This window comes from Actinomadura spongiicola, assembly GCF_003432485.1.
Classification (GTDB): domain Bacteria; phylum Actinomycetota; class Actinomycetes; order Streptosporangiales; family Streptosporangiaceae; genus Spirillospora; species Spirillospora spongiicola.
This window is the reverse complement of the sequence record NZ_QVNQ01000002.1, coordinates 230,687-341,284: the sequence shown is the minus strand read 5'-3', so window position 1 is coordinate 341,284 and position 110,598 is coordinate 230,687. Positions and strand designations below refer to the sequence as shown.

At 69.6% G+C, this 110,598-nt stretch carries 119 protein-coding genes, 1 tRNA gene and 1 pseudogene (2 of these 121 only partly in view); 24 read left to right on the top strand and 97 right to left on the bottom strand.

Annotation, left to right across the window (positions count from 1 at the left end):
• From D0T12_RS06315 to D0T12_RS06305, 3 genes are all read left to right on the top strand, one after another.
• Positions 1–561, top strand: the 3' portion of a protein-coding gene (locus tag D0T12_RS06315) for a class I SAM-dependent methyltransferase (protein ID WP_117398442.1). 657 nt of this gene lie to the left of the window's left edge; only the last 561 of its 1,218 coding nucleotides appear in the window; its start codon lies beyond the left edge, outside the window; it ends in the stop codon at positions 559–561.
• Positions 562–1,218: 657 nt separating this feature from the next.
• The gene (locus D0T12_RS06310) at positions 1,219–2,868 is read left to right on the top strand and encodes a coiled-coil domain-containing protein (protein WP_117398441.1); all 1,650 of its coding nucleotides are present in this window, start codon (positions 1,219–1,221) and stop codon (positions 2,866–2,868) included.
• Between the two features lie 223 nt (positions 2,869–3,091).
• The gene (locus D0T12_RS06305) at positions 3,092–4,033 is read left to right on the top strand and encodes a phosphotransferase family protein (RefSeq protein ID WP_117398440.1); all 942 of its coding nucleotides are present in this window, start codon (positions 3,092–3,094) and stop codon (positions 4,031–4,033) included.
• Here D0T12_RS06305 and D0T12_RS06300 read toward each other — a convergent pair.
• The 11 genes from D0T12_RS06300 to D0T12_RS06250 all read right to left on the bottom strand — a co-directional run bounded on the left by D0T12_RS06300 (position 4,003) and on the right by D0T12_RS06250 (position 15,800).
• Positions 4,003–4,719 (bottom strand): response regulator transcription factor, encoded by a 717-nt coding sequence (locus tag D0T12_RS06300; RefSeq protein WP_117398439.1) that lies wholly within the window; start codon positions 4,717–4,719, stop codon positions 4,003–4,005. The two genes, D0T12_RS06305 and D0T12_RS06300, sit on opposite strands and share 31 nt — an antisense overlap.
• Before the next feature lie 29 nt (positions 4,720–4,748).
• Positions 4,749–5,900: a sensor histidine kinase gene (locus D0T12_RS06295; protein ID WP_117398438.1), complete on the bottom strand. Its 1,152-nt coding sequence runs from the start codon at positions 5,898–5,900 to the stop codon at positions 4,749–4,751.
• Between the two features lie 92 nt (positions 5,901–5,992).
• Positions 5,993–8,200, bottom strand: a complete 2,208-nt coding sequence (locus D0T12_RS06290; RefSeq protein ID WP_117398437.1) for an MMPL family transporter — start codon at positions 8,198–8,200, stop codon at positions 5,993–5,995.
• Between the two features lie 148 nt (positions 8,201–8,348).
• Entirely contained in the window at positions 8,349–9,383 is a 1,035-nt protein-coding gene (gene tsaD, locus D0T12_RS06285; protein WP_199487320.1) for a tRNA (adenosine(37)-N6)-threonylcarbamoyltransferase complex transferase subunit TsaD, read from the bottom strand.
• A gap of 18 nt (positions 9,384–9,401) precedes the next feature.
• Complete coding sequence (rimI, locus tag D0T12_RS06280) at positions 9,402–9,893, bottom strand: ribosomal protein S18-alanine N-acetyltransferase (RefSeq protein WP_407642040.1); 492 nt, start codon at positions 9,891–9,893, stop codon at positions 9,402–9,404.
• Positions 9,890–10,570: a tRNA (adenosine(37)-N6)-threonylcarbamoyltransferase complex dimerization subunit type 1 TsaB gene (gene tsaB / locus D0T12_RS06275; RefSeq protein WP_117398435.1), complete on the bottom strand. Its 681-nt coding sequence runs from the start codon at positions 10,568–10,570 to the stop codon at positions 9,890–9,892. Before tsaB ends, rimI begins: the two co-directional genes overlap by 4 nt.
• A gap of 52 nt (positions 10,571–10,622) precedes the next feature.
• Entirely contained in the window at positions 10,623–11,363 is a 741-nt protein-coding gene (locus D0T12_RS06270) for a hypothetical protein (protein WP_117398433.1), read from the bottom strand.
• Positions 11,364–11,497: 134 nt separating this feature from the next.
• Positions 11,498–11,968, bottom strand: a complete 471-nt coding sequence (tsaE, locus tag D0T12_RS06265) for a tRNA (adenosine(37)-N6)-threonylcarbamoyltransferase complex ATPase subunit type 1 TsaE (protein WP_117398941.1) — start codon at positions 11,966–11,968, stop codon at positions 11,498–11,500.
• An 11-nt stretch (positions 11,969–11,979) separates the two neighbouring features.
• The gene (locus D0T12_RS06260; protein ID WP_117398431.1) at positions 11,980–13,050 is read right to left on the bottom strand and encodes an alpha/beta fold hydrolase; all 1,071 of its coding nucleotides are present in this window, start codon (positions 13,048–13,050) and stop codon (positions 11,980–11,982) included.
• Positions 13,051–13,064: 14 nt separating this feature from the next.
• Positions 13,065–14,189 carry an alanine racemase gene (gene alr, locus D0T12_RS06255; RefSeq protein WP_117398430.1) on the bottom strand — a complete coding sequence of 375 codons (1,125 nt, stop codon included), beginning with the start codon at positions 14,187–14,189 and terminating at the stop codon, positions 13,065–13,067.
• A gap of 129 nt (positions 14,190–14,318) precedes the next feature.
• Complete coding sequence (locus D0T12_RS06250) at positions 14,319–15,800, bottom strand: NAD(P)H-hydrate dehydratase (RefSeq protein WP_117398428.1); 1,482 nt, start codon at positions 15,798–15,800, stop codon at positions 14,319–14,321.
• 239 nt (positions 15,801–16,039) lie between these two features.
• On the opposite strand from D0T12_RS06250, the gene D0T12_RS06245 reads away from it, so the two are divergent.
• The 3 genes from D0T12_RS06245 to D0T12_RS06235 all read left to right on the top strand — a co-directional run bounded on the left by D0T12_RS06245 (position 16,040) and on the right by D0T12_RS06235 (position 17,613).
• Positions 16,040–16,900, top strand: coding sequence for a helix-turn-helix domain-containing protein (locus D0T12_RS06245; protein WP_117398426.1), 861 nt, complete (start codon positions 16,040–16,042; stop codon positions 16,898–16,900).
• 39 nt (positions 16,901–16,939) lie between these two features.
• Positions 16,940–17,161 carry a DUF397 domain-containing protein gene (locus D0T12_RS06240; protein WP_117398424.1) on the top strand — a complete coding sequence of 74 codons (222 nt, stop codon included), beginning with the start codon at positions 16,940–16,942 and terminating at the stop codon, positions 17,159–17,161.
• Between the two features lie 245 nt (positions 17,162–17,406).
• A complete protein-coding gene (locus tag D0T12_RS06235) occupies positions 17,407–17,613 on the top strand; it encodes a DUF397 domain-containing protein (protein WP_117398422.1) in 207 nt (68 codons plus the stop codon).
• A 257-nt stretch (positions 17,614–17,870) separates the two neighbouring features.
• Here D0T12_RS06235 and glmS read toward each other — a convergent pair whose 3' ends face one another.
• Entirely contained in the window at positions 17,871–19,715 is a 1,845-nt protein-coding gene (gene glmS / locus D0T12_RS06230) for a glutamine--fructose-6-phosphate transaminase (isomerizing) (protein ID WP_117398420.1), read from the bottom strand.
• A gap of 110 nt (positions 19,716–19,825) precedes the next feature.
• Between glmS and coaA the strand changes: the two genes are divergently transcribed.
• Entirely contained in the window at positions 19,826–20,767 is a 942-nt protein-coding gene (gene coaA, locus D0T12_RS06225) for a type I pantothenate kinase (protein ID WP_233525867.1), read from the top strand.
• Here the strand turns inward: coaA and D0T12_RS06220 are convergent.
• From D0T12_RS06220 to D0T12_RS06190, 7 genes are all read right to left on the bottom strand, one after another.
• A complete protein-coding gene (locus D0T12_RS06220) occupies positions 20,764–22,137 on the bottom strand; it encodes an alkaline phosphatase PhoX (protein WP_117398418.1) in 1,374 nt (457 codons plus the stop codon). The two genes, coaA and D0T12_RS06220, sit on opposite strands and share 4 nt — an antisense overlap.
• Positions 22,138–22,241: 104 nt before the next feature.
• Entirely contained in the window at positions 22,242–22,871 is a 630-nt protein-coding gene (locus D0T12_RS06215) for a DUF4328 domain-containing protein (RefSeq protein ID WP_117398416.1), read from the bottom strand.
• Positions 22,872–22,959: 88 nt separating this feature from the next.
• Positions 22,960–23,676, bottom strand: a complete 717-nt coding sequence (locus D0T12_RS06210; protein WP_117398415.1) for an ABC transporter permease — start codon at positions 23,674–23,676, stop codon at positions 22,960–22,962.
• A complete protein-coding gene (locus tag D0T12_RS06205; protein ID WP_117398413.1) occupies positions 23,673–24,584 on the bottom strand; it encodes an ABC transporter ATP-binding protein in 912 nt (303 codons plus the stop codon). The genes D0T12_RS06210 and D0T12_RS06205 overlap by 4 nt, the downstream gene beginning before the upstream one ends.
• Before the next feature lie 51 nt (positions 24,585–24,635).
• Positions 24,636–25,514 carry an ABC transporter permease gene (locus D0T12_RS06200; protein WP_117398411.1) on the bottom strand — a complete coding sequence of 293 codons (879 nt, stop codon included), beginning with the start codon at positions 25,512–25,514 and terminating at the stop codon, positions 24,636–24,638.
• Complete coding sequence (locus D0T12_RS06195; protein ID WP_117398409.1) at positions 25,511–26,464, bottom strand: ABC transporter ATP-binding protein; 954 nt, start codon at positions 26,462–26,464, stop codon at positions 25,511–25,513. Before D0T12_RS06195 ends, D0T12_RS06200 begins: the two co-directional genes overlap by 4 nt.
• A gap of 86 nt (positions 26,465–26,550) precedes the next feature.
• A complete protein-coding gene (locus tag D0T12_RS06190; protein ID WP_117398939.1) occupies positions 26,551–27,507 on the bottom strand; it encodes a DUF389 domain-containing protein in 957 nt (318 codons plus the stop codon).
• A gap of 100 nt (positions 27,508–27,607) precedes the next feature.
• Here D0T12_RS06190 and D0T12_RS06185 point away from each other — a divergent pair, with 100 nt between their 5' ends.
• Positions 27,608–28,273, top strand: a complete 666-nt coding sequence (locus D0T12_RS06185; RefSeq protein WP_117398407.1) for an HNH endonuclease family protein — start codon at positions 27,608–27,610, stop codon at positions 28,271–28,273.
• A 66-nt stretch (positions 28,274–28,339) separates the two neighbouring features.
• On the opposite strand, the gene glmM is transcribed toward D0T12_RS06185, so the two are convergent.
• From glmM to rplM, 3 genes are all read right to left on the bottom strand, one after another.
• The gene (glmM, locus tag D0T12_RS06180) at positions 28,340–29,683 is read right to left on the bottom strand and encodes a phosphoglucosamine mutase (protein WP_117398406.1); all 1,344 of its coding nucleotides are present in this window, start codon (positions 29,681–29,683) and stop codon (positions 28,340–28,342) included.
• 442 nt (positions 29,684–30,125) lie between these two features.
• The gene (gene rpsI / locus D0T12_RS06175) at positions 30,126–30,629 is read right to left on the bottom strand and encodes a 30S ribosomal protein S9 (protein WP_117398405.1); all 504 of its coding nucleotides are present in this window, start codon (positions 30,627–30,629) and stop codon (positions 30,126–30,128) included.
• Positions 30,630–30,730: 101 nt separating this feature from the next.
• Complete coding sequence (rplM, locus tag D0T12_RS06170; RefSeq protein WP_117398404.1) at positions 30,731–31,183, bottom strand: 50S ribosomal protein L13; 453 nt, start codon at positions 31,181–31,183, stop codon at positions 30,731–30,733.
• A 685-nt stretch (positions 31,184–31,868) separates the two neighbouring features.
• On the opposite strand from rplM, the gene D0T12_RS35810 reads away from it, so the two are divergent.
• From D0T12_RS35810 to D0T12_RS06155, 3 genes are all read left to right on the top strand, one after another.
• Positions 31,869–32,627, top strand: a complete 759-nt coding sequence (locus D0T12_RS35810) for a CAP domain-containing protein (protein ID WP_199487319.1) — start codon at positions 31,869–31,871, stop codon at positions 32,625–32,627.
• A gap of 130 nt (positions 32,628–32,757) precedes the next feature.
• Positions 32,758–34,065: a hypothetical protein gene (locus tag D0T12_RS06160; protein WP_117398403.1), complete on the top strand. Its 1,308-nt coding sequence runs from the start codon at positions 32,758–32,760 to the stop codon at positions 34,063–34,065.
• Positions 34,066–34,089: 24 nt separating this feature from the next.
• Positions 34,090–35,601, top strand: coding sequence for a hypothetical protein (locus D0T12_RS06155; protein ID WP_147339409.1), 1,512 nt, complete (start codon positions 34,090–34,092; stop codon positions 35,599–35,601).
• Positions 35,602–35,654: 53 nt separating this feature from the next.
• Here the strand turns inward: D0T12_RS06155 and truA are convergent, their stop codons facing one another.
• The 8 genes from truA to infA form a co-directional block, all read right to left on the bottom strand.
• Entirely contained in the window at positions 35,655–36,554 is a 900-nt protein-coding gene (truA, locus tag D0T12_RS06150; protein WP_199487364.1) for a tRNA pseudouridine(38-40) synthase TruA, read from the bottom strand.
• 245 nt (positions 36,555–36,799) lie between these two features.
• Positions 36,800–37,336, bottom strand: coding sequence for a 50S ribosomal protein L17 (rplQ, locus tag D0T12_RS06145; protein ID WP_117398401.1), 537 nt, complete (start codon positions 37,334–37,336; stop codon positions 36,800–36,802).
• Positions 37,337–37,427: 91 nt separating this feature from the next.
• On the bottom strand, positions 37,428–38,441 hold the full coding sequence (locus D0T12_RS06140) for a DNA-directed RNA polymerase subunit alpha (RefSeq protein ID WP_117398400.1): 1,014 nt from the start codon (positions 38,439–38,441) through the stop codon (positions 37,428–37,430).
• A 107-nt stretch (positions 38,442–38,548) separates the two neighbouring features.
• A complete protein-coding gene (rpsD, locus tag D0T12_RS06135; protein WP_117398398.1) occupies positions 38,549–39,175 on the bottom strand; it encodes a 30S ribosomal protein S4 in 627 nt (208 codons plus the stop codon).
• 21 nt (positions 39,176–39,196) lie between these two features.
• Positions 39,197–39,598: a 30S ribosomal protein S11 gene (gene rpsK / locus D0T12_RS06130; protein WP_117398397.1), complete on the bottom strand. Its 402-nt coding sequence runs from the start codon at positions 39,596–39,598 to the stop codon at positions 39,197–39,199.
• A gap of 49 nt (positions 39,599–39,647) precedes the next feature.
• On the bottom strand, positions 39,648–40,028 hold the full coding sequence (gene rpsM, locus D0T12_RS06125) for a 30S ribosomal protein S13 (RefSeq protein WP_117398395.1): 381 nt from the start codon (positions 40,026–40,028) through the stop codon (positions 39,648–39,650).
• A 197-nt stretch (positions 40,029–40,225) separates the two neighbouring features.
• Positions 40,226–40,339 (bottom strand): 50S ribosomal protein L36, encoded by a 114-nt coding sequence (gene rpmJ / locus D0T12_RS06120; protein ID WP_026404072.1) that lies wholly within the window; start codon positions 40,337–40,339, stop codon positions 40,226–40,228.
• 73 nt (positions 40,340–40,412) lie between these two features.
• The gene (gene infA / locus D0T12_RS06115; RefSeq protein WP_018657567.1) at positions 40,413–40,634 is read right to left on the bottom strand and encodes a translation initiation factor IF-1; all 222 of its coding nucleotides are present in this window, start codon (positions 40,632–40,634) and stop codon (positions 40,413–40,415) included.
• Positions 40,635–40,895: 261 nt separating this feature from the next.
• On the opposite strand from infA, the gene D0T12_RS06110 reads away from it, so the two are divergent.
• Both D0T12_RS06110 and D0T12_RS06105 read left to right on the top strand, forming a co-directional pair.
• Complete coding sequence (locus tag D0T12_RS06110) at positions 40,896–41,453, top strand: hypothetical protein (protein ID WP_117398394.1); 558 nt, start codon at positions 40,896–40,898, stop codon at positions 41,451–41,453.
• Between the two features lie 159 nt (positions 41,454–41,612).
• A complete protein-coding gene (locus tag D0T12_RS06105) occupies positions 41,613–42,428 on the top strand; it encodes a phosphodiesterase (RefSeq protein WP_117398393.1) in 816 nt (271 codons plus the stop codon).
• Positions 42,429–42,479: 51 nt separating this feature from the next.
• On the opposite strand, the gene D0T12_RS06100 is transcribed toward D0T12_RS06105, so the two are convergent.
• The 33 genes and pseudogenes from D0T12_RS06100 to D0T12_RS05940 form a co-directional block, all read right to left on the bottom strand.
• A complete protein-coding gene (locus tag D0T12_RS06100; RefSeq protein WP_117398392.1) occupies positions 42,480–42,926 on the bottom strand; it encodes a DUF1707 SHOCT-like domain-containing protein in 447 nt (148 codons plus the stop codon).
• A 35-nt stretch (positions 42,927–42,961) separates the two neighbouring features.
• Positions 42,962–43,804: a type I methionyl aminopeptidase gene (gene map, locus D0T12_RS06095; RefSeq protein WP_117398391.1), complete on the bottom strand. Its 843-nt coding sequence runs from the start codon at positions 43,802–43,804 to the stop codon at positions 42,962–42,964.
• A gap of 63 nt (positions 43,805–43,867) precedes the next feature.
• On the bottom strand, positions 43,868–44,518 hold the full coding sequence (locus tag D0T12_RS06090) for an adenylate kinase (protein ID WP_117398390.1): 651 nt from the start codon (positions 44,516–44,518) through the stop codon (positions 43,868–43,870).
• Entirely contained in the window at positions 44,519–45,817 is a 1,299-nt protein-coding gene (gene secY / locus D0T12_RS06085; RefSeq protein ID WP_407642038.1) for a preprotein translocase subunit SecY, read from the bottom strand.
• 284 nt (positions 45,818–46,101) lie between these two features.
• On the bottom strand, positions 46,102–46,584 hold the full coding sequence (gene rplO, locus D0T12_RS06080; RefSeq protein ID WP_117398389.1) for a 50S ribosomal protein L15: 483 nt from the start codon (positions 46,582–46,584) through the stop codon (positions 46,102–46,104).
• Between the two features lie 2 nt (positions 46,585–46,586).
• Positions 46,587–46,769 carry a 50S ribosomal protein L30 gene (gene rpmD, locus D0T12_RS06075; RefSeq protein WP_117398388.1) on the bottom strand — a complete coding sequence of 61 codons (183 nt, stop codon included), beginning with the start codon at positions 46,767–46,769 and terminating at the stop codon, positions 46,587–46,589.
• Positions 46,766–47,386 carry a 30S ribosomal protein S5 gene (rpsE, locus tag D0T12_RS06070; RefSeq protein WP_021596721.1) on the bottom strand — a complete coding sequence of 207 codons (621 nt, stop codon included), beginning with the start codon at positions 47,384–47,386 and terminating at the stop codon, positions 46,766–46,768. The genes rpmD and rpsE overlap by 4 nt, the downstream gene beginning before the upstream one ends.
• Positions 47,387–47,420: 34 nt before the next feature.
• Positions 47,421–47,807 carry a 50S ribosomal protein L18 gene (gene rplR / locus D0T12_RS06065; protein WP_117398387.1) on the bottom strand — a complete coding sequence of 129 codons (387 nt, stop codon included), beginning with the start codon at positions 47,805–47,807 and terminating at the stop codon, positions 47,421–47,423.
• A gap of 2 nt (positions 47,808–47,809) precedes the next feature.
• Entirely contained in the window at positions 47,810–48,346 is a 537-nt protein-coding gene (gene rplF, locus D0T12_RS06060; RefSeq protein WP_117398385.1) for a 50S ribosomal protein L6, read from the bottom strand.
• A 14-nt stretch (positions 48,347–48,360) separates the two neighbouring features.
• The gene (gene rpsH, locus D0T12_RS06055; RefSeq protein WP_117398383.1) at positions 48,361–48,759 is read right to left on the bottom strand and encodes a 30S ribosomal protein S8; all 399 of its coding nucleotides are present in this window, start codon (positions 48,757–48,759) and stop codon (positions 48,361–48,363) included.
• A 160-nt stretch (positions 48,760–48,919) separates the two neighbouring features.
• Positions 48,920–49,105, bottom strand: a complete 186-nt coding sequence (locus D0T12_RS06050) for a type Z 30S ribosomal protein S14 (RefSeq protein ID WP_018657585.1) — start codon at positions 49,103–49,105, stop codon at positions 48,920–48,922.
• Positions 49,105–49,680, bottom strand: a complete 576-nt coding sequence (gene rplE, locus D0T12_RS06045; RefSeq protein WP_117398382.1) for a 50S ribosomal protein L5 — start codon at positions 49,678–49,680, stop codon at positions 49,105–49,107. The genes D0T12_RS06050 and rplE overlap by 1 nt, the downstream gene beginning before the upstream one ends.
• 151 nt (positions 49,681–49,831) lie before the next feature.
• Positions 49,832–50,119, bottom strand: a pseudogene (rplX, locus tag D0T12_RS36390) (50S ribosomal protein L24); the annotation flags it as partial.
• A complete protein-coding gene (gene rplN, locus D0T12_RS06035; protein ID WP_067629407.1) occupies positions 50,119–50,487 on the bottom strand; it encodes a 50S ribosomal protein L14 in 369 nt (122 codons plus the stop codon). The gene rplN and the pseudogene rplX, both read right to left, overlap by 1 nt.
• A 63-nt stretch (positions 50,488–50,550) precedes the next feature.
• Positions 50,551–50,823, bottom strand: coding sequence for a 30S ribosomal protein S17 (rpsQ, locus tag D0T12_RS06030; protein WP_117398378.1), 273 nt, complete (start codon positions 50,821–50,823; stop codon positions 50,551–50,553).
• Positions 50,820–51,059, bottom strand: coding sequence for a 50S ribosomal protein L29 (rpmC, locus tag D0T12_RS06025; protein WP_117398376.1), 240 nt, complete (start codon positions 51,057–51,059; stop codon positions 50,820–50,822). Before rpmC ends, rpsQ begins: the two co-directional genes overlap by 4 nt.
• The gene (rplP, locus tag D0T12_RS06020; protein WP_117398374.1) at positions 51,059–51,478 is read right to left on the bottom strand and encodes a 50S ribosomal protein L16; all 420 of its coding nucleotides are present in this window, start codon (positions 51,476–51,478) and stop codon (positions 51,059–51,061) included. Before rplP ends, rpmC begins: the two co-directional genes overlap by 1 nt.
• Positions 51,479–51,484: 6 nt before the next feature.
• Positions 51,485–52,324: a 30S ribosomal protein S3 gene (rpsC, locus tag D0T12_RS06015; RefSeq protein ID WP_117398372.1), complete on the bottom strand. Its 840-nt coding sequence runs from the start codon at positions 52,322–52,324 to the stop codon at positions 51,485–51,487.
• Positions 52,324–52,704, bottom strand: a complete 381-nt coding sequence (gene rplV, locus D0T12_RS06010; protein ID WP_117398370.1) for a 50S ribosomal protein L22 — start codon at positions 52,702–52,704, stop codon at positions 52,324–52,326. The genes rpsC and rplV overlap by 1 nt, the downstream gene beginning before the upstream one ends.
• 34 nt (positions 52,705–52,738) lie before the next feature.
• Positions 52,739–53,020 (bottom strand): 30S ribosomal protein S19, encoded by a 282-nt coding sequence (gene rpsS, locus D0T12_RS06005; protein WP_117398369.1) that lies wholly within the window; start codon positions 53,018–53,020, stop codon positions 52,739–52,741.
• A gap of 12 nt (positions 53,021–53,032) precedes the next feature.
• Positions 53,033–53,866, bottom strand: coding sequence for a 50S ribosomal protein L2 (rplB, locus tag D0T12_RS06000; protein ID WP_117398368.1), 834 nt, complete (start codon positions 53,864–53,866; stop codon positions 53,033–53,035).
• Positions 53,867–53,911: 45 nt separating this feature from the next.
• Positions 53,912–54,211 (bottom strand): 50S ribosomal protein L23, encoded by a 300-nt coding sequence (gene rplW / locus D0T12_RS05995; RefSeq protein WP_117398367.1) that lies wholly within the window; start codon positions 54,209–54,211, stop codon positions 53,912–53,914.
• Between the two features lie 12 nt (positions 54,212–54,223).
• Positions 54,224–54,826 carry a 50S ribosomal protein L4 gene (gene rplD / locus D0T12_RS05990; RefSeq protein ID WP_117398366.1) on the bottom strand — a complete coding sequence of 201 codons (603 nt, stop codon included), beginning with the start codon at positions 54,824–54,826 and terminating at the stop codon, positions 54,224–54,226.
• The gene (gene rplC, locus D0T12_RS05985; RefSeq protein ID WP_117398365.1) at positions 54,823–55,473 is read right to left on the bottom strand and encodes a 50S ribosomal protein L3; all 651 of its coding nucleotides are present in this window, start codon (positions 55,471–55,473) and stop codon (positions 54,823–54,825) included. Before rplC ends, rplD begins: the two co-directional genes overlap by 4 nt.
• Before the next feature lie 13 nt (positions 55,474–55,486).
• Positions 55,487–55,795: a 30S ribosomal protein S10 gene (rpsJ, locus tag D0T12_RS05980; protein ID WP_018657599.1), complete on the bottom strand. Its 309-nt coding sequence runs from the start codon at positions 55,793–55,795 to the stop codon at positions 55,487–55,489.
• Positions 55,796–55,931: 136 nt separating this feature from the next.
• Complete coding sequence (gene tuf / locus D0T12_RS05975) at positions 55,932–57,125, bottom strand: elongation factor Tu (protein WP_117398364.1); 1,194 nt, start codon at positions 57,123–57,125, stop codon at positions 55,932–55,934.
• Between the two features lie 109 nt (positions 57,126–57,234).
• Complete coding sequence (gene fusA, locus D0T12_RS05970) at positions 57,235–59,346, bottom strand: elongation factor G (protein ID WP_117398362.1); 2,112 nt, start codon at positions 59,344–59,346, stop codon at positions 57,235–57,237.
• A gap of 39 nt (positions 59,347–59,385) precedes the next feature.
• A complete protein-coding gene (gene rpsG, locus D0T12_RS05965; RefSeq protein ID WP_117398361.1) occupies positions 59,386–59,856 on the bottom strand; it encodes a 30S ribosomal protein S7 in 471 nt (156 codons plus the stop codon).
• On the bottom strand, positions 59,856–60,230 hold the full coding sequence (gene rpsL / locus D0T12_RS05960) for a 30S ribosomal protein S12 (RefSeq protein WP_117398359.1): 375 nt from the start codon (positions 60,228–60,230) through the stop codon (positions 59,856–59,858). Before rpsL ends, rpsG begins: the two co-directional genes overlap by 1 nt.
• 659 nt (positions 60,231–60,889) lie before the next feature.
• Positions 60,890–62,317 (bottom strand): hypothetical protein, encoded by a 1,428-nt coding sequence (locus tag D0T12_RS05955; RefSeq protein WP_117398357.1) that lies wholly within the window; start codon positions 62,315–62,317, stop codon positions 60,890–60,892.
• A 158-nt stretch (positions 62,318–62,475) separates the two neighbouring features.
• Complete coding sequence (locus D0T12_RS05950; RefSeq protein WP_117398355.1) at positions 62,476–63,456, bottom strand: aldo/keto reductase; 981 nt, start codon at positions 63,454–63,456, stop codon at positions 62,476–62,478.
• A gap of 101 nt (positions 63,457–63,557) precedes the next feature.
• Entirely contained in the window at positions 63,558–63,839 is a 282-nt protein-coding gene (locus D0T12_RS05945) for a helix-turn-helix domain-containing protein (protein ID WP_117398354.1), read from the bottom strand.
• Positions 63,840–63,855: 16 nt separating this feature from the next.
• On the bottom strand, positions 63,856–64,221 hold the full coding sequence (locus tag D0T12_RS05940) for a type II toxin-antitoxin system RelE/ParE family toxin (protein WP_117398352.1): 366 nt from the start codon (positions 64,219–64,221) through the stop codon (positions 63,856–63,858).
• Between D0T12_RS05940 and D0T12_RS37345 the strand changes: the two genes are divergently transcribed.
• Positions 64,141–64,452: an Lrp/AsnC family transcriptional regulator gene (locus D0T12_RS37345; protein ID WP_407642037.1), complete on the top strand. Its 312-nt coding sequence runs from the start codon at positions 64,141–64,143 to the stop codon at positions 64,450–64,452. The genes D0T12_RS05940 and D0T12_RS37345 overlap by 81 nt on opposite strands.
• Complete coding sequence (locus D0T12_RS37340; protein ID WP_407642053.1) at positions 64,449–64,658, top strand: Lrp/AsnC ligand binding domain-containing protein; 210 nt, start codon at positions 64,449–64,451, stop codon at positions 64,656–64,658. The genes D0T12_RS37345 and D0T12_RS37340 overlap by 4 nt, the downstream gene beginning before the upstream one ends.
• Before the next feature lie 8 nt (positions 64,659–64,666).
• Here the strand turns inward: D0T12_RS37340 and D0T12_RS05930 are convergent, their stop codons facing one another.
• Positions 64,667–67,390, bottom strand: a complete 2,724-nt coding sequence (locus tag D0T12_RS05930) for a hypothetical protein (RefSeq protein ID WP_199487317.1) — start codon at positions 67,388–67,390, stop codon at positions 64,667–64,669.
• Positions 67,391–67,521: 131 nt separating this feature from the next.
• On the opposite strand from D0T12_RS05930, the gene D0T12_RS05925 reads away from it, so the two are divergent.
• The 4 genes from D0T12_RS05925 to D0T12_RS05910 all read left to right on the top strand — a co-directional run bounded on the left by D0T12_RS05925 (position 67,522) and on the right by D0T12_RS05910 (position 71,325).
• Positions 67,522–69,180 (top strand): hypothetical protein, encoded by a 1,659-nt coding sequence (locus D0T12_RS05925; protein ID WP_117398351.1) that lies wholly within the window; start codon positions 67,522–67,524, stop codon positions 69,178–69,180.
• A 54-nt stretch (positions 69,181–69,234) separates the two neighbouring features.
• Entirely contained in the window at positions 69,235–69,585 is a 351-nt protein-coding gene (locus tag D0T12_RS05920) for a winged helix-turn-helix transcriptional regulator (RefSeq protein ID WP_117398350.1), read from the top strand.
• Between the two features lie 69 nt (positions 69,586–69,654).
• Positions 69,655–70,311 (top strand): NADPH-dependent F420 reductase, encoded by a 657-nt coding sequence (locus D0T12_RS05915; RefSeq protein ID WP_117398349.1) that lies wholly within the window; start codon positions 69,655–69,657, stop codon positions 70,309–70,311.
• Positions 70,312–70,380: 69 nt separating this feature from the next.
• Positions 70,381–71,325 carry an ankyrin repeat domain-containing protein gene (locus D0T12_RS05910; RefSeq protein WP_158581424.1) on the top strand — a complete coding sequence of 315 codons (945 nt, stop codon included), beginning with the start codon at positions 70,381–70,383 and terminating at the stop codon, positions 71,323–71,325.
• Positions 71,326–71,434: 109 nt separating this feature from the next.
• Here the strand turns inward: D0T12_RS05910 and D0T12_RS05905 are convergent, their stop codons facing one another.
• Entirely contained in the window at positions 71,435–72,253 is an 819-nt protein-coding gene (locus D0T12_RS05905; RefSeq protein WP_117398347.1) for a DUF4253 domain-containing protein, read from the bottom strand.
• A gap of 37 nt (positions 72,254–72,290) precedes the next feature.
• Complete coding sequence (locus tag D0T12_RS05900) at positions 72,291–73,310, bottom strand: DNA polymerase IV (RefSeq protein ID WP_117398346.1); 1,020 nt, start codon at positions 73,308–73,310, stop codon at positions 72,291–72,293.
• Positions 73,311–73,357: 47 nt separating this feature from the next.
• On the opposite strand from D0T12_RS05900, the gene D0T12_RS05895 reads away from it, so the two are divergent.
• Entirely contained in the window at positions 73,358–73,612 is a 255-nt protein-coding gene (locus tag D0T12_RS05895; protein WP_117398344.1) for a DivIVA domain-containing protein, read from the top strand.
• A gap of 105 nt (positions 73,613–73,717) precedes the next feature.
• A complete protein-coding gene (locus D0T12_RS05890) occupies positions 73,718–74,437 on the top strand; it encodes a tetratricopeptide repeat protein (protein ID WP_117398343.1) in 720 nt (239 codons plus the stop codon).
• 139 nt (positions 74,438–74,576) lie between these two features.
• Here D0T12_RS05890 and D0T12_RS05885 read toward each other — a convergent pair whose 3' ends face one another.
• Positions 74,577–75,113 (bottom strand): dihydrofolate reductase family protein, encoded by a 537-nt coding sequence (locus D0T12_RS05885; RefSeq protein WP_117398342.1) that lies wholly within the window; start codon positions 75,111–75,113, stop codon positions 74,577–74,579.
• A 214-nt stretch (positions 75,114–75,327) separates the two neighbouring features.
• Between D0T12_RS05885 and D0T12_RS05880 the strand changes: the two genes are divergently transcribed.
• A complete protein-coding gene (locus D0T12_RS05880; RefSeq protein WP_117398341.1) occupies positions 75,328–75,831 on the top strand; it encodes a MarR family winged helix-turn-helix transcriptional regulator in 504 nt (167 codons plus the stop codon).
• Positions 75,832–76,030: 199 nt separating this feature from the next.
• Here the strand turns inward: D0T12_RS05880 and D0T12_RS05875 are convergent, their stop codons facing one another.
• The 23 genes from D0T12_RS05875 to D0T12_RS05765 all read right to left on the bottom strand — a co-directional run bounded on the left by D0T12_RS05875 (position 76,031) and on the right by D0T12_RS05765 (position 102,474).
• Positions 76,031–76,273 (bottom strand): hypothetical protein, encoded by a 243-nt coding sequence (locus tag D0T12_RS05875; protein ID WP_147339408.1) that lies wholly within the window; start codon positions 76,271–76,273, stop codon positions 76,031–76,033.
• Between the two features lie 175 nt (positions 76,274–76,448).
• Positions 76,449–80,321 carry a DNA-directed RNA polymerase subunit beta' gene (locus tag D0T12_RS05870; RefSeq protein ID WP_117398339.1) on the bottom strand — a complete coding sequence of 1,291 codons (3,873 nt, stop codon included), beginning with the start codon at positions 80,319–80,321 and terminating at the stop codon, positions 76,449–76,451.
• Positions 80,322–80,341: 20 nt separating this feature from the next.
• Entirely contained in the window at positions 80,342–83,809 is a 3,468-nt protein-coding gene (rpoB, locus tag D0T12_RS05865) for a DNA-directed RNA polymerase subunit beta (RefSeq protein WP_117398338.1), read from the bottom strand.
• A gap of 353 nt (positions 83,810–84,162) precedes the next feature.
• Positions 84,163–85,164, bottom strand: a complete 1,002-nt coding sequence (locus tag D0T12_RS05860) for a hypothetical protein (RefSeq protein WP_117398337.1) — start codon at positions 85,162–85,164, stop codon at positions 84,163–84,165.
• Complete coding sequence (locus D0T12_RS05855) at positions 85,161–85,649, bottom strand: hypothetical protein (protein WP_199487316.1); 489 nt, start codon at positions 85,647–85,649, stop codon at positions 85,161–85,163. Before D0T12_RS05855 ends, D0T12_RS05860 begins: the two co-directional genes overlap by 4 nt.
• A 10-nt stretch (positions 85,650–85,659) precedes the next feature.
• Positions 85,660–87,102 (bottom strand): MCE family protein, encoded by a 1,443-nt coding sequence (locus tag D0T12_RS05850; protein ID WP_117398335.1) that lies wholly within the window; start codon positions 87,100–87,102, stop codon positions 85,660–85,662.
• Complete coding sequence (locus D0T12_RS05845) at positions 87,099–88,421, bottom strand: MCE family protein (RefSeq protein ID WP_117398333.1); 1,323 nt, start codon at positions 88,419–88,421, stop codon at positions 87,099–87,101. Before D0T12_RS05845 ends, D0T12_RS05850 begins: the two co-directional genes overlap by 4 nt.
• Positions 88,418–89,650, bottom strand: a complete 1,233-nt coding sequence (locus tag D0T12_RS05840; protein ID WP_233525866.1) for an MCE family protein — start codon at positions 89,648–89,650, stop codon at positions 88,418–88,420. Before D0T12_RS05840 ends, D0T12_RS05845 begins: the two co-directional genes overlap by 4 nt.
• A 15-nt stretch (positions 89,651–89,665) precedes the next feature.
• Positions 89,666–90,727 (bottom strand): MCE family protein, encoded by a 1,062-nt coding sequence (locus D0T12_RS05835; RefSeq protein ID WP_117398331.1) that lies wholly within the window; start codon positions 90,725–90,727, stop codon positions 89,666–89,668.
• Entirely contained in the window at positions 90,728–91,759 is a 1,032-nt protein-coding gene (locus D0T12_RS05830) for an MCE family protein (RefSeq protein WP_117398329.1), read from the bottom strand.
• 5 nt (positions 91,760–91,764) lie between these two features.
• Positions 91,765–93,087 carry an MCE family protein gene (locus D0T12_RS05825; protein WP_117398327.1) on the bottom strand — a complete coding sequence of 441 codons (1,323 nt, stop codon included), beginning with the start codon at positions 93,085–93,087 and terminating at the stop codon, positions 91,765–91,767.
• A 7-nt stretch (positions 93,088–93,094) separates the two neighbouring features.
• The gene (locus tag D0T12_RS05820) at positions 93,095–93,937 is read right to left on the bottom strand and encodes an MlaE family ABC transporter permease (RefSeq protein WP_117398932.1); all 843 of its coding nucleotides are present in this window, start codon (positions 93,935–93,937) and stop codon (positions 93,095–93,097) included.
• Positions 93,938–93,942: 5 nt separating this feature from the next.
• Positions 93,943–94,731, bottom strand: coding sequence for an MlaE family ABC transporter permease (locus tag D0T12_RS05815; RefSeq protein ID WP_233525865.1), 789 nt, complete (start codon positions 94,729–94,731; stop codon positions 93,943–93,945).
• Positions 94,731–95,807 carry an ABC transporter ATP-binding protein gene (locus D0T12_RS05810; protein ID WP_117398325.1) on the bottom strand — a complete coding sequence of 359 codons (1,077 nt, stop codon included), beginning with the start codon at positions 95,805–95,807 and terminating at the stop codon, positions 94,731–94,733. Before D0T12_RS05810 ends, D0T12_RS05815 begins: the two co-directional genes overlap by 1 nt.
• Before the next feature lie 276 nt (positions 95,808–96,083).
• The gene (gene rplL / locus D0T12_RS05805) at positions 96,084–96,476 is read right to left on the bottom strand and encodes a 50S ribosomal protein L7/L12 (protein ID WP_117398323.1); all 393 of its coding nucleotides are present in this window, start codon (positions 96,474–96,476) and stop codon (positions 96,084–96,086) included.
• Between the two features lie 53 nt (positions 96,477–96,529).
• Positions 96,530–97,102, bottom strand: coding sequence for a 50S ribosomal protein L10 (rplJ, locus tag D0T12_RS05800; RefSeq protein WP_117398322.1), 573 nt, complete (start codon positions 97,100–97,102; stop codon positions 96,530–96,532).
• A gap of 341 nt (positions 97,103–97,443) precedes the next feature.
• Positions 97,444–98,334: an LppX_LprAFG lipoprotein gene (locus D0T12_RS05795; RefSeq protein ID WP_117398320.1), complete on the bottom strand. Its 891-nt coding sequence runs from the start codon at positions 98,332–98,334 to the stop codon at positions 97,444–97,446.
• A gap of 133 nt (positions 98,335–98,467) precedes the next feature.
• Positions 98,468–99,322 (bottom strand): LppX_LprAFG lipoprotein, encoded by an 855-nt coding sequence (locus D0T12_RS05790; RefSeq protein ID WP_233525864.1) that lies wholly within the window; start codon positions 99,320–99,322, stop codon positions 98,468–98,470.
• A gap of 279 nt (positions 99,323–99,601) precedes the next feature.
• A complete protein-coding gene (rplA, locus tag D0T12_RS05785; RefSeq protein WP_117398316.1) occupies positions 99,602–100,318 on the bottom strand; it encodes a 50S ribosomal protein L1 in 717 nt (238 codons plus the stop codon).
• A gap of 74 nt (positions 100,319–100,392) precedes the next feature.
• Entirely contained in the window at positions 100,393–100,821 is a 429-nt protein-coding gene (gene rplK / locus D0T12_RS05780) for a 50S ribosomal protein L11 (protein ID WP_117398314.1), read from the bottom strand.
• 222 nt (positions 100,822–101,043) lie between these two features.
• Positions 101,044–101,904 (bottom strand): transcription termination/antitermination protein NusG, encoded by an 861-nt coding sequence (gene nusG, locus D0T12_RS05775; protein ID WP_117398312.1) that lies wholly within the window; start codon positions 101,902–101,904, stop codon positions 101,044–101,046.
• Between the two features lie 110 nt (positions 101,905–102,014).
• The gene (gene secE, locus D0T12_RS05770; protein ID WP_117398310.1) at positions 102,015–102,281 is read right to left on the bottom strand and encodes a preprotein translocase subunit SecE; all 267 of its coding nucleotides are present in this window, start codon (positions 102,279–102,281) and stop codon (positions 102,015–102,017) included.
• Positions 102,282–102,401: 120 nt separating this feature from the next.
• Positions 102,402–102,474, bottom strand: a tRNA-Trp gene (locus tag D0T12_RS05765).
• 233 nt (positions 102,475–102,707) lie between these two features.
• Between D0T12_RS05765 and D0T12_RS05760 the strand changes: the two genes are divergently transcribed.
• Positions 102,708–103,919, top strand: coding sequence for a pyridoxal phosphate-dependent aminotransferase (locus tag D0T12_RS05760; protein ID WP_117398308.1), 1,212 nt, complete (start codon positions 102,708–102,710; stop codon positions 103,917–103,919).
• A gap of 209 nt (positions 103,920–104,128) precedes the next feature.
• Here the strand turns inward: D0T12_RS05760 and D0T12_RS05755 are convergent, their stop codons facing one another.
• The 3 genes from D0T12_RS05755 to D0T12_RS05745 form a co-directional block, all read right to left on the bottom strand.
• Positions 104,129–104,884, bottom strand: coding sequence for a hypothetical protein (locus D0T12_RS05755; RefSeq protein WP_117398306.1), 756 nt, complete (start codon positions 104,882–104,884; stop codon positions 104,129–104,131).
• A gap of 3 nt (positions 104,885–104,887) precedes the next feature.
• Positions 104,888–105,397: a SigE family RNA polymerase sigma factor gene (locus D0T12_RS05750; RefSeq protein WP_117398304.1), complete on the bottom strand. Its 510-nt coding sequence runs from the start codon at positions 105,395–105,397 to the stop codon at positions 104,888–104,890.
• A gap of 243 nt (positions 105,398–105,640) precedes the next feature.
• Positions 105,641–106,645, bottom strand: a complete 1,005-nt coding sequence (locus D0T12_RS05745; RefSeq protein WP_117398302.1) for a hypothetical protein — start codon at positions 106,643–106,645, stop codon at positions 105,641–105,643.
• A 222-nt stretch (positions 106,646–106,867) separates the two neighbouring features.
• Between D0T12_RS05745 and D0T12_RS05740 the strand changes: the two genes are divergently transcribed.
• On the top strand, positions 106,868–107,938 hold the full coding sequence (locus D0T12_RS05740; RefSeq protein ID WP_117398300.1) for an adenosine deaminase: 1,071 nt from the start codon (positions 106,868–106,870) through the stop codon (positions 107,936–107,938).
• A gap of 13 nt (positions 107,939–107,951) precedes the next feature.
• On the opposite strand, the gene D0T12_RS05735 is transcribed toward D0T12_RS05740, so the two are convergent.
• From D0T12_RS05735 to D0T12_RS05720, 4 genes are all read right to left on the bottom strand, one after another.
• On the bottom strand, positions 107,952–108,533 hold the full coding sequence (locus tag D0T12_RS05735) for a TMEM165/GDT1 family protein (RefSeq protein WP_117398298.1): 582 nt from the start codon (positions 108,531–108,533) through the stop codon (positions 107,952–107,954).
• Between the two features lie 262 nt (positions 108,534–108,795).
• On the bottom strand, positions 108,796–109,863 hold the full coding sequence (locus D0T12_RS05730; protein ID WP_117398297.1) for a UDP-N-acetylmuramate dehydrogenase: 1,068 nt from the start codon (positions 109,861–109,863) through the stop codon (positions 108,796–108,798).
• Positions 109,864–109,911: 48 nt separating this feature from the next.
• Positions 109,912–110,337, bottom strand: a complete 426-nt coding sequence (locus tag D0T12_RS05725) for a MaoC family dehydratase (RefSeq protein WP_117398296.1) — start codon at positions 110,335–110,337, stop codon at positions 109,912–109,914.
• 1 nt (position 110,338) lies between these two features.
• Positions 110,339–110,598, bottom strand: partial view of a MaoC family dehydratase N-terminal domain-containing protein gene (locus tag D0T12_RS05720; RefSeq protein WP_117398295.1) — the 3' portion only. The gene runs 178 nt beyond the window's last position; 260 of the gene's 438 nt are visible here — the last part of the coding sequence; its start codon lies off the right edge, out of view; the stop codon is at positions 110,339–110,341.

The following is a 110,598-nucleotide window of genomic DNA, read 5'->3' as shown; positions in this document are numbered from 1 at the left end:
GGCGCCGAGGCGGAATGGGTCTCGGTAGGTGGTGACGTCAAGGAGGCGGCCCTGTGGCTCGGCGAGCTGGCCGGAGACGTGGGCCGACGGGCCACCCTGCTGTCGTCCGACACCGATCCACAGGTGTGGACGCTGACCCCGCAGGGCCTGGACGAGCCGGACGTGCGCGCGTGGGGCCGCTACCTGTACGAGCCCGACGGAGCCGTGATCCGCGCCCATCTGGTCGGTGAGGTCGCGGAGTCGGTCGGCGGCGGGCTCGCGGACCCGCGCATCGCGTATGTCACCTCTGACCGGCTTCGTCCCACACCGTTCGCGTCCGCGTACGAGATCGAGGACGTGCTTCCGTTCTCGGTCAAGCGGCTGCGCGCGGAACTGCGGCGGCGCGGGGTCGGGGTGCTCACCGTGAAGAAGCGCGGTTCGGCGGTGGACGTCGAACGCCTCCGCCGCGACCTCGGTTTCACCGGTGGCCGTGCGTCCCGGCGGGGCGCGGCGGCGCTGACGCTGGTGGTGACCCGGGTGGGTCGCGACCCCGTCGCCCTTCTGACCCGTCCCGTCGCCTGACAGGAGCCCGGCGCGAGCCCGCGCACGGAAATCCGCCCGAAATCGGATGGCCGGACGGCGATCAATTCCAAAGATCTTCCCGGTGCCCCGGCAGGGCCAAGAAGAGCCGGGCGACGCGTCAGGTTCGGGCAAATCATCGGCGTTTTGCGGCATCGGGTTCACCAGGGTTCGGGAGCGTCGGGCAAGGCGGCGGCCCGCACCACCAATGCGCCCGGCCCGATCGGCACCGCGAAAATCTTCGCGCCGGGTTCCCCGCGGGGCCTTCGGCACGGCCCAGAGCGACATCGAATCGGCCCGATCTCCGCCGCGCGGCATCACATCACGGCTGCGCGTGTCCGGCCGTCCGTGGCGCTCCACCGCCCGGCAACGACCGATCTCGGACGAGATGTACGGGCAGGCCGGCACCCTCCTCCCCCGGTCCGGCGACCCCGCACCCCGGCCACTTTCACGATCACACCGATAGCCGCAAAGCAGGAAAATGCCATATCAACGGGAAACCACGACTCTTCGCCCCAGCCGGGTAACAGGCACATTACACAGAACTCACAATGTTCCCTACTACCCGTTATAGCGACCGCCTACACGCACTACAGTGGCCACTCCAGAGATTCATTGCCGTGCGTCATTTCGTCGCGCCGGCACACGAAGGAGCATCGGGTGGAAACGAATCACAACTTCCTGCAGACGGGGGGTCAACCGGTCTCGGATCGGATGCGGGAGTTGCTCGCCCGTGCGGCGCAGGACCACGTCTATGAACAGCGCTCACAGGGTCAGGTCCTCGACGAGATTCGCCAGCGGCTCGAAGGCATGGAGTGGCTCCTGCGCGAGGTCCGCGAGCGGGAGCTGAGCGGGCTGACCGGACAGCTCGACGGCGTCCGCGGGCAGGTCGACGAGCTGGCGGGCAAGCCCCCGGAGTGGGCCGAGGGCCTCGCCGAGCATCTGGAGGCGTTCGGCGAGCGGGTCAAGCCCGTCGCCGAGCTCCCCGCGCTGTGGGCCGACGTCGGCGTCGTCGCCGAGAACGTCGACGAGGGCCTGTCCCGCATCCAGGCCGTCATCGACTCCGCGCAGCACATCACCGACGCCACCCAGCAGGCGTCGCAGCGCATGGACGAGATGACCAAGCGGCTCGACAAGCTGCAGGGCAGCATGGAGGCCGCGTCCGTCCGGTTCAACCGGCTCGACAAGTCGCTGGCGGAACTCGGCCACCGGTCCGAGCGCCTCGAACACTCGATCAACGGCGTCACGGCGCGGGTCGACCAGGCGCTCGGCGAGATGGCCGAGCGGATGGAGCAGGGCCTGGAGGCCGTCAACGGCAGGGTCGAGGGCGTCGGCGGGCGGCTCGACGGCCTGGACGGACGCCTCGACGGCGTCGACGGGCGCCTGGAGGGCCTGTCCGGCAAGCTGGACGGCCTGGACGGCAGGTTCGAGGGCATCGACGGCCGGATCGACGGCGTCGGCGAGCGGATCACCCGGCTCCCCGCCACGCTGGAGATGGCGGAGGTGCACCGGCTGCTGGGCGAGCTGGCGCAGCGCCCGCCCGCCGACCACAGCGACCGGTTCGACGCGCTGGAGAAGCACCTCGCCGACGCCGTCGACCCGCTGATCGAGGAGCTGCGCGCCCGCCCCGACCGCGACGAGGTCAAGGCGACCATGTCGCGGATCGCCGAGACGGCCTACAGCGACGTCGCCCGGCGCATGGACGAGTTCTCCCGCCGTTTCGAGGACGTGCACGACGACGTCCGCAAGCGCATCGAGGGCATCCACGAGGAGGTCGCCAAGCGGGTCGACGGGGCGCTGGAGGAGTTCACCGCGCAGGTCGACCTCGTGTCCCGCCGGGTCGAGTCGGTGCACGCGGACGTCACCAAGCAGGTCGAGTCCGTCCACACCGAGGTGGCGCGGCAGGTCAACGGCGTCCACCACGACGTCGGCAAGCGGATCGGCGACATCCACAGCGACGTCACCCGGCAGGTCGGCACCATCCACGAGGACGTGGTCAAGCAGGTCGGCACCATCCAGGAGGACGTCGCGCGGCAGGTCGGCGGCGTCCACGACGAGTTCGCCCGGCGCGTCGAGGGTCTCCAGGACGAGGCCGCACGCCGCGCCGACGCCGCGCAGGCCGAGGTCGCCAAGCGGTTCTCGCATGTCGAGGACGAGGTCGGCAAGAAGGTCGACGGCGTCCACGACGACGTCTCGAAGCAGGTCAACGCCGTGCACGAGGACGTGTTGAAACGGCTGTCCACGCTGGAGGAGACGATGCTCGCCCTCGCCGAGGCGCTGCTGCGCCCCCGCCGCGAGACCAAGGACTGACCGGCGCGACCACGCGCGACGACCGGAGCGGATTTCGGGCGGGGGTGGACGGCCCCGCCCGAGCCGCTCCGGCGGTGTTCGGATACCCCACGGGATCCGCGAGGTATGTCCGGCAAAGCGCCGTGACGACCGAAGGTGTTCCACCACGGCACCGCGATGACGTGCATTTTGTTACGTTCCGTCTTCGCAAAATCACTCCCAATACCCTTCGGAATCGGTTTTCATGGATCAGGTGACTCGCACACCGGCTCCCTGCCTGTCGACCGGCGCCGCCGAACCCGACCCCACCACCCTGCGCTGGGTCGAGGAGTGTCTCGGCAAGGGCGCCGAGGTCCGCATGGTGCGGCCGCTCGCGGGCGGCTCCGCCCACGCCAACCACGCTCTCCTCGTCGAGAGCCGCTCCGGCAGCGCGCATCGTCTGGTGCTGCGCCGCTGGACGTATCGGGAGCCGGTGTCCGCGCGTCGTCCGCACGGCAGCGAGTTCTCTCCGGAGCGTGAGATCGCCGCGCTCGCCCTGCTCGCCGGCTGCGAGATCCCCACCCCGGCGCTCGTCGCCGCCGATCCCGCCGGCGCCTACTGCGACGTCCCGGCCCTGCTCATCACCCGGCTCGGCGGCCATCCGCCCCGCCCGTCCCCGGACGACCTGCCCGAGTACCTGATCCAGCTCGCGGCGGCGCTGCTGCCGGTGCACGCGTTGAACGGGGCGTCCACGATGCCGCCGTACGTGCCGCACAACCGGCTCGAAGTGCGGCTTCCGCCCCGGCACGCGCTGCGGCCCGGGCTGTGGGAACGCGCCTACGAGGTCGCCGCGCGTCCCGCCCCGGAGGCGCCGGTCCGGTTCGTCCACCGCGACTACCACGCCGACAACACGCTGTGGTCCTTCGGGAAGCTCACCGGCGTCGTCGACTGGTCGGACGCCTCGTCCGGTCCGGTCGCGATCGACATCGCCCGGATGCGCCGCGGTCTCGCGCTCCGCTACGGGCCGTCCGTCGCCGACCATTTCCTCGCCACGTTCGACCAGGTCTCCGGCGGCTACCCGCACGACCCGTACTGGGACGTCCGCAGCCTCCTCGACCTGCTTCCCGAGGAGGACGGCCGCGTCATGGACGAGGCCCACGTCCCCCTCTACGAGGACTACCTCTCCCGGCTCCTCCCCGACTGTTGACCGGGGTCCGTCGCCGGCGCGTGCGGGGCGCGGGCGAGGCCCGACCGGTAGGCGATGACGACGAGTTGGGCACGGTCGCGGGCGCCCAGCTTCATTTTGGCGCGCTGGACGTGGGTGCGGACGGTCAGCGGGCTGACGAACAACTCCCCGGCGATCTCGGTGTCGGACTTTCCGTCGGCGACGAGGGTCGTCACCTCGCGTTCGCGGGCGGTGAGGGCGGCCACGTCGCCGCGGAGGGCGTCCGCGCCGGGTTCGGGTGCGGCGAGGAAGCGGCTGATGAGCGAGCGTGTGGCCGGGCCGGACAGGAGCGCGTCACCGGACGCCACGGTGCGGATGCCGTCGAGGAGCCCGTCCGCGGAGACGTCCTTGCCGAGGAAGCCGCTCGCGCCCGCGCGCAGGGCCCGCGCGACGTGCTCGTCGGTCTGGAACGTGGTGAGGATGAGGACGCGGGTGTCCGCCAGGTCCGGGTCGGCGCAGACGGCCTCGGTCGCGGCGAGGCCGTCGGTGCCGGGCATGCGGATGTCCATGAGGACGATGTCGGGACGGTGCGCTCGGGCCAGCTCGACGGTTTTCGCGCCGTCCGCGGCCTCGCCGACCACCTCCATGTCCCCGCAGGAGTCGATCAGGATCCGGAAGGTCGCCCGCAGCAGAGTCTGGTCGTCGGCGAGCAGAACGCGAATCGTCATGGGCCTTTCCCGAGAAGCTGTGGACGAGGTCAGTGGACGGGCAGTTCAGCGGTGACGGCGAAACCGCCTCCGGGACGCCGCTCCGCCCGGAGCCGTCCCCCGGCGGATAGGGCGCGTTCCCGCATCCCGATGAGGCCGAACCCGCCGCTCGGAGCGGGCGGGCGCGGGCTCGGGCCGCCGTCGTCGCTGACCGTGACGGTCAGCGTGTCGCCGGTGTAGGCGAGCCGCACGTCCGCGGTGGCCGCTCCGGCGTGCTTGGCGACGTTGGTGAGCGCCTCCTGGACGATGCGGAACGCGGCCAGGTCGACGCCGGGTGAGAGCGGTCGCGTCTCCCCGTCGACCGTGACGGTGGCGTGGAGCCCGGCGGACTCGAACGCGGACACCAACTCGTCGAGCCGTCCCAGCCCGGGCGACGGCTCCAGCGGTTCGGGATCGTCGGCCCGGCGCAGGAGCCCGACGGTGGCCTGCAACTCGCGCAGCGCCGACGCGGTGGTGCGGCTCAGCTCGGCGAGGATCTCCCCCGCCTGCCCGGGGTCGGTGCGGACGATGTGCGCGGCGGTTCCCGCCTGGGCGTTGGCGAGGGCCATGTGGTGGGCGACGACGTCGTGGAGTTCCCGCGCGATGCGGACGCGTTCCTCGGCGACACGGTGCCGGGCCTCCTCCTCGCGGGTGCGTTCGGCGTGCTCGGCGCGGGCGTGCGCGGCGTCCAGGTAGGCGCGCCTCCCCTGGACCGCCGCGCCCGAGACGATCGCCACGATGACCCAGAACGCGGGGGCGAAGGTCGCGAGCTTCTGCGCCTGGTCGTCCTCGACGGACCACTGTGCCGCGACGGCGAACACCACGATGGCGATGAGGCCGTAGACGCGGGCGATCCGCTCGGGAGTGCGGACGCCCAGGGCGTAGAACGCGACGACGAGCGGGACCATGTGCTGGTGGCCGAGGGGGTAGCCCGTGGCGCCGGCGACGACGGTGCAGGCGAGGACGAACGCGACGACGGCCCCAGGGTGGCGGCCGCGCCACACCAGGGCCAGGCAGGCGGCGCTCGCGGGCAGGGCCCCGGGCCACCAGCCCGTCTCGGAGTCGATGTACTGGCCGAGGGTGATCGCGTACACCAGCAGCAGGAGGACCGCCTCGGCGAAGCGCGGACGGCGGTCGGTGAACCGCCGCCAGGTGTTGAACATGAGGCTCTCCCGGATTGCCTGTACCCCATGATGGGGCACGGATCGGTGGGGCCGTCCGCGCGCCGCGTGGACGGCCCCACCGTCGCGGCAGGTCAGACGCGCGCCGTGGGCGGCCTGGCGCCGTCCGGCACCGTCACGGACGGCGGCGGCACCCGGTCGCGCAGCGACTCGCCCTCCACGTCGACGCGCGGCAGCAGCCGGTCCAGCCGGCGCGGCAGCCACCAGGCCCGGCCGCCGAGCAGCGCGAGAACGGCGGGCACGACCACCATGCGGACGATGACGGCGTCGAACAGGACGGCGGCGGCGAGACCGAAACCGACCATCTTCATCATCATCCCGGCGCCGGTCATGAACCCGCCGAACACCGCCATCATGATCAGCGAGGCGACCGTGACGACCCGGCCGCTGTGCCGGAACCCGGTGACGATCGCCTGGCCGGGCGCCTCCCCGTGGACGTGCGCCTCCCGCATCCGGGAGACCAGGAAGACCTGGTAGTCCATGGCCAGGCCGAAGCTGATGCCCACCAGGAAGATCGGCAGAATGCTCATGATCGGCCCGGGTTGGTCGACGCCGAAGATCCCGGCTCCGTGGCCGTTCTGGAAGACCGTGACGAGCGCGCCCAGCGCCGCGCCGATCGACAGCAGGTAGCCGAGCGCGGCCTTGAGCGGCACCAGCACGGAGCGGAACACCAGCAGCAGGAGCAGGAACGCCAGGCCCACGATGGTCGCGAGGTAGGGGATCAGCGCCCCCTGCATCTTCGCGCCGACGTCGATGTTCAACGCGGTGGCACCGGTGACCTCGAAGGTCGCCCCGGCGGCGGACTCGATCGCGGGACGCTCCGAACGGATGCCCTGGACGAGGTCCTTCGTCCGCTGGTCGGTGGGCGCCGTGGACGGCGTCGCCGACAGCACCGCGGTCGTGCCCGTCCGGTCGAAACGCGGGTCGGAGACCGACACCACGCCCTCGGTGGCGGCGACCCTCCCGGCGATCGTCGAGACCGCGGCCCTCGGGTCGGGGGCGTCGCCCGCGTCCACGACGAGGGTCAGCGGACCGTTGAACCCGGGGCCGAACGCGTCCGCGAGCGCGTCGTAGGCGCGCCGCTCGCTGGTCGAGGTCGGCTTGGCCTCGTCGCCGGGCATGCCCAGCCGCATGTTCAGCGACGGCAGGACGGTGGCGCCCAGCGCGGCGACCGCGACGAGCAGCACCGGGACCGGCCGCCGCACGACGAACCGGGCCCAGCGGGCGCCGAGGACGTCGCGTCCTGCGGTCCGGCTCCGGTTCTTCCGGGTGCGGCGCGCGAGGACGGCGTTCGGCAGGAAGCCGAGCAGGGCGGGGACCAGCGTCAACGCGACCAGGACGCCGACGGCGACCGCACCGGCGGCGCCCATGCCCATCCTCGTCAGCATCGGGACGCCGACCACCGCCAGCCCGACCAGCGCGATGACGACGGTGAGCCCGGCGAACACGACCGCGGTCCCGGCGGTGCCGACGGCCAGGCCGGCCGCCTCCCGGGGCTCGTGCCCGCCCGCCCGTTCCTCCCGGTAGCGGGAGACGACGAACAGGGCGTAGTCGATGGCGACGGCGACCCCGAGCATCAGGGACAGCTCGGCCGTCGACGGGGACAGGTCGAAGACGTTCTGTAGCGCGGTGATCGTCATGAGGCTGACGCCCACCCCGAGAACGGCGGTGAGCAGCGACAGCCCGGCGGCGGCCAGCGACCCGAAGGTGATCAGCAGGACCACCGCGGCGACGGCGATGCCGAGGATCTCCCCGACCGCGCCCGCCGGGTCGGTCTCCAGCGCCGACCCGCCGACCTCGACGGTCAGGCCCGACGCCCGGGCCCGATCGACGGCGTCCTTCAGCGTGGCCTTGCCGGCCTCGGTGAGGTCGTCCGCCGTGACCCTGTAGGTGACGGTGGCGAACGCCGTGGACCCGTCCTCGCTCACCGTCCCCGCGTCGAAGGGGCTCTCCGCGTCGGCGACCTGCGGCCCCTTCGCCACTTCGGTCACCAGCGCGTCGACTGGCGCGCGGTTCTCCGGCGCGGTGATCCGCTGCCCCTTCGGGGCGATGAAGACGACCCGGGCGTCGGCGCCGTCGGCCGCGACGCCGGGGAACTTCTCGTCGATGTGGTCGAACGCCTTCTGCGACTCGATTCCCGGCATCGTGAACGAGTCGGACGGGGCCTTGCCCGCGCTCGCGGAGCCGAGGAACGCGACGGCGAGGGCGGCGAGCCACAGCAGCGCCACCGGGAAACGCCGTCTGAAGGCTCCGCGCCCCAACCGGTACAGGAGGGTGGCCATGGAGAGTCTCCGTATCTGCTCGTGGGAACCCCACAAGGCTCTCCGGGCGCGCACCCTCCCGTAATCATGCGTGCCAAGGCATTCCGGTACTGAAAAACGAGTACGACGGCCGCCTTCGTTCTGGGCCCGAAGGAGGAGTGAACCGGCCTCAGAGCAGGATCGACTCGATCGGAAGGCTCGAATCGGCGGGCAGCTCCAGGGTGGACGCGGCGGCGCCGGTGGCGACCAGTTCGGAGCCGAGCGCGGCGACCATGGCGCCGTTGTCGGTGCACAGCTTCGGGCGGGGAACGCGCAGGCGCACACCCGCCGCCTCGCAGCGTTCCGCCGCGAGGGCGCGCAGCCGCGAGTTGGCCGCGACACCGCCGCCGATCAGCAGGTCGTGGACGCCGTTGTCCTTGCAGACCTTCAACGCCTTCTGCGTGAGGACGTCCACGACGGCCTCCTGGAACGACGCGGCGACATCCGCGACGGGCACCGGCTCGCCCGCCCGTTCCCTGGCCTCCACCCAGCGCGCCACCGCCGTCTTCAGACCGGAGAAGGAGAAGTCGTAGGTGCCGTCGTTGTACTTCCCGCGCGGGAACGGGATCGCGGCGGCGTCGCCGTCACGGGCCATCCGGTCGATGACGGGACCGCCGGGAAAGCCGAGGTCGAGGACGCGGGCGACCTTGTCGAACGCCTCGCCCGCCGCGTCGTCCACGGTGCTGCCGAGCGACCGGACGTCGCTCGCCACGTCCGGCACCAGCAGCAGGGACGAGTGCCCGCCCGACACCAGCAGCGCCACGCACGGCTTCGGCAGCGGACCGTGTTCGAGCTGGTCGACGCATACGTGCGCGGCCAGGTGGTTCACGCCGTACAGGGGTTTGCCCAGCGACAGCGCGTAGGCCTTGGCGGCGGCGACGCCGACCATCAGCGCGCCCGGCAGGCCAGGCCCGGCCGTCACCGCGAACGCGTCGATGTCGGTGAACGCGACGCCCGCGTCGGCGAGGGCCCGTTCGATCGTGGGGCCCATCGCCTCCAGGTGCGCGCGGGACGCGACCTCGGGCACCACGCCGCCGAACCTGGCGTGCTCGTCGACGCTGGACGCGATCGCGTCCGCGAGCAGCGTGCGGCCCCGCACGATCCCGACACCGGTCTCGTCGCACGACGTCTCGATGCCGAGTACCAGCGGCTCATCCCGAATCAACGTGTTCTCCTGCCCGGCTCACTCGGCTCTGTTGAAACCCATGGGTGGACGGGGGGCCAGCTTGCGGCACATGACGACCGCGTCCACGTTCGAGGGTTGGTAGTAGCGTCTGCGGAGGCCGACCTCGTCGAAGCCGAACCGTTCGTAGAGGCGGCGCGCGGCGCCGTTGTCGGCGCGGACCTCCAGGAACACCGCCTCGCTGCGGCGGCGGACCGCCTCCTCCAGCAGTGCGGTGAGCAACGCGGCGCCGATGCCCGACCCGCGCAGGTCGGCGCGGACGCCGAGGGTCTGCACGTCGGCCTGCCCACCGGCCGCGGCCAGGCCCGCGTAGCCGACGATCTCGCCGCCGGGCCGCTCCGCGACGACGTAGTGGCGGGTCCGCGGCTGGTCGGCGAGCTCGCCGCGGATCATCTCCTCGCTCCAGGCGTCCTCGGGGAACAGATCCCGTTCCAGCACGGTGACGGCCGCGATGTCCGCGCTGGACATCTCCCGCAGGACGACGCCGTTCACGCCGGTGTCACCTTCTTGCGCGGCCCCGGCTCCTTGGCGTCCGGACGGCGGAGGTAGAGGGGCTCGGGCGGCAGGAGGTCGGGGCCCTTCAGCCCGGCGAGGCGCGCGACGGTCAGCTCCGCGAGGGCACCGGCGGTGGGCAGCAGCGGCTCGTGATCGCCGTCGCCGAGGGTCTCCGAGTACAGGGCCGCGCCCTCACCGACGACGGGAAGGCCCCGCGGCGCCCCGTCCAGGACGTCCGACGGCGGCCCCACGGCGGGCTCGGTGGCGCGGGTTCGGTACGAGTGGTACCGCGCCCAGTAGACCTCTTTGCGGCGGGCGTCGGTGGCGACGGCGAACGGCTCGTCCCGTCCGGTGGCCCAGGCGATGACGTCCAGCGTGCGGACGCCGTGCACGGGGACGCTGAGCGCCTCGCCCATGGCGCGGGCGGTGACCAGTCCGACGCGCAGCCCCGTGTACGGGCCGGGCCCGACGCCGACGGCGATCGCGCTGAGGTCCTCCGGCGCCGCGCCCGCCTCCGCCATCACGCTCGCGACGGACGGGGTCAGCAGCTCGGTGTGCCTGCGCCGGTCGACGGCCTCGGCCGAGCCGCGGGGGACGGCGCCCTCTCCGGGCGTCCACTCGTACAGCGCCACGGTGATCGCGGCGGTCGCGGTGTCGAAAGCCAAGACCAGCACGGGTTGTAAGCCTACAGGCCTTGTCAGCCCCCCGGTCAGACCGCCGGAGGGATCATGACTGGTCGAGCCCCTGGAGGACGGCCCTGGCCGCCTCGACGGTCCCGTCGGTGGCGCCGCGCGAGGACAGCGGGTCGCCGCCGTCGGAACCGGAGTAGTGGATGGTGATGAGGACGTTGCCCGCCCGGACGTTGCCGATCGCCTCGCCCGAGCCCTGCCCGTCGTCGACGCTGTAGACGACGTAGCCGTCGTCGCCGACGCCGGTGAGGCGGGTCTTGGCGGTGAGCTTCTGTCCGGCGAGGAGCGCCTTGCCGGACTCGTCTGCGGCGCGTTCGGAGGCGAACGTGCCGCGCGCCGCCTGCGTCGGTGTCCGGGCGGAATCGCCGGCGATCGCTCGGAGTTCGATGGTGAGTTGCCGTCTCACGTCGCCCGCGTAGGCGCCCCACACGCACTGGTTCTGCCGGTCGTCGTGCCGGTAGCTGTCGGCCTGGGTGCGTTCGGAGCCGGGCGCGAGCCGGTCGATGAGGGCCTGCCCGACGACCGAGCAGGAATCGGGGACGGTCGTCCGCTCGCCCCGCGACATCGTGGAGGTCTCGGGGGCGCCCTCCCCCACGACCCGGCCGTCCGCGCCGTCGCGGTCGTCCCCGTCCCTGCCGACCCCCGCGAGGAGGACGAACGCGGCGAGCGCGCAGGCGGCGACGACGGCCCCGACGCCTCCGACGACGACCGCCCAGCGCCTGCCGGCGCCGCGTGCGGGCACGGCGCGGTGGCTACCGCTGCGATGGTTGCCGCTCACCGGTTCTCACTCCCGTTACGGAGAATCAATAAGTCGTGAACGTGAGATTCGTTCCGGCAAAGGGTACGACATGGAGCCCTAAAGCGAGCCGTGCCGCTCGAAAAAAGGGCGGGAGAACGCCGTTCGGAAGGGCGTCACCCGTCGGGCAGTACCAGCTCTGACCAGCGTGGACCGATCCCGGCGACCCTTACCCTGCGTTCCTCGTCCGGGCCGTCCCCGCGCGAAATGATCAATTCCAGCCGGTCGTCGGCGAGGCCCTCCGCGAGCCCTTCTCCCCATTCCACGACCGTCACCGATTCCTCGACGGACGCGTCGAGATCGAGATCGTCCAACTCGGCGAAACCGCCCAGCCGGTAGGCGTCCACATGCACCAGCGGCGGCCCCGCGGCCAGCGACGGATGCACCCGCGCGATCACGAACGTCGGCGAGGTGATCGGGCCGCGGACCTTCAGCCCCTCCCCGATGCCCTGGGTGAGCGTCGTCTTGCCCGCGCCCAGCTCGCCGGTCATCACGATCAGGTCGCCCGGGCGCAGCAGGCCGGCGACGCGGACGCCGAACTCGCGCATGTCCTCGGCGGTGGGCACGGTGACCGAAATCTCATTCATGGCGGTCTCGTTCAAGCTGTGCGTTCCTCCTCGCGCTCGGGCCGGACACGATCGATCAACCGGCGGAGGCCGCCGGTGACCACGCCCGGGTACTCCAGCGGCAGCACATGCCCGGCCTCCTCCACCTCTACCAGCTCCGCGTCCGGCAGCGCCTCGGCGATGCGGCGCGCGTGCACGGCGGGGGTCAGCCGGTCCTCCCCGCCGGCGAGCACCAGGGTCGGCACCCGTCCGAGAACGTCGAGGCAGGCGACCTTGTCGTGGGCCATCAGCGCCGGATAGAACTCCGCGATCACGTCGATCGGCGTCGCCCTGATCATCTGCTCCAGGAAGTCGACGACGGTCGGGCTGACATGCCGGTCGGCGAACGCCATCTTCCTCGTCACCACGAACGCCAGGTCGGCGCCCAGCCCCCGGGCCCGCTCCACCAGTTCGGCGCGGCGGCCGAGCCCGCGCAGCGTCCGGGGGGCCAGCGGTCGGACGACCTTCGCCAGCACCAGCGGCAGCCCCAGCGTCAACTCCGCCATGTCACCGCAGGACGTGTTGGCCACCGCCACCCCGACGACCTGCCGTTCGAACAGCTCGGGATGCCGGTCCGCCAACGCCATGATCGACATTCCGCCCATGGAGTGGCCGACGAGGACGACCGGCCGGTCGGGTCGGACCGTCGCCCGGATGACCGCGTACAGGTCGTCGCCGGTCTGCTCGATCGTCGCGTTGGTGGGGTCGCTGCGCCCCGAACGGCCGTGGCTGCGCTGGTCCCAGAACACCATCCGGAACGATCCCCGCAGGTCGCGTCGCTGATAGTGCCAGGAGTGCCGGTTGAGGGTGTAGCCGTGGCTGAACACGAGGGTGAGGGCGGCGTCGTCCGGGCCGTCGACCTCGACGTGCAGGGGAAGGCCGTCGCTCGCCTCGACGGTCAGCTCCCGGCCGCGCAGCTCGCCGAACGGCTCGTCGGCGTCGGGGTCGGGCCGCAGCCGCACCCGGCCGACCGCGACATGCCGCAGCCCGACGGCCGCGCCGATCCCGGCCGCGCCCACGCCCGCGACCGTGCCGACGAGGCCGACCCTGCGCCCTTTGCCCATGCGCCGCGCGCCTCCTACCGCGCCCCTCCCGGGTACGCCCTCGGTACCCGGACCCCGATGCGGGTGACGATCTCATAGGAGATCGTTCCCAGTGCGTCCGCCCACTCCTGCGCGGTCGGCTCGCCCCGGTCGCCCGGACCGAACAGGATGATCTCGTCTCCCGCCGCGAGCGGGTCGTCGCCGAGGTCGATGACGAACTGGTCCATGCAGACCCGTCCGGCGATCGTCCGCCTGCGTCCGCCCGCGAGGACCTCCAGGAGGTTCGACCCGTGCCGGGGGATGCCGTCCCCATAGCCGACGGGCACCACGGCCAGGTTCGTCTCCCGGGCCGTGCGGTAGGTGAGGCCGTACGACACGCCGCTGTCCGCCGGGACCCGCTTGACCAGCGCCGCGTGCGCCGCCAACGTCATCGCGGGACGCAGCCCGAACGTGCCCAACGCCGGTATCGGCGACAGTCCGTACAGCGCGATTCCCGGACGCACCAGGTCGAACCGGGCTTCGGGCACCGTCAGGGCGCCCGCCGAGTTCGACAGGTGCCGGACCTCGAACCGCGCGCCCGCCTTCTCCGCGTACTCCACCATCGCGGTGAACGCGCCGATCTGTGCCGCGATCGACGGGTGCCCCGGCTCGTCCGCGCAGGCGAAATGCGACATGGCCCCCACCACGCTCACCCGCCCCGACGCCTCCGCCTTCAACGCCGCGTCGACCAGTTCCTCCCAGTCCCGGCCCCGGGCCCCGCCGCGCGTCATGCCGGTGTCGGCCTTCAGGTGCACCCGTGCCGGGCGGCCCGCCCGCTCCGCGGCCTCGGCGATCTCGTCCAGCAGCCAGAGGGCGCCCACGGTCAGGTCGATGTCCCTTGCGACGGCCTCCTCGTACGGTTCGCCCGGCACGCCGAGGCATGACAGGGTCCGGACGGTGAGGCCCGCGTCCCGCAGCCGCAGCGCCTCCGCGAGCTTCGCCACGCCCAGCCAGGTGGCGCCGCCGGCCAGCGCCGCCCCGGCGGCCTCGACCAGGCCATGCCCGTACGCCTCGGCCTTCACCATGGCCAGGACCTCGGCGCCCCGCGCCCGCTCGCGCAGCACCCCGACGTTGTCGGCGATCGCGCCGAGATCGACCCGCGCCTCCGCTGGAACGTTCATGCCCACAGTTTGCCGCCCCCATCGCCGTGTCCGGTGCATTACCGCCCAGGTCATGGCCGTCCGGCCGTCAGCGAGCGGTTCTCTGGCACTCCCCGTCCGATAAGACGCTAATGCCCACTTTGGAGTTCGTCAGCCGGCGCGCAGGGCACGGAAGGCGGCGGGCAGGGCGTCGATCACGTCGGGCGCGGTGATGGGCGCCTCGGGGCCGGGGGCGGGCGCGGCGGCCAGCCGGGCGGCCAGGCCGTGGAGGTAGGCGCCGGTCGCGGCGGCGTCGATGGCGGGCATGCCGCCCGCCAGGAGGGCGCCGACGAGGCCGGACAGGACGTCGCCCGTCCCGGCGGTGGCGAGGCGCGGAGTGCCGGTCGGGTTGACGCGGACGGGACGGTCCTGCTCGGCGACCAGCGTGGTGGAGCCCTTGAGCAGGACGGTCGCGGACAGTTCGGCGGCGGCGCGGCGGACGTGGTCCAGACGGGCGGCCTCGATGGCGTCGCGGGTGGCGTCGATCAGGCGGGACAGCTCCCCGGCGTGGGGGGTGAGGACGGTCGGGGCCGCGCGGGCGAGCAGGTCGCGGCGCCGGGCCAGGACGGTGAGGCCGTCGGCGTCCACGAGCACGGGCAGGTCGGTGGTGAGGACGGCGTGCAGCAGCGACTCGGCGGCGTCGCCGGTGCCGAGGCCGGGGCCGACGACCCAGGCCTGGACGCGGCCGACGCGTTCGAGGACCGCCGACTCGTGCGGGCCGGGGTCGAGGACCGTGGTGACGGCCTCGGGCCAGCGCTGCCGGACGAGTTCGACCGGGTGGGCGACGGAGGCGAACCGGACCATGCCCGCGCCGCCGTGGACCGCCCCGCCGACGCTCAGCACGGCCGCGCCGGTGTAGGCGTCGCCGCCCGCGAGGATGCCGACGACGCCCCGGCGGTACTTGTCGGACTCGGGCGCGGGCTCGGGCGGCAGGAGGTCCGCCGGGCGGGCCGCGACGACGTCCGGGTCAGGCAGGTCGGGGCCCAGCCCGATGTCGACCAGTTCGACCACGCCGCAGTGGGACGCGCCCGGGTCGATCAGCAGGCCCGGTTTGTGCGTGCCGAACGTGACGGTGACGTCGGCGTGGACGGCGGTCCCCTCGACGCGGCCGGTACTGGCGTCCACGCCGCTCGGGACGTCGCAGGCGACGACGAGCCCGGCGGACTCGGAGGCGAGCGCGGCGTAGCGGGCGTGGGGTTCGCGGAGGCCGCCCGTCCCGCCGATGCCGGTCAACCCGTCGATGATCAGGTCGGCGGCGGCGATGGCGTCGGCGGCCTCGTTCTCGTCCAGCAGGCGGCCGCCGGCGGCGCGGAGGGCGGCCAGCCCGGCCTGGTGGATCTTCGACCCGGCCTGGACGGTCCGGACGCGGGCGCCGCGACGGGCGAGGCGGGCGCCCGCGTACAGGGCGTCGCCGCCGTTGTCCCCGCCGCCGACGAGGAGCACGACCCGGGCCCCGTACACGGCGGGCAGGAGGCGCGCGCACACCGACGCCAGCCCGGCGGCGGCGCGCTGCATCAACGCGCCGTCCGGGAGCCGGGCCATCAGGGCCTGCTCGGCCGCCCGAACCTTGCCGACCTCGTGCGCGTACCTCATCCGCGGCTCCCCATCGCCCACGACCCGTCGATCACACCCTCAGGGTGCCACGGGGCAGGTCTTCGCAGCCGCACACCCCTCCGCAATTGCACTTTGCATTGCAAGTTTCAGCGTCAGATGCGGGGCTGAATGATCGGCCGTAGAATCTTGCTCATCCGGTCCGATGTATGCGCGCCGCGACCCCCCGGTACGGCAGAATGCGCCCAGATCAGTCCTCCTGGACTGGAGAGGCCCGAGCAATGAGCACTTCCCGTGGTCCCTCCGTCCGGCAGCGGCGGCTGGCGGCCGAACTGCGGCGGCTTCGCGAGCGGCGGGGACTCACCGGGGACGAGGTCGCCGAGCGGCTTGCCTGGTCCACGGCCAAGGTCAGCCGGATCGAGAACGCGCGGACCGGCGCGAAGATCGGCGATGTGCTGCGCCTGCTCGACGTCTACGAGATCGACGGCGGGCGCCGCGAGGACCTCGTCTCGCTGGCGCACGACGCCGCGCGGCGCGGTTGGTGGGAGGAGTACCGCGACCTGCCGAGCCCCCTGGCCGACTACATCGCGCTGGAGGCCGAGGCGACGGCGATTCGGGAATGGGGCAGCACGGTGTTCCCCGGGCTGTTGCAGACCGAGAACTACGCGCGAATCGTCATCGACGGCTGGAGCGACCTGGCGACCCTGCCACCGCAGGAACTGGAGCGCAGGCTGGACGTGCGAATGCGCCGCCGGGAGGTGCTTCAGCGGCCCCGACCGCTGGAACTGTCGGTGGTTCTCGACGAGGCGGTTCTCCAACGCCGGATCGGGGACCGGAACGTCATGCGGGAGCAACTCGAACATCTCTGTAGGATGGCCGACCTTCCGAACGTGACCGTACAGATCCTGCCTTTGAACGCGGCACACTCGGTGTTGGCCGAGTCGTTTATCCTTCTGCAATTCTCACCGGTGCACGACATCGTTTTCCCTGATATCGTTCACACGGAATCACTGACGATCAGCCACTTTGCGGAAGAGGCTGTCACTCATATGTACACTCTCGCCTATCAGAGCCTGGCCGGCCAGGCCCTCGATCCCGCCGATTCACGGCGGCGCATTCTCGAGGCCAGGGATGCCTGGTGAAGGTCCGCAAAGGGGCTTAATCCTTGTGAAAGGCACCGAGTGTCCCGTTTCGTCACTCCTGCTCCGCAATGGAGGAGAAGCGCCCACTGCGGGGCGAGCAACACCTGCGTAGAAGTCGCCCCACTGGCGGGTTCGTCCCCATTCATTGGGGCACGTGACGCCAAGCACGGCGCGCAGAGCCCGATCCTGTCGTTCTCCCAGGGAGAGTGGCGGGAGTTCGTCGAAAGAGCCAAGAAAGGCGAGTTCGATTTGGGCCGTTGACAGGCGGACAAGTCCCATCCGCACCTCACGAGGGCGCGGCGGGGCACCGCGGCGGACGAGCCGGGTCCACACCGGACGCGGCTCGTCGCCCCCTCAACGGAAACTCTGCTCCTTCTCTGCCACTCCGGCCACAGAAGCACCGTCCTGACCGTGGGTGATCAGCAGTTTTTTGCACCCTTGTTACCGTGTGCTCAGCACCGGCAGCGTGGCCGCGGGCAAATGCAACTTTCGAGGCAGGAGCCGGAATGAGTTTGGTCCACGAGACAACGCCCGCCCGTTGGAGAAGGAGTACTCGATGCGCCAGCAACGCGTGCGTCGAGGTCGCACGAGTCACCGGGGACGCGATATCCGTCCGGGACACCGAGGACATCGCGACACGCCTCGCGTTCGGCCTGGGTGAATGGCACGACTTCGTCAGGGACGTGAAGGACGGCCGTTTCGACGTTCACTGAAACAATCTCTGCAAATTGCAGCTGAACTGAGATTCTCAGTTCGGTGGAGAATCGCGCCCAATGGCGTGCGCATGACTCTCCGGACACATTCCGTCGCACTGCGGCCTGGTCGCTGAACCAGCGTCCGGAAAGCACGCCGCGAGGCCCCCGAAAACAGCTACTGAGACCGCGTGCGGCACCGGCCGAGGCACGTCCACGACCGTCCACGGGCCCCGACCCTTCCCGGATCGGGGCCCGGTTTCCGGAACGTTCCGCCGCTACTCGACCGTGACGGACTTGGCGAGGTTGCGGGGCTGGTCGACGTCATGGCCCTTCGCCGTGGCCAACTCGCACGCGAACACCTGGAGCGGGACGGTCGTGACCAGCGGCTGGAGCAGCGTCGGGACGGCCGGAACGCCGATCAGCGTGTCCGCGTACGGCACGACGGACTCGTCGCCCTCCTCGGCGATCACGATCGTCCGGGCGCCCCGGGCCCGGATCTCCTGGATATTGGAGACGATCTTGTCGTGCAGGACGTCCCGTGCCCGTGGCGGCACGACCACCACGACCGGCAGGTCCTCCTCGATCAGCGCGATCGGGCCGTGCTTCAACTCGCCCGCGGCGAAGCCCTCCGCGTGCATGTACGCCAGTTCCTTGAGCTTCAGCGCGCCCTCCAGCGCGACCGGGAAGCCGACATGGCGGCCGAGGAACAGCACGCACCGCTCACCGGCCAGCGACCGGGCCAGCTCCCGGACGGGCTCCATGGTCTCCAGGACCTTCTCCACCTTCTCCGGCATCCGCTCCAGGAGCTGCACCATGGCGAACACCTCGTCGCCCCACTTGGTGCCGCGGGTCTGCGCGATGTAGAGGGCGATGAGATAGACGGCGACGAGCTGCGTGAGGAACGCCTTGGTGGACGCGACCGCGATCTCCGGGCCCGCGTGCGTGTACAGGACGCCGTCGCACTCGCGCGGCAGCGTCGAGCCGTTGACGTTGCAGATGCCGAGCAGCTTGGCCCGTTGCTCCCGCGCGTGCCGGACGGCCATCAGCGCGTCCATCGTCTCCCCCGACTGGGAGATCGCGATGACCAGCGTCGTCGGCGACAGGATCGGGTCGCGGTACCGGAACTCGCTGGCCAGCTCCACCTCGCACGGCAGCCCCGCCCAGTGCTCGATCGCGTACTTGGCGATCAGCCCGGCATGGTAGGACGTCCCGCACGCCACAATGATGATCTTGTCGACCTCGCGCAGCTCGCGGTCGGAGATGCGCATCTCGTCCAGGCGGAGACGGCCGTCGGCGCCGATCCGGCCGAGCAGGGTGTCGGCGACCGCCCGCGGCTGCTCGGCGATCTCCTTGAGCATGAAGTAGTCGTAGCCGCCCTTCTCCGCGGCGGACACGTCCCAGTCGACGTGGTACTCCTTCACCTCGGCGGGACGCCCCTCGAAGTCGGTGATCCGCACCCCGTCGGCGCGCAGCTCGACGATCTGGTCCTGGCCCAGCTCGATCGCGTCCCTGGTGTGCGCGATGAACGCGGCGACATCGCTGGCGAGGAAGTTCTCCCCCTCGCCCACCCCGACGACCAGCGGCGAGTTACGGCGCGCGCCGACCACCAGGTCGGGGTCGCCGGTGTGCATGGCGACCAGCGTGAACGCGCCGTCCAGCCGCCCGCACACGCGGCGCATCGCCGCGGCGAGCCCGTCGCCCGCCTTCAGCTCCTCCTCCAGCAGGTGCGCGACGGCCTCGGTGTCGGTGTCGGAGGCGAGCCCGTGCCCGCTCTCCTCCAGCTCGGCCCGCAGCTCCGCGAAGTTCTCGATGATCCCGTTGTGGATCACCGCGACGGAGCCGGTGCAGTCGACGTGCGGGTGGGCGTTGCGGTCGTTCGGCGGACCGTGCGTCGCCCACCGCGTGTGCCCCATGCCGAGCGTCCCGGCGGGCGGCGGATCCTCCTCCAGGACGCCCCGGAGGTTCACGAGCTTGCCCGCCCGCTTCGCCGTCGCCAGCTTCCCATCGGCCAGCACGGCCACCCCGGCCGAGTCGTAGCCGCGGTACTCCAGCCGCGCCAACCCCTCGACGACCACGTCGAGCGCCGCCCGGCCGCCTACGTACCCCACGATTCCGCACATGCCGGCAACTCTATTCAATCCCAGGCCAGGGGCCTACCTGGAACGGAGCGGGCGGGCCCGCCGGGAGGGGAACAGCCGTGGCCGGTCGACCCGACGGTTACTGTTCAGTCATGACGACCGGATGGGACGGCGCGCCGAGCCCCTACGTGGAACTACCCCGCGAAGTGTGGCGCGGCCTGCGCGAGAACACGCCGCTGCCCCTCACCCCCGGTGAGCTGAACGCGCTGCGCGGCCTCAAGGACCCGATCGACATCGCCGAGGTCGAGGAGGTGTACCTGCCGCTGTCGCGGTTACTCAACCTGTTCTTCCAGTCGGAGGGACGGCTTCGCGACACCGTCGGCGACTTCCTCGGCGGGGAGGTGGAGCCCACCCCGTTCATCATCGGGGTCGCGGGCAGCGTCGCCGTCGGCAAGTCCACCACGTCACGGCTTCTGCGGACGCTCCTCGCCCGCTGGCCCGAGCACCCGACAGTGGAATTGGTCACCACCGACAGCTTCCTGTACCCGAACGCCGTCCTGTCCGAGCGCGGGATCATGGACCGTAAGGGGTTTCCGGAGTCGTACGACCGCCGTTCCCTCGTCCGGTTCGTGTCGTCGATCAAGTCCGGTGCGGCCGAGGTGCCGATCCCGGTGTACTCGCACCTGGAGTACGACATCGTCGCGGGCGCGGCACAGACCGTCCGGCGCCCCGACATCCTGATCGTCGAGGGCCTGAACGTCCTTCAGGCGCCACCGCCCGGCGCCCTGGGCGTATCCGACTTCTTCGACTTCTCCATCTATGTCGACGCCCGGGTCGAGGACATCCGGCAATGGTACGTCGACCGCCTGTTCGCGCTGCGCCGCACCGCGTTCACCGACCCGCGCTCCTACTTCCACAAGTACGCGCAGGAACTCGACGAGGACGAGACCGCCGCGTTCGCCCAGCGCGTCTGGCGGGACGTCAACGAGATCAACCTCGTCTCCAACATCCTCCCGACCCGCGCCCGCGCCACCCTCGTCCTCCACAAGGGCCGCGACCACACCGTCCAACGCGTCAAACTGCGTCGTATCTAGCGGCCCTGCCAAGGGCCCGTGATGGCGAAGGTGGTGCCCGGTCGGTAGACGTTGACGTACATCGTGCGTTTGTCCGGGGAGAATGTGACGCCCGCGAACTCTCCCCACTCGGGGTCGTCTTCGGTGCCGATGTTGTTGCTGTTCCTGGCCATCGGGTAGACCTCGCGCTGGCGGGTCACGCCGTAGACGTGCTGGGCGCCGCCGCCGTCCTCGCACACCATCAGGCCGCCCTCGGGCGCCAGGCAGATGTTGTCCGGCGACTCGCCCGGCAGCCAGGTGCGGGTGTCCGGGCCGAAGACGATGACGAGGGTGAGGCGGCGCCGGTTCGGCTCGTACGACCACACCTGCCCGAAATGGTCGGCGCTCGACCCGTCCTTCTTGCGGGCGAAGCTCGACACGAAGTAGACGCGGTCGCCGCCCCAGTAGCAGCCCTCCAGCTTCTGCGCGTGGGTGATGCCGCCCCGCCCGAAGTCCTGGAAACGGATCGGCGTCTTCTTCGCGAGGGGGTCGGGCACCGGCGCCCACTCGACGCGGTCGAACACCTGGCCGGGTTCCTTCACCACCGACAGGTCGGGGACGTCGGGGACGCGCAGCGCCTCCAGCCGTCCACCGGCCCGCAGGCCGCCGAACCCGCGGCGCGGCTTGTCCGGCAGGAACCGGTAGAAGAGGCCGAACGGCTTCTCGAACGCGTCCTCGGTCTCGTACACGGTGCCGTCGCGCGGGTCGACGGCGACCGCCTCGTGCGCGAAGCGTCCCATCGCGGTCAGCGGCTCGGGGACGGTCTTGTCCGGCCGGTACGGATCGACCTCGAAGATGAAGCCGTGGTCCTTGGTGTAGTTGCCGGAGCCCGCCTTCTCCTCGGTCTCCTCGCAGGTCAGCCAGGTGTTCCAGGGGGTGGGGCCGCCCGCGCAGTTGACGGCGGTCCCGGCGATGGCGACGCGTTCGGTGTGGACACGTCCCGACCGGTCGACCTCCAGGGCCGTGCAGCCGCCGAGCCCGGCGGGATCGTAGGTGAGCCCCTTGACGGCCGGAACGCGGTGCGCGGCGGACGGCGGGTTCTCATGGTTGCGGACGAGCCACGTCCTGTCCTTCGCGCCGGGGAACGCCGCCATGCCGTCGCAGCGGCTCGGCACCGGTCCTTCCCCCGAGCGCAGCGGTTCGCCCTCGCGGGACAGCACGGTGTAGCGGAAGCCGCGCGGCAGGTCCAGTAAACCGTTCGGGTCGGCGACCAGCGGCCCGTACCCGTCGCGGCGCATGATCGTCGCGTCGGCCTTCTCGCCCGGGAACAGGTGCTCGACGGCACCGTTGAAGACGATCCCCGCCCCCACCACTCCCGTTCCGGCCAGGACCTGACGGCGCGACACTGCCATGGGAGCACTCCTGTGTTCGACGATTCACAGCCCTCTGTGCCGTTGTAACACGCGGGGAGCCGCACAGTCAGGACCGCGTCTGACAGGCGTGTCCCAAAGTCCGCTTAGTGTCCGGGCGCGAGGGCCTCCCGGAGGCGGACGGCCTGTGCCTCCTGGAAACGGGTGATCCGCCAGACGACCATCATCGCGAGCAGGGCCGCGAGGGCGCCGGTGAAGGTGACGAAAGGGTAGATGTCCGAGCGGAACCCGTCGGCGGGGTCCGTGCTGGCGACGCGTCCACCGATCAGGTACGCCAGGTAGGCCGTCCACCACAGGTTCACCGGCCACGCCGACTCGCGGTGCGGGGCGCTGACGCTCCACACGGCGCCGACGACGCCGCGCGGCACCCACAGGTTCATGATCGGCACGATCCAGCCGAGGATCGCCCAGGGTCGTGACCAGCTCGCCGAGAGGTCGTCGATGGCGTCGGCGTTCGTCCGCGCCCGCCACAGCCAGGCGATCACGGCGACGCCGGTGGCGACGATCAGCAGCGCCGCCACGAACGACCCGAACGCGAGGAGGTCGCCCGCGTTCCGGGCCTGTTCCGTGCCGTCGTCGACCACGTAGACCGTCCACACCCCGACGACGGTGACGATGTTCAGCATGACCGCGTTCGCTCCGAGGCCGATGAGCGCGGGAACGGAGGCCCCGCTCGGCGGCTGGACGAGATCGGGCGACCGGGGAGAGGCGACCATGGGGACCTCCTTCGTGGGCGCTCAATCCTGGTGCATCGGCTCCCACCCGGTCGGTCCGATCGATCACAAAAGCGTGACGGTCGGCGCGTCAGTCGGCGCTGGCGACCGTGAGGGTGCGGAGCCGGAAGGTGGCCAGGAACGTCGCCACGAGCGTGACCACGACCAGCAGGGAGATCGCCACGGCCAGCCGCACCGTCGAGACCACGGGCGACGCGTCGGTGAGCGCGTCCGTGACGGACAGCGACCACTGCTGGATGGACGCCGACTTCGCGCCCGGCGCGAACCTGCCGAGCAGCGACTCCCACACCAGCGCGTAGAGCAGCCCGATCGTGGCGGCGTTGCGGCTGGCCACGCCGAGCGCGACGAACACGGCGCTGTAGGCGACACCGCCGACCAGGACGCCGACCGTGAACGCGGGCGTGACCCCGGTGGTCGTGCCGATCAGCACGAGACCGGCCAGCAGCGTCGGCACGACCGCGAAGGCCGTCACCAGGATGATCGCGACGACCAGCTTGGTCAGCACGATCACCTCCCGCGGGATCGGCTTGGTCAGCACGTACATGATCTGACCGTCGTCGATCTCCGGCCCGATCACGCCCGTTCCGGCGATCAGGGCGAGCAGCGGCAGCAGGGTCGCGAGGCCGAACTGCTGCAGGATGTCGGACGAGACGTCCAGGTCGTTGTTGCCGGTCGCGCGCAGGACGACCGCCAGGACGAGCATGATCAGCGGAAGCCCCAGCAGGAGCAGCGCGCGCTTGCGGCCGAGCATCGACCGGAACGTCATCATCGCGATCGTGGAGTTCATCGGGCCACCAGGTAGGAGAAGACGCTTTCCAGGGACTCGTCCGCCGGGGAGACCTCCCAGAGGCGCACGTCGGTGTCGCGGGCCAGGCGCGGCAGCAGCCAGGTGAACCGCTGGAAGTCGACGGCCTCGATCTGGAGGCCCTTGTCGGTGAGCTGCACGCTGCGGGACGAGCCGTCCGCGATGAGGGCGGCGGCGAGCCGCCGGTCGTCGGACGAGCGGACGAGGAAGATGTGCGGCCGGTCCGTCATCAGCCGCCGGATCTTGCGGAAGTCACCGGACGCGGCGTGCCGTCCCGCGACGATGACCTCGATGTGGCTGGCGAGCCGCTCGACCTCCTCCAGGATGTGGGAGGAGAACAGGATCGTGCGGCCCTCGTCGGCCATCCGGCGGATGAGGTCCATGAGCTGGATCCGCTGCCGCGGGTCCATGCCGTTGAACGGCTCGTCCAGCAGCAGGACGGACGGGTCGTGCACCAGCGCCGACGCCATCTTGATGCGCTGCTTCATGCCCTTGGAGTACTTGCCGATCGTGCGCTGGGCCGCGTAGTCCATCTCGACGAGGCCGATGGCGCGGCGCGCCGCGGCGGTCGGGTCGGGCAGCTTGTGCAGTTTCGCCATCGCGACGATGAACTGCTCACCGGTGAGGAAGTCGTACGCCGACTCGCGTTCCGGGACGAGTCCGAGACTGCGGTAGATGTTCGGGTTGCTCCAGATCGGCGTTCCGTCCAGCGTGACGCTCCCGGACGACGGCGCGAGAAACCCGCCCATCATGTGGATCAGCGTCGACTTCCCGGCGCCGTTCGGGCCGAGGAGCCCGGTGACCCCCGGGCCGATTTTCATCGACACCCCATTGACGGCCACGACGTTGCCGTACCAGCGCGACACGTTCTCCAGAATCAACTCACTCATGCTGTGCTCCTTTGTGGGGGGACGACCCCCACACCCCCCGGTTCGCTCCGCTCATGACAGGCCCGCCTTCCGGAACCTGCGGTACAGCACCGCGATCGAGCCGAGGACGATGACGGCGCACAACGCCAGCGCCACCAGGCCACCGGTGACACCGGGCGCGATGCCGGGCGAGGACGTCTCCGCGCCGAGCAGCCGGACCTGCACGATGTCGACCAGGTTGAACGGCGCGAGCAGCCCCATCCAGCCCTGGAGGGTGAAGTTCGTCTGCGCCTCCGCGATGCCCTGGACGGCGGTCGCGACGGCGGTGGGCACCATGTACGCGGCGATGACCGCGGCGACCCCGAAGCCGCGCCGGGGCGTGAACGCCGCGACGACCATCCCGATCGCGGCGAGGACCAGCGCGTACAGCACGCACCCGACGAGCCCGCCGAGATAGTCGAGCAACTGCTGGCTCGAGTCGGGCGCCTTGGCGACCAGGCCGCCGACGTACAGCACGGTGACGGGCACGGCCAGCAGCGCCAGCAGCGCGGTCGCCATCGCCGCGCCCTTGGCCAGGACGAAGTCGAGATGGCCGACGGGACGGGAGAAGTACAGCGGGACGACGTGGAAGCGCACCTCCCGCGACGCCAGCACCGGCGCCTGCGTGGCCAGGAAGATCGCCACGATGACCTGCATCAGGTTCGCGTAGGCCGCGTACGGGATCAGCGCGTCCTCCTGCTTGGTGAACGCGAACGCGGCGACGGACCCGGCGGCCGGAAGCAGCATCAGCGCCGCCAGCACGAACGGCATGATCTTGGCGCGCACGGGCCGGCCGAGGCCGAACGCGGCCCGCAGGTTGTGGACGTACAGGGACCGGATCACGTAGGCGCGGCCGTTGCGGCGCCCGTCGTAATGCCGGTACCCGATGTCGTGGATGGTGCTCGTGCTCATCGGGACACCCCCTGCGGAACGGTCCCGGCCGCGTGCGGGCCTGAAGGAGCCTGCGGCGCGGTCTGGAAGACCTCCTCGATGTGGTGGCGGCGCTGTTCCATCCGGATCAGCCGCAGCCCGAGGTCGGCGACACCGTCGCGGATCAGGTCGTAGGTCGTCTCACCGGCGATGTCGACGACGAGGAACCGGCCCTCCGGGTGGACGGACACGCCCTGTTCGTGCAGGCGCCGCCCGAGGTCGTCGCGTCCCTCCTCCACCTCGACGGTGAGGACGCCGCTCGCGGCCGTGTACGCCTCGACGGCCTGGGACCGCAGCAGCTTCCCGCCGTCGATGATGACGACGTGGTCGCAGACCCGTTCCAGCTCGCCGAGCAGGTGGGACGTGACGAGCACGCTGATCCCGAACTCGGCGCCGATGCGGCGGATCAGGTCGAGCATCTCGTCGCGTCCGGCCGGGTCGAGGCCGTTGGTGGGCTCGTCCAGGAACACGAGCTTCGGGTCGTGGACGAGGGCCTGCGCGAGCTTCACCCGCTGGCGCATACCGGTGGAGTAGCCGCCGATGGGACGGTAGCGCTCCTCGTACAGGCCGACGTGCCGGAGCGTGTCGGCGGCGCGTTCGCGGGCGGCCGACGGCGGCAGCCCGCACATTCTGGCCATGTGGACGACGAACTCGGTCGCGGACACGTCGGGCGGCAGGCACTCGTACTCGGGCATGAACCCGACGCTCTCCCGGATCCGGAGACCGTCTCGGGCGATGTCGAGGCCCAGCACGGTCGCCGTCCCGGAGGTCGGCGGCATCAGCCCGAGCAGGATCTTGATGAGCGTCGACTTGCCGGCGCCGTTGGCGCCGACCAGCCCGACGACGCCCGGTTCGACGGCCACGGAGAGGTCGTCCAGGGCGGTCACCCGGGGGAACCTCATCGTCAGGCCCTGGGTGGCGATGATCGGCATGCCTACGAAACTAGCGGCCCGGGGAGCCTGCCACGTCAGCCTGAAGGGCGATGTGCCTCCGTCTTTCGGCCAAACTCCGGGTCGACCTAAGTTCCTCTCCGGGCGAGCCTTCGGTTCCGGCCGCGCAGGACGGCGGCCCACACCACTCGCTGGACCAGTAGCGTCACCGTGCCCGCGATGATCATTCCGGCGAAGTTGACGCCGAGCTGGAGTAGCGACCCGCTGATCTCGCTGCCGTGCCTGAGCGCGAGCGCGACCGCGAGGTTCCCGGCGGCGGGCACCGTGGTGACGGAGATGAAAACCCCGACCAGCGTCGACGACTTGCCCGCGGTGAGCGACAGCACTCCGGCCGCACCGGCGAGCACCGCGACGATGAACGACCAGCGGTCCGGGCTGTAGATGAACGCGGTGAGCGGACGCTGGTCGGGCAGCCGGTGCAGTTCGATCACGCCGATCCACCGGCTGACCAGCGCGCACACATATGTGATCACGATCGCGACGGCGAACCCGATGACGAGCGCCCGCACCGCCCGCACGATCCGTCCGGGCTGCTTCCGGACGAGCCCGTAGCAGATCGCCGCGACGGCGCCGAACTCCGGGCCGAGCACCATCGCGCCGACCACCAGGACCGGCGAGTCGATCAGCGCCGCGATCCCCGCCAGCTGCGTGGCGAGCGCGAGGAACGCGACGAACGACCAGGTGAGTTCGGCGGCCTCGGTGACCTGCCGGTCGAGCTCGTCCCACACGACGGCGTCATCGCCGTGGCCGGGCGCCCGTTCCTCGGCCACCTCGGCGTGCTCCGACAGCGTGAGGTCGACCTTGTCGAGCGCGATGGACCCGTCCTGGTCGACGCCGAGGCCGCGCAGGGCGTTCACGACCTCATTGGCGGACTCGCGGGCGACGTCGCTGGTCACCAGGTCGCCGCGCGGGGAACGGGCGGCATCGTCGATCACCACGATGTTGGTGGCCCCGGGACAGTCCGCGAGGGCCTGGCAGACCGCGTCGGTCCGGTCCGCCGGAACGATCGCTCTGAGATGCAGCACCCGCCACATGGTGCCGCAAAACCGAGGACGAACGCCGACCGAAACCCCGCTCCTAGGCGCCAATTGCGTATAAATAGGGGAAAAACAGGACGGTGAGGTCATGATGCGGAGGGTGGTGGCGGGTCTCGCGCTCGCGGTCCCGTTGCTCACGGCGGCCTGCGAGGGCGACATCGGCCTCTCCGAGACCGGTGGTCCACGACCGAGCGGCGACGGCTCCGCGGCCGGTGACGAGGCAGGGGCCCGGCGGGACCTGGCCGGGCTGCGCGTCGCGGCGGAGGGCGACGGCGACGGCTACGAGCGGAGCCGGTTCGGCACACGCTGGAAGGACATCGACCGCAACGGCTGCGACCAGCGCAACGACGTCCTCGCCCGCGACCTGACGGCGACCCGGAAGAAGGGCGACTGCGTCGTCCTCGGCGGCCGCCTCGACGACCCCTACAGCGGCAAGGAGATCACCTTCGCCAAGGCGGACGCCGCCGAGGTGCAGATCGACCACATCTACCCGCTCGCGCTGGCCTGGCGGATGGGCGCGTCCCGCTGGAGCGAGGACCGGCGGGAACGGTTCGCCAACGACCACGCCAACCTGCTCGCCGTCTGGGGCGTCCCCAACCGGCAGAAGAGCGACTCCGGCCCCGGCGAGTGGAAACCGCGGAAGGCGTTCCAGTGCGCCTACGCCGTCAAGTACATCGGTGTCGCCAAGAAGTACTCACTCCCGGTCACCCGCGCCGACCACGACGCGCTCCGAACGTTCCTCGAACGCTGCTGAGCTGGACCTGGTCGAGGAGGCGAACCCCCTCGACCAGGCGACGCGTTCGCGCGGTGACCGGGGCCTCTAACCGAGGGCGTTGCGGACGACGTCGGCGAGCTGCTCGGCGACCGACTGGGCCTGCTCCTCCGACGCCGCCTCGACCATCACGCGGACGATCGGCTCGGTGCCGCTCGGCCGGATCAGCACGCGTCCGGTGTCGCCGAGGTCGGCCTCGGCGACGGAGACGGCCATGGCCAGCTCCGGTGACGTCTCGGCGCGGTTCTTGTCGACGCCCTCCACGTTGATGAGCACCTGCGGCAGCCGCGTCATCACCTTCGTCAGGTCGTCCAGCGGGCTGCCGCTGCGCACCATCGCGGCGAGCAGGTGCAGGCCCGTGAGGACACCGTCGCCCGTCGTCGCGTGGTCCAGCATGATGACGTGGCCGGACTGCTCGCCGCCGAACCCGAACCCGCCCTCCTTCATCGCCTCCAGGACGTACCGGTCGCCGACCGCGGTCTCCACGACGGTGATGCCCGCGTCCCGCATCGCGAGCTTGAACCCGAGGTTCGACATCACGGTCGCGACGACGGTGTCGGCGGTCAGCTCACCCGACTGCTGCAGATCGAGCGCCAGGATCGCCATGATCTGGTCGCCGTCCACGATCTCCCCGGACGCGGTCACCGCGAGGCAGCGGTCGGCGTCGCCGTCGTTGGCGATGCCCGCGTCCGCGCCGTAGTCCAGGACGGCCTGCTGCAACGCCTCCAGATGCGTCGAACCGCAGCCGAGGTTGATGTTCAGCCCGTCCGGGGCGGTCCCGATCGTGTACACCTCGGCTCCGGCGCGGCGCAGCGCCTCCGGCGCCACATCGCTGGACGCGCCGTTCGCGCAGTCGACGACGACGCGCAGACCGTCCAGCGACACCGGCACGGTCGACAGCAGATGCGCCACGTACTGCTCGACGGCGCCGTGCGCCTCGCGGACCCGTCCGACAGCGGAACCGATCGGCGGGTCCCACGGCTCGCCGAGCCGCGCCTCGACCGTGTCCTCCAGCTCGTCGGGGAGCTTGTGGCCGCTGCGGTCGAAGAACTTGATGCCGTTGTCGGGCGCCGGGTTGTGCGACGCCGACAGCATCACGCCGAGGTCGGCGTCCAGTTCGTGCGTCAGGTGCGCGACGGCGGGCGTCGGCAGGACGCCGAGGCGCAGCACGTCCACCCCGGAGCTGGCGAGGCCCGCGACCACGGCCGCCTCAAGGAACTCGCCGGAGGCCCGCGGGTCGCGCCCGACCACCGCCAGCGGCCGATGTCCCTTGAACGCGCCCTGCTCGCCCAGGACCCGCGCCGCGGCGACGGACAGATCCATGACGAGCGGTGCGGTCAACTCACGGTTGGCGAGTCCCCGCACACCATCGGTCCCGAACAGACGAGCCACAGTTCAACTCCCGGAATGACGAAAAGACCGCGCGGACGGCTCCGAGGGACACACCCCGGTCCGTTCCGCGCGGTCAAATCTAGTGGGCACCGACCGTACTGGCCCCCACACCCCACGATGACCGTCCCAACGTGGCCGAACGAACAGGTAAGGCCCGGCCCCACGGCCAACCGCAACGGGCGCAACCGCAGCGTGAGAGCCGTCCACGTCCGGACAAGGACTCCCGGCAACCGTCCCCTGGACCGGCACCGCGACTAGGGCGACGGCATGTGAACCGTGACGGTGGGGTGAGGGCGCCTGTGTTGGGACGAGGGTTCCGGGTGTCCCCCTAGACCAACACAGGCGACCGTAGCGACGCCGTGCGAGATGCGCAGGATGAGGAATCGCGGCGGCGTCGTGGGTCGCCTGTGTCGAGCGGGGTTCCAGGGAGTCCCCCTGGAAATCAGCGCTTGCTGTACTGAGGAGCCTTGCGGGCCTTCTTGAGGCCTGCCTTCTTGCGCTCCGGCACACGCGCGTCGCGGGTGAGGAAGCCCGCCTTCTTCAGCGCGGGACGGTGCTCGATGTTGCTGAACTGGAGCGCGCGGGAGATGCCGAGGCGCAGCGCACCGGCCTGGCCGGTGGTGCCGCCGCCGTTCACGCGGGCGAGCACGTCGAACTGGCCCTCCAGGCCCAGCAGCACGAACGGCTCGTTCACGATCTGCTGGTGGACCTTGTTCGGGAAGTACTGGTCCAGGGAGCGGCCGTTGATCTTCCACTTGCCGCTGCCGGGGACGATGCGGACCCGCGCGATGGCCTGCTTGCGGCGCCCGGTGCCGGCGGCGGGGCCGGTCGCGACCGGCTTGCCGAGGTAGCCCTCACCGGCCGTCTCGGGGGTCTCGGTGCTGTACTCGGACGGTGCGTCCTCGTAGGAGTCGAGCTCGGCGCTCGGCTCGGTGATCTCGTCCACGGATCTCCTTGGGGTCTTCTGGCCAGGGCGGCGGGCCCGTTCCACGGGTGCCCCGGCGGCCACTGTTCATGGGACGCGCACGGCCGGGCCGTGCGCGGGTGTCACTTCCGGGTCTGGCTGATCTGGGTGATCTCGAACGGCTCCGGCTTCTGCGCCTGGTGCGGGTGGTCCGGCCCGGCGTAGACCTTCACCTTGCCGAACATCTTCCGGCCGAGGGAGTTCTTGGGCAGCATGCCCTTGATCGCCTTCTCCACGGCCCGCTCGGGGTGCTTGGCCAGCAGGTCGGCGTAGGTCACCGAGCGCAGCCCGCCCGGGTAGCCGGAGTGCCGGTAGGCCCGCTTCTGCTCCAGCTTGTTGCCGGACAGCGCCACCTTCTCGGCGTTCACGATGACGACGAAGTCACCGGTGTCGAGGTGCGGGGCGTAGATCGGCTTGTGCTTGCCTCGAAGCAGCTGCGCGACCTGGCTGGCGAGACGACCCAACACGACATCGGTCGCGTCGATGACGTACCACTGACGCTGGATGTCAGCGGGCTTTGGGGTGTACGTGCGCACGGTCGTAGGCCTTCGTTTCTCGTCGTTTCGATCCTCACTCGCCCTCGCGGGCGAGCGCCGTCAGCGGAATCCTGCTTGCGCCGATCGAAGGATCGTCCGACCTGGCGCTCCGGGATGCCGGGACCCGGAACCGGCGCCCACACCCGTTTCGGCGCGAGCACGTCAGGGGTACACCGGCACGTCGTCACGTCGACTCCAGCCCGCCGTCCGCGGACAACGACGCACACAACAAACAGGCAGAATACTCGGCTCCGCGCCCCAGGGTCAAAACGAGCCGGTCGCGGTCGCGGGCCGTCTCCGGTCCGCTTGGTCGCGCTTCGATGAACGGTAAGCCGCAATTGTGTTACATGGAGTAGTTGTATTGATCTTTTTTGAGCGATCTCCGTAACAAGGGGTGTATAGGGGGATATTGTGCCGGGCGACCGGTCCACGTCGGCCCGCGCCGACCCGCACCCGGGAGCCCCCGCTGTCCACCCCCCGCAGACCAGGTGACCCCGCCAACCGCCGCCGGCCCGGGTACGGGCCGTCCGGCGCCGCACCTCGTGACGCCGCCCCGCGCGGAAACTCCCCCCATCGCGACACCCTCGTCGCCAGCGGCCGGCGCCGCCCCAAGCCCCCCACCGGCCCTCCGCCCGGCGGGCGACGACGCCCGGACGACGAGCGCAGGCGCTCCAGGTCGAAGGGTGTGACCGGCATCGTCGTGGCGGTCACCGCGTCCGCCCTCGCCGTCGGCACCGGCATCGCGATCGACCGGCTCGTCCTGCCCGAGACGCGGCAGGAGCGGACCACCGCGGCCGGGCCGAAGACACGACCGTCCGGCGACGTACCGCCCGGACCGCAGAGCGAGACCTCGACCACGCCCGGGACCCCCGACGGCGGGGACGGCGACACGCCAAAGCGCGGGGACGAGGCCCGTCCCAAGCCCCCCGCCGACGTGCCGACACCGCCCCTCAAGACGATGCGCGCCCCCGGCACCACACCGAAGAAGACGCCCGAGCCCGACAGGCCGCCCGCGACGAGCGGGGCCCGCTCGCGCGGCGGCTCGCCGGACGGTTCCGCGGGCGCGTCCGGCGCGGAGGCGGCCGTGGTGGCGCTCACCAACGCCGAGCGCGCCAAGGAGGGCTGCAAGCCCCTGCGCGTCGACGCCCGGCTCGTCACCGCGGCCCGCCGGCACTCCGCCGACATGGCCGCCAACGGCTACTTCGACCACACGTCCCGCAACGGCGACAGCCCGTGGCAGCGGATGGAGGCCGCCGGTTACCCGAGCCCCGGCGCGGAGAACATCGCGAAGGGCTACGCGACCGCCGAGGCCGTCATGAAGGGATGGATGGACAGCCCCGGTCACCGCGCCAACATCCTGAACTGCGACCTGCGCGCGATCGGCGTGGGCAGGGCGGCCGGATCCGGCGGCCCGCTGTGGACACAGGACTTCGGCTGGAAATGATCGGTCGGACGATCAGGCCCGCTCCCGGCTCCTGACCTTCGCGAAAGCACCGGCGTCCGGTTCACCCCCATGTCATGGTGGGTGTCGCGAAGGTCCAGAGCCCTGAACGAGGAACGGTAAGGTCCAAGCCATGGGTTATCCGGGCGATCAAGGTAAGCCTGGCGGCCGGCCCCCCCATCAGCCGCCACCCCCGCCGTACGGCCCCGACAACGACGAGACCTCCTTCACACCCCCCTACTCCCCGACCGACGAGACCTCCGGCGCGACGCCGCCCGGCTCCCAGCCCTTCGGCGCCGAGCCGGGCGGCGACGACCCGTTCGGTAACCAGCCCTTCGGAGCCGAGCCAAGCGGCAACGAGCCGTTCGGCGGTCAGCCGTTCGGCGGTCAGCCGTTCGGCGCGGAGCCGGGCGGCAACGAGCCGTTGGGCGATCAGCCGTTCGGAGCCGAGCCAGGCGGCGACGAGGCGTTCGGCAACCAGCCGTTCGGTGCCGAGCCGAGCGGTGGCGGCGACGCGTTCGGCGCGCCTCCCTTCGGTGCGCTCGCGGACCAGGCTCCCCCATGGGCCGGCGAGCCCCCCGCCGGGGACGCGCCCGCCTTCTCCCCGCCGGGACAGTTCGGTGCCGGCGCCCAGGGAACGGGATCGTTCGGGCCTCCCCCGGGCGGGCCGGCGATGCCGTCGAGCGCGCCGCCGCCCGCCGAGCGGCGCCGCAACCTCCCGCTGGTCATCGGCGGCGCCGTGGCCGCCGGAGTCCTCCTCATCGGCGGTGGCGTCGCGCTGTCGTCCGTCCTGGCGGGCGACTCCGGGTCGAAGAAGAGCGCGACGCCGTCCAAGCCCACTCCGCAGCAGCCGCAGCCGACCCCGAGCCCGCCGCAGCCCGTCCTGGAGCCGGTGAAGCTCCAGAGCCGCACCACCGACCCGAAGCCGCTGACGCTCAAGGAGGCCTTCGGGAACGGGAAGTTCAAGGTCGGCAAGCACAGGTACGTGCGGACCGCCGCGAGCCAGACGAAGAGCTGTGCCGCCTCCGTCGGCGGGGTGAAGCTGGAGAAGGCCCTCAAGAAGGGCGGCTGCACGCAGGCGCTGCGGGCCACCTACGCCCTCACCAGCGGATCCCTGATCGGGACGGTCGGCGTTTTCAACCTGGAGACCGAGGAAGCGGCCGAACTCGCCGTCAAGGCCGCCGCCGACAAGGACGCCTTCCTCGTGGCGCTGCCCGGCAAGGGCGTCTCCAAGTCCAACGGCAAGGGCGAGGCGCTCGGCACCTCCCAGGCGCGCGGCCACTACCTGGTGATGACGTGGGTGCAGCGGCCCGACGGCAAGAAGATCGCCGCGAAGTACCACGCCGCCGTCCGTGTCTTCGGGACGCAGCTGGTGAAGAGCAGCAACCTGGCGCTGGCCCTGCACTACAGGGAAACCGAAGGCAAACCCCTCCAAAACTGACCTGTACGAATACCCTCTCTGCTTATGTCTGGACCTAGAGACACCCGGGAGTCCACCGACTCGGCGGGGACGTGCGACGTCCCCGCCGAGTCGGTGCCGCCCAGCTTCGGCGCGGTCCCCCCGGTCGACGCGCCGCCCGCCGACGCGCCTCCCGCCTCCTCCTTCAAGCCGACCGCCTTCGGCCTGGAGGCCCCCTGGTGGGCGGCCGAGGCCACCGACGACGCGGACGTCGAGGACGACGCGGACGCCGGGAACGCGGCGGCGGACGCGGGTGCCGGGGTCGAGAGTCCCGACCGGCGGGTTCCGGCGGACGAGGGTGAGGAGATCGTCGTCGGCGCCGAGACCGTCGACGACCGTCCGGACGACCCGGAGACGACCGACGCCGCCCCGCCGGGCACGCTCGTCGCCGGGGTCGGCGTCCCGAATGTCGACTCCCGCCGCGCCGTGCCGGCGGAGCCGATCGTCAAACGTCCTTTCGTGACCGGTGACACCGACCCGGACGGCATCCCGGCCGTCCGCCCGGACGAGGACGCCCCCGAAGTGAAGGAGACCGTCGTGGACGTCGTGGACCAGCCATCCGAGGCGCCCTCCGCGTTCCAGAAGGCCAGGGAGGCGGAGGACGCGACATCCGCCGCCCTGTCGCCCGTGCTCGTGCCGGACGCGATCCTGCCGCCCGGCGTCACACCGCCCACCGGAAGCGGACCGTTCCCGAACACGGCGACCGCCGAGAAGGACACGGCTGCCGCCGAGGCGCCCCCCGCCAACACACCGACCTTCCACGCCGAGGGCGGCCTGCCGGTCGACACCCTGCCGCCCACCCTGCCCCGCCGGTTCGACCTCGGCGGAGAGGGCGGCCGGCCGCGGCTGATCGGCGCCAGCGCCGCGGTGATCCTCACGGCGACCATCGCCCTGTTCATCCTCGGCGGGACGGGTTCCGGCGACGACAAGGACGCGAAGGGCAAGGACGTGCGGCCCCCCGCCCCGACACAGGCCGCCCCGGCGCCCACGTCCACGCCCGTGGACATCACCGACGAGAAGACCGACACCAAGGACCTGGCGTTCCGTGACGTCTTCCCCACCGAGGTCATCAACCTCGGCGGCCGGACCTACACCCGCGAGCGCTGGTCCCTGAACCGCGACGTGTCGTACGCGGCCAGGGGGTCGATGCTCCAGGCCCTGGAACGTGCGCAGTGCCGCAAGATCGTCCGCGCCACGTTCATCGACCGGGAACGGGCGCTCGCCGTCACCTCCGGCATCGCGGTGATGCCGACCAAGGAGGCCGCGGTCACGGTCAGCAAGGCGGGCGACCCGGCCAAGTACGAGTGGTTCCGCGGCCTCGGCGGCAAGAACGCCCCCGACCTCGACCGGGCGGGCGGTTACGCCGCCGTCACCTTCCGCGGCAGGTATGTCGCCTACGCCTACGTGCAGTGGGCGGACGGCAAGAAGGCCAAGCCCGGCGACCCGATGTTCAAGCAGGTCGCCCAGCAGTTCCTCGACTACGACCTCAGCCCGATCGTGGCCCGCGCCCAGGGCTGAGCCGCGACGGCGAACGGCCGCGAACCCCACGGTTCGCGGCCGTTTCTCGTCTCCTAGGCCGAACCCGGCTGGGACGGTGTCTGCGCCGCCTCCTCGGCCGCGGCGGCCGCCTCCGCCGCCGCGACGGCGTTCAACGTCCGGACGCGCCGGGTCTCCTGCGCGCGTCTGGCGAGGCTGTCGTCGTCCGGGTAGCGGACCTCCTCAAGCGACAGGCCGTGCGCGGGCACCACGGTCACGCCCGAGTCGCGGACCCGGGCGGCGAGCACCTCGGCGGGCCATTCGACCTCGCGGCGCCCGTCCCCGACCATCAGCAGCGCGCCGACCAGCGCGCGCACCATCGAATGGCAGAACGCGTCCGCCTCCACCGTCGCGAACGCCATGTGCGGGTCGCGGTCGTCCCGAACCCACTCGTAGCGGAGCAGCTCCCGGATCGTCGTCGCGCCCTCGCGTTTGCGGCAGTACGCGGCGAAGTCCTGCTCGCCGAGCAGCAGCCCCGCGGCCGCGTTCATCCTGTCGAGGTTCAGCGGACGCGGATGCCACAGCACGTCGTGGCGGCGCAACGGCTCCACGCCGACCGGGTTGTCGCACACCCGGTACACGTAGCGGCGGGACAGGGCCGAGAACCGCGCGTCGAACCCCTCCGGCGCGACGGACACGCGCCACACCCGGACGTCCGACGGCAGCAGCCCGGCGAGCCGGCGCGGCATCGTCCCGTTGATCGCCGAGTAGGCCGCGACGGGCACCACCAGATGCGCGACCTGCCCGCGTGCGTGGACGCCCGCGTCCGTGCGGCCCGCGACGGTGAGCATCGGCGGCGGGTCGAGGCGCAGCATCCGGGCCAGGGCGTCCTCGATGACCCCCTGGACGGTCCGCTGGTTCGGTTGCCGCGCCCAGCCCGCGAAGTCCGACCCGTCGTAGGAGATGTCGAGCCGCAGTCGTACCAGAGCGGTCATGTCAGCCGAGCTGTCCTTCTGCACCGCGGCCTTCTCCCGGTGAGCACTCATCGAGTGCCCCCCTGAAACGCTCCCCAGCGAATCGTCGTCCTCCTGACCTGCCCATGCGATCAAGTCTGGCAAAGATGAGGGCCCGCCGTCCCGTGGCAGGCGGCGGGCCCTATCCATCATGTCGGCCTAGACCATTAATGGATTAGCCAAGGGGTTGATCACCCCGCGAGGCGAGTCCCTCGGCGACCGGAGTCCTACTTGGCGTCGCCGCTCTCGGCGTCGGTCCCGGCGTCGGACTTGGCGTCGGCGGCGGTCTCGTCCGCCCCGCTCTCCGTGGCCTCGGCGTCCTCGGCCTTGTCGAGCGGCACGTCCTCGGTCGCCTTCGGCGCGGCCTTGGTGGTCGGCGCGGCCTTGCCGGTCGAGACGGACGGCATCGCCTCCTGCACCAGCTCGATCACGGCCATCGGCGCCGCGTCACCTTTACGCGGGCCGATCTTGGTGATGCGGGTGTAGCCGCCCGGACGGGTCTCGAAACGCGGCGCGATCTCGGTGAAGAGCTCGTGCAGGATCGACTTGTCGCGGATCGTCCTGGCCACCAGGCGACGGTTGTGCAGGTCGCCCTTCTTGGCCTTGGTGATCAGCTTCTCCGCCAGCGGGCGCAGCCGCCGGGCCTTGGCCTCGGTGGTGGTGATGCGGCCGTGCTCGAACAGCGCCGTCGCCAGGTTCGCGAGCATGAGGCGCTGGTGTGCGGGGCCGCTGCCGAGGCGGGCGCCCTTGGTCGGCTTGGGCATGGTGCTTCCTTTCTGCACCGGCCGTATCAGGTACCGGTGTCAGCTGGTCCCGGCGGCCGGGGGACGCGCCCCCGGCCGCCGGGCTCGGATGTCAGAACTGCTCGGTCTCGGCGTAGCTCTGGTCGTCGTCGCTGTAGGCGTCGGCCGCCGCGCTCGGGTCGAACCCGGGCGGGGAGTCCTTCAGCGACAGGCCCATGTCGTTGAGCTTCTGCTTGACCTCTTCGATCGACTTGGCGCCGAAGTTGCGGATGTCGAGCAGGTCCTGCTCGGAGCGGGCGACGAGCTCGCCCACCGAGTGGATTCCCTCGCGCTTGAGGCAGTTGTAGGAGCGGACCGTGAGGTTCAGCTCCTCGATCGGCAGGGCCAGGTCGGCGGCGAGCGCCGCGTCCGTCGGGGACGGGCCCATGTCGATGCCCTCGGCCTCGACGTTGAGCTCACGGGCCAGGCCGAACAGCTCGACGAGGGTCTTGCCGGCGGACGCGACCGCGTCGCGCGGCAGCATCGCCTGCTTGGTCTCCACGTCCAGGATGAGGCGGTCGAAGTCGGTGCGCTGCTCGACTCGGGTCGCCTCGACCTTGTAGGTGACCTTCAGCACGGGCGAGTAGATGGAGTCGATCGGGATCCGGCCGATCTCCTGGCCCGGCTGCTTGTTCTGCGCGGCGGAGACGTAGCCGCGGCCGCGCTCGACCGTCAGCTCCATCTCCAGCTTGGCCTTGTTGTTCAGCGTGGCGATGTGCAGGTCGGGGTTGTGGACCTCGACGCCCGCGGGCGGCGCGATGTCGGCCGCGGTGACCTCGCCCGGGCCCTGCTTGCGCAGGTACATGACCACGGGCTCGTCGTGCTCGGACGAGACGACGAGCTCCTTGAGGTTCAGGATGATGTCGGTGACGTCTTCCTTGACGCCCGGCACGGTGGAGAACTCGTGCAGGACGCCCTCGATCCGGATGCTGGTGACGGCCGCACCGGGAATCGAGGAGAGCAGGGTACGACGCAGCGAGTTGCCGATCGTGTAGCCGAAGCCCGGCTCCAGCGGCTCGATGGTGAACCGGGACCGGTACTCGTCGACCTGCTCTTCGGTGAGAGTCGGACGCTGAGCGATGAGCATGGTAGTGCCTTCTTTCCGCGGTGCCCGCTATTTGACTACCGCGTGTGTGGTTGTTCCCCGTCCCGCCGGAATCCCACGTGGGAATCCCGGCGGGACGCGTTGAGCCCTTACTTGGAGTAGAGCTCGACGATCAGCTGCTCCTGGACGGGAGCGTCGATCTGCTGCCGGACGGGCAGCGAGTGCACGAGGATCCGCATCCGGTCGCCGTCCACGCCGAGCCACGCCGGGACGGGACGCTCGCCGACCTCGGCCTTGGCGACCTGGAACGGCGTCATCTCCAGCGACTTGGGCTTGACGTCGACGATGTCGGCCTCGGAGACCAGGGCCGACGGGATGTTGACCTTCCTGCCGTTGACCCTGATGTGGCCGTGCCGGATGAGCTGGCGGGCCATGTCGCGGGACTTGGCGAAGCCCGCGCGGTAGACGACGTTGTCGAGCCGCCGCTCCAGGAGGGCGAGCAGGTTGTCGCCCGTCTTGCCCTGCTGGCGGTTCGCCTCGACGTAGTAGTTGTGGAACTGCCGCTCCAGCACGCCGTAGATGCGCCGTGCCTTCTGCTTCTCGCGGAGCTGCAGCAGGTACTCGGTCTCCTTCGGCCGACCGCGACCGTGCTCACCCGGCGGGTAGGGACGGATCTCGATCGGGCACTTGGGGCCCTCGCACTTGCTGCCCTTGAGGAACAGCTTCATCTTCTCGCGGCGGCAGAGCTTGCAGTCCGCACCGGTGTAACGAGCCATGGTTTCGTGTTCTCCCCTGCCTCAGACCCGGCGACGCTTGGGCGGGCGGCAGCCGTTGTGCGGAACGGGCGTGACGTCCTGGATCGAGCCGACCTCGAGGCCGGTCGCCTGGAGCGACCGGATGGCGGTCTCGCGGCCCGAGCCCGGGCCCTTCACGAAGACGTCGACCTTGCGCATCCCGTGCTCCATCGCGCGCCGGGCGGCGGCCTCGGCGGCCTGCTGCGCGGCGTACGGCGTGGACTTGCGGGAGCCCTTGAACCCGACGTGGCCCGAGGAGGCCCAGGAGATCACGTTGCCGTTGGGGTCGGTGATCGAGACGATCGTGTTGTTGAACGTGCTCTTGATGTGGGCGTGCCCGTGAGCGATGTTCTTCTTTTCCTTGCGGCGCACCTTCTTGGCGCCTGGACGGCTCTTAGGAGGCATCTGCTCTCTCTACTCGTGAGGTCATCGATCCGGAGGACCGGACTCCGGACTACTTCTTGCCGGCCTTCTTCTTGCCGGCGACCGTCTTCTTCTTGCCCTTGCGGGTACGCGCGTTGGTCTGCGTGCGCTGACCGTGCACGGGAAGCCCGCGGCGGTGCCGGATGCCCTGGTAGCAGCCGATCTCGATCTTGCGGCGGATGTCCGCCTGGACCTCGCGGCGAAGATCACCCTCGATCTTGTAGTTCGCCTCGATCCAGTCGCGGAGCTTCACCATCTCGTCGTCGCCGAGCTGGTGCACCCGCAGGTCGCCGCTGATGCCGGTGCCCGCGAGGGTCTCCAGCGCCCGCGTCCGGCCGATGCCGAAGATGTAGGTGAGAGCGACCTCCAGGCGCTTGTCGCGCGGGAGGTCGACGCCGAGGAGGCGTGCCATATGGGCAGTTTCCCTTCATAGTGCGGAGGTATGGACGCATCGCGTCCGCGAACACCCTGCCCGGGTGGCGGCCCCGGCCTCCGTCGATCCGGGGGTGGCCCCTTCACACACCGGTGCCGTACGGCCCGGAACGGACCGTACGGCCACCCTGGAATGCGAAGGTTGCGATGCGCTTGCCTGTGTGCGGCTCCGGGCCGTCAGCCCTGGCGCTGCTTGTGGCGCGGGTCAGAGCAGATGACCATGACCCGGCCGTGCCGCCGGATGACCCGGCAGTTCTTGCAGATCTTCTTGACGCTCGGCTTGACCTTCACTGGGTCTCCTGGAGATTAGGGTCACCCCCGCGCCGCCACGCGCGGGGAAGGCAACCCCAGTGGGATGGCTTGTTCACTTGTAGCGGTAAACGATCCGACCGCGCGTGAGGTCGTAGGGGCTCAGCTCCACAACGACGCGGTCGTCCGGCAGGATCCGGATGTAGTGCATCCGCATCTTGCCGCTGATGTGGGCGAGCACCTTGTGCCCGTTGTCGAGTTCCACCCGGAACATGGCGTTCGGGAGCGACTCGATGACGGTGCCCTCGATCTCGATGGCCCCTTCTTTCTTGGGCATGTCCTCCGCGCTTCGCTGATCGGCTCATTGGACGTGGCCCGGCTCCCGGAGGAGAATCGACCGCGACCCACACCGCGACGCGGACACGTCAGGAAGGGGAATCAGGCGGCCGGCGACGGACCGACAAAGGAGTCTACGTCACCCGGCCGTGCAATGCGAAATCAGCGCATGATACGGGCGCGGAGACTGCTCCCGCCCCAAGCATACATCCCGCACGCGTTGGTACCTTTCCCAGGAGAGATACGTTCGAGGAGGATCGGCATGCCGAGCTATGACTTCGCGCTGATCCTCAGCCGCCCTCTCTACGAGGACGAGCTGGACCCCCTGTTCGACCGCACCCACGGCGCCGTCACGGTCTCGGTCGTCCAAGACCCCCAGCACGCCAACCGGCCCGGCAGCGCCTCCTGCTCGTGGCAGAGCGCCACCCTGGCCGCGGCGATCATGGAGGTGGTGGAGCATGTGGAGGCCAGCGCCCCCGATGTCAGCGTGCTCCAGGTCGAGGCCGATCCGCTGCTGACGATCCGCGACATCGCCGAGCGGGTCGGACGCTCCCTCGACTCCGTCCGGCACGCGATCACCGGGGCGCGCGGCGCCGCCGGCTTCCCCTCGTCGGAGATGTCGTCGGCGGGCCACCGGCTGTGGCGCTGGTCCAAGGTGGCCGCCTGGTACGGGCTGGACGACCCGCAGCTCGTGGAGGCGAAACCGACCGTCCAGGCGATCAACGGCTGGCTCGCCCTCCGCGAGGTCGTCCCGGACGTCGCGCCGCCCGCCGAGGACGTCACCTCCGCCCTCTCCCTGGTGATCACGCACGTCGCCTGAACCTCGCGGGCGTGCCCCTGCGTGACGGCGCCGGGACCGTGCGGGACGGCGGCGGCGCCGAAGTCGACAGTCCGGCCCGCCGGGCGCGAAGATCGTCACCGTGCCGTCCCGGGAACGTCCCCGGGATCGTTGGTGCTCGGGCATTTGGAGAGAGGATCGATGGCGATCATCGCGCAGCTGAGCGACATCCACCTGGCGGCCGGACGGGACGGCGAGGTGGACGACGGCTCCGGCCCGGTCCGCGCGCTGCGGGCCGCCGTGTCGAGCCTGCTGTCGCTGCCCGCGCGGCCGGACGCCGTCGTCATCACCGGCGACCTCGCCGAGAGCGGCACCGCCGCCGAGTACACCCGGCTGCACGCGCTGCTGTCGCCGCTGCCGATGGCGGTGTACCCGATGTGCGGCAACCACGACGTCCGGGACGAGCTGCGGAAGGCGTTCACCGAGCATTCGGCGGTGACGGACACCGGGCTCTACCCGCAGGCGCCCCTCCAGTACGCCGTCGACGTGGCGGGCGTACGGCTCGTCTGCTGCGACACCACCGTCGACGGTCACTCCCACGGGCACATGAACGAGGAACGGCTCGGGTGGCTCGACCGGACGCTCGCCGCCGCGCCCGACACCCCGACGGTCGTCGCGACGCACCATCCGCCCTTCCCGGTCGGGATGCGGTTTATCGACGACCTGCGGTTCGTCGACCCCGCCGGGTTCGTGTCGGTGCTGTCCCGCCACCCGCAGGTGGTGCGGGTGATCTCCGGGCACGTCCACCGGGCGTCGGTCGGCTCGCTCGGGGGAACCGTGAGCACCACGTGCCCGAGCACGTACCGGCAGCTCTACCTGGACCTCACGGCGCAGGGCCGCGCCGCCTTCACCGGGGAGCCCGCCGGGTTCGCCGTCCACCTCGTCGGCGACGACGGCTCGGCCACGACCCACTTCGCGCCGACCGGGAACTACCGTCCGCTGATGGACGTGGAGTGAGCCGTCGAGTGAGCTGTGGCGTGAGCCGTCGAATGGGACGGGTGTGACCGGTCAGCCGCGCCGGTCACCGAAGATCGTGCGCAGGAGCAGCAGCGCGCCCCACGGACCCACCACCCAGATCCACCACGGGTAGGGAACCCCGGACCCTTGCACCAGCAGGACCAGCCAGACGGCGAGGTTGATCGCGCTGACGACGCCCCAGGCGCCCCACATCGCCCGGATCCGTTGGAGTTCGGCGTCGCTCGACGAGGACCGCCGGACGGGCGCCCCGGCGCCCTTGGCCTGCGACGCCGGAACCGGGAGCTGGTAGAGGTCCTTCTCCGGAAGGTCGGCGGTGACGTCCTGGAGCTCCCCGACGGTCTTCGCCGCGTACACGGCCTCCAGCCGCTCCTGCAGCTCGTCCATGGTGATCCGGCCATCGCCGCAGTGGTCCCGCAGGCTCTCCGCCACCCGGTCGCGGTCGGCGTCCGAGGCCCGGATGTCAGGGTTCGGCGCCATTGCTCCTCCCGTGCTCCTCCGTGCTCCCCCGCGCGTCAGGACGAGGTCTCAGTTCCATTCTGGACGACACCGAGCCGGTTGAACCATGCCTCGCCCTCGTCCAGGGCCGTGAGGACCCGGGGACCGTCCGGCGTGACCGCGAACGTGTGCTCGAAGTGCGCCGAGGCCCGCCCGTCGACGGTGACGACCGTCCACCCGTCGTCGAGTTCCACGGTCTCCTTGGCCCCGAGGTTCACCATCGGCTCGACCGCGAAGCACATGCCCGGCTTCAGGACGGGCCCGTGCCCGGCCTCGCCGTGGTTCGGGATGAGCGGGTCCATGTGCATCTCGGTCCCGATGCCGTGCCCTCCGTACCCCTCGACGATGCCGTAGGCGCCCTGAGAGCGGATGTGAGCCTCGATCGCGTGCGACATGTCCGAGAGCCTGGCCCCGACCCGTCCGGCCGCCAGACCGTGCCACAGGGCCGCCTCGGTCACCTCCAGGAGCCGCTGCCGCTCCTCGGTGATCTCCCCCACCGGAACGGTGATCGCCGCGTCGCCGTGCCAGCCGTCCACGATCGCGCCGCAGTCGAGGGAGAGGAGGTCGCCGTCCCGCAGGACCTTCCCGGCCCGCGGGATGCCGTGCACGACCTCCTCGTTGACGGACGCGCAGATCGTCCCGGTGAACCCGTGGTAGCCCTTGAACGACGGGACGCCGCCGTTGTCGCGGATGTGCCGCTCGGCGAGCGCGTCCAGGTCAAGGGTGGTGAGACCGGGCCGGACGGCGTCGCGCATCAACTCCAGCGTCCGCGCGACCAGCAGCCCGGCCGCGCGCATCGACTCGACCTGCTCCGCCGTCTTGATCTGGATGACCGGCTTCTGCCTGAGGCCTCTGAACATCTCTCCCGCGCCTCCTCACGGTCGCCGCGTCCGGGCGCCCTTCACCTCACCGAAGAGCGCCCCTCACTTCTCCAACGGGCGGAGCGCGGTCAGGGCGCGCTTGGTGACCTCCTCGACCGGACCGGTCGCGTCGATCCCGACGAGGATGTTCTCGTCGGCGTAGAACTGCACCAGCGGCGCCGTGTCGTGCTTGTACACCTCCAGGCGATGCATGACGACCTCTTTCTTGTCGTCGTCGCGCTGGAACAGGTGCCCGCCGCAGTCGTCGCAGATGTCGTCCTGCTTGTCGTCGAAGTCGACGTGCCAGATGCGCCCGCAGCGGTCGCAGGTCCGGCGGCCCGACAGCCGCCGGACGACCTCGTCCTCGTCGACCACCAGCTCCAACACGATGTCGAGCCGGGTGTCCCACTCGGCGAGGATCTTCTTCAGCGTCTCGGCCTGGGGGACGTTCCGCGGGAACCCGTCCAGCAGGAACCCGTCGCGGGCGTCCTCCTGACCGAGCCGGTCGCGCACCATCGCGATCGTGACCTCGTCGGGCACCAGATCACCACGGTCCATGTACTGCTTGGCCTGCCGACCGAGCTCCGTACCGCCGCTGACGTTGGCGCGGAAGATGTCACCTGTCGAGATCTTCGGGATGGACAGATGCGATGCGATGTACTGGGCCTGAGTCCCCTTGCCCGCACCAGGGGGGCCCACCAGGACGATACGCATCTATCGAAGGAAGCCCTCGTAGTTGCGCTGCTGGAGCTGACTCTCGATCTGCTTCACGGTATCCAGTCCGACGCCGACGATGATGAGGATGCTCGCACCGCCGAAGGGGAACTCCTGGGTGGCCTTCAGGAGTGCGAACGCCACCATGGGGATCAGCGACACGAGCCCCAGGTAGAGCGCACCGGGTGTGGTGATCCGGGTCAGCACGAAGTCGAGGTACTCGGCGGTCGGCCGACCAGGACGGATACCTGGGATGAAACCACCATACTTCTTCATGTTGTCGGCTACTTCAGTGGGGTTGAAGGTGATCGCCACGTAGAAGTAGGTGAAGAAGATGATGAAGACGAAGAAGATCGCCATGTGCCAGGGGTTGTCCTGCTTCAGGTACGGCTGGACCTTCTGGAGCCACTTGGTGTCGGGCCACAGCTGGGTCGCCAGGATCGGCAGGTACAGCAGGGACGACGCGAAGATGATCGGGATGATCCCGGCCTGGTTCACCTTCAGCGGGATGTAGGTCGACGTGCCGCCGTACATGCGGCGGCCGACCATGCGCTTGGCGTACTGGACGGGGATGCGCCGCTGCGCCTGCTCGACGAACACGACACCGGCCATGATCGCCAGGCCGACGAGGAGCACCACCGCGAAGACGAACCCGTTCTTCGTCTTGTAAATGCTCCAGAACTGGGCGGGGAACACCGCGACCACCTGAGTGAAGATCAACAACGACATGCCGTTGCCGACCCCCCGGTCGGTGATCAACTCACCCAGCCACATGATCACGGACGTCCCCGCGACCATGCAGATCACCATCGTGATGATCGGGAACAGGCCCTTGTCGTAAAGGATGTCGCCGCTACCGGTGATGCCCTGGAACAACTGTCCGGTGCTCGCCATCGCCACGATGCCGGTGGCCTGGAGGATCGCCAGTCCCACCGTCAGGTAACGGGTGTACTGGGTGATCTTCGTGGTGCCGGACTGGCCCTCCTTCTTCAGGGCCTCCAACCGGGGGATCACCACCGTGAGCAGCTGAAGGATGATGCTCGCCGTGATGTACGGCATGATCCCCAGCGCGAAGATCGAAAGCTTCAGCAGCGCTCCGCCGCTGAACAGGTCGACAAGCCCGTAGAGGTTGTTGGCGTCCTTGGCGTCATCCGCGGTCTTCTTCAGGACCTCCACGTTGACGTTCGGCGTCGGGATGATCGACCCCAGCCGGAACACCAAGATGATGAACAACGTGAACAGCAACTTCTTACGCAGGTCAGGCGTACGAAAAGCCCGAGCGAAAGCGGTCAGCACCATTCCTCCTGCGTGACTGGCGGGGTCATGGCCACCGAGGGGCCGGTTACAGGTCCATGATTTCGGGCGGAGGATACCGTGTGAGACGCGGGAGTGTGCAATCTCACCCCGATCACCTTCGCCGGTGTGACTCTAACAGCAGATGCGCCGACTGCCGACGCGCCGAGCGCCGACGTGCTAGACGCCGACGTCCGAACCCCCGACATGCCGAGGGCCGCCCCGCAGGTCCCGGCGGCCGTACGGCCCCGGGCGCTGAGCGAGAGCGGCCCCCACATGAAGATTGCTACTTACAGCTCGTCGGCGGTTCCGCCGGCGGCGGCGATCTTCTCCTTGGCGGAACCGGAGAAGGCGTGCGCCTTCACCTGGACCGCGACGGAGATCTCGCCGGTGCCGAGGACCTTGACCGGACGGCCGCGGCGCACCGCGCCCCTGGCAGCCAGGTCGTCCGCCGTGACCTCCCCGCCCTCCGGGTAGAGCGCGGCGAGCTTGTCCAGGTTCACCACCTGGTACTCGACCCGGTTCGGGTTCTTGAAGCCCTTCAGCTTCGGAACCCGGCGGATCAGCGGCATCTGGCCGCCCTCGAACCCGACGGGAACCGTGCTGCGGGCCTTCGTGCCCTTGGTGCCGCGGCCCGCGGTCTTGCCCTTGGACGCCTCACCGCGACCCTTACGGGTCTTGCGGCGGTTCGCGCCGGGGGCCGGACGCAGGTCGTGCACCTTCAGCGGGGTGCCCTCGGCCTCGGAAGCGTCCTGCTTCGACAGATCGGCCATGGTCAGTCGACCTCCTCGACGGTGACCAGGTGCGCCACCGTCCGGATCATGCCGAGCACCTCGGGACGGTCCTCGCGGACCACGCTCTGCCCGATCTTCCGCAGCCCGAGGGTGCGCAGCGTGTCACGCTGGTTCTGCTTCTCGCTGATCACCGACTTGGTCTGCGTGATCCTCAGCTGGCTCATGACGCGGCCGCCTCCGCCCTGGGCTCACTGCCCGCGGCACGGGCCCGCAGCATCGCCGCCGGCGCCACGTCCTCGATCGGCAGGCCGCGCTTGGCCGCGATCTCCTCGGGACGCTTCAGCGCCTTCAGACCCGCGATCGTCGCGTGCACGATGTTGATCGCGTTGTCGCTGCCCAGCGACTTGCTCAGCACGTCGTGGATGCCCGCGCACTCCAGCACCGCGCGCACCGGACCACCCGCGATCACACCGGTACCGGGGCTCGCCGGACGCAGCAGGACCTCGCCCGCCGCGTCCCGCGCCTGCACCAGGTGCGGGATGGTGCCCTGGATCCGCGGCACCTTGAAGAAGTGCTTCTTGGCCTCCTCGACGCCCTTGGCGATCGCCGCGGGCACCTCCTTGGCCTTGCCGTAGCCGACACCGACGGTGCCGTTGCCGTCGCCGACGATCACCAGGGCGGTGAAGCTGAACCGCCGCCCGCCCTTGACGACCTTGGCGACACGGTTGATCGCCACGACCTTCTCGATGTACGACTGGCCCTTGTCGGCGCCACCGCGGCGGTCGTCGCGGCGATCGCGACGGTCGCCACCCTGACCGCCACCACGCCTCTGCGCTGCCATCAGTGGTTCCTCTCGTTGACCTTGTTCGGGGCCCTCACAGCTCCAGGCCCCCCTCGCGCGCACCGTCCGCTACGGCGGCGATGCGGCCGTGGTACTTGTTGCCGCCACGGTCGAACACGACCGCGGAGACACCGGCCTCCCGCGCCCGCTGGGCGACGAGCTCGCCGACCTTGCGGGACTTGGCCGTCTTGTCGCCGGAGTCGGCGCGCAGGTCCGCCTCCATCGTGGACGCGCTGGCCAGCGTGTGGCCCTTGGCGTCGTCGATGACCTGGACGAACACGTGCCGGGTGGAGCGGGTCACGACCAGGCGAGGCCGCTCGGCGCTGCCGACGACCTTCTTGCGGACCCGGATGTGCCGGCGCCTGCGGGCCTTGGTCCGCGCCGACGTGCCGCGGCGGGCCAGGGTCTTCGTGCCTGCCATGACTACTTACCAGCCTTTCCGACCTTGCGGCGGATCTGCTCGCCCTCGTACCGCACGCCCTTGCCCTTGTACGGGTCGGGCTTGCGCAGCTTACGAATGTTGGCGGCGACCTCGCCGACCTTCTGCTTGTCGATTCCCTCGACGACCAGCTGGGTCGGACGCTCCACCGTGAACGAGATGCCCTCCGGGGGCTCCACGGTGATCGGGTGGCTGTATCCGAGCGAGAACTCCAGGTTCTTGCCCTTGGCCACCACACGGTAACCGACACCCTGGATGACCAGGGTCTTCTTGTAGCCGTCGGTGACCCCGACGACCATGTTGTTGATCAGCGTCCGCGTGAGCCCGTGCAGGCCGCGCACCTTGTTGACATCGTTCGGCCGGGAGACGACGATCTTGCCGTCCTCCTGCTTGACCTCGATGGGCTCGGCGACGGTGTGCGACAGCGTGCCCTTCGGCCCCTTGACGGTGACCTGGCGCCCGTCGAGCGTGACCTCGACGTTGGCGGGCACGGTGATGGGGCTACGTCCGATTCGAGACATTGGTCAGTACCCCCTCACCACACGTAGGCGAGGACTTCGCCGCCCACGCCGCGCTTGCCCGCCTGCCGGTCGGTCATCAGCCCGGAGGACGTCGAGATGATCGCGACGCCCAGTCCGCCGAGGACCTTCGGCAGGTTGTCCTTCTTCGCGTACACGCGCAGACCCGGCTTCGAGACGCGCTTGATACCGGCGATCGAACGCTCCCGGGTCGGCCCGAACTTCAGCTCGATCAGAAGTTCCTTGCCGACCTTGGCGTCCTGCACGCTCCAGCCCGAGATGTAGCCCTCCTGCTGGAGGATCTCGGCGATGTGCGCCTTGATCTTCGAGTACGGCATCGCCACCTGGTCGTGGTACGCCGAATTCGCGTTCCGCAGACGCGTCAGCATGTCTGCGATCGGGTCGGTCATCGTCATGGCCTACTGGCCCTCCCTCGCCACGGTTTCCTCGGACTCCTCTGGTCGTTCGGGTAGATGAGGTCCGTGGACCTTTGGCGCGGTCGTGGGCGTCCACACGGACGCCCGGTCGGTCATTACAGGCCGGTCTCCGCCCCGGGGTCCCGCCCCGGGTAAGCGGTCACCAGCTGGACTTGGTGATGCCGGGCAGCTCGCCGCGGTGGGCCATCTCCCGGAAGCACACACGGCACAGGCCGAACTTCCGGTAGACGGAGCGCGGACGCCCGCAGCGCGAGCATCGAGTGTACGCGCGGACACCGAACTTCGGCTTCCGCGCCGCCTTGGCGATCAGCGACTTCTTCGCCATCAGCTCTCCTTGAAGGGGAAGCCCAGGTGCCTCAGCAGCGCCCGGCCCTCGTCGTCGGTCTTCGCGGTCGTGACGACCGTGATGTCCATGCCCCGCTGCCGGTCGACCTTGTCGGGGTCGACCTCGTGGAACATGACCTGCTCGGTCAGCCCGAACGTGTAGTTGCCGTTGCCGTCGAACTGCTTCGGCGACAGGCCGCGGAAGTCACGGATGCGGGGCAGGGCCGTGGCCAGCAGCCGGTCCAGGAACTCCCACATGCGGTCGCCGCGCAGCGTGGCGTGCGCGCCGATCGGCATGCCCTCGCGCAGCTTGAACTGCGCGATGGACTTGCGGGCCCGGTTCAGGGACGGCTTCTGCCCGGTGATCAGCGACAGGTCGCGGATCGCGCCCTCGATCACCTTGGCGTCGCGGGCCGCCTCGCCGACCCCCATGTTCACCACGATCTTGGTGAGCGTGGGGATCTGCATGACGTTGGCGTAGCCGAACTCCTCGCGCATCCGTCCCGCGATCTCCTCGCGGTAGCGGACCTTGAGCCTCGGCTGCGGAACGGGACGCTCGGTCACGGTCTCAGTCATCGGAAGCGGGCTCCTTCGCGGCCTCGTCGGACGCCTCGGCCTTGTCGGCCGCCTTCGCCTTGTCGGCAGCCTTGTCGGACGCCTTGTCGGACGCCTTCGACTTGCCGGACGCCTTGGCCTTACCGGCCGACTTGGCCCGGTTCTTGTACGGACGCGTGACCCGGACCTTGTTGCCGTCCTCGTCGAACTCGTAGCCGATGCGGACGGGCTCGCCGTTCTCGGCCAGCGCGACGTTGCTGACGTGCAGCGGCGCCTCGACCGTGACGCGGCCGCTCTCCTTGCCGGCGCGCTGCTGGTCGGCCTTGATGTTCTTGGTGATGAGGTTGACGCCCTCGACGACCACCCGCTCCTCGCGGGGCAGGACGCGCAGGACCTTGCCGGTCGCGCCCTTGTCCTTGCCGGCGAGGACGATCACTTCGTCGCCCTTGCGGATCTTCATCAGAGCACCTCCGGCGCGAGCGAGATGATGCGCATGAACTTCTTCTCGCGCAGTTCGCGGCCCACCGGGCCGAAGATACGGGTGCCACGGGGGTCGCCGCCGTCCCTGATGAGCACGGCTGCGTTCTCGTCGAAGCGGATGTAGGAGCCGTCCGGGCGCCGGCGCTCCTTGCGGGTGCGCACGACGACCGCCTTGACGACGTCACCCTTCTTCACGCCCGCGCCGGGAAGGGCGTCCTTCACCGTCGCGACGATGATGTCGCCGACTCCCGCGTAGCGCCGACCCGAGCCGCCGAGAACCCGGATGCAAAGGATCTCCTTCGCACCCGTGTTGTCGGCGACCTTGAGTCGCGACTCCTGCTGGATCACGTCAACTCCTGTTCGTCACACCGGTTCTGCCGCGCTCTCGCGGCAGCCTGGTGGAACCGGCAATTACTTGGCCTTCTCGAGGATCTCCACCACGCGCCACCGCTTGGTGGCCGACAGCGGGCGGGTCTCCATGAGACGGACGCGGTCGCCGACGCCACACTCGTTGGCCTCGTCGTGCGCCTTGTAGTTCTTCGTGCGGCGGATCACCTTGTGGTACTTGGCGTGCTTCACGCGGTCCTCGACGGACACGACCACGGTCTTGTCCATCTTGTCGCTGACCACGAGGCCCTCCAGGACCTTACGGCTGCTCCGCTGCTCCGTCTGCTGCTCGGTCATTCGCCTTCCTCCGCGGCTTCCTCGACCGTGACGATGCCGAGCTCCCGCTCCCGCATCACGGTGTAGATGCGGGCGATCTCGCGCTTGACCTCACGCAGCCGCCCATGGCTTTCCAGCTGGCCGGTCGCGGCCTGGAAGCGGAGGTTGAACAGCTCCTCCTTGGCCTCCTTGAGCTTGGTGACCAGGACGTCCTCGGGCTCGGTCCGCAGGTCCTCGGCGGTAAGACCCTTGGCCATCAGGACTCACCCACTTCCCGCTTGACGATCTTGCACTTCATTGGAAGCTTGTGGATCGCGCGTGTGAGGGCCTCCCGAGCGATCTGCTCGTTCGGGTAGGAGATCTCGAACAGCACACGGCCCGGCTTCACGTTGGCGACCCACCACTCGACCGAGCCCTTACCGGAACCCATGCGGGTCTCGGCGGGCTTCTTGGTCAGCGGACGGTCCGGGAAGATGTTGATCCAGACCTTGCCGCCACGCTTGATGTGGCGGGTCATCGCGATACGCGCCGCCTCGATCTGGCGGTTCGTCACGTACGCGGGCTCGACGGCCTGGATGCCGTACTCGCCGAACGCCACCTTCGTGCCGCCCTTGGCCATGCCGCGGCGCTTCGGGTGGTGCTGCTTGCGGTGCTTGACCTTGCGAGGGATCAGCATCGGTCGTCAGCTCCCCTCACCCTGCGGAGCAGCCTCGGCCGCGGGGGCCGGCTGCTCGGAACCCTGCTGCTGCTTCTGCGCGCCACCGCGGTCACCACGGTCGCCACCGCGACCGCCGCGTCCGCCACGGCCACCGCCACGACGGTCGCCGCGACGCTCCCGGCCGCCGCCACCGCCCGCGGCGCGCTGCTGCGCGGCCTGCTGCTCCCGCTCGGCGCGGGTCTGCGCGGCCTCGCCCTTGTAGATCCACACCTTGACGCCGATGCGGCCGAACGTCGTCCGGGCCTCGTAGAAGCCGTAGTCGATGTCGGCGCGCAGCGTGTGCAGCGGGACCTGGCCCTCGCGGTAGAACTCCGACCGCGACATCTCGGCGCCGCCGAGACGGCCGCCGCACTGCACCTTGATGCCCTTGGCGCCCGACTTCATCGCCGACTGGATCGCCTTGCGCATGGCGCGCCGGAACGCGACACGGCTGGACAGCTGCTCGGCGACGCCCTGCGCGACGAGCTGCGCGTCGATCTCGGGGTTCTTCACCTCGAGGATGTTCAGCCGCACCTGCTTGCCGGTCAGCTTCTCCAGGTCGCCGCGCAGGCGCTCGGCCTCCGCGCCGCGGCGGCCGATGACGATGCCCGGCCGGGCCGTGTGGATGTTGACCTCGACACGGTCACGGGTCCGCTCGATCTCCACCTTGGAGATGCCCGCCCGGTCCATGCCCTTCTGCAGCATGCGCCGGATCTGGACGTCTTCCTTGACGTAGTCCTTGTAGAGCTTGTCGGCGAACCACACGCTCTTGTGGTCGGTGGTGATGCCGAGCCGGAACCCGTGCGGGTTGATCTTCTGACCCACTACCGGGCCCTCCTCGTCTTCCTGCCACCGCCGGACGCGGCCGCCTCGTCGCGCGACTCCACGACCACGGTGATGTGGCTCGTGCGCTTGTTGATGCGGTAAGCCCGGCCCTGGGCGCGGGGACGGAAACGCTTCAGCGTCGGTCCCTCGTCCACCCACGCACGGCTCACGACGAGCGTGTCCGAGTCGAGCTTGAAGTTGTGCTCGGCGTTGGCGATGGCGCTCGCCAGCACCTTGCCCACCGGCTCACTAGCAGCCTGGGGGGCGAACCGCAGCACCGCCTGAGCCTCCGCGGCGGGCAGGCCGCGGATGAGGTCCACCACGCGGCGGGCCTTCCTGGGCGTGACGCGGATGAACCGCGCCTGGGCCCTGGCTTCCATCGCTGATCCCTCTCTCCTACGATCCTGCGCCCGCTCAGCCGCGACGGCTGCGGCGGTCTTCCTTGACGTGACTGCGGAACGTCCGCGTCGGCGCGAACTCGCCGAGCTTGTGCCCCACCATGGAGTCGGTGATGAACACCGGGACGTGCTTGCGGCCGTCGTGCACGGCGATCGTGTGACCGATCATGTCCGGCACGATCATGGAGCGCCGCGACCACGTCTTGATGACGTTCTTGGTGCCCTTCTCATTCTGCGCGTCCACCTTCTTCATGAGGTGGTCGTCCACGAAGGGGCCCTTCTTCAGGCTACGTGGCATGACGAGCGACTCCTACCGCTTCTTCTTGCTGCGACGACGGACGATCAGCCGGTCGCTCGGCTTGTTCGCCTTGCGGGTGCGGCCTTCCTTCTTACCGCCGGGGTTCACCGGGTGGCGGCCACCGGACGTCTTGCCCTCACCACCACCGTGCGGGTGGTCGATCGGGTTCATGGCGACGCCGCGGACGGTCGGGCGCTTGCCCTTCCACCGCATCCGGCCGGCCTTGCCCCAGTTGATGTTCGACTGCTCGGCGTTGCCGACCTCGCCGACCGTCGCGCGGCACCGGACGTCCACCATCCGCATCTCGCCGGACGGCATCCGCAGCGTGGCGTACTTGCCCTCCTTGGCCAGCAGCTGGACGCCCGCGCCCGCACTGCGGGCGATCTTGGCGCCGCCGCCGGGCCGCAGCTCGATGGCGTGCACGACGGTACCCGTCGGGATGTTGCGCAGCGGCAGGCAGTTGCCCGGCTTGATGTCGGCGCCCGGCCCGTTCTCCACCCGGTCGCCCTGCTTCAGCCCGCGCGGCGCGATGATGTAGCGCTTCTCGCCGTCGACGTAGTGCAGCAGCGCGATCCGCGCGGTGCGGTTCGGGTCGTACTCGATGTGCGCGACCTTCGCCGGGATGCCGTCCTTGTCGTGCCGGCGGAAGTCGATCACGCGGTAGGCGCGCTTGTGGCCGCCGCCCTGGTGCCGGGTGGTGATGCGGCCGTGGTTGTTACGGCCGCCCTTCTTCGGCAGCGGGCGCAGCAGCGACTTCTCGGGCTCGGTGCGCGTGATCTCGACGAAGTCGGCCACGCTGGAGCCGCGACGACCCGGAGTCGTCGGCTTGTAGTTACGGATGCCCATCTCGTTCGTTCATCCCTTGTCCGTCTTCGGGACGGCCCCGGCGTGTTACGCCGGGCCGCCGAAGATGTCGATCCGGTCGCCTTCGGCGAGGCTCACGATGGCGCGCTTGGTGTCCTTGCGCTTGCCGTAGCCGAACCGCGTGCGCTTGCGCTTGCCCTGCCGGTTGAGCGTGTTCACGCTCGTCACCTTGACGTCGAACACCGCCTCGACCGCCTGCTTGATCTGGGTCTTGTTGGCGTCCGGGCGGACGATGAACGTGTACTTGTTCTCGTCCAGCAGCCCGTAGCTCTTCTCCGAGACGACCGGCGCGATGATGACGTCGCGGGGGTCGGCGATCTTGTTCATGTGCGACCCTCCTTACTTCTTCGCCGCACGCGAGATGAACTCGTCGTACGCCGTCTTCGTGAAGACGACGTCGTCGTTCACCAGCACGTCGTAGGTGTTGAGCTGGTCGGAGACGAGCACGTGCACGCTCGGCTCGTTGCGCAGGCTCTTCCAGGCGACCTCGTCCGCGCGGTCCAGGACCACGAGGACGCGCTTGGCGCCGGTCACCTCGCGCAGGGCCTTCAGCGCCGTCTTCGTCTTCGGGGTGTCGCCCTCGATGAGGTGGTCGACCACGTGGACCCGGCCGTACCGGGCGCGGTCGGACAGGGCGCCGCGCAGCGCCGCCGCCTTCATCTTCTTGGGCGTCCGCTGCGAGTAGTCCCGCGGCTGGGGGCCGTGGACGGTGCCGCCGCCGGCGAACTGGGGCGCGCGGGTCGAGCCCTGGCGGGCGCGGCCGGTGCCCTTCTGCCGGTACGGCTTGCGGCCGCCGCCGCGGACGTCGCCGCGCGTCTTCGTCGAGTGGGTGCCCTGCCGCGCCGCCGCCTCCTGCGCCACCACGACCTGGTGGATCAGCGGGATGTTGGTCTTGGCGTCGAAGACCTCGGCGGGCAGCTCGATGTCGAGTTTCGTCGTCACTTGCCCTGCCCCTTCACTGCGTCGCGGACCAGCACCACGCCGCCGTTGGGACCGGGAACCGCGCCCTTGATGAGCAGCAGGTTCTTCTCGGCGTCCACGGCGTGGACGGTCAGGTTCTGCACGGTGGTGCGGGCGTTGCCGTGCCGTCCCGCCATGCGGAGGCCCTTGAAGACGCGACCGGGGGTCGCGCAGCCGCCGATCGAACCCGGCGAGCGGTGCTTGCGCTGGGTGCCGTGCGAGGCGCCGAGGCCCTTGAAGCCGTGGCGCTTCATGACACCGGCGGTGCCCTTGCCCTTGCTCGTGCCGGTGACGTCGATCTTCTGGCCGGCCTCGAAGACGTCGGCGGTGATCTCCTGGCCGAGTTCGTACCCGGTGGTGTCGTCCGCCCGCAGTTCGACGAGGTAACGGCGCGGCGTGACGCCGGCCTTCTCGAAGTGACCCGTGCGCGGCTTGTTCACCTTGCGCGGGTCGATCTGCCCGTACCCGATCTGGACGGCGCTGTAGCCGTCCTTCTCCTGGGACTTGAGCTGGGTGACGACACACGGCCCGGCCTGGACGACGGTCACCGGGACGATCCGGCCCTCATCGTCGAAGACCTGGGTCATGCCGAGCTTCTCGCCCAGGACGCCCTTCCTCTGCGTACTCATTTCGGTGCGTCCCTCAGAGCTTGATCTCGATGTCAACGCCGGCCGGAAGGTCGAGTCGCATCAGCGAGTCGACCGTCTTGGGCGTCGGGTCGATGATGTCGATCAACCGCTTGTGCGTGCGCATCTCGAAGTGCTCGCGGCTGTCCTTGTACTTGTGCGGCGAACGGATGACGCAGTACACGTTCTTCTCGGTCGGCAGCGGCACCGGGCCCGCGACCTTGGCGCCCGTCCGCGTCACCGTCTCAACGATCTTCTTCGCGGAGGTGTCGATGACCTCGTGGTCGTAGGCCTTGAGCCGGATGCGGATCTTCTGTCCCGCCATGGTGGCCTCGGTGTCCTTTGCTGTAGTGCCGCTGGATGGTTCTTGCGATCCACGCCCGCCGGTGAGGGCGAGCGCCACGTCGGTGCGTCGAAGCGGCGGCCCGCCTGGCGGCAGGGCCGCCGCTTCGTCGTGGGTGTTACTTGATGACCTTGGTGACGCGGCCCGCGCCGACCGTCCGGCCACCCTCACGGATGGCGAACTTCAGGCCCTCCTCCATGGCGACGGGCTGGATCAGCTCGACGCGCATCTCGGTGTTGTCGCCCGGCATGACCATCTCGGTGCCCTCGGGGAGGTGCACCACGCCGGTGACGTCCGTGGTCCGGAAGTAGAACTGCGGACGGTAGTTGTTGAAGAACGGGGTGTGGCGGCCACCTTCGTCCTTGGACAGGATGTAGACCTGCGCCTCGAACTCGGTGTGCGGGGTGTTCGTGCCCGGCTTGATGACACACTGGCCGCGCTCGACCTCCTCGCGCTTGATACCGCGCAGGAGCAGGCCGACGTTGTCGCCCGCCTGGCCCTGGTCGAGGAGCTTGCGGAACATCTCGACACCGGTGACGGTGGTCGTCGTCGACTCCGACTTGATGCCGATGATGTCGACGGTCTCGTTGACGTTGATGACACCGCGCTCGATGCGGCCGGTGACGACGGTGCCGCGACCGGTGATCGTGAAGACGTCCTCGATCGGCATCAGGAACGGCTTCTCGGTGTCACGCACCGGCTCCGGCACGTTGTTGTCGACGGCGTCCATCAGCTCGGTGATCGACGCGGCCCACTTCTCGTCGCCCTGGAGCGCCTGGAACGCGGAGACGCGCACGACCGGCAGGTCGTCGCCCGGGAACTCGTACTCGGTGAGCAGCTCGCGGACCTCGAGCTCGACGAGCTCCAGGATCTCCTCGTCGTCCACCATGTCGCACTTGTTCAGCGCGACGACGATGTAGGGGACGCCGACCTGGCGGGCCAGGAGCACGTGCTCCTTGGTCTGCGGCATCGGGCCGTCGGTGGCCGCGACCACCAGGATGGCGCCGTCCATCTGCGCCGCACCGGTGATCATGTTCTTGATGTAGTCGGCGTGACCGGGGCAGTCCACGTGCGCGTAGTGCCGGGCCTCGGTCTGGTACTCGACGTGCGCGATCGAGATGGTGATGCCGCGCTCGCGCTCCTCCGGCGCCTTGTCGATGTCCTCGAACGGCGTGAAGGGGTTGAGGTCCGGGTACTTGTCGTGGAGCACCTTGGTGATCGCCGCGGTAAGCGTGGTCTTACCGTGGTCGATGTGTCCGATGGTGCCGATGTTCACGTGCGGCTTGGTCCGCTCGAACTTGGCCTTCGCCACTGGTTGCTCCTTGCTTGCGATCCTCGGCCGTCTCGACGACCGTTGCGATGTACGTCTGGTGATCCTTGACAGGCCGGCGCTTACGGCTGACGAAGAACCGGCTTCCTCATCATTCGCCCCGTGCCTTGGCGACGATCTCCTGCGCGACGTTCGTCGGAACCTCGGCGTAGGAGTCGAACTGCATGGTGAAGACGGCCCGGCCCTGGGTCTTGCTGCGCAGGTCACCCACGTAGCCGAACATCTCGGACAGTGGCACGAGCGCCTTGATGACGCGCATGCCATGCCGCTCGTCCATGGACTGGACCTGACCGCGGCGGCTGTTGAGGTCACCGATCACGTCGCCCATGTTGTCCTCGGGCGTGGTGACCTCGACCGCCATCATCGGCTCCAGCAGCGTCGGGGACGCCTTGCGGGCGGCCTCCTTGAACGCCATGGAACCGGCGACCTTGAACGCCATTTCCGACGAGTCGACCTCGTGGTAGGCGCCGTCCTGAAGGGTGACCTTGACGCCCACCATCGGGTAGCCGGCCAGGACACCGAACTCCGCGGCCTCCTGACAGCCCGCGTCGACCGACGGGATGTACTCCCGCGGGATGCGGCCACCGGTGACCTTGTTCTCGAACTCGTAGCCGTCGGACCCGCCGCCCAGCGGCTCCAGGTCGATGATCACGCGGCCGAACTGGCCGGAGCCACCCGTCTGCTTCTTGTGGGTGTACTCGACCTTCTCGACCTTGCGCTTGATCGTCTCGCGGTAGGCGACCTGCGGCTTGCCGACGTTGGCGTCGACCTTGAACTCGCGCTTCATCCGGTCGACGAGGATCTCCAGGTGGAGCTCGCCCATGCCGGAGATGACGGTCTGGCCGGTGTCCTCGTCCGTGCGGACCTGGAAGGACGGGTCCTCCTCGGCGAGCCGCTGGATCGCGGTGCCGAGCTTCTGCTGGTCGGCCTTGGTCTTCGGCTCGATCGCGACGTGGATGACCGGCGCCGGGAAGTTCATCGACTCCAGGACGATCGGGTCCTTGTCGTCGGCCAGCGTCTCACCGGTGGTGGTCTGCTTGAGGCCCATCACCGCGACGATGTCGCCGGCGCCCGCCCGCTCGATCTCGGTGCGCTTGTTGGCGTGCATCCGGTAGATCTTGCCGATGCGCTCCTTGCGCTCCTTGACGGAGTTCATCACGCTCGTGCCGGACTCCATGACCCCGGAGTAGACGCGCACGAAGGTGAGCTTGCCCAGGTGCGGGTCGCTCGCGATCTTGAACGCCAGGGCGGAGAACGGCTCGTCCTCGCTCGGGCGGCGCTTCAGCGTCTTCTCCTCGTCGCGGACGGCGTGGCCCTCGATGGCCTCGACGTCCAGCGGCGACGGCAGGTAGCGGACGATCGCGTCCAGCAGCGGCTGCACGCCCTTGTTCTTGAAGGCGGTGCCGCACAGGACCGGCGTCAGCTTGGCGGAGATCGTCGCCCGACGGATGCCCTCGTGCAGCTGCTCCACGGTGGGCTCGTCGCCCTCCAGGTACAGCTCCATGATCTCGTCGTCGTTCTCGGCGAGGGTCTCGACCAGCTTGTCGTGCCACTCCCGCGCCGTCTCGGCGTGCGTCTCGGGAATGTCGATGACGTCGTACATCTCGCCGAGCTTGGCCTCTTCGTTCCAGACCAGGGCCTTCATCGTCACCAGGTCGATGACGCCCTTGAAGTCGGCCTCGGCGCCGATCGGCAGCTGCAGCGGCAGCGGCGTCGCGTTGAGCCGGTTCTCGATCATGTCGACGCAGCGGTGGAACTCCGCGCCGACCCGGTCGAGCTTGTTGACGAAGCACATGCGCGGCACGCCGTACCGGTCGGCCTGGCGCCACACGGTCTCGGACTGCGGCTCCACGCCCGCGACGCCGTCGAACACCGCGACGGCACCGTCGAGCACCCGCAGGTTGCGCTCCACCTCGATGGTGAAGTCGACGTGGCCCGGGGTGTCGATGATGTTGATGGTGTGCTTGACGTCGTCGACCGGCCATTCGCAGGTGGTGGCGGCGGAGGTGATGGTGATCCCGCGCTCCTGCTCCTGCTCCATCCAGTCCATGGTCGCGGCGCCGTCATGGACCTCGCCGATCTTGTAGCTCATCCCCGTGTAGTACAGGATGCGCTCGGTCGTCGTGGTCTTGCCAGCGTCGATATGGGCCATGATCCCGATGTTGCGGACCTTGGCCAGGTCTACACCGGTTTTGGTAGCCACTTTCGTCCTCGCGTCGTCTCGTCGTTGCAGTTCGCCGGGTTACCAGCGGTAGTGGGCGAATGCCTTGTTCGACTCCGCCATCTTGTGGGTGTCCTCGCGCTTCTTCACCGAGGCGCCGAGGCCGTTGCTCGCGTCGAGCAGCTCGTTCATCAGCCGCTCGGTCATGGTCTTCTCACGGCGCTGCCGGGCGTACAGCACCAGCCAGCGCAGGGCCAGGGTGGTGCTGCGGGCGGGCCGCACCTCGACGGGCACCTGGTAGGTCGCGCCACCGACACGGCGGCTGCGGACCTCCAGGGTGGGCTTGACGTTGTCGAGCGCGCGCTTCAGCGTGACGACCGGGTCGTTGCCGGTCTTCTCGCGGGCGCCCTCCAGGGCGTCGTACACGATGTTCTGCGCGATGGAACGCTTGCCGTCCAGGAGAACCTTGTTGATGAGCGCGGTGACCAGCGGCGAGTTGTACACCGGGTCAGCGATGAGCTGGCGCTTGCCAGCGGGGCCCTTGCGCGGCATCAGCTCTTCTCCTTCTTCGCGCCGTAGTGGCTGCGGCCTTGCTTGCGGTTCCGGACGCCCTGGGTGTCCAGCGTGCCGCGAATGATCTTGTACCGAACCCCGGGGAGGTCCTTCACACGGCCGCCGCGCACGAGCACGATCGAGTGCTCCTGCAGGTTGTGACCGACGCCGGGGATGTAGGCCGTGACCTCGATCCCGCTCGACAGCCGGACACGGGCGACCTTCCGAAGCGCGGAGTTCGGCTTCTTGGGCGTCGTCGTGTAGACGCGCGTGCAGACACCCCGGCGCTGGGGGCTGCCCTTGAGCGCGGGCGTCTTGTTCTTGGTCACCTTGTCCTGGCGGCCCTTGCGGACCAGCTGCTGGATCGTGGGCACCGCGTCTCCGTCTTCCTCGTACCGAGCCGGTAAGTCTGAAATTGCTGCAATCACCACCTCACACGAGGCTGTGACCTGCCGGTTTCCCGACCTCTCCGACCCACGCGGTCGGGCGTGTCGCCGCCACACGGAGGAACAACCGCGTGAAACCGACACAGACCGCCCGGCCCGTAATGGGGCCGACTCAAGCCGGGGAGCGAGCCTCTTTCATCCGGCGCACCCGGACGGCACGGAGCCACCAAGCCCGCCGAGGATGAGAAAGTCTCATTGATGCGGCGCTGGGGCTGACCTGGCGGCCTCGCCGACGCACACGCACAGCGGCCCGCACGCCGCGGGCACAAGTGAAGAGGTTACCGACCCATAAGCGAAAGTGCAAAGCAGCGCTTCTGGCAGCCCACTCCTCCTTCGGGCCTGGCGGCCCTCCATCGTCGTGAACTGCGGTGCGATCGCTGGCATCGCTTCGACTCGCCTTGCGGCTCGCTGCACGATCAGGTTCTCGCTTCGCTTGAACCTGCCTTCGGACGCGATCGCGGTGGCCCAGGTTGTCGCGGGGTTGCGGTGCCGGTTGCGGTCGGCGCTTTATGGGGTGCTGGTTTACGCATTGTGTCCCACGTCCTCCCTGTTGGGAAGACGTGGGACAGGTTTTACGTGGTCTCCTACTAGCGGAGGAAGGCCAGGTAGGCGATGGCCAGGACCACCACGACGGCGACGATCGCTCCGACGATCAGTAGGAGTTTGCTCTTGCCGCCACCGGACTCGTCGGCGCCGCCGCCGTAGGCGGGTTGCTGGCCGTAGCCCTGTTGCTGGCCGTACTGGCCCTGCTGCGCCTGTTGGGCGGGCTGACCGTACTGGCCCTGCTGTCCTTGGCCGTAATCGCCCTGTTGGCCGTACTGGCCTTGTTGGCCATAGGGCTGCTGTCCCTGCTGGTCGGACGGCTGGGCGTACTGCTGTTGCTGGCCGTAGCCCTGCTGTTGGCCGTACTGCTGCTGTTGTTGGCCGTACTGCTGTTGGTCGCCGTAGCCCTGCTGCTGGGGCTGCTGTTGCTGTTGGCCCCACTGTTGCTGGCCGATGTCCAGTCGGGTGTGTTCCGGCATTTCCTGCTCGGCCGGACGGGCGCCCTGGGCGGCGGACTGGTGGAACACCTCGGTCGCGCGGGCGTCCTCACCGCCGGGGGCGCGGTAGGCGTCCTCGGTGGTCGCGCGGTAGGAGTCCTCCGTCGTGGCGGGTGGGGTGGCGGGCGGCTGGGAGGGTGCGCCGAAGCCGGAGTCCGGGGGCGGCACCATCAGCGTGCGGTCGTTGTCCAGGGGGCCCTGCTGGGACGACTCCGGCGTCCACGGTTCGGGTGTCGCCGGCGGTGTCGGCGCCTGCCACGGCTCGGCCGGCGGGTCCTGCCTGCGCTCGGGGCCGGTCGCGACCGGGATGTCGGTGCCCGGTGACCAGTGCAGTGTGGCCTGGTCGTCCACCACGGGACGCTGCTGCTCCGGCGCCGGGGTCTCGGCCGTGGGGCCGGGGACGATCAGCGTCCGGTCCGACAGGGCGTCCTGCGGCGGCTGCTGCTCGGCGGGCGGCTCCTGGCCGGCGAACGCGCCCTGCCCGTACTGCTGCTGTGGCTCCTGGGGCGCGCCGTGCATCGGCTGCTGCGGATAGGCGGGCGGCTGCTGGTTGTACGCGGGCGGCTCCGGCTGTTGCCCGTAGCCCGGCTGCGGCGGGGCGTACTGCTGCGGCTGCTCCTGCGGGGGCGGGAAGCCGCCGGGGCCGGGAGGGGCGCCGTACGGCATCTGCCCGGGGGGCGGGCCGTACTGCTGCTGCTCCTGCGGGGCGCCGTACTGCTGCTGGGGCGGCGCCGGAGGCTGCTCGCCGTACTGCTGCATCGGCTGCTCCACCATCGTGGGAGGCGGCGGAGGCGGCGCCTGCCGCTCCTCCTCACGCGGCTCCTGCGGCGCGCCGCCGAGCTGCGGCGCCCCGAACACCACGGTGCGGTCGCCCCTCGGCCGGGTGGGAGGCTCCTGCGGCTCGGGCGGCGTGGGCCGTCCCTCGTCCTCCGGCAACGGCCGCCGCGGTCCCTGCGTACCGTCGTTCTCGGTCATCGTCGGGCTCCTTCAGCGCCGTCGTCCCCTCGACCATGCGTGGGCGTACTCGTCCCCAGCCTGCCCCGATCGCCCGCGCAATCGCAAATCACCACCCTGTATAGACGCAGAACACCCCCGGCTCGTTCCGGCTTCGGGGGTGTTCCGCGACACCTTCGTCAGGAGTGTCCGCGAATCGGATGCGGCCTGTACGGCGCCTCCAGGCTCGCGACCTCCTTGTCGTCCAGTTCCAGGCGTTCGGCGGCGATCGCGTCCTCGATATGGGTGAGCTTCGTCGCTCCGATGATCGGCGCCGTCATGCCCGGCCTGCCGAGCAGCCACGCGAGCGCGACCTGCGCCGGGGTGACGCCCCGTTCGCCCGCGACCTCCTGGACGGCGTCGACGACGTCGAAGTCGTCGTCGGTGTAGAGGCTGTCGCCGTAGGCGTCGTTCTGGGACCGGACGGTCCTGCGCTCGCCGCCCCTTCCCCGGTTCCCGGCGAGCATCCCGCGGGCCAGCGGACTCCACGGGATGAGGCCGACGCCCTGGTCGAGACACAGCGGGATCATCTCCCGCTCCTCTTCGCGGTAGATGAGGTTGTAGTGGTTCTGCATGGAGACGAACTTCGTCCAGCCTCGGAGTTCCGCGACATGCTGCGCCTTGGCGAACTGCCACGCGAACATGCTGGACGCGCCGATGTATCGGACCTTGCCCGATTTCACGACGTCGTGCAGGGCTTCCAGGGTCTCCTCGATCGGCGTCTCGTTGTCCCAACGGTGGATCTGGTAGAGGTCGACGTAGTCGGTGCCGAGCCGCTTCAGCGAGGCGTCGATGCTCGCCATGATGTGTTTGCGCGACAGGCCCCGGTCGTTCGGCCCCGATCCCATGGGGAGGCAGACCTTGGTCGCGAGGACGTAGTCGTCCCGCCGGGCGAAGAGTTTGCGAAGCAGACTGCCGGTGACCTCTTCGCTCACGCCGTTCGAGTACACGTCGGCGGTGTCGAAGAAGGTCACGCCCGCTTCCGCGGCCCGCCGGACGATCGGTTCCGCGGCGTCCTCGTCGAGCGTCCACGCCCGGGAGGCCGGGTCGCCGTAGCTCATCATGCCAAGGCAGATGCGGGAGACCCTCATCCCCGTCGTGCCGAGACGTACCTGTTCCATGAAGCGGCTCCTTTCAACGTTCTCCACGGTGCACCGACACACCCACAATGACCAATCCGATTCCGGCGGGTACCGGTACCTGCCGCAGGAGCCGCCCGTGTTCAGGCCGCACGTGGCACGAAGCTCACCTCAAGCGTCGCATCCAACGCATGAGCCAACCGATCAAGAACCCGAATCGTCGGCTCCGCTCCACCCGCTTCCATCCGGGACAGCTGTGACTGTGTCATCCCGCTCCGGCGGGCCAGTTCGACCTGCGTCAGGCCGAGCTCCAGCCGCCGCTCCCGAACCGCCTTGCCCAACTCATAGGCATAGCGAGCCGCCTGGTACTCCTCACTGCCGCGATCCTCATCGGTGATCACCAATCTGGAGTGTTCGTCGCTCATACCAGCTCCCGACGTCCTACTGATCACTGCGATCGTAGATCTCGAGCGCAGGGCAGTGCTCCGCCTCGCACAGCTTCCTGGCCCGCTTCGCCCGGTCGACCTCCGCCGTCTCCACAGACCGCGTCTTGCGGAAGACCGTCAGCAACACCACACGCCGACCGGGCGCCAGCCAGTAGGTGATCCGCGTCGCCTGCCGCCCAAGATAGAAGCGCAGTTCCCGAACGCCTTCGCCAAGGTGCCGCGAGTACGGCTCGCCCAGCGTTTCCGCGTTGTCCGCCAGTAAGTCGGCATAGAACATCACGTGCCGGTACTCGCCCAGCGACAGCTCGCTCAACCAAGCCCGGACCTCGGGTTCCATCTCGAGCTCGAATCTGGATGCCATAGCGTCGACGCTATATTCATTAGATGCTATCAGGTCGCCGGTTCGGCGAAGCAGCGCTACGGGCGGGTGACGTTGGTGGACCTGGGGCGTCGGGTCGCGCTCTCCGCGCCGCCCGTCGCCGAGCGCGTCCAGCGCCTGGAGGAGACCGGGGTAATCACGGGTTACCACGCGACCCGTCGACCCGGTGGCGCTCGGTTACCCGATCAGCGTGCTCGTGCGCGCGGGAGCTGAGCCGCCTTCCCAAGATCGCCGATGAGATCCCGCAGATCGTCGAGTGCCACCGCATCACGGGCGACGACTGTTTCTTCTTCATCGCTCACCTGCGCGCGGTGGACGAACTCGAACCGATCCTTGACCGTTTCACCCCGTTTGCCCGGACGACGACGTCCGTGTTGCAGTCGGCTCCCGTTCCTCGCCGGGCGCTGCCCCTCGACTGAGCGGGACGTCAGAGTTGTTGGCCGGTCTTGGGGTCGTACTCGACCTCTACGGCGACCACCTGGTCGGTGGGCAGCACCTCCACCCACTGGTCGAAGATCTGGTAGGGCTCGGCGGGGCGGAAGCCGCCTGCGAGGGGGTCGAAGCCGGTTTCGAAGACCTCCTCGGTGGCCAGGGTGTTGGCCACCTCGGTGTTGGCGCGTTGGAGTTCGGCCGCGAGGAGGGACAGCACCTCCCCCACTTTCTTGCCCTCGTATTCGGGTGGGTCGCCGGGTTGGAACTTGTAGGGAAGTCCGAGGGCCGCCTGGCCTTCCACCTCGGCGAGCCACGCGACGGCGGCGACCTCGTGGCCGGGGCGGATCGGCAGGATGGCCTTGGCCCATGCGGCGTTCAGGAACTGGTTGCGGCGCTCGTCGCCGTCGATCTGGATGAGCCAGCCCAGGGAGCTGCCCAGCGGGGCGGGCTGGGTCTCCTCGGTGATGAGGTAGTCGAGGCGCCACTCGGGGGTGGGTCGTCCCTGCGGGTCGAGCGTGTTGGTCCGGTCGGTGTGGGTGTACCAGCTCGCCACCGTCTCACCGGCCAGCGGTGTCGTCTGGTCGGCGGACCAGGGCGCCGGGGGGACGGGGTAGCGGCCGACGCTGCCCGCGCCGGGTTCGGAGACGATGCCGCCCGGCCGCCAGAAGTCGGGGGCGACGAAGTACAGCATCTCGTCCACGTCGAAGAGCTGCCGGATGATCTCGGCGCCGAGATGCTCGTCGGTGCCGACGCCGAGCCGGCGGACCAGGCTGCCGAACACCGTCTGGCGTTCCTCGCTGCGCAGGTCACCGGCCGGACGCGGGCGCATCGAGCCGACCTTCCTCAGCCGGGTGCGGATCGCGTTGCCGTACGCCTCGACCTGGAGTTGCGCGACCTGCTTGGCGTAGGCGTCCGCGGCTTCCTTGTTGGCCTTCTCGACCGCCGCGACGGCCTCGGGTGTGGGGACGTAGATGATGGACGCGTCGAGCGGGAGGGATTTGCGTCCCTGGAAGTTGGCGTGGGTGAGGCGGAGCCCGAGGGTGTTCTTGGTCGGGTCCGGGTTCCGCTCCATCGACAGGTCGGCCGCCTTGTCGGTCCACTGCACCTGCGCGCCCTTGAAGTCGATCGAGGCGAGGCCGCCGACCTGGTAGCCGGGCGGTGGGGGCGGCAGTGGGAGGTCGAACCGGAACTGGATGATGTCGTCGTCGCCGAGGGTGCTCTTGTTGATCCCGTGGTCCCGGTTGTCCGGCGAGGTCTTGTACGTCAGCTCCGCCTCGTCGTCGCCGCCCTGGATCAGCACGAACGGGATCGACAGCGGGTAGGTGATCTTCTGTTCCTGCGGCACCGCCTTGGGTTCCGGTTTCGGAACGCCGGTCAGGTCGGGCGCGGCGACGACGTCCACCAGGTCACCGAGGCCGAGGATGCGGCCGGGGCGGTCGAGGTAGACCTGCCAGCACAGGCGGGCGCCGATGTGCTGTAGCTGCACGCCGACCTTGCGCATCTTGCGGCGCAGCTCGTAGTTGACGAGTTCGTCGGTGGTGTTCTGCACGACGTAGCGGCGGCTGGTGGTGTCGGTCGTCTCGGTCACCGTGCGGAAGGTGGTCTTGAAGTTCCGTTTGATCTCGCTGGTGGCCTTGGAGCTCTGCGTGCGGGTCTGTTTGTGCGTCTCCTCCGACGACCTCTTGGCCGAGCTGCCCACGCTGAAGCTCGCGGTGACCTCACCGTGGTAGATCGGCGCGTTCACGCCGCCGGTGGCGCTGAGCCCGAGTTTGGTGTCGTTGGCGTTCTCCTCCTTGACGGCGTCGGCGATGTCGTCCTGCTCGGTGAGGCTCTCCTCGACCTTGCGCGAGGTCTCCTCCGTCTGTTCGAAGGCCTTCTCCACCAGCGTGCGCCGGGTGCTGGTCTCCACCACCTCGACCGTGCCGCCCGGGCTGATCCACAGGTGACCGGCGGGCGCGCCGAGGAAGGTGTCGAACTCGAAGAAGTACTGGCGGAAAAGGTTCACCAGACCCACGGGAGACAGGACGCCCTGCGCGACGGCGGCGTCGACGCGTCCGGCCAGGGCCGCCAGTTCGGCGAGGGTGTCGTCGGTCAGCTCGCGGGCGGCGTCTCCGGCGAACAGGTCGCGGCGCAGCCCCGGAATGCCGTGGGCGGCGCCGCTCCGGAAGGCGCGCAGCGAGTTCTCCACGCCGAACCAGCCGGCCAGCGGTTGGTAGACGCCGAACATTTCGCTGGCGTACGGGAGCGTTCCGGCGAACTCGGCCACCGGACGGCCGTTGAACGATCCCGGGACGCGCGCCGCCGGGGCGGGCAGCACCTGGACGGGCAGTTCCGGCCCGCCCGGGTTCACGGCGAAGGGCAGCGATACCGGCGGTTGCCCCTCCGGCAGCCTCACCAGCAGCATCTCGCTGGTGGACTCCCCTGCCGGGGCGACGAACGAGATCGTCGCGCCGCCGGCGCTGCCGGTGACCCGGCCGACGTACTGGCGGCTGGCGTCCGGGTCGCGTCGGAGGAAGGTCCCGGCGAGCTGCGGCACGCCCGGGTACCGGTCCGGGTTCTGGACGTCCATGTCGTGGGGCAGGCCGAGCGCGATGCGCTGGTTCGCGGGCAGGCCGCCGGGTGGCGCGGCCTCGACCCGGTACGACCAGATTCGGTATCCGGATCCGGTGTGCGGTGCGGGTAATGCGGTCTTGCCCGTGAACGAGACGACCAGTGCCATGAGATCCCCCTCGTCGGTGCGAACTCGCCGAGCTGGGCCAAATGTCGCACGCCGCCGCCATGATCACAATAAGTGACCATTTGTGGCCGCAAAGTAGCGGAAAGAACTCCCGAAATGCCTAGGCTCGGGGAATGGCGGTCAACTACATCGTCTCGGTCGGCGACGTCAACGGACGGCCGCTCCCAGCGGCGCGGGTGCGGCTCGGGCCCGCGACCGGCCTCACCGACCCGGCGGGCCGGTTCACCGCGAGCCTCGACCTCGATCCCGCCCAGCAGGTGAGCTTGGAGGTGGACGACGCGCACCACGTGCCGGAACGCTGCGTCTTCCTGGGCCTGCCCGGGTCGTCCGACTGGGACAACTCGCTGGTCACCCCGGCGCGCAGCGGCTCCGACGTGCTGCTGGCGGTGACGCTGGGCCGGATGGACACCAGCCCCACCCGGAACCTGTCCGCCGAGGAGCGCGCCGCGCTCATGAAGACCCGGGGCCGTGATCCGGGCGGCGCGCTGCTGTTCGACGTCCCCCGATTCTCCGGAATACGCGGATATGACGGGCACTGGAACGACAAACACGCCATGCACGTGCCGCGCAGGCAATTACTGCCGTCCACGCCCGTGGCACCGGGCACACCCGGGTGGGGACGTTTCCAGAGCGACATGGCCGACGCGGACCCGGCGGCCTTCGGCCGGTTCTACTGGCTGGAGTACCCGGCGCGGCCGAGCCGTCCGCGCTGGGTCGTGGCGGTGTGGTCGCCGAACCTCCCGGACGAGAAACCGCCCGAATCGCTCGACTACGTCGTCTTCTACAGCCCGCACACCCAGAAATCGAACTTCGCAGAGGTGACGTACCCGTACGGGCTGGCCAAGGACGGGCCGTCGCAGACCTACCTGGACCTGGCCAAGCGCTACATGCTCGACACCTACTACTTCGTCTACTCGATGATCGCGCAGCGCAGCCGCGCCGTGCTGGTCATGCCGATCTCCAACTTCGGCGACCTGGGCCCGTTCACCCGCGGTGAGGGGCTCTACCGCGCTCTTCGCGAGGTCGGCTTGTTCCTGCACCGGCAGTGCCGGACGAGTCGGCTCGGGTTGCGTCCGCCGCGTCCACCCAACGTGCTGGAGCTGGCCGGGCCGAATCTGCGCGTGAACACGCCGTCCATCGCGGCGGGCTCCTTCGGCCCGGTGCCCACGGTCGGCAAGGTGGCCATCGGCGGGTTCAGCACCGGCATCTCGCCGGTCAAAGGGCTCATGCCCGAATCGGGCTTCACGGTGTCGACCAGGAACTCGCCGTTCGACTCCAGCCTGTGGGGCGTCCCACCGGGCGGCGGCACGATCCCCCTGTCGAGCTGGCGGAATTCCTGGCACGAGCTGTGGGACCTGGACGGCTTCCACCCCGACACCGGCGGCTGGCCCGCCTATCTCGACCTGCTGCTGCGGTGGGCGCGCGAGAACGAGGCCCGCGCCGTCCGGACGTACCACTCCTCCGACCGGGTGCCACCGGACCCGCTGACCCACCCGCACAAGCTGTGGAGATACCTGACGGGCGGCGGCCTGGACGTCAAGGTCACCCTCCCCGCGGTCCCGGGGATCGGACGCGCCCAACAACTCCAGAACGCCCGGTGGACCAGCGTCACCATGGACGAGACCTACCAGCGCGACGGCGCCAACGAGCGCCCGCCGCTGATCGACGCCGCCACCGACCCCCGGCATCCCGACACCCACCACACCAGCCCCCGGGTCGCGTTCCCGCTGTTCCTCCAGATGACGGCTCTGGGACGGCCACCGCGCCCCTGAAGTCGCGACGCACACGGTCAGGACGAGGGCGCGGACGCGACGTATCCTGCGGGTGTGGTCGCCCACGACGTGTTCCTCGCCGACTGCCCCGCCCGCACCACGCTCGACCTGATCTCCGACACCTGGTCGGTGGTCGTCATCGTGGCGCTCGGCCGCGGCCCGGCCCGGTACACCGAACTACGCGACACGATCGGCGGCATCAGCAAGAAGATGCTGACGCAGACGTTGCGCCGCCTGACCGACAACGGTCTCGTCGAACGGCGTGTCCTGCGGACGGCCCCGCCCGGCGCCGAATACCGGCTCACCGAGTTGGGTGTCAGCCTCCTCGAACCGGTGTCGGCGCTGACCCGCTGGGCCGAGGACAACACCGCCGCGCTCCTGGACGCCCGCACCGCCGCCCCGTAGGGCACCGCCGGGTTCCCCACGTCCTCCTAGCGTCCTGCCGAAAGGACCTCGAACCGACGGGAGGACGCGATGAGGATCGGTGTGCTCGGAGCCGGAAGGATGACCGAGGCGCTGGTACCCGGCTGGGTAAGCGCCGGACACGATGTGCTCATCGGCGGACGTGGCCTGGGCAAGACCGCCGACCTGGCCGGGAGGGTCGGCGCCCGCGCCGGGACGCTCCGCGACGCCGCCGAGTTCGGCGACACCGTCCTGGTCGCCGTGCTCCTCGACGGGCTGCACGGCACGCTCCGCGCGGCGGGCGCCCCGGACGGCACCCTCGCGGGCAAGACGGTGATCGACTGCGGCAACGCGGTCGATATCGCCGACTTCTCCCAGGTCACCTTTGCCGGCGGCCGCTCGATGGCCGAGGAGATCGCGCGGCTGTCCCCCGGCGCCCATGTCGTCAAGGCGTTCAACCAGGCGCACGCGGACGTGTGGCGGATGCGGCCCGTCGCCCTCGACGGCCGTCCCCTCACCGTCCCCATCGCCGGGGCCGAAGAGGGCAAACCGGCCGCCCGCACACTGATCACCGATCTCGGCGCCGAACCGCTGGACACCGGCGACCTCACCCAGGCCCGCCATCTGGAGGCCATGGCGATCATCGTCATCCGGCTGCTCCTCTCCGGCGCCGACCCCCTGTCGGTGTTCGACTTCAGCACCCCCGACCGGCGAACGAGCCGCCGCTGACGGTCCCCGGAATGTCCGACCGCCATGACACGGTCAAGATCAGGTTCGTGGCTCCAGGGAGGAACGGGCATGGCGGCGGCACAGGCGGATTGGTCCGGCATCTATCACGGGGACTTCACCGACGTGGAGAAGATCCGGCGGCACCTGGACGCCGGAGCCGATCCGGTCGGTGAACTGTGGGGATACGAGACCCCGCTGCACGAGGCCGCGAAGCAGGGCTCGCCCGAGGTCGTGTCCGAACTGGCGAGCCGCGCCCACGACGTCGACGCCCTCTGCCAGGGCCGCAGCGCCCTGTGGAACGCCGTCTACCACCGCCGCGCCGACAACGTCTCGGCGCTGCTGGAGCAGGGGGCCGACCCGTGGCGGCCGATGATGAACGGCTGGTCGCCGGGCAGGCTGGGCCAGGTGGGCCCGTGCGACTTCGGCGCGGCCCCCGAAGGCCATCGGCTCACCGAGGAGGAGCGAGCCCTGGCCGAGTCGGGCCCGGAGCTGGCCCGGATGCTCTCCGACCTCTTCTACGACGGCTTTTCGCTGGCATGCGTGGCGAATGTGACGGCGGCCGAGGCCGTACAGCGATTGGACGACGACGGGCTCATCGTGGTGGACGGCCGCGTACCGTGGCCCGACCTGCCCTTCTCCGAGGAACTGGACATCATCGGCGTCACCGACGTCCCCGGTGGGTGCGTCCTCGCCCAGCCGTGGGCGTACCGGGCCCAGACCCCCGGCGTGATCTCCGCCGTGACGGCGGGGACGTTCGCCTACGGCATGTACGCCAACCCGAAGAGCGGAAACCAGGGATGCATCGTCGAGAACGGCCGAGTGATCGGATGGGACCTGCACCCCGGCTACGACCCGTACTCGGACGCCACCGCCCGCGACGTCCTGGCCGCCTACGCCTCCTGCGGCAACGCCACTGTGCACTGCATGGTGTACGCGGGCCTGCGTCCCGAAACGGCGGACTGCCTGGAACACCCTGACGTCTGGCTCCGGCTCGCCGCGAACACCAGCGAATGAACACAAGGTTCTGCCGACAAATCGCATGGCGCCACGCGGGACTCAAGCAGCGCGTGACGCCGTTCCCGCAGGAGTGGCGTGATGGTCACGGCGAGCGTCGGCGGTCAGGTCAGTCCCACCAGAAGGACCACTGGTTCACGTGGAGGATGTCCTCCGCGTACCTGCGCAGCGTGCCTGATCCCTGCTGGATGTTGTCGGGGCAGAAGACGAAGTGCTCGGCGGCCACGCGCAGGGCATGCTCCATGGTGAGCGGCGGCGCGGCCACGCTCAGGTCCAGGGTGTCGAACCCGACCCGGACGACTCGGACTCCGAAACGGTCCTCCCAGCCGCGCAGGATCGCGGACATGGCAGCGATCTTCATCCCGCTGTTGACCGGGCCGCACCAGCCCAGCACCGTCAGGGTGTCGGCGCCACGGGCCGCCGCGACCAGACCGATGCGCGTCCTCTCGTCTTCGCGCATTCCGGCGAGCCAGTCGGCGAGGGCGTCCGGGGCGTCCATGAGCTCACCGGATTCGGCGAGTCCGGGACAGGTGCGGCGGAACGGTTCGAGGTCCTTGTAGTCGTACTCGGAATCCGCCGCGACCCACCCGTTCCACCGTGCCCGCATCAACTCGGCCGGGTCGTACTCGTCGATGTCGGTCACCGTCCCCGGGTCCACTTCTCCCACGACCCATGGTCGATCTGGGTCCGCGTACGTGCTGTTCACCGGGTCCAGAAGCAGGGGCCACAGCCCCGAAGTGGGGTGCTCTTCCAGCAGGGAACTCCACAGTTCCGCGGAGGCCGGGGTGTCGCTCAGCCAGTAGACGGGACGCTCGGCGGGCGGATCGCCTGGTGCGACCTTGGGCCACACCAGGCGGCCGGGTGGAAGTCGGGTCGTGAGAGTGCGCTCGTTCCCGCCGTCCGGGAACAGAGCCGAAAGCTCGGTCATGGCGAGGATGCTGGCAGGTGGGTCGGACGTTCGGGCGTCAACGTTCGAACTCGACGCGGACACCGACGAGCCGGACGGGTCGCCGTCCGGTGAAGGCGTCCAACGCGGCGAGGGCGCCCTCCTCGATGAGGTCCGCGTCGACGGTCGGCGCGGCCAGGGTCTTCCCATGGGTCCGGGTGGTGAACGGCGCGTACCGGATCTTGACGATGACGCGGACGATCGGTCTGCCGTCGGCGGCGACATCACCGGCGATTCGCCGCGCCAGCCCGGACACCGCCGCACGCACGTCCGTCCAGTCCCCCAGGTCGTCCTGGAACGTCGTCTCCCGACCGCGTGAGCGCGGGACGTACGGCGCGTCGCTCACCGATGAGTCGTCCCGGCCCTGCGCGAGCCGTACGAGCCACGGACCGGTCGCGGGGCCGAACTCCTCGGCGAGCGCCGCCGGATCGGCGGCGGCCAGGTCGCTGACGGTGACGAGTCCCAGCCCGCCGAGCCGCTTGGCGGTCTTGGCTCCGATGCCCCAGAGCGCGTCTACGGGCCGGTCGCCGAGCACCTCGAACCAGGTCTCCGGCGTCAGTGTGAAGACCCCGGCGGGCTTACCGAAGCCGGTGGCGAGCTTCGCCTGAAGCTTGTTCCGCCCGATTCCGACCGTGCAGTCGAGGCCCGTCGCCGCCCGCACCCGGTCGCGGATCTCGTCGGCCATCGCCTCCGGGTCGCCGTCGACGGCCAGGAACGCCTCGTCCCATCCGAGCACTTCGACCACGGCGCCGAGGCTCCGCAGCGTCGCCATGACCTGTGCGGAGGCGGCCTCGTACAGGTCCCTGTCCACGGGCAGGAACACCGCGTCCGGGCAACGCCGCACGGCCGTGCGCAGCGGCAGCCCGGAATGGACGCCGTGGGCGCGCGCCTCGTACGAGGCCGTGCTCACCACACCGCGCTTCGTCGGATCGCCATCCCCGCCGACGACGACGGGCCGTCCACGAAGTTCCGGACGGCGCAGCACCTCGACGGCGGCGATGAACTGGTCCAGGTCGACATGCAGGACCCAAGGAGCCACACTTCCATCACACTGCCGAGGGCGGGCCCCGCTGCTAGGTTGCCGCCATGATCTCGCAAAGACTCGGCCCCGAACGAGTAGCGCGGTTGCGGGCGTTCGAGTCCGGCTCTCCCCCGCCCTTCCGCATCAAGATGAGGGGTTACGATCGCCTCCAGGTCGAGAACTATCTCCGCGGCATCGCCGAACTGGTCGGCGCCGAGAACCCCGTGCTGGAGCCCGCGGCGTTCGACATCGTGATACGCGGCTACGACATCAAACAGGTGGACGCCTTCCTCGCCCCCCTCCGGCTGCCACGGAACTGAGCGCCACGCTCCCGATCCCGCCCTTCAACACCTTTTCCGGCGTACCTCCCCACGGTATGAAACAATGATCGTTTTCATGATCGACGTGGGATACGGGGGCAGGGCATGAGCGAGGATTCCGACACTCGGCGCGGCGCCGGATACGCCTTGAGTCATGGGATCTGGCTGGAGAAGGCGGGCGACGTCGACGGGGCGCGGGAGTCCTACGAACGCGCCATCGCGTTCGGCCAGCCGGACACCGCCCCCATGGCCACCGTCAACCTCGGCATTCTCCTGGCCGAGAACGGCGATCCGGACGGCGCGCTGGCCGCCCTGCGACAGGCCGCCGACTCGGACCACCCCGACGCCGCCCCCATGGCCGCGCTCAACATGTCGAGGCTCCTCCACCAGCGGGGAGACCTGGACGGCGCCCGCGCCGCACTCCAACGCGCCATCGACTCGGGCCACCCCGGCTTCGCGCCGGAGGGGTCCTTCGCCCTCGGGAGCCTGCTGACCGAACAGGGCGACCTGGAGGGGGCGCACGAGGCCTACCAGCGCGTCATCGACTCCGGATCCGCCGAACTCGCCCCCCAGGCGGCCTTCAACCTCGGGGTCCAGTTGAGGCGCCAGGGGAAACACGCGGAAGCACGGACCGCCTACGAGTACGCCATCAATTCAGGCCACCGGGAATCGGCCCCCATGGCGGCGGTCAACCTCGGCGTCCTCCTCACCCTCGAAGGCGACATCGAGGGAGCGCGAGCGGCATACGAGCAGGCCATCCACTTCAACCACTCGGAAATCTCCGCCCACGCCCGCAACATGCTCGCCGACCTCCCCAAATCCTGAAGTTCCCGCATGCGAGGTGACCGGCCTCCGCTGGGATGCCGCGTACCGATCCCAGCTTGAGTCCCTGGTCAGAGAACCACTGTGAGGAGGGAGGCGACGCGACCGCAGGACGCTTTCCCGCGGCCGCGTTTCCCCGGAGTCAGGCTTCCGGGGTGTAGATCTGGTTCGTCACGCCGGTGGTGAAGGTTTCGGACGAGACCAGCTTCAGCTTGACGTTGTCGAGATTGTCGCACCACCGGGCGCCCTTGCCGAGGACGATGGGGTGGACGAAGAGCTGCAACCGGTCCAGCAGACCGGTCGTGAGCAGGGACTGCACGAGGGTGAGGCTGCCGGTCACGGCGATGTCCTTGCCTTCGGAGGACTTGAGAGCCTCCAGCTTCGCGGGCACGTCACCGCTGATGATTTCGGTGTTGTTCCAGGTGGCCTCCGTCAGCGTGTTGGTGACCACGTACTTCTTCTGGTTGTTCATGAAGTCGGCGAAGTCGTCCTCGCTGGTGGGCCAGTGTGCGGCGAACTGCTCGTACTGGACGCGGCCGAGCAGCATCGCGTCGGAGTGGGCCATGGCGGCGCCGACGGCGTTGCCCATCTCGTCGTTGAAGTACGGGAAGTGCCAGGTGTCGGGCGCCTCGGCCACGCCGTCCAGCGACACGAACAGGCTCGCGCTGATCTTACGCATCAGACCTCCCAAGGTCGATGATCCCCTGGCCGGAGGGCCGGGGCGGAGACGAGTGTCTGGAACGTTCCCCCACGCTCGTCGCGGATGGACGTGCGGGATCAGGTCGCCCGATGGAGGCGGCGTCCCTGAAGGATGAACCAGTGGCGGACCATCCGGTAGTTCGATGAGTCGATAGTACGACGCCAAACTACTTGCGGTCAAATAGTATGGAGGTATGCGTACTCCGGACGAGGTTGACAGTGTGATCGAACAGTGGGGGCGGGAGCGGCCCGACCTGGACCTGTGGCCCGTCGAGGTGCTCGGACGGGTGACCCGGTTCGCCGCGATCATGAACCGCTCGTTCAACGAGGTGTTCGCCCGCCATGGACTCCGGAACGGAGAGTTCGACGTGCTGGCGGCCATCCGCAGGTCCGGGCCGCCCTACACGGTGACACCTTCGGCGCTCTCCGCGCAGCTGATGCTGTCCCGAGCGGGCATGACCAACCGCCTCGACCGCCTCGACCGCGCCGGTCTGATCGAGCGCAGGTTGGACCCTGACGACCGTCGAAGCTTCCTGGTCACACTGACCGAGCAAGGGATGTCCACCGTCGACGCGGCCATGACCGACCACGCCGCGAACGAAGCCGGGCTGCTGTCCTCGCTCTCCGACCGCCAGCAACGACAGCTCGACGACGTGATGTACGCCCTGCTGCGGTCATTGCGCGAAAGAGAGCCCTGAGCACTGCGGCGATCGGTGTCGACGGCAAGCCCCCTGCCACACGGGCGCGCGAACAGCGCCCTGGCTTCCTCTCATCCTGGGGACGTAGGCCAGCCGCGTCGCCTCACCCGCGAACACCCGCCGCCCGAGGAGACACGGCTTCAGAAGAGGGACGAGCCGAGTCCTTTCGGCCCGTGCGAGGCGGCCATGGTGCGCGGTGTCAGGCGAAGGTGCGGCACTCTACCGTGGCGCGGCGTTCGGTCATGCCCTGTTGGACGGCCGTGGTCACGCACGCGCGCTGCTTCTCGGTCAGTCGAGGCTGGCCGCACTCGGTGACGCTGGAGTAGGTGCGGCAGTCCTGGCGCGGGGCCGGTTCCTGGGATGACGCGGCGGCGGACGCGCCGCCCACCCCGCCGAATCCGAGGACTCCGACGATCAAAGCCCCGGTCATGACCCGCTTCATGATGTTCTCCCCCGTCGCGTACATCGTAACGACGGAGTACCTCCCCGGCCGAAGCACAGCAAAACCCGGCAAAACGGTAAAAAATGGAGCATATGGCCAGGTCAAGCGGGTGCGCTCCCCCGGGCACGCGGAAGGCCGCTCCCCGGGAACCCGGGAAGCGGCCTTCGCGTCGGTCTTACCGGTTGTACTGGCCGAAGTCGTACTCCTCCAGCGGGACGGCCTCGCCGGAGCCCTGACCGAAGGCGTACTCGGCGCCGTCGTCGTAGGAGCCGACGGAGTACACCGCCGCCTTCGCCTCCTCGGTCGGCTCGACCCGGACGTTGCGGTACTGCGGCATGCCGGTACCGGCCGGGATGAGCTTACCGATGATGACGTTCTCCTTGAGGCCGAGCAGCGGGTCGCTCTTGGCGTGCATCGCGGCCTCGGTGAGAACGCGGGTCGTCTCCTGGAAGGACGCCGCCGACAGCCACGACTCGGTCGCGAGCGAGGCCTTGGTGATGCCCATCAGGACGGGACGGCCCGCGGCGGGCGTGCCGCCCTCGGCGACCACGTTGCGGTTGCGCTCCTCGAAGATCGGACGCTCGACCAGGTCGCCGGGCAGCAGCTCGGTGTCACCCGACTCGAGGATGTTCACCCGCTTCAGCATCTGGCGGACGATGATCTCGATGTGCTTGTCGTGGATCGACACACCCTGCGACCGGTACACCTCCTGGACCTCCTGGACCAGGTGGAGCTGCACGGCGCGGGGCCCGAGGATGCGCAGCACCTCGTGCGGGTTGATGGCACCCGCGATGAGCTGCTGGCCGACCCCGACGGGCTCGCCCTCCTTGACCAGGAGGCGGGACCGCATCGGCACCGGGTAGGCGATCTCGTCGGAACCGTCGTCCGGGACGATGACGACCTTGCGGGCCTTCTCCGTCTCGTCGATCTTGACGCGTCCGGCGACCTCGCTGATCGGGGCGACGCCCTTGGGGATGCGGGCCTCGAACAGCTCGGTGACACGCGGCAGACCGTGCGTGATGTCGCCACCGGCCACACCACCGGTGTGGAAGGTGCGCATCGTCAGCTGCGTGCCGGGCTCACCGATGGACTGCGCGGCGATGATGCCGACGGCCTCACCGACGTCCACCCGCTTGCCGGTGGCCAGGGAACGGCCGTAGCAGGCGGCGCAGACACCGATCTTGGCCTCGCAGACCAGCGGGCTGCGGGTGCGGACGCGGTCCACACCGGCCTCCAGCAGCCGGGTCACGACCGTGTCGGACAGGTCGGTGTCGGCGGGGAAGATGACCGTCCCGTCGACGACGACGTCCTCGGCGATGGTGCGGCCGGTCAGGCTGGTCTCCGTGGTGGCCAGCTTGACCAGGGTGCCGTCGGCGAGCTTGTCGGCGACCTCGAACGGGATCGTGCGGTCGGTGCCGCAGTCCTCCTCGCGGACGATGACGTCCTGCGCGACGTCCACCAGACGCCGGGTCAGGTAACCCGAGTCGGCGGTGCGCAGCGCGGTGTCGGCCAGACCCTTCCGGGCGCCGTGCGTCGAGATGAAGTACTCGACGACCGACAGGCCCTCGCGGAACGACGACTTGATCGGACGCGGGATCGTCTCGCCCTTCGGGTTGGAGACCAGCCCGCGCATACCGGCGATCTGGCGGAGCTGGAGCGGGTTGCCTCGGGCACCCGACTGGATCATCATCCAGATCGGGTTGTCCTTCGGGAACGCCCGCTCCATGTCCACCGCGACGTCCGCGGTGGCCTTGTTCCAGATCTCGATGAGCTCCTGCTTGCGCTCGTCGTCGGTGATCAGGCCGCGGTTGAACTCCCGCTGCACCTTCTCGGCGCGCTGCTCGTAACCGCCGAGGATCTCCTGCTTGCTCGGCGGCGTGATGACGTCGTCGATCGCGATGGTGACACCGGACCTGGTCGCCCAGTGGAAACCGGTGCTCTTCAGCGCGTCCAGAGCGTTCGCGACCTGGACCTTCGGGTAGGTCTCCGCCAGCTCGTTGACGATCGCCGACAGCTGCTTCTTGCCGATCTCGTCGTCCACGAACGGGAAGTCGGCGGGCAGCGTCTCGTTGAACATGGCGCGGCCGAGCGTGGTCTCCAGCCGGTACGGACGGCCCGGCTCGTACCCTTCGGGCGCGATCCACTCCCGCGGCGGCGGAACGTCCTTCAGCCGGACGTGGATCTTCGCCTGAAGGTCCAGTTCGCCCCGGTCATAGGCCATGATCGCCTCGGCGACCGAGGAGAACGAGCGGCCCTCGCCGAGCGCCCCGTCCTTCTGCGTCGTCAGCCAGTACAGGCCGATCACCATGTCCTGGGTGGGCATGGTGACGGGCTTGCCGTCCGACGGCTTCAGGATGTTGTTCGTCGACAGCATCAGGATGCGCGCCTCGGCCTGCGCCTCCGCGGACAGCGGCAGGTGCACGGCCATCTGGTCGCCGTCGAAGTCCGCGTTGAACGCGGTGCAGACGAGCGGGTGGATCTGGATGGCCTTGCCCTCGACCAGCTGCGGCTCGAACGCCTGGATGCCGAGACGGTGCAGGGTCGGCGCCCGGTTCAGCAGCACCGGGTGCTCGGTGATGACCTCTTCGAGGACGTCCCACACCACCGGGCGGGCGCGCTCGACCATGCGCTTGGCGGACTTGATGTTCTGCGCGTGGTTGAGGTCGACGAGCCGCTTCATCACGAACGGCTTGAACAGCTCCAGCGCCATCTGCTTCGGCAGACCGCACTGGTGCAGCTTCAGCTGCGGGCCGACGACGATGACCGAACGGCCCGAGTAGTCGACGCGCTTGCCCAGCAGGTTCTGGCGGAAGCGGCCCTGCTTGCCCTTCAGCATGTCCGACAGGGACTTGAGCGGACGGTTGCCCGGCCCGGTGACCGGACGGCCGCGGCGGCCGTTGTCGAACAGCGCGTCGACGGCCTCCTGCAGCATCCGCTTCTCGTTGTTCACGATGATCTCGGGCGCGCCGAGGTCGAGCAGCCGCTTGAGCCGGTTGTTCCGGTTGATGACACGGCGGTACAGGTCGTTCAGGTCGGACGTCGCGAAACGGCCGCCGTCGAGCTGCACCATCGGACGCAGGTCCGGCGGAATGACCGGAATGCAGTCCAGCACCATGCCGAGCGGGCTGTTGCGGGTGTTGAGGAACGCCGAGACGACCTTGAGGCGCTTCAGCGCGCGGGCCTTCTTCTGGCCCTTGCCGGTGCGGATGATGTCGCGCAGCTTCTCGGCCTCGGCGTCGAGGTCGAAGTTCTGGAGCCGGGCCTGGATGGCCGCGGCGCCCATGCCGCCCTCGAAGTACTTGCCGAACCGGTCGCGCATCTCGCGGTAGAGCAGCTCGTCGCCCTCAAGGTCCTGGACCTTGAGGTTCTTGAAGCGGCTCCACACCTCGTCGAGGCGGTCGAGTTCGCGCTGCGCGCGGTCGCGCAGCTGCTTCATCTCACGCTCGGCGCCGTCGCGGACCTTGCGCTTCTGGTCCGCCTTCGCTCCGGCCTCCTCCAGCTCCGCCAGGTCGCCCTCCAGCTTCTGCTGGCGGGCCTCGACCTGCGCGTCGCGGGCCTGCTCGATCTGCTGGCGCTCCACGGAGATGTGGGCCTCCAGCGTCGGCAGGTCACGGTCGCGCCGCTCGGCGTCCACGCTGGTGATCATGTAGGCCGCGAAGTAGATGATCTTTTCGAGATCCTTCGGAGCCAGGTCCAGCAGGTAGCCGAGCCGGGACGGAACGCCCTTGAAGTACCAGATGTGCGTGACCGGCGCGGCCAGCTCGATGTGGCCCATCCGCTCACGGCGCACCTTGGCGCGGGTCACCTCGACGCCGCAGCGCTCACAGATGATGCCCTTGAACCGGACGCGCTTGTACTTGCCGCAGTAGCACTCCCAGTCGCGGGTCGGGCCGAAGATCTTCTCGCAGAAGAGCCCGTCCTTCTCCGGCTTCAGGGTGCGGTAGTTGATCGTCTCCGGCTTCTTGACCTCGCCGTGCGACCACTGGCGAATGTCGTCAGCGGTCGCCAGGCCGATGCGTAGCTCGTCGAAGAAGTTGACGTCAAGCAACAGAATTCCCCTTGAGTTGATCAGACCTCTTCGACACTGCTCGGCTCACGCCGGGACAGGTCGATGCCGAGCTCCTCCGCGGCGCGGAAGACGTCCTCGTCGGTGTCGCGCATCTCGATGGACATGCCGTCGCTGGAGAGCACCTCGACGTTGAGGCACAGCGACTGCATCTCCTTGATGAGCACCTTGAAGGACTCGGGGATGCCGGGCTCGGGAATGTTCTCGCCCTTGACGATGGCCTCGTACACCTTCACGCGGCCGAGGACGTCGTCGGACTTGATGGTCAGCAGCTCCTGCAGGGCGTAGGCGGCGCCGTACGCCTCCAGCGCCCACACCTCCATCTCACCGAAGCGCTGGCCGCCGAACTGGGCCTTACCGCCGAGCGGCTGCTGGGTGATCATGGAGTACGGACCGGTCGAACGCGCGTGGATCTTGTCGTCGACCAGGTGCAGCAGCTTGAGGATGTAGATGTAGCCGACGGAGATCGGGTCGCGGTAGGGCTCGCCGGTGCGTCCGTCGAACAGCTTCGCCTTGCCGCCCGGGCCGACCATGCGCTGGCCGTCGCGGTTCGGCAGGGTGCTCTCGATCAGACCGGTGACGTCGTCCTCGCGGGCGCCGTCGAACACCGGCGTCGCGGTGTTCGTCCACGGCGGCGCCTCGGACGCGCCGATCTCCTTGAGCGCCCTCTTCCATTCCTTGTCGTCGCCCTCGACCTTCCAGCCGCGGGACGCGACCCAGCCGAGGTGGGTCTCCAGGACCTGACCCACGTTCATGCGTCCGGGGACGCCGAGCGGGTTCAGGACGATGTCGACCGGCGTGCCGTCCTCCAGGAACGGCATGTCCTCGACGGGCAGGACCTTGGAGATGACGCCCTTGTTGCCGTGCCGTCCGGCCAGCTTGTCACCGTCGGTGATCTTACGCTTCTGGGCGACGTACACCCGGACCAGCTCGTTCACGCCGGGCGGGAGCTCGTCGCCGTCGTCGCGGGAGAACACCCGGACGCCGATGACCTTGCCCTGCTCGCCGTGCGGCACCTTCAGCGAGGTGTCGCGGACCTCACGGGCCTTCTCACCGAAGATCGCGCGCAGCAGCCGCTCCTCGGGGGTCAGCTCGGTCTCGCCCTTGGGGGTGACCTTGCCGACCAGGATGTCGCCGGGGACGACGTCCGCGCCGATGCGGATGATGCCGCGCTCGTCGAGGTCGGCGAGGACCTCCTCGGAGACGTTCGGGATGTCCCGGGTGATCTCCTCGGGGCCGAGCTTGGTGTCGCGGGCGTCGACCTCGTGCTCCTCGATGTGGATCGAGGACAGGACGTCGTCCTGCACGAGACGCTGGCTGAGGATGATGGCGTCCTCGTAGTTGTGGCCCTCCCACGGCATGAACGCCACGAGAAGGTTCTTGCCGAGCGCCATCTCACCGTTGTCGGTGCAGGGACCGTCCGCGATGACCTGGCCGACCTCGACCCGCTGGCCCTCTTCCACGATCGGCTTCTGGTTGAAGCAGGTGCCCTGGTTGGAGCGCTTGAACTTGGCGACGCGGTAGGTCGTCCGGGTGCCGTCGTCGTTCATGACGGTCACGTAGTCGGCGGAGACCTCCTCGACGACACCGGCCTTCTCGGCGGTGATGACGTCACCGGCGTCGGTCGCGGCGCGGTACTCCATGCCGGTGCCGACCAGCGGCGCCTCGCTGCGCAGCAGCGGGACGGACTGGCGCTGCATGTTGGAGCCCATCAGCGCGCGGTTGGCGTCGTCGTGCTCCAGGAACGGGATCATCGCGGTGGCGACGGAGGTCATCTGCCGCGCCGAGACGTCCATGTACTGGACCTCGCGGGACGGGACGAGTTCGACCTCGCCGCCCTTCCGGCGGACCAGGATGCGGTCGTCGACGAAGGTGCCGTCGTCGTTGAGCAGGGAGTTGGCCTGCGCGATGACGTAGCGGTCCTCCTCGTCGGCGGTGAGGTAGTCGATCTGCTCGGTGACCACGCCGTCGGTGACCTTGCGGTACGGCGTCTCGACGAACCCGAACGGGTTGACCCGGCCGAACGCGGCGAGCGAGCCGATGAGACCGATGTTCGGGCCTTCCGGCGTCTCGATCGGGCACATGCGGCCGTAGTGCGACGGGTGGACGTCACGGACCTCCATGCCCGCCCGCTCACGGGACAGACCACCGGGGCCGAGCGCGTTCAGGCGCCGCTTGTGGGTCAGCCCGGCCAGGGGGTTGGTCTGGTCCATGAACTGGGACAGCTGGCTGGTGCCGAAGAACTCCTTGATGGAGGCGACGACCGGCCGGATGTTGATCAGCGTCTGCGGAGTGATCGCCTCGACGTCCTGGGTGGTCATCCGCTCGCGGACGACGCGCTCCATCCGGGCCAGGCCGAGCCGCACCTGGTTCTGGATCAGCTCGCCGACCGTGCGCAGCCGCCGGTTGCCGAAGTGGTCGATGTCGTCGACCTCGATCGGGACGGGGACGGCGCCGAGGGTCGCCTCCTCCTCACCTGCGTGCAGCCGCACCAGGTACTCGATCGTCGCGACGATGTCGTCCTTGGTGAGCGTGCCCTGCTTCATGTCGAGGTCGAGGCCGAGCTTCTTGTTGATCTTGTAGCGCCCGACCTTGGCGACGTCGTACCGCTTGGGGTTGAAGTACAGGTTCTCCAGCAGGGTCTGCGCCGACTCGCGGGTCGGCGGCTCGCCCGGACGCAGCTTGCGGTAGATGTCCAGCAGCGCGTCGTCCTGGCCGGAGGTGTGGTCCTTCTCCAGCGTGACGTTGATCGACTCGTAGGAGCCGAAGCGCTCGCGGATGCGCGCCTCGTCCCAGCCGAGCGCCTTGAGCAGCACGGTGACGGGCTGCTTGCGCTTGCGGTCGATGCGCACGCCGACGTTGTCGCGCTTGTCGATCTCGAACTCGAGCCAGGCGCCCCGGCTCGGGATGACGCGGCAGCCGTAGATGTCCTTGTCGGACGCCTTGTCGAGGGCACGGTCGAAGTACACGCCGGGCGACCGGGTCAGCTGGGAGACGACCACGCGCTCGGTGCCGTTGATGATGAAGGTGCCCTTGGGAGTCATGAGCGGGAAGTCGCCCATGAACACGGTCTGACTCTTGATCTCACCCGTGGTGTTGTTGATGAACTCCGCCGTGACGAACAGCGGGGCGGAGTAGGTCATGTCCTTGTCCTTGCACTCCTCGACGGAGTACTTGGGCGGCTCGAACCGGTGGTCGCGGAACGAGAGGGACATGGTCCCGGAGAAGTCCTCGATGGGGCTGATCTCCTCGAAGATCTCCTCGAGACCCGACTGGGTCGGGACGCTCTTACTTCCGGCCTTCTGGGCCGCCTCGACCCGGGCCTTCCACCTCTCGTTGCCGAGCAGCCAGTCAAAGGAGTTGGTCTGCAGGGCAAGGAGGTCCGGGACTTCGAGCGGCTCCTTGATGCGCGCGAAGGAGACGCGGTTCGGACCGGTTGCGGTATTCGAGGCGTTGCGCGAGGCTGCCAAGAGTGGTCCTTCCGAGGGCTCGCGGCGTAACTGTTGACACGCACGCCAGACGATCCACGTCCGAGACCTGCACAGAGTGATCCAAAACGGACCGAAGCAGGGGTGCTCTCACACGCGGATAGTCAGAGGGCAGCGCAAAGGGGCAGTGTAGCCGACATGCCACACCGCTCGCAACTCTAGCGCCGCAGTATGCATCACGTTGCCATGGAGCATCGCTCCTCAGCGCCTCTCAGTCAAGAGCGGACTTGGACTTTTCGGGCTCTGACCTGCAGTGAGGAACGCCATAGTTTAGGGTGCCCCACCGGGCGGGAACGGGCGTCGGAAACGTGCCCCGTCGAACGGATGCGTCCAGGTCAGGAGATGACGTCCATCTTCGAGGCCAGCCACCTGCCGTCGACCTTGACCATGGTCACCTTGAGCCGCAACGGCTCGGGTAGCCGTTGAGTCTTGTCGTTCTTGGTGGCGGACACCCGGTCGGCGAAGACGAGGACCACGACCTTGTCGGAGGTCGCGCTGACCACTCCAGTCTTCATCACCGTGGTCGTGCCGACGAGCTGGTTCCGGACGGCCTCCGCCCTGAACGCCGGGGTCTCCTTCTCGTAGTCCTCGCGCAGCTCGCCGGTCGTGAGCGCGGCGGCCGACCTCATGTCGCCGTCGATCGTCCGGTAGTCGTAGGCCGACAGCTCCTTCGCCACCCTCGACGCCGCCCACGCCGCGTCCTCGCGGGCGTCGGCGACGGCGTTCTGGTCACGCTCCTTGAGGAACAGCATCGTCGCGGCGACCCCGAGCACGACGACCAGGACGGCCAGGACGGCCAGGACGGCGATGACCGGGGACGACGGGGCCGCGTCCCGGGCCACGGCGGCCTTCTTGGGCCGGGCCGGTTTCTTGGCGGGGACGGCCTCTTCGGGTTCGGTGTCCGTTTCGGCGTCGTCGGCGTCGGCCGTCGTCCCCGGCTCGGGCTCTGAGTCGTCCGCTGCGGAGTCCTCAGCCTCGGTCGGGGGTACAGGTGCATTCGCGCCGTCACGGTCCGTCAGAGACGCTTTGACGGAGCCCTCCGCCTCCGCGCCTTCCGCGCCCGGCTCATCCGCGCGCACCCCATCCGCATCGGGCCCCTCGGCATCCGACTTCTCGGCGTCCGGCTCCTCGGGGCCCAGTTCTTCAACGTCCGGTTCCAGTGCGGCGGCGGCCTCGTCGGCGGCGATCTGGGCGAGGCGCGCGGCCTCCCGGGCCTTGGCGGCGGCCTCCTCGGCGAGCCGGGCCGCCTTGGCGGCCTCCTCCGCCCTGGCCGCCTGCTCGGCGGCCCTGCGCGCCCTGTCGTCAGTGGAGCGTCCACCCCTGCCGAGCGTTGTCACGGGACCACCTCCAGGTCGGAGACCAGCCAGCGATCACCCTCGCGGGTGAGGTCCATCAGGTACCGGTGCGCTCGCGGCGCCCCGTTCTTGACCTTCGGATTGACGACCGTCGCATTGATGGACACCATCACTTCCGCGGAGTCGCCGTCGATCGAGACGACGCCCGCGTCCACCCTGTCCACGCTCGACCTGGCCTGCGTCTTGGCGAGCTGGGCGAGGATCTGCCTGGACTGGAGGCTGAGCTTGTCCTTCAGGTCGCCGGTGGCACCGGCGACGATGCGGTCGACGTCCCGCTGCCCGGTCGCGGCGCTGATCGACATGAGATTGACGCCCATCTGCCGCGCCGCCTGCGCCGCCGCCGCGCGCTGGTCGGCGTCGTTCCCGCCGTTCCAGGTGCGGACGCCGAGCACGCCGGTGGTGACGACCAACGCGAGGACGAGCGCGCCGAGGACGACGGTCACGGTCTGGGGCCAGCGGCGCTTCATCGGACCGGCCTCACTGTGTCAGGGGTCCGTACATGAGCCACTTCCACGAGGAATCTCCCAACTCACGGGTACCGGCACTGCGGGGCATGACGTAGCGCTCACCGCCGGGGCCGTAGACCGCACCGGTCGCCGGGTCGTACCCGGCGAATTCGACTGAACCGGCGGGATACGACAGGTAGAGCCGTCCGTCCGACAACTGGCCGGTGGGCGTGGACGGGCGGGAGCCCTTGGCCTCCGTCCGGTTTCCGCCCTTGTCGTCGTCCGGGTCGTCGGCGCCGCCTTCGGGGAATCCGGCGCCCGCGGTCGCCCCCGGCGGGACGGACGGGTACGGCGCGATGGCGTCACGCGGGAAGTTGCGGGCCCCGCGCACGCCCGTGGACGCGTCGTGCGGGGCCTCGCAGCCCGCGTCCAGGCGCGGGTTCTTGCTTGAGGTGTCCTGCGGCCAGCGGTGTTTCACCTTCTCGTAGCCGTCGGTGCACGCCGGTGGCTCGTCGATGTTCAGTGCGAGCCCCAGGTGCTGGGTTCCGTCGCCGGGCGTGACGGTGAACGCGCCCGCGACCGTCATGGGGTAAAGGATGAACAGCGACCGCAGGCCCGCCTTGCGCGAGGTGACGATCTGACCGGTGGTGGTGAGGTTCGCCAGGAGGATCGGCAGTGTCGGGGACAGTTGGTCGATGGCCTTGTGGGTTTCGCCCACCGCGCCGGGTACGCCGTCGATGGTCCTGCGCAGGGCTGGGTCGTCATCGCGTAGGGAGGCGGTCAGTTCGTTCAGGTCGCGGGCGAAGCCGCGGATGTTGGCGGCCTGCCCGCGCTGGGTCTCCAGGACGGTCACGCCGTTGTCCAGGAGCCGCTTGGTGTCGGGGTAGGCCTGGTCGGCGGTCTTCAGCAGCCGGTCGGTGTCGTCCAGGAGCGACTGGAGGTCGTCCGCGGAGCCGGAGAACGCCCTGCCGAGTTCGTCCACGATGACGCCGAGATGCCGGGTGTTGACCGAGCCGACCAGCGCGTCGACGTTGCGGAGCAGTTCGGCGGTGGGCACGGGCAGCGTCGTGCGGTTCCGCGGAATCGTGTAGGGGGCGCCCTCGTCCAGGTACGGGCCGCTCTTCTTGGTGGGTTCCAGGTCTATGTACTGCTCGCCGACGGCCGAACGGTTGGCGACGATCGCCTTCGTCCCGTCGCGGGGAATCCGTTCGCCGCGTTCGAGGACGAGCTTGACGCGAATACCGTCCCTGGTGAGTTCGATCGGCCCGACCCGTCCGACCGGGACGCCCCGGTAGGTGACCTCGGCGTTGGTGAACACTCCCCCGGAGTCGGTGAGGTCCACGTACGCGGTGTACTCCCGGCCGAGCAGGCCGCGACCGATGCCGATGTAGTTCACCGAGACGATCGTCACGCCGACGACCGTGAGGACCGCGAAGGCGGTCAGTTGGAGGATGACGCCGCGTTTGAGGATCACGACATGCCCCCCATCAGCAGGGTCCACAGATCGCCGCCGCCACCGGACGGCGGCGCGGGCGCGGTTGGTCGGCCGGACTCTCCCGGTCGACCCGGCCGGTTCGTACCGGGCGGGGCTTCGGTCGGCGCGAGCAGATCGGGCAGGCCGGGCAGGGCTCCGGAGCCGCCGTCGCCGGGCATCTGCGGCAGTACGCCCAGCGGTGTGTCGGGAAGGGCGACGTTCGGGACCTGGAGCATTTCGCGCATCTGCCTTCCGCTGCCGAGCAGGCCCTCCACGTCGGTGCCGCCGAGCAGGTTCCGGGCGATGGACTCGAAGTCCAGGTCGAGGGTCAGCCGGACGTTGCCGTAGTCGCCCGCGATGGTGTTCCCGAACGTGGCGGGGAACGGGAACGTGATCGCGCTCTCCAGGGCCTTCGGCAGATCGGAGCCCGACTTGTTCAGGTTCCGCAGGACGGTGTCGAGGTCCCGGAGGTTCGCGAGCATGTCGGCCTTCGACTGGTCGATCACGTACGTGGTGGTGCGGCTGAGCCGGTTCAACGCGACGAGCATCCGGGTCAGGTCGGCGCGGTTGCGGTCGAGGACGGCGATCGCGGGGCCAGTCTCGTCGATGGTGTCCCGGATGGTCTTCCGCTCGGCCGCGAGCCTGCCGCTGAGCCTGTCGATGCTGTCCAGCGCCCGGACGATCGCGGCGCGGTTGCGGTCCAGCGTCCCGACAAAGGTGTCGACCCGGTGCAGCACCGACTTGATCGTGGACTCGCGGCCGCGCATGGCGGCCTGGAGTTCACGGCTGATCGTGGAGACCTGTTCCAGCCCGCCGCCGTTCAGCAGCAGCGACATCGCCGACAGGACCTCCTCGACCTCGGTGCCGCGGGTCGTCCGGTCCAGCGGGATCAGGTCGCCGGAGGCGAGCTTCCCGGCCGGGGCCTCGTTCTTCGGCGGGTCGATCCGTACGAACTTCTCGCCGAGGAGGCTGGTCTGGCCGATCGCGGCGACGGCGTTGTCGGGCAGCGCGACGTCCTTGCGGATCTTGACGGTGACGACGGCGTGCCAGCCGCCCCGGCCGCCGGACGATCCTCCGGCGAGGGCGATGTCGTCGACCTTGCCGACCGAGACGTCGTTGACCTTGACCGCGGACTGCGGGACGAGGTCCAGCACGTCCGCGAACTCGATCTTGACGGTGGTCGGGTCGGAGCCGAGGTCGGGGCCGCCGGGCAGCGGCAGCGACCCCACGCCGTCGAACGAGCAGCCCGACAGGGTCAGCGCGATCAGCGCGGCGCCCACGGCCCGTGCGCGGCGCGTCGGTCGCCGTCTCGTGGTCATCGGGCGCCTCCGGGCAGGAACGCGGTGACGCCTCCCGGCTTTCTCCGGTCACGCGGCCGACCGGACGGGCCGTAGGCGTCCGGCGGGATCGGCACCGGGTCGTAGTGCGTGGTCAGCGCGGTGATCCAGGACAGGTCCAGACTGAAACCCGTCAGCGCCTTGCCGATGCCGTTGTACGGGCGGACGAAGTTCAGGCACTGCCGGGCCGGTGTCCCCACCGAGTACGCCAGCGAACACAGCCAGTCGGCGAGGTCGTGGAACTGGCGGAAGTTGTTGCGGGTGTGGATGGTGCCGCTGATCGGGTCGTAGGCGTGCGTCAGGTTGCTGATGGCGAGCGGCCCGGCCGTGAGGATCTCGGCGAGCGCGTCCTTCTCCTTCACGAGCACGCCCGTGATCTGCGCGAGCTGCCGGACGTTCGCGGCCAGTTCGCCCCGGTTGTCCCGGACGAACCGCTGCACGTTCCGCAAGGTCGGCGCGAGGGTGTTGAGGGCCGCGCTGAGTTCCTCCTTCTCCCCGGCGAGCTGCCCGGACACGGCGTTGAGATGCCCGGTGAACGACTTGATCTGCCGGTCGTTCGCCTTCATCGCGTCGGTGATGATCCGCAGATTCTTGATCGTTTCGGCGATGTCGCCGCGGTCGGCGCTGAGGGTGCCGAGCGCCTTGGACGTGTCCGCGATCGTCTGCCGGATGTCGTCGCCCTGGCCGTCGAGGTTCGCGGCGCCGACTCCGAGCAGCCGCGACAGCGAGCCCTCCCGACCGTCCGGCCCCGGCGCGTTGGCGCCCTGCGGGCCGAGCGCCTTGGACAGCTCGTTCAGGTTGCCGCCGATCTCGTCGACCTCGACCGGGACGGCGGTGCGGCTCACGGTCAGCGTCGCGTCGTCCGGTAGGACGGCGCCTCCTCTGTAGACGGGCGTGAGCTGGACGTAGCGGTCGGCGACGAGTGTCTGGCTGACGATGACGGCCTGCGCGTTCGCGGGCACCTTGTACTTGGCGTCGTAGCTCAGTTCGACCCGTACCGAGTCGCCGACCGGTTCAACGCCGGTCACCTCGCCGACGGGAATACCGAGGATGCGGACGTCCGCGCCCGCGTACAGGCCGACGGTCTTGGTGAAGTAGGCCGTCAGGTGGCGCCGCTCCGGCTCCTGGAACAGTTGTGTGAGCGCGCCCGCGAGCACCGCGACGGCGAGGATCGCGCCGCCGAGGCGAAGGACGGTTGCGGAGATGCGCACTGGTGGCCTGCCTGGTTACGGGAGGAAGGGGAGCGGAAGCGGGTCGCCGGTGTTTCCCGGCCGGTCGGTCGGGTTCTCGGGCCGGTCGGCGGGATTTCTGGACGTCCCGCCGGGGGGTTGGACCGAGGCGGGGATCGGGACGAGGTTCTGGATCCAGGAGTCGAACCAGCGTCCGGTGCCGGTGACGTCGGCGAACTGCCGGGCGAACGGCGCGAACAGCTGAAGGATCCGGTCGAGGTTGTTCTGGTTCTTCAGCAGGACCCGGTTGACCTTCGCCAGGTCGTCCAGCATCGGCCGGAGCTGCTTCTCGTTCTCCTGGATGAGCGCGTTCACCTGCTGGGACAGGGCCACGGTGTTGAGCAGTAGCTGGTGGATGACCGCGCGCCTCGCCTGCACGGCTTGCAGCACCCGGTCGCCGTCCTGGACGAGTCTCGCGAAGTCCTGGTTGCGGTCGGCGAGCAGCTTGGTGACGTCCTTGGCCTTGCCCGCCAGCTCGTGGAGTTGCTCGTCCCGGGAAGCGACCGTGCGGGACAGCCGCCGCAGCCCCTCCAGCGACGCGCGGACCTCGTCCGGGGAATTCTCGAACGTGGCCGCCAGCACGTCGAACGACCGGGCGACCTGCCGGACGTCGATCGCGCCGACCCGGCGGGTCAGCTCGCTGATCGCCGGGACTATCTCGAACGGGACATGCGTCCGCTCGATCGGGATGTGGCGGCCCAGCCTGCCCTCACCCCGCGGGGTGAGCGCCAGATAGTGCGCCCCCAACACCGTCTTGATCTTGATTCCGGCCTCGGTGCGGTCGCCGAGCCGGACGCCCTCGTCCACCCGGAAGGTGACCGTGACGTGGTCGCCGTCCAGTTCGAGACCGCTGACCTCGCCGACCTTGACGCCCGCGACGCGGACCTCCTCGTCCGCCTTCAACCCGGCGGCCTCCTTGAACGCGGCGGTGTGGGTGGTGCCGCCGGACAAGAACGGAACGCTGTCCAGGTTCAGCGCCAGCACCACCATCACGGTGATGACCGCGAACCCGGCGAGGCCGATGGGGACGGGGTTGCGTTCCCGGAACGAGACCCTCATCTACTTGCACCTCGCGTTCTCGTTCACGATCGCGGGTGTCTGGTAGACCGGTCCGCCGGGCAGCCGAACCCTCGCGTCGAAACCGCAGATGTACATGTTGAACCAGGAGCCGTAGGACGAGATGTTGACCAGTTCCTGCAACCGGTTCGGGGTCCGCTGAAGGCCCTGGTCGAGGTCGCGTTCGTTCGCGTCGAGCGTCCCCATGAGTTTGCGGAGCCCGGCGATGTCGTTCCTGATGTCCGGGCGCCCCTCGGCGAGCAGATCCCGCGTGGTGCCGGTCAGGTCGTTGATCGCCGCGACCGAGTCGAAGATCGCCTCACGGTCGGCGGAGACGCCGCCGACGAAGCCGCGCAGGTCCCGGATCAGCCGGTCGACCTCGTCGTGCCGCCGGTCGATGGTGCCGAGGACGGCGTTCAGGTTGTCGATCACCTGGCCGATGACCCTGTCACGGTCGGCGAGCGTGCCGGTCAGCGACGCGACGTGCGCGAGAAGGCTGTTGACCGTCCCGCCCTCACCCTGGAGCACCTGGACGATCTGCATGGCGAGCGTGTTGACGTCCTTCGGCTCCAGCGCGCGGAACAGCGGCCGGAACCCGTTGAACAGGGTCGTCAGGTCCAGCGCGGGCGCGGTCCGCGACACCGGGATCGTGTCGCCGGGATCGAGATACTCGTTGGCCCGCCCGGCGCCGTCGGTCAATGCGAGATACCGCTGGCCCATCAGGTTCCTGTAGCGGATCTGCGCCTTAGTCGACGACGGCAGCCCGTTCCTGAACACGCCGTCGTCCTCGACGCTGAACGTCACCTCCGCCTGCGTGCCCCGGTACAGCCGGACGTCCTCGACCTGCCCGACCCGCACTCCCGCGGCGCGGACGTCGTCGTCGGCCAGCAACCCCGTCACATCGGTGAAGATCGCCTTGTACTCGGCGGTGCTCCGGAACCGCAGGTTCCCGATCGTCATCGCCAGCACGCCGGTGGCGACCGAGGTGACCACCACGAAGATCGTCAGCTTGATCGCGGCGCTGGTCGTCCCCATCCGGCTCATCCGATCGTCACCACCGATCCGTCGCCGAAGAGCGGGCCGAACAGCAGCGAGGACACGTCGGACACCTCGTCGGCCGGGGTCCGCGTCAACGGCCCGACCACGCTCTTGATCTTCTCTTCCTCGCTCATGGAGCCCGGGTCGACGAACACGGTCGACAGCGCCCTGCCCCTCCCGGTGGCGGCGCCCCCGCCGTCCGGGCCGTCGGGGCCGTCGGGGTTCTTCCACCACAGGTCGTCCTGCGTGCCGTCCAACGCCAGGTGCTGCGGGAACGGGACCTTCGGGTTCGGCAGGCCGTAGCAGCGCGGGTTCCGCTGATCCCTGACCTCCGGCCTGTCCAGCGGGTTCTTGTAGCCGGGCCGCGGTTTGACGATCTCGATGGTGAGGTTGAACGTCTTCGACCCGGCACCGCCGCCCGCCTTCTCCGCCCGCGGCTTGAGCTTCATCAGACCGGCCAGCACGCACGGGATGGACGGCGAGTACCGGGCGACCAGACTCAGCGCCTCGCGGTTCGCGATGTTCACCCCGATGATCTTCGGGCCGTTCCGGCGCATGAACGTGTCGGCGTCCTGCGCCAGCGCGGTCGTCGCCGGAATCAGCTCCTCGATCGTCGCCTTCCTGGCGGTGATCGTCCGGCTGGTCACGTTGAGGTTGCGCAGCGTCTGCAACAGGTCGGGGGCGGCGGAATGGTAGATGTCGGACACGTCCGCGAGACCGCGCAGGTCACGGACCAGCGTGCCCAGCTCAGGGTTGATCTTCTTCAGCAGGGCGTCCGCCTGCTCCAGGTTCCGTCCGATCTGGTCACCGCGCCCCTGGAGCGCCGTCGCGAGCGCGTTCAACGTCGCGTTCAGCTCAGCGGGCTTCACCGCGCGCAGCAGCGGCAACAGGTCGTTCAACAGCTCGTCGATCTCGACGGCGGCCCGCGAGCGGTCCTGCGGGATGACCGTCCCCTCCCGCAGCCCCGGCGGGCCCGGCCGGTCGGGGACGTCCAGATCGACGTACTTCTCGCCGAACAGGGTCTTCGGCAGCAGCCGCGCCCGGACGTTGCCGGGGATCAACTTCGCCTTGTCGGGGTCGAGCGCCAGGTGCACGGTCGCGCCGTCCACGGTCGCGTCGGTGTCGCGGACCTCACCGACGATCAGGCCGCGCACCTTCACGTCCGAATGCGGCAGCAGTTGCGACCCGGCCCGCTCGGCCTCGACGGTCACCTCGGTCACCGGCGTGAACGCCTTGTTGAACAGCGCCACCGTCAACGCGAACAGCAAGGCGATCGCGACGAGCATCGCCGTGCCGAGCAGCCGGTACCGGACGCCTTCGCTCATGTCGGCGTCACCCCGCTATCCGGACGGTCGTGTCGGTGCCCCAGATCGCCATGCCGAGCATCAGATCGGCCACGTTGATCACCACGATGCTGGTGCGCACCGCGCGGCCCACCGCCACGCCGACACCCGCGGGCCCGCCGCTCGCGTGGTAGCCGTAGTAGCAGTGGATCAGCATCACCAGTACCGAGAAGACGATCACCTTGCCGAACGACCAGAGAATGTCCGTCGGCGGGAGGAACAGCCGGAAATAGTGGTCGTAGGTGCCGGTCGACTGCCCGTAGAACACGGTCACGATCACCCGGGTCGCGCCATAGGACGCCAGCAGCCCCACGATGTACAGCGGAACGACCGCGATCATCCCGGCCAGCATCCGGGTCGTGACCAGGAACGGCATCGACGGAACGGCCATGACCTCCAGCGCGTCGATCTCGTCCGAGATCCGCATCGCGCCGAGCTGCGCGGTGAACCCGCACCCGACCGTCGCCGACAGCGCCAGCGCCGACACCAGCGGCGCGATCTCCCGCGTGTTGAAGTACGACGCGACGAACCCGGTGAACGCGGCCGTGCCGATCTGGTTCAGGGACTCGTAGCCTTGGAGGCCGACCTGGCTGCCGGTGAAGAACGTCATGAAGCCGACGATCGCCACCGAGCCGCCGATCACGGCGAGGCCGCCCGTGCCGAGGCTGACCTCCGCGAGCAGCCGCAGCACCTCGGTGCGGTAGCGGCGCAGCACCCGGAACACCCACGCGAACGCGCGGGTGTAGAACGACACCTGGTGGCCGAGGTCGTCCAGCCACCGCAGCAGCGCGTTCAACCACCGCGCCGACCATGTCGTCCCACTTCCCGGCACGGGCCTCACATGCCCTTCGACGGGACGAGCTGGAAGTACAGCGCGGAGATCAGGAAGTTCTCCAGGAACAGCAGCATGAACGTGATGACGACGGTCTGGTTGACCGCGTCACCCACCCCCTTCGGGCCGCCCCTGGCGTTCAGGCCCTTGTAGGACGCGACGAGCCCGGCGGTGACGCCGAACACGAACGCCTTGAACTCCGCCTGAAGCAGGTCGGGCAGTTGCGCGATCGCGTTGAACGACGCCAGGTACGCGCCGGGCGTGCCGTCCTGCAACATGACGTTGAAGAAGTAGCCGCCCATCAGGCCGACCACCGACACCAGGCCGTTCAGGAACAGCGCGACGAACGCGCAGGCGAGCACCCGCGGGACGACGAGGCGGTGCAGCGGGTCGATGCCCAGCACCTCCATCGCGTCGATCTCCTCACGGATCTTCCGCGACCCGATGTCGGCGCAGATCGCCGCGCCCGCGGCCCCCGCGACCAGCAGCGACGTGACCAGCGGGCTGGCCTCCCGGACGATCGCGACCACCGCCGTCGCCCCGGTGTAGGACTGCGCGCCGAGCTGCCTGATCAGCCCGCCGACCTGCAACGACAAGATCCCGCCGAAGGGGATCGCGACCAGCATCGTCGGGACGACGGTGACGCTGACGATGAACCAGGCCTGCTGGACGAACTCGCGCCACTGGAACGGCCACCGGAACATCGCGCGGCCCGTGTCCAGGCACAACGCGAAGAACCGGCCCGGCTCCCTGATCATGACATTGACGACGCCGTCGCCGACACGACCGGACATCAGGATTCCGCGCCCGCGTCGTACCGGCGCCGCGACGGATCGGTTCGACCCGGACGGCTCGGGACGGAACCGGCCATACCGGCGGCCTCGGTCATGGACGCCACGTACCGCGGCCACTCCTCCACCCAGTCGCGGCCCTGCTCGTCGACGAACGATCCGGGCGGCGGGGTGACACCGTGCGCCGCGCACCAGGCACCCGGCGCGTGCATCCCGGCCCGGATCAACCCGTCGCTCGGCATCTGCTGCGGCGGGATCGGCGGAAGACGGCCGGGATCCTGTCCCGACCTCGCCTCGGCCTCCAGTTCCGACTCGTCCTTCTCCTCCGACATCCCGATCGGGCCGACCTTGCTGGCGTTGAGGAACTGCCGGACGACCGGCTCCTCACTGGACAGCAACATCTCCCGAGGGCCGAACATCGCGAGATGCCGCTGATACAGCAGGCCGATGTTGTCGGGCAGCGTCCTGGCCGTGTTGATGTCGTGGGTGACGATGAGGAACGTCGCGCCGATCTGCGCGTTCAGGTCGAGGAACACCTGGTTCAGGAACGCGGTGCGGACCGGGTCGAGACCCGAGTCGGGCTCGTCCACCAGCAGGATCTCCGGGTCAAGCACCAGCGCGCGGGCGAGCCCGGCCCGCTTCCTCATCCCGCCGGAGATCTCGCCGGGCAGCTTGTGCTCGGCGCCGAGCAGCCCCACCATCTCCATCTTGTCGAGAACGATCCGCTTGATCTCGGACTCGCGCTTCCTCGTGTGCTCGCGCAACGGGAACGCGACGTTGTCGAAGAGGTTCATGGAGCCGAACAGGGCGCCGTCCTGGAACAGAACTCCGAACAGCTTCCGTGTCTCGTACAGCTTCGACTCGGAAAGGCGCGGCAGGTCGCGGTCGCCGATCCAGATATGCCCCCGGTCGGGTTTCAACAGTCCGACGAGCGACTTCAGGAACACCGACTTGCCGGTGCCGGACGGGCCGAGAAGAACAGAGATCTCACCGGCCGGAACGGTCAACGACACGTCCTGCCAGATGACCTGCCGACCGAAGGACTTCGTCAAGCCCTCGACTCTGATCTCGACGCCCACTCGTCACCATCCGTCCAGGCCGGGGGAACACCGGACCCGGTGAGCGACGAGCGCTCCGGTCCGGTCTGCCGTTACATAGGGTGACCGCCCTCTTGCTACCCCTCGGTAGCCGGTCCCCTACCGTAGCGGCCCGCTGACGAAATGGAAGGGGTTCCCCGACGGTTCGGCGACGAAATATGGCGTTGTGAGCGAATCGTTACGTACCGCCAACACACGAAAAAGGCGGCCGTCCACACCAGGTGGACGACCGCCTCTCGACGCAGCGGTGGCCGGAGCCTACTTGACGGTGACCGTCGCGCCCGCCTTCTCCAGGGCCTCCTTGGCCTTGTCGGCGGCCTCCTTGTTGACCTTCTCCAGCAGCGGCTTCGGCGCACCGTCGACCAGGTCCTTGGCCTCCTTGAGGCCGAGGCTCGTCAGCGCGCGAACCTCCTTGATGACCTGGATCTTCTTGTCGCCGGCGGCCTCCAGGATGACATCGAACTCGTCCTGGGCCGCGGCCTCCTCGCCACCACCGGCGGCCGGGGCGCCCGGCACGGCGGCCACGGCCGCGACCGGCGCGGCGGCCTTGACGTCGAAGGTCTCCTCGAACTCCTTCAGGAACCCCGACAGCTCCAGGAGCGTCATCTCCTTGAACGCGTCGAGCAGCTCGTCGGTGCTGAGCTTCGCCATGATCTTTCCTCCGCTATGGCTTGTGAAAACTGGGGATTACGTAACCGCGGTGCCTACTCGGCTGACGCCTCGGCGGGCTGTTCGGCCGGGGCTTCGGCGGACTCGCCCTCCGCCTCGCGCTTGACGCGCAGCGCCTCGACGAGCTGGGCCGTCTGCGTCGGCAGGGCGTTGAAGAGCCCGGCGGCGTTCGCCATGGACGCCTTCATCGCACCGGCGAGCTTCGCGAGCAGAACCTCGCGAGACTCCAGGTCCGCCAGCTTGGTGACCTGCTCGGCGTCCATCGACTGACCGTCGATGAAACCGCCCTTGATCACCAGCATCGGGTTGGCCTTGGCGAAGTCACGCAGACCCTTGGCGGCCTCGACCACGTCGCCGCGCACGAACGCGATCGCCGACGGGCCCTCCAGCCAGTCACGGAACCGCTCGTCGAGACCGGCCTCGTTCGCCGCGCGCTTGGTCAGCGTGTTCTTCACCACGCGAAACCGTGCGGTCTCGCCGAGGTTGCCGCGCAGTTCCCTGACCTGCGCGACGGTCAGCCCGCGGTACTCGGTCAGCACGGCGCCGTTGGAGCTCTCGAACTCCTGCCTGAGCTCGGCGATCGCCGCGTCCTTGTCGGCCTTGGCCATGCGGCCTCCTTCCGATTACCTGGGTGGTCACGACCCTCACCGGCCCCGCGAACGACCGGCGGAACGGTTCGGATCGACCAAAAAACGCCCCGGCGCAGGCGCACGGGGCGTCCAGGCACGGCGGGAAGGCCATGCGGGAAGCTCTCGTCTCACCTACGCAGGCCGCCCGACATGAGATCGGGTCCTTCGGTCACCCCAGGCGAGGTGACGACCGGCGGTCTTCGGCGTCAAGCAGGCTACCTCATCGACTCGCCGGGCCCAAAACCGGTAGAGCGCGCGGGGACCGCGCCGATCGCGGCGCGGTCCCCGTTTCGAGCCCTCGAACAGTGCGGTGCCTCGGGTCAGCTGCCCGGGAGGCCACCGCCGCCACCGAGACCGTTCAGCATCTTGCTGAGGTCGGTGACCTCGTTCGCCGGAGGCGCCGTGACCACCACCGGCTTACCGTAGTCGCGGTACGTCATCGAGATGCTCATCGCGCCCTGAGCGGTCTGCGGCGACTTCATCGCCAGCTTCCGCGGGAGCTGCTCGTCGTCCACCCACAGATCGAAGGACATGGTCCCCATGCCCAACTCGCTGTAGTTCTTACGGACGGCCTGCTGCTGCTCGGGCGTGAGCTTCGCGATCGCATCCTCCATCTGGTACGTGCCGGTGTAGTGCGTCGTCTCGACGCCGCCGATCGTCTCCTTGCCGACCTCGCGAGCGTCCTTCGACGCCGTGAGCATCTTGGTGTTCTGGACGGGGTCCATCTGCTGCGACTGCTTGAGCAGCTCGTCGATGTTCATGCCGGACCTCTGGCCCAGCTCGTCCAGCGAGATCTTCAGCCACGGCTTGTTCGCGGCACCGGTACCGGCGCCGAGCTGCGAGAGCATCGGAATCTTCATGTACATCGTGCGGTCGACCAGGACGTACTGCATGCCGCCCATCGACTGGGCGCCGACCGTCATCTTGTCGAAACTCATGCTGTAGGCGAGATCCGGCTTGGACCGGTACTGCATACCACCGGTCGCCGAGACGTTGCCCTCACTCGATCCAGTGACCTCCAGCGAGAGTTCAGCCTTGAACGAATCGGCCCGGCCGGTATTCTCCGCGGTTTTACCCAGTACTTGGGCGGCCGACAGCTTCAGGTTCTTGCCGGCCTCGTCCACTTTGTTACCGGCGTCACCGAGACACCCGGTCAGCGAAAGGGCGAGGCCGGTCGCCAGCACCGTGCCCGCGGCGAAACGTCGGATCATCGTGGGGGGTCTCCTTGGTCTGCTAGCGCCGGGCGCAAGGACGTGCCCGGCCGTCGGAGCCGAATGCTAGATCAGACGCACCGGGGACCGCCGGAGTTCGCTCTGTCCGGTGATGTCGTTTGTATGACAGTTTTCAGTTACCGCCGAGCAACCCGCCCATCGACAGCTGCCCCACCTGGTCGGACGGCGGCGGGTTGACCTTGAACGACTTACCGTAGTCGCTGTAGAGGACCGTCACCGTGCCGGTCTGGCCCTGCTGACCCGTCCCCTTCGACACGATCTTGCGCGGCAGGTTCTCCCCGTCCGTCCACAGATCGAAGGAGATCTTGCTGTTGACGCGGTCGTCCTTCGGCAGCCACGTCCGCACCTTCTCCCGCGCCTGTGGGTCGAGGCGGTTCAGCGCGTCCTGGACCGTCACCGTCCCGGTGTAGTGGACGGTCTTGACCCCGTCGATCGTCTCCGTGCCGACCCGGCGCGCGTCCTTCGAACCGGTGAACATCTTCGTCTGCTCGGCCGGATCGACCTGCTGCACCTGCTGGATCAGCCCTTTGACGTCGAAGCCCGTCCGCTGCGCCATCTGGTTCACGTCGATCTTCAGCCACGGCTTGCCGCCACTGACGAACTGGGCGAGCCGCGGAACCTTCGCGTACAGCACGTTGTCCGCGAACAACGCCTGACCCTGGACACCGGGGACGCTCTGCCCGCCCGCGCTGAACTCGTCCAGCTTCGCGCTGAACTTCAGCGACGGACGCAGCTGGAACCGGCCGTCGGCGCGGACCTTGCCGACATGGTCGCCGGTGCCGGTCACGGTGAGATCGGCCTTGAACGTGTCGGCCTGCCCGGTCTTCTCGGACGCCTTGAGCAGCGCCTGATCGGCGCTGAGCTTCATGTTCTCGGTGCTCGTCGTCCCGTCCCCGCCACATCCGGACAGGAGAAGCGCGGCACCCACGGCGGTGCCGCCGGCCGCCACCATGAGTCGTCGGTTCATGAGGGTAGAGCCTCCCTAGATCGCCCTGCTGGTGTTCCCAGTCTCCCGAGGCGATAACTGCGCTACATCCCCCGGTGGTACGAATGGGCCCCGGACAGTACGACCACCGACGTAGCCCACTCCCCTGCCGATCACCGACACGGCGGGCCCACAGACTCAGGGTCGACGCGGCGAAGAGCGGGAAGGCGGACGGAAAACCCCAGGACAGCGGTAGGGCGCCCCCGCCGCGGCGAGGACGCCCTACCCTGATGACACTGCCGGCGCGTAGCTCCGGGACGGTCAGACCGCTTCGAGGTCCGCCGTCAGGTTACGGATCGCGTTCGGGTCCACCGGGATGCTCGGACCCATCGACGTGGTCAGCACCGCCTTCTTCACGTACCGGCCCTTCGCCGCGGACGGCTTGAGCCGCTGGATCTCCTCGATGGCCGCCGCGTAGTTCTCCACCAGCTGACGCTCGTCGAACGACGCCCGGCCGATGATGAAGTGCAGGTTCGCGTGCCGGTCCACCCGGAACTCGATCTTGCCGCCCTTGATGTCGGACACGGCCTTCGCCACGTCCATCGTGACCGTGCCCGTCTTCGGGTTCGGCATCAGACCACGCGGACCGAGGACACGACCGAGCCGTCCGACCTTGCCCATCTGGTCGGGCGTCGCCACCACCGCGTCGAAGTCCAGGAAACCACCCTGGATCCGCTGGATCAGGTCGTCGGAGCCGACCAGGTCGGCACCCGCCGACTCCGCCTCCTCCGCCTTCGCGCCGACGGCGAACACCAGCACCCGGGCGGTCTTACCGGTCCCGTGCGGCAGGTTGACGGTGCCACGCACCATCTGGTCGGCCTTACGCGGGTCGACACCCAGCCGCAGGGCCACCTCGACGGTCGGGTCGAACTTGACGACCGTGGTCTCCTTGGCCAGCTTCACGGCCTCCGCCGGGCTGTACAGCCGCTCCCGGTCGATCTTGTCCGCCGCGGCGCGGTAACCCTTGCTGCGCTTCATGTTCGTTCCTCCACTGGAACTTCGTGGTAGCGGGCCAGCGCCTGGCCCTCCCACTGGACGTACTGCGTGACCTCTTACTTGACCTCGATGCCCATCGACCGCGCCGTACCGGCGACGATCTTCTCGGCGGCGTCGAGGTCGTTGGCGTTGAGGTCGGGCATCTTCGTCGTGGCGATCTCGCGGACCTGGTCGCGGGTGATGGAACCGACCTTGGTCTTGTGCGGCTCGCCGCTGCCCTTCTCCACGCCCGCGGCCTTCAGGATGAGCTGCGCGGCGGGCGGGGTCTTGGTGACGAAGCTGAACGACCGGTCCTCGTAGATGGTGATCTCTACGGGGATGACGTTGCCGCGCTGGGACTCCGTGGCAGCGTTGTACTGCTTGCAGAAGTCCATGATGTTGACACCGTGCGGACCGAGCGCGGTACCCACCGGCGGCGCCGGTGTCGCCGCGCCCGCCTGAAGCTGGACTTTGACCAGCGCGACCGGCTTCTTTCTCGGAGGCATGTGAACCCCTTTGTCCCATTTATCGGTGGTTCCGACTCCCGGACGTCCGGGCAACACGGCGGCTGGGACGCATCCACCGTGTAGGAACCGCTGAGGTCCGCTCATCCCCGCGGGCGCGGGGACCACTCCCTGCCGAAGATCGACACGAACACCTTCAACGGACCATCCCCGCAGAGGCGGGGACAAGCTCATCCAGGATAGGCACCGCCCAGAGCGCCTCGGTCAGATCTTGGAGACCTGGTTGAAGGACAGCTCCACCGGAGTCTCCCTCCCGAAGATCGAAACCAGTACCTTCAGTTTTTGCTGCTCGGCGTTGATTTCGTTGACGGTGGCGGGGAGGGTGGCGAACGGGCCGTCCATGACGGTGACGGACTCGCCGACCTCGTAGTCGACGGTCGCGGTGACCTTCGCCTGCTCCTTGGCGGGCGCGGCGCCTTCCTCCGGCTCGGGGGCCAGCAGGTTGGCGACCTCGTCCAGGCTCAGCGGGGACGGCTTGTTCAGCAGACCGACGAACCCGGTCACGCCGGGCGTGTTGCGGACCGCGGCCCACGACTCGTCGGTGAGCTCCATGCGGACCAGGATGTAGCCCGGCAGGACCTTCTCGTTGACCTTCTGCCGCTTGCCGCCCTTGATCTCGGTGACCTCGTGCTGCGGGACCTCGATCTGGAAGATGTAGTCCTCCATGTTGAGGGTCTGGGTGCGGGTCTCGATATTGGTCTTGACCCGGTTCTCGTACCCCGCGTAGGAGTGCACGACGTACCAGTCGCCCGGCTGGAGACGCAGCTGCATCTTGAAGTCGGCGTAGGGGTCGACGGGCGGCTCGGCGGCCTCCTCTTCGGCCTCCTCGGCCTCGGTCGACTCCTCGTCCGCGACGGACTCGGCGAGTTCGGCGGCGCCCTCGGCGGCGTCGGGGGCGGGGCCGTCCTCGCCCTCGAGCTTCGTGTCCGCGGGTTCGGCGTCGCCCGCGGACACGACGGCCTCGGCCGTCTCGTCGGTGGGCTGCGCCGCCTGGTCCGCCGTAGCAGCCGCAGCGGACTGGGCCTCGTCAACGGCCTCGTCGTAGGGCTGTGAGGGCTCGGACACGGTGACTCTTTCTCTCGGTCTGCGGTGATGAACTTGCGATGGTGCGAGGGCGGTCGGAACGACCCGCGCCGACCACGGCGGCCACTGCCGCGACGCCGGCCCGAGGGCCGTCAGCCGAAGATGGCGTAAACGCCCTCTTGCAGCCCGTAGTCGACCGCGGAGACCAGCGCAACCATGATCAGCACGAAGACGAGGGAAACGGTCGTGTAGGTGACGAGTTCCCGCCGCGTGGGCCAGATGACCTTGCGCAGCTCGGCGACGATCTGGCGCACGAAGAGCGAAGGAGACGTCCGTCGGGACGCCGACCTCTTCTCCTTCTTGCGCTTGCCCTCGTCCTTGGCCTCGGGCTCGTCGCGCTCGTCAGTCTCGGTCGCCATTGCCGCCGTTCACCTCATCGGTCGTTCCAACCCCCGTGGTCGTCGCGCGGTTCCGTCCCGCGACGGCGGAGTGCCACGGCATCGCCGTGACGCGGCCGACGCGGTGCGCACCGCACCTCGCAGGGCAGGAGGGACTCGAACCCCCAACCGCCGGTTTTGGAGACCGGAGCTCTACCAATTGAGCCACTGCCCTTCATTCTCCTGGGAAGGAGAACACCCGACCATGGGATCAGGGTGATGGTGAGTCCCAGCTTACGACCTCCATGCGGCATCCGTGTGCGCACAGGCTCGCATGGCGGGGACCCGCCACTAGGACGGTGAGTCTACGTGTCGAAGGCCCCCGCGTCGAACCAGCCGAGCACACGCCGTCCCACCGGCGCGGATATATGACTCGGGCGCGCGGACGGCGTCTGTAACGATAGGGGTATGAGCATCGACCGTCCTCGCATCTCCAAGCGCATCGCCGCGATATCCGAATCCGCCACGCTGGCCGTCGACGCCAAGGCCAAGGCGCTGAAGGCGGCGGGCCGCCCGGTCATCGGGTTCGGCGCGGGCGAGCCCGACTTCCCGACCCCGGACTACATCGTCGAGGCGGCGGTGACCGCGTGCGGGGTGCCTCGCTTCCACAAGTACACGCCCGCGGGCGGGCTGCCCGAGCTGCGCGCCGCCATCGCCGAGAAGACCGAGCGCGACTCCGGGTACCGGGTCGAGGCCGCTCAGGTGCTGGTGACGAACGGCGGTAAGCAGGCGGTGTACGAGGCGTTCGCCGCGCTGCTCGACCCGGGCGACGAGGTGCTCGTCCCGACGCCGTACTGGACGACCTATCCCGAGTCGATCAAGCTGGCGGGCGGGGTGCCCGTCGACGTCGTCGCCGACGAGACCACCGGTTACAAGGTCAGCGTCGAGCAGTTGGAGGCGGCCCGCACCGACCGGACGAAGGTGCTGCTGTTCGTGTCGCCGTCCAACCCGACCGGCGCCGTGTACACCCGCGACGAGGTCGAGGCGATCGGCCGGTGGGCGGACGGGCACGGCCTGTGGGTCATCACGGACGAGATCTACGAGCACCTCGTGTACGGGGACGCCGAGTTCCACTCGATGCCCGTGGTGGTGCCGGAACTCGCCGACCGGACGCTCGTCCTGAACGGCGTCGCGAAGACGTACGCGATGACGGGCTGGCGGGTCGGCTGGATGATCGGCCCGGCGGACGTGGTGAAGGCCGCGCAGAACCTCCAGTCGCACGCGACGTCCAACGTGGCGAACGTGTCGCAGGCGGCGGCGCTGGCCGCGGTGACCGGCGACCTGTCGGCGGTGGCGGAGATGCGGAAGGCGTTCGACCGGCGCCGTAAGACGATCGTGCGGATGCTGAACGAGATCCAGGGCGTGGTCTGTCCGGAGCCGGAGGGCGCGTTCTACGCCTACCCGTCGGTCAAGGCGCTGCTGGGCCGGGAGATCCGCGGGAAGCGTCCGGAGACGTCGGTGGAGCTGGCGTCGCTGATCCTGGAGGAGGCCGAGGTCGCGCTGGTGCCGGGTGAGGCGTTCGGGACCCCCGGGTACTTCCGCCTGTCGTACGCGCTCGGCGACGACGACCTCGTCGAGGGCGTCTCGCGGGTCGCGAAGCTGCTCTCCGAGGCGAACTGAACTCCGCACGAAACCCATACAGCTCCACACGAAACCGGCCCCGGGCTCGCACACAAGCCCGAGGCCGGTTTCGTGTGGAACGAGGACCGCCTCCCAGTCCCGTTCCCCGGAGGTTCCGGCGGGACGTTCCGCCAACGGCCCCTCCCCGCTGCGGAACGTCCCGCCGGAACGGGGTCAGTCGCCGCGCGTCCGCACGGCCGCGTCGACGTTCACGGGCGCACCCCCTCGGCGATGCGCATCAGTTGACCCTTGACCGATCCGCCCGCGGACACGGTCACACCGACCCCCGGCCTGGCCAGCCACGAGATCTGGCGCCCGGAGTCGGGACGGTCGATGGTGAAGGCGGGCATGCCGCGGACGGTGGTGCGGCCGGGGATGCCCGCCGGCCTCATGAGGTCCCGGGGGTCGGACAGCCCTTGGCTCCGCACGAGGACGATCTCCACCCAGCCGGCGTCTCCGCGCCATGCGCAGGTCGTCGTCCTGCGTTCGGCTCCGCCCGCCACCGCGCACGGCGAGGCGGCGGCGAGGCCGTCCGGGAGGTAGGTGATCCAGCGCGGCAGGTCGTCGACGACCCCGCCGGGCCCCGGCCGCCGGGGCCCGGCCTCCGGCCCGCCGGGCGACGGGGGCGGCTTCGGCTTCGCAGAGGTTCCCGCCCCGGGCCGTTCCTTGTTTGACGGGGGCCGGGACTGGCCCGGGGCGGGAGGTCGTTCCGGCCGCTGGGACGCCGGGACATTGCTCGTCGGACGTTCGGTCCCGACGGTTCCGACGGGTGTGGCCCGGAACGACTGGTAGGTGGGCACGAGGATCAGCGCGGCGACCGAGGCCGCGGCCACCGCCGCGGCGGTGTGCGTCCGCGCCTTCCTGCGCCGGTGGCGGCGTTTGACGTCGGCGACGAGCGACGGCGACGCGGACGCCTCGGCCACCTGCTCGGCCATGGCCTTCCGCAGTTCACTCTCCAGGTCCATCGCTCATCTCCCCAGTGGCGCCAGGTTCGTGTCGAGCCGTTCCCGGAGCCTGGCGAGCCCCCGGGACGCCTGGCTCTTGACCGTTCCGACCGAACAGCCGAGCGCCTGCGCCGTCTCCGCCTCCGAGAGGTCCTCCCAGAAGCGCAGGACCAGGACGGCCCGTTGCCGCGGGCCGAGCCTGCGTAGTTCGTCCATGAGCGTCCCCCTCAGCTCGACGGCGTGGTTCGGTGAGACGGCCGGTGTCTCCGGGGGCCGCGCCATATGGATCTCCCGGAGCACCTTCCAGCGGCGGGACCGGCTGATCACGAGGTTGACGAGGATCCGCCGCACATAGGGCTCCGGATCGCTGTCCGCCTCCAGCCGGCCCCAATGCCGGTAGGCCTTCTCCAGCGCGGACTGCAGGATGTCCTCGGCGTCCTGCCGGGCCCCGCACAGCAGTGCGGCGGTGCGCAGCAGGGCATCGCCGCGTTCCGTCACGAACTCCACGAACGAGCTGTCGTCTCGACGCCCCACTGTGCTCCGTCCCGGCTAGAGCGGTTCCGGCGTTCCCCCGAGGGCGAGCGGCCCACCGCGCCGAGGGCCGCCCGCCCTGCTTATTTCAGCCCCGGTCACGGCGTTCGCCTGGCGGCTCACGCCGTGACCGTGCCTGGGCGAACGCGACATCGCTTCGCGATCTGCGTGGTGTGGCTCGCCTTCGGCGTCGCCGCACCACGCAGGTCACGCGTTCGCGCGTGGCTGGGGCCAAGTCTCTTTCTGTTACTGGGCCTGGCGGACGGCGGTGGTGACGTCCTTCAGGTCGCCCGCGAGGACGGGGCTTCCGTTGACGAGCAGCGAGTAGCCGTTCGGGTCGAACAGCAGCACGCCGTTGCCGCCGGGGGCCATCCAGGCGGTGGCGCCGTGCACGGTGACGGGGGTGCCGCCCTGGGGCATCTTCAGCGCACGCCGCAGCTGATTCTGCGTCATTCCGGTCGGCGTCTTCAGCGTTTCGACGGTGATCCACCGACCGGCGGGGCCGGTCCACTTCTGCGTGACGGCGCAGATGTTCTGCTTGCGGAGGTCGGCGCCGCCCGGGACGGTCGAGGTGAGGCGCAGGCCCTTCGCCAGCATGACGGCCTTCTCGACCGGGCCGCCGGCCTTCACCGCGGGCGGCAGCTTGTCGCAGTCGAGCTTGGGAACGGCGGGCAGGCCGGGCTTGCCGGGGACACCGGGCACACCCGGAACGTCGGTGGACGGCTTCGGCGCGGGCGCCTTCTTTTGGAGGTCACCGGTGGACGGCGCGCAGGTGGGCAGGTCGGCCGGGAGCGTCGTGCCGTCCGGGACCTTGACGTCGGGGACGTCGGTCCGCGGCAGGCCCGGCGTGGGCTGACCGGCCTTCGGCACACCGGCCTTCGGCAGGTCGGTCTGCGGCAGGTCGGTCTGCGGCAGGTCGCCCGGCGGGAGGTTTCCGGTCGGGGCGTCGGGCTTCGGCAGGTCGGCGTTCGGGAGGTCCTTGGTGACCGGGTTCTGCTTCAGGTGCTTGTCGAGTTCCTTCTTGGCGCCGCCCGGGAGGTTCGTCCTGGGCAGGCCGGGCTTGGCCGGTAGGCAGGTCGGAGCGCCGTTGGGGACGGCGTCCTGCACCTTCCGCTCCGCCGCGGGGGCCTTCGCGTGGGACTGAGGGGCCGCCGTACCGGAGGAGCCGGTCATCGCCCACGTCGCACCGCCGCCCACGGCGACGGTGCCGACGGCGGACGCCGCGATCAGGGCGGCCTTCAGCGTGATCATCGTGATATCCCTTCCGCCCGCCGGCATCGCAGCGGGATGGCCTGTTCTCTCTCTGGCGCCCCTCGTATACGCACGGTGCCCGGACGGGGTTGCACGGGTTCCGGAATTTTTTGTGATGCCCATGGGCGGGCATGGCCGTGGCGTGTCATACGAGGTAGTCCGGTGTGGTGATCCCGGTGGGCCGGGGGTTCGGCGGAGGCGATGATCCGGCAACATTGGCTCATGGAGGCCAGTACCGTTTCAGCTCACCCGGACACCGCCCGCGTCGCGTGCGGCTCCTCCCGTCGGGACGTGGCCCTGCTCCCGAAGGCGCATCTCCATCTGCACTTCACCGGCTCGATGCGGCACTCCACGCTGGTGGAGCTGGCCGGGCTGCACGGTGTGCATCTGCCGGACGCGCTCGTCGAGGACTGGCCGCCCCGGTTGCACGCGACCGACGAACGCGGTTGGTTCCGGTTCCAGCGCCTGTACGACATCGCGCGTTCGGTGCTGCGGACGCCGGACGACCTGCGCCGGCTGCTCCGCGAGACCGCCGAGGACGAGGCGGCCGAGGGGTCGGGCTGGTTGGAGATCCAGGTGGACCCGAGCGGGTATGCGGCGATGTTCGGGGGCCTGACCCCGACCGTCGAGTTGATCCTGGACGCGGCGCGGGAGGCGTCGCGGGCGTCCGGCGTCGGCATCGGCGTCGTGATCGCGGCGAACCGGACGCGGCATCCCCTGGACGCCAAGACCCTCGCGCGGCTCGCCGTCCGGTACGCGGACCGGGGCGTGGTCGGCTTCGGGTTGTCCAACGACGAGCGGCGGGGCCGCGCGTACGACTTCGAGGGCGCGTTCCGGATCGCGAAGCGTGGTGGTCTGCTGTCGGTGCCGCACGGTGGTGAGCTGCTCGGCCCGGCGAGCGTCCGGGAATGCCTGGAGACGCTGCGGGCCGATCGGATCGGGCACGGGGTGCGCGCGGCGGCCGACCCGCGGCTGGTGGGGGCGCTCGTGCAGCGGGGGGTGGCGTTGGAGGTCTGCCCGGCGTCGAACGTGAGTCTCGGGGTGGCGGCGACGGCGTCGGACGTCCCGGTGCGGCGGCTGTACGAGGCGGGCGCCACCATCGCGTTGGGCGCGGACGATCCGCTGCTGTTCGGTTCGCGGCTGGCCCGGCAGTACGAGCTCGTCCGCGGCGAGCAGGGTTTCTCCGACGCTGAACTGGCGGAACTGGCCCGCCAGTCGATCAAGGCGTCTGCGGCGCCCGGCGACGTTCGCGCACGGCTCCTGGCCGGCGTCGACGGCTGGCTGGACGGCTGACGAACAGACCGCGTCAGGCCGTGAGGCCCTCGACGAGGAGCAGGGCGCCGAAGGCCGCGAATCCGGCGGCCGCGCCGTACTTGATGATCCGCTCGGGGAGGTTCCTGCCGAGGAGGTGACCGACCCCGATGGCGAGCGCGTCGGCGGCGACCATGCCGAGGGTCGACCCGGCCCAAACCCCGGTCAACGCGACGAGTCCGCCGTGGTCGGCCGCGAGGGTGACGGTGGCGAGCATCGTCTTGTCGCCCAGTTCGGCGAGGAAGAACGCGGCGCCGACGGCGAGGATCGCAGAGCCGGTGGCGCGGCGGGCCTTGGCGCGTTCGGTGTCGTCGAGTTCGTCGCCGCGCAGCGTCCACGCCGCGAAGCCGAGGAACGCGAGCCCGGCGGCGATGGTGATCGGGCCGGTGGGGAGCGCGGCTCCGAGCGCCGCGCCGACGGCGACACTCGCCAGATGGACGATCGCGGTCGCGGCCGTGATGCCGGCCAGCACCGGAAGGACCCGGAAACGGGTGGCGAAGGTCATGGCCATGAGCTGGCTCTTGTCGCCCAGTTCGGCGACGAAGATCACGGCCAGGCTGATGAGGAAGGCGGACACCGGTTCCCTCTCGCTCGGACTGCCGAGCCGGAGGGCGGGAGCTTCTTCGGGCGCTGCGACCTCGGCCCGGCAATGACTGCCAGGCCGAAGGTCTCGTCCGCCCGGATGCGGTGATCGGGCCCGCGTGACCGGGCACCGAAGGCGGCGCCAGTATGTCGATCACGCGATTGGGACTACTCCCCCTCGACGCTTCGACAGTATCAAGCCGGGGCCGCGGGTCGGGTGTTCGAAACGTCACACCGACCGGGAGCAAAGGGGACGGTCAGAGGGTGACGCCGACGAGGACGGGTTCGTTCACGAGCCGGACGCCGAACGCGTCGTGGACGCCGCCGCGGACCTGGCGGGCGAGGGCGAGCAGGTCGGCGGTGCTGGCATCGCCCGGGTTGGTGAGGGCGAGGGTGTGCTTCGTGGAGATGCGCGCCCGTCCGAGGGTGTGGCCCTTGGTGAAACCGGCGCGGTCGATGAGCCAGGCGGCGGACGTCTTCACCCGTCCGCCGGTCTCGGGGTAGCGGGGGAACGTCGCGTCCGGTCCGAGGCGTTCGGCGACGCGGCGTTCGAGGTCGGTGACCTGGTCGGAGTCGAGGATCGGGTTGGTGAAGAACGATCCGGCGCTGCGGGTGTCGGGGTCGGCGGCGTCCAGGACCATGCCCTTGCCGCGTCGCAGTTCGAGGACGGCGTCGCGAGCTTCCTTCAACGTGACGCGGTCTCCCGGTCGGACGCCGAGTTTCTTCGCGAGTTCGGCGTAGGCGACCGGTTGTGACTCCTCGGCCTCGTGCAGCGCGTACGTCACGTCCAGGATGACGTACCGGTCGTCGCCCTTGAAGGCGCTGTGCCGGTAGGTGAAGCGGCAGGCGTCGCGGTCGAGGGTGACGTGGGCGCGGGTCCGCCGGTCGTAGGCGCGGACCTCGACGATCGTCTCGCTGACGTCCTGGCCGTAGGCGCCGACGTTCTGAATCGGGGTCGCGCCGACGCGGCCGGGGATGCCGGACAGGCATTCGACGCCGGCGAGGCCGTCGGCGACGCAGCGGGCGACGAACGCGTCCCAGTCCTCGCCCGCCTGGACGCGGACGAGGACCCGGTCGCCGTCGGCGGCGACGCGTTCGGAGCCGCGGGTGCCGACGTGCACGACGGTGCCGGGGAACCCGTCGTCGGACACCACGAGGTTGCTGCCGCCGCCGAGCACGAGGACGGGTTCGCCCGCCTCGTCGGCGTCGCGGACCGCGGCGACGAGCTCCGCCTCGGTCGTCGCCTCGACGAAGCGCCGCGCGGGACCGCCCAGCCGCAACGTGGTGAAACCGGCCAGGTTCACCTCTTCAGCGAACACCGCCACGTCGTCCCTTCCCTCCCGTACGTGCGTCCGCGTCGCCGTTCCCGCCGGTCAGGCGAGTTTGACGACGGCCTTCGCGCGGGTGAGGACCTTCTGGCCCTCCGACCTGGCGGTCAGCGCCACGACGACCTTGTTGTCGTCGAGCTTCTTCTCCACCTTGCCGCTGATCTCCAGGGTCGCGCCGCCCTCGTCCGGGACGACGACCGGCGAGGAGAACCGTACCCCGTAGTCGACCACGGCCCCCGGGTCGCCGACCCAGTCGGTGACGTACCGGCCGCCCTGCGCCATCGTGTACATGCCGTGCGCGATCACGTTCGGGAGCCCGACGGCCTTCGCGACGGACTCGCGCCAGTGGATCGGGTTGAAGTCGCCGGACGCGCCCGCGTACCGGACGAGGTCGGCGCGGTCGACGGCGAACGTCCGCGCGGGGATCTCGGTGCCGACCTCGACGTCGGCGTACTTCACGTTGGCGGTCATCTCAGGCCCCCCGCTCCACGATCACGTTGTGGGTCTTGCAGACCGGCTCGCCCTCGACGGTCTTGATGTCGGTCTCGACGGACATCTTCTCGTTGCCCGCGAGCGACTTGATCTCGGTGATGGTGGTGACGCAGGTGATGACGTCCCCGGCGCGGAGCGGGCGGGTGTACTCGAACCGCTGCTCGCCGTGGACGACCATGGAGAAGTTCAGGCCGAGGCCCGGGTCTTCGAGGGCGGGGCTGAGGAGGGACACGACGATCG

Bases quoted from the DNA above. Each gene is read 5' to 3' on its own strand.
- rplB (WP_117398368.1), bottom strand. From the start codon at position 53,866: ATGGGCATCCGTAACTACAAGCCGACGACTCCGGGTCGTCGCGGCTCC.
- D0T12_RS06110 (WP_117398394.1), top strand. From the start codon at position 40,896: ATGCCGAGCTATGACTTCGCGCTGATCCTCAGCCGCCCTCTCTACGAG.
- rpsH (WP_117398383.1), bottom strand. From the start codon at position 48,759: ATGACGATGACCGACCCGATCGCAGACATGCTGACGCGTCTGCGGAAC.
- truA (WP_199487364.1), bottom strand. From the start codon at position 36,554: ATGACCGCTCTGGTACGACTGCGGCTCGACATCTCCTACGACGGGTCG.
- alr (WP_117398430.1), bottom strand. From the start codon at position 14,189: ATGAACGTTCCAGCGGAGGCGCGGGTCGATCTCGGCGCGATCGCCGAC.
- D0T12_RS05905 (WP_117398347.1), bottom strand. From the start codon at position 72,253: ATGACCGAGCTTTCGGCTCTGTTCCCGGACGGCGGGAACGAGCGCACT.
- rplK (WP_117398314.1), bottom strand. From the start codon at position 100,821: ATGCCTCCGAGAAAGAAGCCGGTCGCGCTGGTCAAAGTCCAGCTTCAG.
- D0T12_RS06185 (WP_117398407.1), top strand. From the start codon at position 27,608: ATGATGCGGAGGGTGGTGGCGGGTCTCGCGCTCGCGGTCCCGTTGCTC.
- D0T12_RS05955 (WP_117398357.1), bottom strand. From the start codon at position 62,317: ATGACCGAGAACGACGGTACGCAGGGACCGCGGCGGCCGTTGCCGGAG.
- rpsE (WP_021596721.1), bottom strand. From the start codon at position 47,386: ATGGCAGCGCAGAGGCGTGGTGGCGGTCAGGGTGGCGACCGTCGCGAT.
- rpsJ (WP_018657599.1), bottom strand. From the start codon at position 55,795: ATGGCGGGACAGAAGATCCGCATCCGGCTCAAGGCCTACGACCACGAG.
- D0T12_RS05930 (WP_199487317.1), bottom strand. From the start codon at position 67,390: ATGGCACTGGTCGTCTCGTTCACGGGCAAGACCGCATTACCCGCACCG.
- D0T12_RS05915 (WP_117398349.1), top strand. From the start codon at position 69,655: ATGAGGATCGGTGTGCTCGGAGCCGGAAGGATGACCGAGGCGCTGGTA.
- D0T12_RS05760 (WP_117398308.1), top strand. From the start codon at position 102,708: ATGAGCATCGACCGTCCTCGCATCTCCAAGCGCATCGCCGCGATATCC.
- D0T12_RS05945 (WP_117398354.1), bottom strand. From the start codon at position 63,839: ATGAGCGACGAACACTCCAGATTGGTGATCACCGATGAGGATCGCGGC.
- D0T12_RS06300 (WP_117398439.1), bottom strand. From the start codon at position 4,719: ATGACGATTCGCGTTCTGCTCGCCGACGACCAGACTCTGCTGCGGGCG.
- D0T12_RS05795 (WP_117398320.1), bottom strand. From the start codon at position 98,334: ATGATCCGACGTTTCGCCGCGGGCACGGTGCTGGCGACCGGCCTCGCC.
- rplC (WP_117398365.1), bottom strand. From the start codon at position 55,473: ATGAGTACGCAGAGGAAGGGCGTCCTGGGCGAGAAGCTCGGCATGACC.
- D0T12_RS06245 (WP_117398426.1), top strand. From the start codon at position 16,040: ATGAGCACTTCCCGTGGTCCCTCCGTCCGGCAGCGGCGGCTGGCGGCC.
- D0T12_RS05835 (WP_117398331.1), bottom strand. From the start codon at position 90,727: ATGAGGGTCTCGTTCCGGGAACGCAACCCCGTCCCCATCGGCCTCGCC.
- D0T12_RS05910 (WP_158581424.1), top strand. From the start codon at position 70,381: ATGGCGGCGGCACAGGCGGATTGGTCCGGCATCTATCACGGGGACTTC.
- rplQ (WP_117398401.1), bottom strand. From the start codon at position 37,336: ATGCCCAAGCCGACCAAGGGCGCCCGCCTCGGCAGCGGCCCCGCACAC.
- D0T12_RS05755 (WP_117398306.1), bottom strand. From the start codon at position 104,884: ATGGACCTGGAGAGTGAACTGCGGAAGGCCATGGCCGAGCAGGTGGCC.
- D0T12_RS06155 (WP_147339409.1), top strand. From the start codon at position 34,090: ATGTCTGGACCTAGAGACACCCGGGAGTCCACCGACTCGGCGGGGACG.
- D0T12_RS05745 (WP_117398302.1), bottom strand. From the start codon at position 106,645: ATGATCACGCTGAAGGCCGCCCTGATCGCGGCGTCCGCCGTCGGCACC.
- rpsD (WP_117398398.1), bottom strand. From the start codon at position 39,175: ATGGCTCGTTACACCGGTGCGGACTGCAAGCTCTGCCGCCGCGAGAAG.
- glmS (WP_117398420.1), bottom strand. From the start codon at position 19,715: ATGTGCGGAATCGTGGGGTACGTAGGCGGCCGGGCGGCGCTCGACGTG.
- D0T12_RS05950 (WP_117398355.1), bottom strand. From the start codon at position 63,456: ATGGAACAGGTACGTCTCGGCACGACGGGGATGAGGGTCTCCCGCATC.
- D0T12_RS05895 (WP_117398344.1), top strand. From the start codon at position 73,358: ATGATCTCGCAAAGACTCGGCCCCGAACGAGTAGCGCGGTTGCGGGCG.
- D0T12_RS06235 (WP_117398422.1), top strand. From the start codon at position 17,407: ATGAGTTTGGTCCACGAGACAACGCCCGCCCGTTGGAGAAGGAGTACT.
- D0T12_RS05855 (WP_199487316.1), bottom strand. From the start codon at position 85,649: ATGAAGCGCCGCTGGCCCCAGACCGTGACCGTCGTCCTCGGCGCGCTC.
- secY (WP_407642038.1), bottom strand. From the start codon at position 45,817: ATGGTGCTGACCGCTTTCGCTCGGGCTTTTCGTACGCCTGACCTGCGT.
- rpsM (WP_117398395.1), bottom strand. From the start codon at position 40,028: ATGGCACGCCTCCTCGGCGTCGACCTCCCGCGCGACAAGCGCCTGGAG.
- D0T12_RS06050 (WP_018657585.1), bottom strand. From the start codon at position 49,105: ATGGCGAAGAAGTCGCTGATCGCCAAGGCGGCGCGGAAGCCGAAGTTC.
- rplR (WP_117398387.1), bottom strand. From the start codon at position 47,807: ATGGCAGGCACGAAGACCCTGGCCCGCCGCGGCACGTCGGCGCGGACC.
- D0T12_RS06215 (WP_117398416.1), bottom strand. From the start codon at position 22,871: ATGGTCGCCTCTCCCCGGTCGCCCGATCTCGTCCAGCCGCCGAGCGGG.
- D0T12_RS06260 (WP_117398431.1), bottom strand. From the start codon at position 13,050: ATGGGCAAAGGGCGCAGGGTCGGCCTCGTCGGCACGGTCGCGGGCGTG.
- D0T12_RS06250 (WP_117398428.1), bottom strand. From the start codon at position 15,800: ATGAGGTACGCGCACGAGGTCGGCAAGGTTCGGGCGGCCGAGCAGGCC.
- D0T12_RS05925 (WP_117398351.1), top strand. From the start codon at position 67,522: ATGGCGGTCAACTACATCGTCTCGGTCGGCGACGTCAACGGACGGCCG.
- map (WP_117398391.1), bottom strand. From the start codon at position 43,804: ATGTTCAGAGGCCTCAGGCAGAAGCCGGTCATCCAGATCAAGACGGCG.
- D0T12_RS05740 (WP_117398300.1), top strand. From the start codon at position 106,868: ATGGAGGCCAGTACCGTTTCAGCTCACCCGGACACCGCCCGCGTCGCG.
- D0T12_RS06220 (WP_117398418.1), bottom strand. From the start codon at position 22,137: ATGGCAGTGTCGCGCCGTCAGGTCCTGGCCGGAACGGGAGTGGTGGGG.
- D0T12_RS06105 (WP_117398393.1), top strand. From the start codon at position 41,613: ATGGCGATCATCGCGCAGCTGAGCGACATCCACCTGGCGGCCGGACGG.
- rplF (WP_117398385.1), bottom strand. From the start codon at position 48,346: ATGTCTCGAATCGGACGTAGCCCCATCACCGTGCCCGCCAACGTCGAG.
- rplW (WP_117398367.1), bottom strand. From the start codon at position 54,211: ATGAACAAGATCGCCGACCCCCGCGACGTCATCATCGCGCCGGTCGTC.
- rplE (WP_117398382.1), bottom strand. From the start codon at position 49,680: ATGACTGAGACCGTGACCGAGCGTCCCGTTCCGCAGCCGAGGCTCAAG.
- D0T12_RS06210 (WP_117398415.1), bottom strand. From the start codon at position 23,676: ATGAACTCCACGATCGCGATGATGACGTTCCGGTCGATGCTCGGCCGC.
- D0T12_RS05725 (WP_117398296.1), bottom strand. From the start codon at position 110,337: ATGACCGCCAACGTGAAGTACGCCGACGTCGAGGTCGGCACCGAGATC.
- D0T12_RS05880 (WP_117398341.1), top strand. From the start codon at position 75,328: ATGCGTACTCCGGACGAGGTTGACAGTGTGATCGAACAGTGGGGGCGG.
- rpsQ (WP_117398378.1), bottom strand. From the start codon at position 50,823: ATGACCGAGCAGCAGACGGAGCAGCGGAGCAGCCGTAAGGTCCTGGAG.
- D0T12_RS06100 (WP_117398392.1), bottom strand. From the start codon at position 42,926: ATGGCGCCGAACCCTGACATCCGGGCCTCGGACGCCGACCGCGACCGG.
- D0T12_RS05825 (WP_117398327.1), bottom strand. From the start codon at position 93,087: ATGAGCGAAGGCGTCCGGTACCGGCTGCTCGGCACGGCGATGCTCGTC.
- D0T12_RS06090 (WP_117398390.1), bottom strand. From the start codon at position 44,518: ATGCGTATCGTCCTGGTGGGCCCCCCTGGTGCGGGCAAGGGGACTCAG.
- rplJ (WP_117398322.1), bottom strand. From the start codon at position 97,102: ATGGCCAAGGCCGACAAGGACGCGGCGATCGCCGAGCTCAGGCAGGAG.
- D0T12_RS06195 (WP_117398409.1), bottom strand. From the start codon at position 26,464: ATGCCGATCATCGCCACCCAGGGCCTGACGATGAGGTTCCCCCGGGTG.
- D0T12_RS06290 (WP_117398437.1), bottom strand. From the start codon at position 8,200: ATGGCCACCCTCCTGTACCGGTTGGGGCGCGGAGCCTTCAGACGGCGT.
- rplA (WP_117398316.1), bottom strand. From the start codon at position 100,318: ATGAAGCGCAGCAAGGGTTACCGCGCCGCGGCGGACAAGATCGACCGG.
- D0T12_RS05875 (WP_147339408.1), bottom strand. From the start codon at position 76,273: ATGAAGCGGGTCATGACCGGGGCTTTGATCGTCGGAGTCCTCGGATTC.
- D0T12_RS05815 (WP_233525865.1), bottom strand. From the start codon at position 94,731: ATGTCCGGTCGTGTCGGCGACGGCGTCGTCAATGTCATGATCAGGGAG.
- D0T12_RS05885 (WP_117398342.1), bottom strand. From the start codon at position 75,113: ATGCGTAAGATCAGCGCGAGCCTGTTCGTGTCGCTGGACGGCGTGGCC.
- rpsK (WP_117398397.1), bottom strand. From the start codon at position 39,598: ATGCCTCCTAAGAGCCGTCCAGGCGCCAAGAAGGTGCGCCGCAAGGAA.
- infA (WP_018657567.1), bottom strand. From the start codon at position 40,634: ATGCCCAAGAAAGAAGGGGCCATCGAGATCGAGGGCACCGTCATCGAG.
- rplP (WP_117398374.1), bottom strand. From the start codon at position 51,478: ATGCTGATCCCTCGCAAGGTCAAGCACCGCAAGCAGCACCACCCGAAG.
- D0T12_RS05830 (WP_117398329.1), bottom strand. From the start codon at position 91,759: ATGGGGACGACCAGCGCCGCGATCAAGCTGACGATCTTCGTGGTGGTC.
- coaA (WP_233525867.1), top strand. From the start codon at position 19,826: ATGACGACCGGATGGGACGGCGCGCCGAGCCCCTACGTGGAACTACCC.
- secE (WP_117398310.1), bottom strand. From the start codon at position 102,281: ATGGCGACCGAGACTGACGAGCGCGACGAGCCCGAGGCCAAGGACGAG.
- D0T12_RS05790 (WP_233525864.1), bottom strand. From the start codon at position 99,322: ATGAACCGACGACTCATGGTGGCGGCCGGCGGCACCGCCGTGGGTGCC.
- D0T12_RS06305 (WP_117398440.1), top strand. From the start codon at position 3,092: ATGGATCAGGTGACTCGCACACCGGCTCCCTGCCTGTCGACCGGCGCC.
- rplV (WP_117398370.1), bottom strand. From the start codon at position 52,704: ATGGAAGCCAGGGCCCAGGCGCGGTTCATCCGCGTCACGCCCAGGAAG.
- rpsS (WP_117398369.1), bottom strand. From the start codon at position 53,020: ATGCCACGTAGCCTGAAGAAGGGCCCCTTCGTGGACGACCACCTCATG.
- D0T12_RS06295 (WP_117398438.1), bottom strand. From the start codon at position 5,900: ATGTTCAACACCTGGCGGCGGTTCACCGACCGCCGTCCGCGCTTCGCC.
- rplL (WP_117398323.1), bottom strand. From the start codon at position 96,476: ATGGCGAAGCTCAGCACCGACGAGCTGCTCGACGCGTTCAAGGAGATG.
- D0T12_RS06160 (WP_117398403.1), top strand. From the start codon at position 32,758: ATGGGTTATCCGGGCGATCAAGGTAAGCCTGGCGGCCGGCCCCCCCAT.
- rpmC (WP_117398376.1), bottom strand. From the start codon at position 51,059: ATGGCCAAGGGTCTTACCGCCGAGGACCTGCGGACCGAGCCCGAGGAC.
- D0T12_RS06200 (WP_117398411.1), bottom strand. From the start codon at position 25,514: ATGAGCACGAGCACCATCCACGACATCGGGTACCGGCATTACGACGGG.
- D0T12_RS05845 (WP_117398333.1), bottom strand. From the start codon at position 88,421: ATGACCACGAGACGGCGACCGACGCGCCGCGCACGGGCCGTGGGCGCC.
- rpsG (WP_117398361.1), bottom strand. From the start codon at position 59,856: ATGCCGCGCAAGGGCCCCGCTGGCAAGCGCCAGCTCATCGCTGACCCG.
- rplO (WP_117398389.1), bottom strand. From the start codon at position 46,584: ATGGCCGATCTGTCGAAGCAGGACGCTTCCGAGGCCGAGGGCACCCCG.
- D0T12_RS06205 (WP_117398413.1), bottom strand. From the start codon at position 24,584: ATGAGTGAGTTGATTCTGGAGAACGTGTCGCGCTGGTACGGCAACGTC.
- D0T12_RS05940 (WP_117398352.1), bottom strand. From the start codon at position 64,221: ATGGCATCCAGATTCGAGCTCGAGATGGAACCCGAGGTCCGGGCTTGG.
- D0T12_RS06140 (WP_117398400.1), bottom strand. From the start codon at position 38,441: ATGCTCATCGCTCAGCGTCCGACTCTCACCGAAGAGCAGGTCGACGAG.
- D0T12_RS05890 (WP_117398343.1), top strand. From the start codon at position 73,718: ATGAGCGAGGATTCCGACACTCGGCGCGGCGCCGGATACGCCTTGAGT.
- rpmD (WP_117398388.1), bottom strand. From the start codon at position 46,769: ATGAGCCAGCTGAGGATCACGCAGACCAAGTCGGTGATCAGCGAGAAG.
- tsaE (WP_117398941.1), bottom strand. From the start codon at position 11,968: ATGAATGAGATTTCGGTCACCGTGCCCACCGCCGAGGACATGCGCGAG.